114 protein-coding genes, 1 riboswitch and 1 other annotated feature (2 of these 116 running past the window's edge) are annotated in these 115,343 nt (G+C 52.2%); of the genes, 94 read left to right on the top strand and 20 right to left on the bottom strand.

All coding sequences use genetic code 11. The annotated features are described in order from the left end of the window. Positions 1–58 carry the final stretch of a hypothetical protein gene (locus NSQ24_RS17295; RefSeq protein WP_003386318.1) on the top strand. The gene continues 542 nt to the left of window position 1, outside the view, so only the last 58 of its 600 coding nucleotides appear in the window; its start codon lies off the left edge, out of view; it ends in the stop codon at positions 56–58. 165 nt (positions 59–223) lie between these two features. Here the strand turns inward: NSQ24_RS17295 and NSQ24_RS17290 are convergent, their stop codons facing one another. Next, on the bottom strand, positions 224–1,669 hold the full coding sequence (locus tag NSQ24_RS17290) for an IS1182 family transposase (protein ID WP_024985259.1): 1,446 nt from the start codon (positions 1,667–1,669) through the stop codon (positions 224–226). A 265-nt stretch (positions 1,670–1,934) separates the two neighbouring features. Between NSQ24_RS17290 and NSQ24_RS17285 the strand changes: the two genes are divergently transcribed. From NSQ24_RS17285 to speD, 3 genes are all read left to right on the top strand, one after another. Beyond that, a complete protein-coding gene (locus NSQ24_RS17285) occupies positions 1,935–2,471 on the top strand; it encodes a DUF4446 family protein (RefSeq protein WP_003386317.1) in 537 nt (178 codons plus the stop codon). 312 nt (positions 2,472–2,783) lie between these two features. Then, positions 2,784–3,380 (top strand): hypothetical protein, encoded by a 597-nt coding sequence (locus NSQ24_RS17280; protein WP_003386316.1) that lies wholly within the window; start codon positions 2,784–2,786, stop codon positions 3,378–3,380. A 248-nt stretch (positions 3,381–3,628) separates the two neighbouring features. Beyond that, positions 3,629–4,033 (top strand): adenosylmethionine decarboxylase, encoded by a 405-nt coding sequence (gene speD, locus NSQ24_RS17275; RefSeq protein WP_003386315.1) that lies wholly within the window; start codon positions 3,629–3,631, stop codon positions 4,031–4,033. A gap of 66 nt (positions 4,034–4,099) precedes the next feature. On the opposite strand, the gene NSQ24_RS17270 is transcribed toward speD, so the two are convergent. Further along, complete coding sequence (locus NSQ24_RS17270; RefSeq protein WP_003386314.1) at positions 4,100–4,723, bottom strand: YhcN/YlaJ family sporulation lipoprotein; 624 nt, start codon at positions 4,721–4,723, stop codon at positions 4,100–4,102. Positions 4,724–4,860: 137 nt separating this feature from the next. On the opposite strand from NSQ24_RS17270, the gene typA reads away from it, so the two are divergent. Beyond that, on the top strand, positions 4,861–6,696 hold the full coding sequence (gene typA / locus NSQ24_RS17265; RefSeq protein WP_003386312.1) for a translational GTPase TypA: 1,836 nt from the start codon (positions 4,861–4,863) through the stop codon (positions 6,694–6,696). A gap of 184 nt (positions 6,697–6,880) precedes the next feature. On the opposite strand, the gene NSQ24_RS17260 is transcribed toward typA, so the two are convergent. Continuing rightward, the gene (locus NSQ24_RS17260) at positions 6,881–7,357 is read right to left on the bottom strand and encodes a glutathione peroxidase (protein ID WP_031932800.1); all 477 of its coding nucleotides are present in this window, start codon (positions 7,355–7,357) and stop codon (positions 6,881–6,883) included. Between the two features lie 75 nt (positions 7,358–7,432). After that, the gene (locus NSQ24_RS17255; RefSeq protein ID WP_003386310.1) at positions 7,433–7,666 is read right to left on the bottom strand and encodes a hypothetical protein; all 234 of its coding nucleotides are present in this window, start codon (positions 7,664–7,666) and stop codon (positions 7,433–7,435) included. 255 nt (positions 7,667–7,921) lie between these two features. Here NSQ24_RS17255 and NSQ24_RS17250 point away from each other — a divergent pair, with 255 nt between their 5' ends. The 5 genes from NSQ24_RS17250 (at position 7,922) to NSQ24_RS17230 (ending at position 11,317) form a co-directional block, all read left to right on the top strand. Then, positions 7,922–8,248, top strand: a complete 327-nt coding sequence (locus NSQ24_RS17250; protein WP_003386309.1) for a YlaH-like family protein — start codon at positions 7,922–7,924, stop codon at positions 8,246–8,248. A 12-nt stretch (positions 8,249–8,260) separates the two neighbouring features. Continuing rightward, entirely contained in the window at positions 8,261–8,536 is a 276-nt protein-coding gene (locus NSQ24_RS17245; protein ID WP_003386308.1) for a hypothetical protein, read from the top strand. A 112-nt stretch (positions 8,537–8,648) separates the two neighbouring features. Further along, on the top strand, positions 8,649–8,975 hold the full coding sequence (locus tag NSQ24_RS17240) for a helix-turn-helix domain-containing protein (protein WP_024985204.1): 327 nt from the start codon (positions 8,649–8,651) through the stop codon (positions 8,973–8,975). Next, positions 8,915–9,799 carry an IS3 family transposase gene (locus NSQ24_RS17235; RefSeq protein ID WP_155808033.1) on the top strand — a complete coding sequence of 295 codons (885 nt, stop codon included), beginning with the start codon at positions 8,915–8,917 and terminating at the stop codon, positions 9,797–9,799. Before NSQ24_RS17240 ends, NSQ24_RS17235 begins: the two co-directional genes overlap by 61 nt. Positions 9,800–9,952: 153 nt before the next feature. After that, entirely contained in the window at positions 9,953–11,317 is a 1,365-nt protein-coding gene (locus NSQ24_RS17230) for a hypothetical protein (protein WP_031932801.1), read from the top strand. A gap of 75 nt (positions 11,318–11,392) precedes the next feature. Here NSQ24_RS17230 and NSQ24_RS17225 read toward each other — a convergent pair whose 3' ends face one another. Next, entirely contained in the window at positions 11,393–11,728 is a 336-nt protein-coding gene (locus NSQ24_RS17225; RefSeq protein WP_003386306.1) for a DUF5665 domain-containing protein, read from the bottom strand. 150 nt (positions 11,729–11,878) lie between these two features. On the opposite strand from NSQ24_RS17225, the gene NSQ24_RS17220 reads away from it, so the two are divergent. From NSQ24_RS17220 to NSQ24_RS17210, 3 genes are all read left to right on the top strand, one after another. Then, positions 11,879–12,337, top strand: a complete 459-nt coding sequence (locus tag NSQ24_RS17220; RefSeq protein WP_024984000.1) for a pyridoxamine 5'-phosphate oxidase family protein — start codon at positions 11,879–11,881, stop codon at positions 12,335–12,337. A gap of 92 nt (positions 12,338–12,429) precedes the next feature. Next, a riboswitch (SAM riboswitch) is annotated at positions 12,430–12,547 on the top strand. Between the two features lie 94 nt (positions 12,548–12,641). Further along, positions 12,642–13,805 (top strand): aminotransferase class I/II-fold pyridoxal phosphate-dependent enzyme, encoded by a 1,164-nt coding sequence (locus tag NSQ24_RS17215; protein WP_003386303.1) that lies wholly within the window; start codon positions 12,642–12,644, stop codon positions 13,803–13,805. Next, on the top strand, positions 13,802–14,986 hold the full coding sequence (locus NSQ24_RS17210; protein WP_031932802.1) for an aminotransferase class I/II-fold pyridoxal phosphate-dependent enzyme: 1,185 nt from the start codon (positions 13,802–13,804) through the stop codon (positions 14,984–14,986). The genes NSQ24_RS17215 and NSQ24_RS17210 overlap by 4 nt, the downstream gene beginning before the upstream one ends. A 31-nt stretch (positions 14,987–15,017) precedes the next feature. Here the strand turns inward: NSQ24_RS17210 and NSQ24_RS17205 are convergent, their stop codons facing one another. After that, on the bottom strand, positions 15,018–15,629 hold the full coding sequence (locus NSQ24_RS17205) for a YhcN/YlaJ family sporulation lipoprotein (protein ID WP_172920694.1): 612 nt from the start codon (positions 15,627–15,629) through the stop codon (positions 15,018–15,020). 197 nt (positions 15,630–15,826) lie between these two features. Between NSQ24_RS17205 and NSQ24_RS17200 the strand changes: the two genes are divergently transcribed. Beyond that, complete coding sequence (locus NSQ24_RS17200; protein WP_003386300.1) at positions 15,827–17,161, top strand: PhoH family protein; 1,335 nt, start codon at positions 15,827–15,829, stop codon at positions 17,159–17,161. Between the two features lie 693 nt (positions 17,162–17,854). Here the strand turns inward: NSQ24_RS17200 and NSQ24_RS17195 are convergent. Next, positions 17,855–18,328 (bottom strand): DinB family protein, encoded by a 474-nt coding sequence (locus tag NSQ24_RS17195; protein WP_003386299.1) that lies wholly within the window; start codon positions 18,326–18,328, stop codon positions 17,855–17,857. A gap of 129 nt (positions 18,329–18,457) precedes the next feature. Between NSQ24_RS17195 and NSQ24_RS17190 the strand changes: the two genes are divergently transcribed. Beyond that, positions 18,458–18,904, top strand: a complete 447-nt coding sequence (locus NSQ24_RS17190) for a hypothetical protein (protein ID WP_003386298.1) — start codon at positions 18,458–18,460, stop codon at positions 18,902–18,904. A gap of 108 nt (positions 18,905–19,012) precedes the next feature. Next, entirely contained in the window at positions 19,013–19,564 is a 552-nt protein-coding gene (locus NSQ24_RS17185) for a hypothetical protein (protein WP_003386296.1), read from the top strand. A 63-nt stretch (positions 19,565–19,627) separates the two neighbouring features. On the opposite strand, the gene NSQ24_RS17180 is transcribed toward NSQ24_RS17185, so the two are convergent. Then, positions 19,628–20,125: a hypothetical protein gene (locus NSQ24_RS17180; protein WP_003386294.1), complete on the bottom strand. Its 498-nt coding sequence runs from the start codon at positions 20,123–20,125 to the stop codon at positions 19,628–19,630. A 62-nt stretch (positions 20,126–20,187) separates the two neighbouring features. On the opposite strand from NSQ24_RS17180, the gene NSQ24_RS17175 reads away from it, so the two are divergent. The 4 genes from NSQ24_RS17175 (at position 20,188) to NSQ24_RS17160 (ending at position 25,380) form a co-directional block, all read left to right on the top strand. Then, a complete protein-coding gene (locus NSQ24_RS17175) occupies positions 20,188–20,835 on the top strand; it encodes an MBL fold metallo-hydrolase (protein ID WP_338463400.1) in 648 nt (215 codons plus the stop codon). A 55-nt stretch (positions 20,836–20,890) separates the two neighbouring features. Next, positions 20,891–22,240 (top strand): CapA family protein, encoded by a 1,350-nt coding sequence (locus NSQ24_RS17170; RefSeq protein ID WP_339166287.1) that lies wholly within the window; start codon positions 20,891–20,893, stop codon positions 22,238–22,240. Between the two features lie 112 nt (positions 22,241–22,352). Then, positions 22,353–23,798, top strand: coding sequence for an IS1182 family transposase (locus NSQ24_RS17165; protein ID WP_024985259.1), 1,446 nt, complete (start codon positions 22,353–22,355; stop codon positions 23,796–23,798). Between the two features lie 124 nt (positions 23,799–23,922). Next, entirely contained in the window at positions 23,923–25,380 is a 1,458-nt protein-coding gene (locus tag NSQ24_RS17160; RefSeq protein WP_339166285.1) for an IS1182 family transposase, read from the top strand. 31 nt (positions 25,381–25,411) lie between these two features. Here the strand turns inward: NSQ24_RS17160 and NSQ24_RS17155 are convergent, their stop codons facing one another. Continuing rightward, positions 25,412–26,479: a hypothetical protein gene (locus NSQ24_RS17155; protein WP_003386291.1), complete on the bottom strand. Its 1,068-nt coding sequence runs from the start codon at positions 26,477–26,479 to the stop codon at positions 25,412–25,414. A gap of 124 nt (positions 26,480–26,603) precedes the next feature. On the opposite strand from NSQ24_RS17155, the gene NSQ24_RS17150 reads away from it, so the two are divergent. Next, positions 26,604–27,749, top strand: a complete 1,146-nt coding sequence (locus tag NSQ24_RS17150) for an SAM-dependent methyltransferase (protein ID WP_339166284.1) — start codon at positions 26,604–26,606, stop codon at positions 27,747–27,749. A 58-nt stretch (positions 27,750–27,807) separates the two neighbouring features. Here NSQ24_RS17150 and NSQ24_RS17145 read toward each other — a convergent pair whose 3' ends face one another. Both NSQ24_RS17145 and NSQ24_RS17140 read right to left on the bottom strand, forming a co-directional pair. Beyond that, on the bottom strand, positions 27,808–28,077 hold the full coding sequence (locus tag NSQ24_RS17145; RefSeq protein ID WP_003386289.1) for a DUF2626 domain-containing protein: 270 nt from the start codon (positions 28,075–28,077) through the stop codon (positions 27,808–27,810). A 133-nt stretch (positions 28,078–28,210) separates the two neighbouring features. After that, complete coding sequence (locus NSQ24_RS17140; protein WP_024983993.1) at positions 28,211–28,939, bottom strand: helix-turn-helix domain-containing protein; 729 nt, start codon at positions 28,937–28,939, stop codon at positions 28,211–28,213. A gap of 248 nt (positions 28,940–29,187) precedes the next feature. Between NSQ24_RS17140 and NSQ24_RS17135 the strand changes: the two genes are divergently transcribed. The 3 genes from NSQ24_RS17135 (at position 29,188) to NSQ24_RS17125 (ending at position 31,186) form a co-directional block, all read left to right on the top strand. Beyond that, positions 29,188–29,565, top strand: a complete 378-nt coding sequence (locus NSQ24_RS17135; RefSeq protein WP_003386287.1) for a Spx/MgsR family RNA polymerase-binding regulatory protein — start codon at positions 29,188–29,190, stop codon at positions 29,563–29,565. A gap of 88 nt (positions 29,566–29,653) precedes the next feature. After that, positions 29,654–30,409, top strand: a complete 756-nt coding sequence (locus tag NSQ24_RS17130; protein WP_003386286.1) for an enoyl-CoA hydratase/isomerase family protein — start codon at positions 29,654–29,656, stop codon at positions 30,407–30,409. A 147-nt stretch (positions 30,410–30,556) separates the two neighbouring features. Beyond that, on the top strand, positions 30,557–31,186 hold the full coding sequence (locus NSQ24_RS17125; protein WP_024983991.1) for an RsfA family transcriptional regulator: 630 nt from the start codon (positions 30,557–30,559) through the stop codon (positions 31,184–31,186). 78 nt (positions 31,187–31,264) lie between these two features. Here the strand turns inward: NSQ24_RS17125 and NSQ24_RS17120 are convergent, their stop codons facing one another. Continuing rightward, a complete protein-coding gene (locus NSQ24_RS17120; protein ID WP_003386284.1) occupies positions 31,265–31,732 on the bottom strand; it encodes an N-acetyltransferase in 468 nt (155 codons plus the stop codon). 272 nt (positions 31,733–32,004) lie between these two features. Here NSQ24_RS17120 and NSQ24_RS17115 point away from each other — a divergent pair, with 272 nt between their 5' ends. The 10 genes from NSQ24_RS17115 to NSQ24_RS17070 all read left to right on the top strand — a co-directional run bounded on the left by NSQ24_RS17115 (position 32,005) and on the right by NSQ24_RS17070 (position 42,020). Next, entirely contained in the window at positions 32,005–33,348 is a 1,344-nt protein-coding gene (locus NSQ24_RS17115) for an acetyl-CoA carboxylase biotin carboxylase subunit (protein WP_024983990.1), read from the top strand. Positions 33,349–33,362: 14 nt separating this feature from the next. After that, entirely contained in the window at positions 33,363–33,575 is a 213-nt protein-coding gene (locus NSQ24_RS17110) for an acetyl-CoA carboxylase biotin carboxyl carrier protein subunit (RefSeq protein ID WP_003386282.1), read from the top strand. Positions 33,576–33,624: 49 nt separating this feature from the next. Then, positions 33,625–34,557 carry a hydroxymethylglutaryl-CoA lyase gene (locus NSQ24_RS17105; protein ID WP_003386281.1) on the top strand — a complete coding sequence of 311 codons (933 nt, stop codon included), beginning with the start codon at positions 33,625–33,627 and terminating at the stop codon, positions 34,555–34,557. Further along, entirely contained in the window at positions 34,554–35,327 is a 774-nt protein-coding gene (locus tag NSQ24_RS17100) for an enoyl-CoA hydratase-related protein (protein WP_003386279.1), read from the top strand. The genes NSQ24_RS17105 and NSQ24_RS17100 overlap by 4 nt, the downstream gene beginning before the upstream one ends. Before the next feature lie 19 nt (positions 35,328–35,346). After that, positions 35,347–36,885: an acyl-CoA carboxylase subunit beta gene (locus tag NSQ24_RS17095; RefSeq protein WP_031932805.1), complete on the top strand. Its 1,539-nt coding sequence runs from the start codon at positions 35,347–35,349 to the stop codon at positions 36,883–36,885. A 157-nt stretch (positions 36,886–37,042) separates the two neighbouring features. Next, the gene (locus NSQ24_RS17090) at positions 37,043–38,017 is read left to right on the top strand and encodes a 2-dehydropantoate 2-reductase (RefSeq protein WP_003386277.1); all 975 of its coding nucleotides are present in this window, start codon (positions 37,043–37,045) and stop codon (positions 38,015–38,017) included. After that, positions 38,001–38,420 carry a DUF3397 domain-containing protein gene (locus NSQ24_RS17085; protein ID WP_003386276.1) on the top strand — a complete coding sequence of 140 codons (420 nt, stop codon included), beginning with the start codon at positions 38,001–38,003 and terminating at the stop codon, positions 38,418–38,420. Before NSQ24_RS17090 ends, NSQ24_RS17085 begins: the two co-directional genes overlap by 17 nt. A 49-nt stretch (positions 38,421–38,469) precedes the next feature. Continuing rightward, positions 38,470–39,027, top strand: coding sequence for a cupin domain-containing protein (locus NSQ24_RS17080; protein ID WP_003386275.1), 558 nt, complete (start codon positions 38,470–38,472; stop codon positions 39,025–39,027). Between the two features lie 116 nt (positions 39,028–39,143). Further along, positions 39,144–40,766: a bacillithiol biosynthesis cysteine-adding enzyme BshC gene (gene bshC / locus NSQ24_RS17075; RefSeq protein WP_031932807.1), complete on the top strand. Its 1,623-nt coding sequence runs from the start codon at positions 39,144–39,146 to the stop codon at positions 40,764–40,766. Positions 40,767–40,967: 201 nt separating this feature from the next. After that, the gene (locus tag NSQ24_RS17070; protein ID WP_031932808.1) at positions 40,968–42,020 is read left to right on the top strand and encodes an S-layer homology domain-containing protein; all 1,053 of its coding nucleotides are present in this window, start codon (positions 40,968–40,970) and stop codon (positions 42,018–42,020) included. A gap of 335 nt (positions 42,021–42,355) precedes the next feature. Here NSQ24_RS17070 and NSQ24_RS17065 read toward each other — a convergent pair whose 3' ends face one another. Then, a complete protein-coding gene (locus NSQ24_RS17065; RefSeq protein ID WP_031932809.1) occupies positions 42,356–43,627 on the bottom strand; it encodes an amino acid permease in 1,272 nt (423 codons plus the stop codon). A 132-nt stretch (positions 43,628–43,759) separates the two neighbouring features. On the opposite strand from NSQ24_RS17065, the gene NSQ24_RS17060 reads away from it, so the two are divergent. The 20 genes from NSQ24_RS17060 (at position 43,760) to ftsZ (ending at position 67,200) form a co-directional block, all read left to right on the top strand. After that, positions 43,760–44,656, top strand: coding sequence for a LysR family transcriptional regulator (locus NSQ24_RS17060; RefSeq protein ID WP_003386270.1), 897 nt, complete (start codon positions 43,760–43,762; stop codon positions 44,654–44,656). Positions 44,657–44,782: 126 nt separating this feature from the next. Further along, positions 44,783–46,042: an adenosylhomocysteinase gene (locus NSQ24_RS17055; RefSeq protein ID WP_003386269.1), complete on the top strand. Its 1,260-nt coding sequence runs from the start codon at positions 44,783–44,785 to the stop codon at positions 46,040–46,042. A gap of 151 nt (positions 46,043–46,193) precedes the next feature. Then, complete coding sequence (gene mraZ / locus NSQ24_RS17050) at positions 46,194–46,625, top strand: division/cell wall cluster transcriptional repressor MraZ (protein WP_003386267.1); 432 nt, start codon at positions 46,194–46,196, stop codon at positions 46,623–46,625. 56 nt (positions 46,626–46,681) lie between these two features. After that, positions 46,682–47,626, top strand: coding sequence for a 16S rRNA (cytosine(1402)-N(4))-methyltransferase RsmH (gene rsmH / locus NSQ24_RS17045; RefSeq protein WP_035979724.1), 945 nt, complete (start codon positions 46,682–46,684; stop codon positions 47,624–47,626). A 61-nt stretch (positions 47,627–47,687) separates the two neighbouring features. Then, positions 47,688–48,119, top strand: a complete 432-nt coding sequence (gene ftsL, locus NSQ24_RS17040) for a cell division protein FtsL (RefSeq protein WP_003386265.1) — start codon at positions 47,688–47,690, stop codon at positions 48,117–48,119. 202 nt (positions 48,120–48,321) lie between these two features. Further along, positions 48,322–51,102: a penicillin-binding transpeptidase domain-containing protein gene (locus NSQ24_RS17035; RefSeq protein WP_339166277.1), complete on the top strand. Its 2,781-nt coding sequence runs from the start codon at positions 48,322–48,324 to the stop codon at positions 51,100–51,102. A 68-nt stretch (positions 51,103–51,170) separates the two neighbouring features. Beyond that, positions 51,171–53,096 (top strand): stage V sporulation protein D, encoded by a 1,926-nt coding sequence (locus NSQ24_RS17030; protein ID WP_339166275.1) that lies wholly within the window; start codon positions 51,171–51,173, stop codon positions 53,094–53,096. Between the two features lie 119 nt (positions 53,097–53,215). Continuing rightward, the gene (locus NSQ24_RS17025) at positions 53,216–54,694 is read left to right on the top strand and encodes a UDP-N-acetylmuramoyl-L-alanyl-D-glutamate--2,6-diaminopimelate ligase (protein WP_003386260.1); all 1,479 of its coding nucleotides are present in this window, start codon (positions 53,216–53,218) and stop codon (positions 54,692–54,694) included. 43 nt (positions 54,695–54,737) lie between these two features. Then, complete coding sequence (mraY, locus tag NSQ24_RS17020) at positions 54,738–55,709, top strand: phospho-N-acetylmuramoyl-pentapeptide-transferase (protein ID WP_003386259.1); 972 nt, start codon at positions 54,738–54,740, stop codon at positions 55,707–55,709. After that, entirely contained in the window at positions 55,706–57,070 is a 1,365-nt protein-coding gene (gene murD, locus NSQ24_RS17015; RefSeq protein WP_024984201.1) for a UDP-N-acetylmuramoyl-L-alanine--D-glutamate ligase, read from the top strand. The genes mraY and murD overlap by 4 nt, the downstream gene beginning before the upstream one ends. Positions 57,071–57,143: 73 nt before the next feature. Further along, complete coding sequence (gene spoVE, locus NSQ24_RS17010; RefSeq protein WP_003386257.1) at positions 57,144–58,238, top strand: stage V sporulation protein E; 1,095 nt, start codon at positions 57,144–57,146, stop codon at positions 58,236–58,238. 38 nt (positions 58,239–58,276) lie between these two features. Then, positions 58,277–59,374 (top strand): undecaprenyldiphospho-muramoylpentapeptide beta-N-acetylglucosaminyltransferase, encoded by a 1,098-nt coding sequence (gene murG / locus NSQ24_RS17005; RefSeq protein ID WP_003386256.1) that lies wholly within the window; start codon positions 58,277–58,279, stop codon positions 59,372–59,374. A gap of 110 nt (positions 59,375–59,484) precedes the next feature. Then, the gene (gene murB, locus NSQ24_RS17000) at positions 59,485–60,390 is read left to right on the top strand and encodes a UDP-N-acetylmuramate dehydrogenase (RefSeq protein ID WP_003386255.1); all 906 of its coding nucleotides are present in this window, start codon (positions 59,485–59,487) and stop codon (positions 60,388–60,390) included. A gap of 15 nt (positions 60,391–60,405) precedes the next feature. Further along, positions 60,406–61,662, top strand: coding sequence for a UDP-N-acetylglucosamine 1-carboxyvinyltransferase (gene murA / locus NSQ24_RS16995; RefSeq protein WP_003386254.1), 1,257 nt, complete (start codon positions 60,406–60,408; stop codon positions 61,660–61,662). A gap of 182 nt (positions 61,663–61,844) precedes the next feature. After that, positions 61,845–62,618, top strand: coding sequence for an FtsQ-type POTRA domain-containing protein (locus NSQ24_RS16990; protein ID WP_024984199.1), 774 nt, complete (start codon positions 61,845–61,847; stop codon positions 62,616–62,618). A gap of 44 nt (positions 62,619–62,662) precedes the next feature. Continuing rightward, entirely contained in the window at positions 62,663–63,373 is a 711-nt protein-coding gene (locus NSQ24_RS16985) for a DUF881 domain-containing protein (protein ID WP_003386252.1), read from the top strand. Positions 63,374–63,391: 18 nt separating this feature from the next. Next, positions 63,392–64,141 (top strand): DUF881 domain-containing protein, encoded by a 750-nt coding sequence (locus NSQ24_RS16980; RefSeq protein ID WP_003386251.1) that lies wholly within the window; start codon positions 63,392–63,394, stop codon positions 64,139–64,141. A 1-nt stretch (position 64,142) separates the two neighbouring features. Then, positions 64,143–64,490: a small basic family protein gene (locus NSQ24_RS16975; RefSeq protein WP_003386249.1), complete on the top strand. Its 348-nt coding sequence runs from the start codon at positions 64,143–64,145 to the stop codon at positions 64,488–64,490. 145 nt (positions 64,491–64,635) lie between these two features. After that, complete coding sequence (gene ftsA, locus NSQ24_RS16970; RefSeq protein WP_024984198.1) at positions 64,636–65,892, top strand: cell division protein FtsA; 1,257 nt, start codon at positions 64,636–64,638, stop codon at positions 65,890–65,892. 156 nt (positions 65,893–66,048) lie between these two features. Continuing rightward, positions 66,049–67,200 (top strand): cell division protein FtsZ, encoded by a 1,152-nt coding sequence (gene ftsZ, locus NSQ24_RS16965; protein WP_003386245.1) that lies wholly within the window; start codon positions 66,049–66,051, stop codon positions 67,198–67,200. 86 nt (positions 67,201–67,286) lie between these two features. Here ftsZ and NSQ24_RS16960 read toward each other — a convergent pair whose 3' ends face one another. Next, the gene (locus tag NSQ24_RS16960; protein WP_024984197.1) at positions 67,287–67,643 is read right to left on the bottom strand and encodes a YmaF family protein; all 357 of its coding nucleotides are present in this window, start codon (positions 67,641–67,643) and stop codon (positions 67,287–67,289) included. A 255-nt stretch (positions 67,644–67,898) separates the two neighbouring features. Here NSQ24_RS16960 and spoIIGA point away from each other — a divergent pair, with 255 nt between their 5' ends. From spoIIGA to NSQ24_RS16885, 15 genes are all read left to right on the top strand, one after another. After that, on the top strand, positions 67,899–68,861 hold the full coding sequence (spoIIGA, locus tag NSQ24_RS16955) for a sigma-E processing peptidase SpoIIGA (RefSeq protein WP_339166270.1): 963 nt from the start codon (positions 67,899–67,901) through the stop codon (positions 68,859–68,861). A gap of 5 nt (positions 68,862–68,866) precedes the next feature. Then, positions 68,867–69,589: an RNA polymerase sporulation sigma factor SigE gene (gene sigE, locus NSQ24_RS16950; protein ID WP_003386241.1), complete on the top strand. Its 723-nt coding sequence runs from the start codon at positions 68,867–68,869 to the stop codon at positions 69,587–69,589. Between the two features lie 147 nt (positions 69,590–69,736). Continuing rightward, positions 69,737–70,516 carry an RNA polymerase sporulation sigma factor SigG gene (sigG, locus tag NSQ24_RS16945; RefSeq protein ID WP_003386240.1) on the top strand — a complete coding sequence of 260 codons (780 nt, stop codon included), beginning with the start codon at positions 69,737–69,739 and terminating at the stop codon, positions 70,514–70,516. 128 nt (positions 70,517–70,644) lie between these two features. Then, a complete protein-coding gene (locus NSQ24_RS16940; RefSeq protein WP_003386239.1) occupies positions 70,645–70,929 on the top strand; it encodes a YlmC/YmxH family sporulation protein in 285 nt (94 codons plus the stop codon). Positions 70,930–71,055: 126 nt separating this feature from the next. Continuing rightward, positions 71,056–71,883 carry a peptidoglycan editing factor PgeF gene (gene pgeF, locus NSQ24_RS16935; protein WP_003386238.1) on the top strand — a complete coding sequence of 276 codons (828 nt, stop codon included), beginning with the start codon at positions 71,056–71,058 and terminating at the stop codon, positions 71,881–71,883. Positions 71,884–71,920: 37 nt separating this feature from the next. Further along, complete coding sequence (locus tag NSQ24_RS16930; protein WP_003386237.1) at positions 71,921–72,619, top strand: YggS family pyridoxal phosphate-dependent enzyme; 699 nt, start codon at positions 71,921–71,923, stop codon at positions 72,617–72,619. A gap of 27 nt (positions 72,620–72,646) precedes the next feature. After that, complete coding sequence (locus NSQ24_RS16925) at positions 72,647–73,066, top strand: cell division protein SepF (RefSeq protein WP_003386236.1); 420 nt, start codon at positions 72,647–72,649, stop codon at positions 73,064–73,066. 79 nt (positions 73,067–73,145) lie between these two features. Next, positions 73,146–73,418 (top strand): YggT family protein, encoded by a 273-nt coding sequence (locus NSQ24_RS16920; RefSeq protein WP_003386235.1) that lies wholly within the window; start codon positions 73,146–73,148, stop codon positions 73,416–73,418. Positions 73,419–73,429: 11 nt separating this feature from the next. Further along, positions 73,430–74,203, top strand: a complete 774-nt coding sequence (locus NSQ24_RS16915) for a YlmH/Sll1252 family protein (protein WP_003386234.1) — start codon at positions 73,430–73,432, stop codon at positions 74,201–74,203. Positions 74,204–74,302: 99 nt separating this feature from the next. Further along, positions 74,303–74,794: a DivIVA domain-containing protein gene (locus NSQ24_RS16910; protein ID WP_003386233.1), complete on the top strand. Its 492-nt coding sequence runs from the start codon at positions 74,303–74,305 to the stop codon at positions 74,792–74,794. A gap of 68 nt (positions 74,795–74,862) precedes the next feature. After that, positions 74,863–75,128: a binding site (T-box leader), on the top strand. A gap of 50 nt (positions 75,129–75,178) precedes the next feature. Continuing rightward, the gene (gene ileS / locus NSQ24_RS16905) at positions 75,179–77,962 is read left to right on the top strand and encodes an isoleucine--tRNA ligase (protein ID WP_024984193.1); all 2,784 of its coding nucleotides are present in this window, start codon (positions 75,179–75,181) and stop codon (positions 77,960–77,962) included. A gap of 654 nt (positions 77,963–78,616) precedes the next feature. Continuing rightward, positions 78,617–79,882: a group II intron reverse transcriptase/maturase gene (gene ltrA, locus NSQ24_RS16900; protein ID WP_024985202.1), complete on the top strand. Its 1,266-nt coding sequence runs from the start codon at positions 78,617–78,619 to the stop codon at positions 79,880–79,882. Positions 79,883–80,087: 205 nt separating this feature from the next. Next, positions 80,088–80,849, top strand: coding sequence for a TraR/DksA C4-type zinc finger protein (locus tag NSQ24_RS16895; protein WP_003386231.1), 762 nt, complete (start codon positions 80,088–80,090; stop codon positions 80,847–80,849). A 15-nt stretch (positions 80,850–80,864) separates the two neighbouring features. Next, on the top strand, positions 80,865–81,983 hold the full coding sequence (locus NSQ24_RS16890; protein ID WP_339166267.1) for a mandelate racemase/muconate lactonizing enzyme family protein: 1,119 nt from the start codon (positions 80,865–80,867) through the stop codon (positions 81,981–81,983). A 17-nt stretch (positions 81,984–82,000) separates the two neighbouring features. Beyond that, the gene (locus NSQ24_RS16885) at positions 82,001–83,401 is read left to right on the top strand and encodes an MFS transporter (RefSeq protein WP_031932816.1); all 1,401 of its coding nucleotides are present in this window, start codon (positions 82,001–82,003) and stop codon (positions 83,399–83,401) included. Positions 83,402–83,437: 36 nt separating this feature from the next. Here NSQ24_RS16885 and NSQ24_RS16880 read toward each other — a convergent pair whose 3' ends face one another. The 4 genes from NSQ24_RS16880 to NSQ24_RS16865 form a co-directional block, all read right to left on the bottom strand. Further along, positions 83,438–83,920, bottom strand: coding sequence for an NUDIX domain-containing protein (locus NSQ24_RS16880; protein WP_339166265.1), 483 nt, complete (start codon positions 83,918–83,920; stop codon positions 83,438–83,440). A 3-nt stretch (positions 83,921–83,923) separates the two neighbouring features. After that, positions 83,924–84,844, bottom strand: coding sequence for an NAD(P)/FAD-dependent oxidoreductase (locus NSQ24_RS16875; RefSeq protein ID WP_003386226.1), 921 nt, complete (start codon positions 84,842–84,844; stop codon positions 83,924–83,926). Between the two features lie 79 nt (positions 84,845–84,923). Then, positions 84,924–85,343 (bottom strand): hypothetical protein, encoded by a 420-nt coding sequence (locus tag NSQ24_RS16870; protein WP_003386225.1) that lies wholly within the window; start codon positions 85,341–85,343, stop codon positions 84,924–84,926. Then, positions 85,340–85,933: a TetR/AcrR family transcriptional regulator gene (locus tag NSQ24_RS16865; protein ID WP_003386224.1), complete on the bottom strand. Its 594-nt coding sequence runs from the start codon at positions 85,931–85,933 to the stop codon at positions 85,340–85,342. The genes NSQ24_RS16870 and NSQ24_RS16865 overlap by 4 nt, the downstream gene beginning before the upstream one ends. A gap of 190 nt (positions 85,934–86,123) precedes the next feature. Between NSQ24_RS16865 and NSQ24_RS16860 the strand changes: the two genes are divergently transcribed. The 9 genes from NSQ24_RS16860 (at position 86,124) to NSQ24_RS16820 (ending at position 94,048) form a co-directional block, all read left to right on the top strand. After that, positions 86,124–87,536: an LCP family protein gene (locus tag NSQ24_RS16860; protein WP_122958260.1), complete on the top strand. Its 1,413-nt coding sequence runs from the start codon at positions 86,124–86,126 to the stop codon at positions 87,534–87,536. 171 nt (positions 87,537–87,707) lie between these two features. Further along, positions 87,708–89,861 carry a DNA topoisomerase III gene (locus NSQ24_RS16855; RefSeq protein WP_003386221.1) on the top strand — a complete coding sequence of 718 codons (2,154 nt, stop codon included), beginning with the start codon at positions 87,708–87,710 and terminating at the stop codon, positions 89,859–89,861. 170 nt (positions 89,862–90,031) lie between these two features. Beyond that, positions 90,032–90,697 carry a PspA/IM30 family protein gene (locus NSQ24_RS16850; RefSeq protein WP_024984277.1) on the top strand — a complete coding sequence of 222 codons (666 nt, stop codon included), beginning with the start codon at positions 90,032–90,034 and terminating at the stop codon, positions 90,695–90,697. Positions 90,698–90,917: 220 nt separating this feature from the next. After that, positions 90,918–91,322, top strand: coding sequence for a DUF350 domain-containing protein (locus tag NSQ24_RS16845; protein WP_003386219.1), 405 nt, complete (start codon positions 90,918–90,920; stop codon positions 91,320–91,322). 26 nt (positions 91,323–91,348) lie between these two features. Then, complete coding sequence (locus tag NSQ24_RS16840; protein WP_003386218.1) at positions 91,349–91,855, top strand: DUF4178 domain-containing protein; 507 nt, start codon at positions 91,349–91,351, stop codon at positions 91,853–91,855. 12 nt (positions 91,856–91,867) lie between these two features. Further along, positions 91,868–92,656: a DUF4247 domain-containing protein gene (locus NSQ24_RS16835; RefSeq protein ID WP_003386217.1), complete on the top strand. Its 789-nt coding sequence runs from the start codon at positions 91,868–91,870 to the stop codon at positions 92,654–92,656. A 304-nt stretch (positions 92,657–92,960) separates the two neighbouring features. Next, positions 92,961–93,191, top strand: coding sequence for a spore coat associated protein CotJA (locus NSQ24_RS16830; RefSeq protein WP_003386215.1), 231 nt, complete (start codon positions 92,961–92,963; stop codon positions 93,189–93,191). Next, positions 93,188–93,457, top strand: a complete 270-nt coding sequence (locus NSQ24_RS16825) for a spore coat protein CotJB (protein ID WP_003386213.1) — start codon at positions 93,188–93,190, stop codon at positions 93,455–93,457. Before NSQ24_RS16830 ends, NSQ24_RS16825 begins: the two co-directional genes overlap by 4 nt. A gap of 21 nt (positions 93,458–93,478) precedes the next feature. Beyond that, positions 93,479–94,048: a manganese catalase family protein gene (locus NSQ24_RS16820; RefSeq protein WP_024984275.1), complete on the top strand. Its 570-nt coding sequence runs from the start codon at positions 93,479–93,481 to the stop codon at positions 94,046–94,048. Between the two features lie 57 nt (positions 94,049–94,105). Here the strand turns inward: NSQ24_RS16820 and NSQ24_RS16815 are convergent, their stop codons facing one another. Both NSQ24_RS16815 and NSQ24_RS16810 read right to left on the bottom strand, forming a co-directional pair. Next, positions 94,106–94,990, bottom strand: a complete 885-nt coding sequence (locus NSQ24_RS16815) for an IS3 family transposase (protein ID WP_155808033.1) — start codon at positions 94,988–94,990, stop codon at positions 94,106–94,108. Then, positions 94,930–95,256 carry a helix-turn-helix domain-containing protein gene (locus tag NSQ24_RS16810; RefSeq protein WP_024985204.1) on the bottom strand — a complete coding sequence of 109 codons (327 nt, stop codon included), beginning with the start codon at positions 95,254–95,256 and terminating at the stop codon, positions 94,930–94,932. Before NSQ24_RS16810 ends, NSQ24_RS16815 begins: the two co-directional genes overlap by 61 nt. A 421-nt stretch (positions 95,257–95,677) precedes the next feature. Here NSQ24_RS16810 and NSQ24_RS16805 point away from each other — a divergent pair, with 421 nt between their 5' ends. From NSQ24_RS16805 to pyrF, 16 genes are all read left to right on the top strand, one after another. Next, a complete protein-coding gene (locus NSQ24_RS16805; RefSeq protein ID WP_024982951.1) occupies positions 95,678–96,124 on the top strand; it encodes a DUF4912 domain-containing protein in 447 nt (148 codons plus the stop codon). Positions 96,125–96,250: 126 nt separating this feature from the next. Next, the gene (locus NSQ24_RS16800; protein WP_051925555.1) at positions 96,251–98,281 is read left to right on the top strand and encodes a sugar phosphate nucleotidyltransferase; all 2,031 of its coding nucleotides are present in this window, start codon (positions 96,251–96,253) and stop codon (positions 98,279–98,281) included. A 146-nt stretch (positions 98,282–98,427) separates the two neighbouring features. Beyond that, entirely contained in the window at positions 98,428–99,840 is a 1,413-nt protein-coding gene (locus NSQ24_RS16795) for a phosphoglucomutase/phosphomannomutase family protein (RefSeq protein WP_339166261.1), read from the top strand. Positions 99,841–100,452: 612 nt separating this feature from the next. After that, a complete protein-coding gene (gene ltrA / locus NSQ24_RS16790) occupies positions 100,453–101,718 on the top strand; it encodes a group II intron reverse transcriptase/maturase (protein ID WP_024985202.1) in 1,266 nt (421 codons plus the stop codon). A 227-nt stretch (positions 101,719–101,945) separates the two neighbouring features. Next, on the top strand, positions 101,946–102,593 hold the full coding sequence (locus NSQ24_RS16785; RefSeq protein ID WP_031932973.1) for a serine/threonine protein kinase: 648 nt from the start codon (positions 101,946–101,948) through the stop codon (positions 102,591–102,593). Between the two features lie 108 nt (positions 102,594–102,701). Continuing rightward, the gene (lspA, locus tag NSQ24_RS16780; protein ID WP_003386201.1) at positions 102,702–103,151 is read left to right on the top strand and encodes a signal peptidase II; all 450 of its coding nucleotides are present in this window, start codon (positions 102,702–102,704) and stop codon (positions 103,149–103,151) included. Positions 103,152–103,204: 53 nt separating this feature from the next. Next, a complete protein-coding gene (locus NSQ24_RS16775) occupies positions 103,205–104,134 on the top strand; it encodes an RluA family pseudouridine synthase (protein WP_031932972.1) in 930 nt (309 codons plus the stop codon). Between the two features lie 54 nt (positions 104,135–104,188). Then, positions 104,189–104,590, top strand: a complete 402-nt coding sequence (locus tag NSQ24_RS16770; RefSeq protein ID WP_003386199.1) for a VOC family protein — start codon at positions 104,189–104,191, stop codon at positions 104,588–104,590. A 136-nt stretch (positions 104,591–104,726) separates the two neighbouring features. Further along, positions 104,727–106,094, top strand: coding sequence for a hypothetical protein (locus NSQ24_RS16765; RefSeq protein ID WP_339166258.1), 1,368 nt, complete (start codon positions 104,727–104,729; stop codon positions 106,092–106,094). Positions 106,095–106,343: 249 nt separating this feature from the next. Then, entirely contained in the window at positions 106,344–106,883 is a 540-nt protein-coding gene (gene pyrR, locus NSQ24_RS16760) for a bifunctional pyr operon transcriptional regulator/uracil phosphoribosyltransferase PyrR (protein ID WP_003386197.1), read from the top strand. A 152-nt stretch (positions 106,884–107,035) separates the two neighbouring features. Beyond that, positions 107,036–108,391: a solute carrier family 23 protein gene (locus NSQ24_RS16755; RefSeq protein WP_031932970.1), complete on the top strand. Its 1,356-nt coding sequence runs from the start codon at positions 107,036–107,038 to the stop codon at positions 108,389–108,391. A gap of 189 nt (positions 108,392–108,580) precedes the next feature. Beyond that, positions 108,581–109,525, top strand: a complete 945-nt coding sequence (locus NSQ24_RS16750; RefSeq protein WP_279041953.1) for an aspartate carbamoyltransferase catalytic subunit — start codon at positions 108,581–108,583, stop codon at positions 109,523–109,525. After that, positions 109,495–110,775: a dihydroorotase gene (locus NSQ24_RS16745; protein WP_243014272.1), complete on the top strand. Its 1,281-nt coding sequence runs from the start codon at positions 109,495–109,497 to the stop codon at positions 110,773–110,775. Before NSQ24_RS16750 ends, NSQ24_RS16745 begins: the two co-directional genes overlap by 31 nt. Positions 110,776–110,791: 16 nt before the next feature. Then, the gene (locus tag NSQ24_RS16740; RefSeq protein WP_003386192.1) at positions 110,792–111,889 is read left to right on the top strand and encodes a carbamoyl phosphate synthase small subunit; all 1,098 of its coding nucleotides are present in this window, start codon (positions 110,792–110,794) and stop codon (positions 111,887–111,889) included. Further along, positions 111,873–115,085 (top strand): carbamoyl-phosphate synthase large subunit, encoded by a 3,213-nt coding sequence (gene carB, locus NSQ24_RS16735; protein WP_039070117.1) that lies wholly within the window; start codon positions 111,873–111,875, stop codon positions 115,083–115,085. The genes NSQ24_RS16740 and carB overlap by 17 nt, the downstream gene beginning before the upstream one ends. Positions 115,086–115,165: 80 nt before the next feature. Beyond that, a protein-coding gene (gene pyrF, locus NSQ24_RS16730; protein ID WP_031932966.1) for an orotidine-5'-phosphate decarboxylase crosses the window boundary here: on the top strand, positions 115,166–115,343 show its 5' end (the start). Its footprint extends 527 nt past the window's final position; 178 of the gene's 705 nt are visible here — the first part of the coding sequence; it begins with the start codon at positions 115,166–115,168; the stop codon falls past the right edge of the window.

The following is a 115,343-nucleotide window of genomic DNA, read 5'->3' as shown; positions in this document are numbered from 1 at the left end:
CAGATCGACCGAACGCTTGAAGCAGCTCCGCAAGGAAATGCTGCTGCTGGAAGCATAGGGAAAGCCAACCTAAGAAGCAGGCCAGTGAAACGTTAACAGCTTTGCGATTACACGAAAGCATGCGAAAGATGCGTGCATGAGTGGAGGAAAGAACAAAAACGATGAAGGTCGCACATGTGAATAGGGAATGAAAAAAGCGGCATCTCATATCGAGAGTGTCGCTTCAGGTTGCAGACAAACTCCCTCGCTGAACGAACAGCAGAGGGAGTTTGTTTAATAATTTGATGAAAATACCGAAGGTGTTTTGATCGTTCACCTTTTGGCGACCTGATTTCCATAGCCAGGTCGCCATTTTTTTCAAGTTCATGGCAGCGAAAACAAGCATCGCCTGCATCGTGACCTTCTCCAGTCCTCGTAAGGTCGTCCAACGCATGCCATGCTTTTCCTTCATATCAGCGAATACACGTTCAATCGTTTCTTTCCGTTTGCTATAGATTTGTTTGTTTTCCTCGGTATGCCGGAGGTGGTCTACCTCTTCGAGGTAATCAGCCCAGATGTGGCGACTCACTCTCTTTGTGTAGTCTTTACTTTCCGTGCATTGTTTCAAGAACGGACAACTTCGGCAAACTTGAGAATTTGATCGATAGATACGGTACCCATCCTTGTTTGTTGTCTCATATGTTAAGATTTGCTCGTTCGGGCAGATGTAGCAGTCGAAATATTCATCATACACATATTCGTGCTTTTTAAAAAAACCTTCTTTGGTGCGTGGTCTTGTGTAGGGCATAACGGGGCGAATCTGGTCATCAAGGAGTGTTTTACTGATGTAAGGCGTCTTGTATCCCGAGTCCACTGCCACAGCTTGAGGCTGTGCAAACGTCTTTCGCACTTGATTCAAAACATCCTCAAAAACCTGACTGTCATGCACATTGCCTGGCGTTACCTTGGCACCAAGCACAAATCCATTTCGATCACATGCTGTATGAAAACTATAAGCAAATACACGTTCCTTTTCCCCTTTTACAAACAATCCGCAATCCGGGTCAGTTGTGCTGACTTTCACCTCCTTCTTCGAAGTTTCTGTCTTTTTTTCAAGGGGCTTCTTTCCATGTGCAATACGATCCTGATTGATTTCTTCGTCCAGCAGCTCTTGATATTTCTTCGCTTGTTCTTCAACGATTTCTTTCACGTATTTATGCTTATTCGCACTGGCTTTTACATGCGTAGCATCAATGAAAAGCACATCAGGCTTCACGAATCCATGATGAACCGCCTCCTCCAATATTCGAAGGAAGATCGACTCGAAGAGTTGAGTATCCCGAAAACGGCGAACATAGTTCTTGCCTAGGGTCGTGAAATGGGGAATGGGCTGACTGAAATCATAGCCAATAAACCACCGATAGGCAACATTGGTTTCGATCTCTTTAATCGTTTGTCGCATGGAACGAATTCCAAAAATATATTGGATGAAAGCAATTTTAACTAAGACTACAGGGTCAACACTGGGTCTGCCATTGTCATGACAGTAGAGGCTTTCCACCAAGTCATAGATGAACGAAAAGTCGATTGCATTTTCAATTTTTCTTACGAGATGATCTTCTGGCACCAACTCATCTAGCGAGAATGCAGATATCTGATAACGCCCTTCGGCCTCTTGCTTATTAAGCATAATGCCACCTCTAAAAAATAACTTTTGAAAACGTAACATGTTCTATATTCAACAAAAAAGCCTGCAGACCCTGTTCCTTACGGAACTTTGTCTACAGGCTGAAGCGGCATCTCATATCGAGAGTGTCGCTTTTTTTGGTTTTTGCTCCTGGGCATCTTTTTGATCGTTATGTTCGTCTTTTCATTTGAATTGGCCCAGGCAACAGATGTACAATAGAGTAGGATTTTTGGGCCCCTTGCGCCACTAGAAAGGAAGAAAATGTTACATGGTAGATCTCCTATCGCTTGCTGAAAACACGCCGTTCTTGCTCCTGGCCACCCTCGGGCTCATCCTCTTGTTGTTTTTGCTCCTGATCATGCAGTCGGTTCGTATCAACCGTCTTCGCAAATCGTTAAATCGCTTGCTGAGCGGTACAAATGGGGCTAATTTGGAGGAAGGCATGCATCGTCTCTTTGACGAGATGGATGATGTGAAAAAACGGCAAACGGATCAGCAGTTTTTGCTCAATCGCCTGTCACAGCGCATTGCCGGACAGTGCGGAAATGTCGGGGTTGTCCGCTACAATGCGTTTGATGACATCGGCAATGACCTCAGCTTTTCCTTGGCAATCATCGACGATTCCCAGAATGGTGTGGTTGTTACCAGTATTTTCAGCCGCATGGAGTCCCGGGTCTACGCAAAGCCGGTCGAACAGGGCAGCTCGCCTTACCATTTGTCAGAAGAAGAGCAGACAGCGATCAGAAAAGCAATGAATCAAATAGCTGGAAGCCCTTCTGGAACGGAAATAAAACAGGAAAATTAGCGAGTATCCGGCAGAATAGGTGAGTTCTTCTTGTGTCAGGATAAAATTCAACGGATATTCGGCTTTTTTGCGAAAATTCATCCGCTTTTCGCTCAAGACTTTTTACTGCCTCTGTAGTATAATAAAGGAGTCAAGGTTGGCTTTAAATACGAAAAGTAGGTGATCCGCCTTCAATACCCAAATCGATTTTCGATTCGCGGGGCAAGGCCAGGTTCTACAACGTTCCTTCGTTGACACCTAGCGTATCTCCTCATTTGGCAACCGTTTTCGTCCAAACGATCCAGGTAAACCAAAAGAATTGAGGAGATATTTATGGCACAGCGTTTAGCAACAAACTACGCCAAGGCCTATTTTACGATGAACGAAGAAGAGTTGAACCGATTCGTCTCTCTCTTCACCAATGAGCACATTTCTGTCGAAGTGAAAATTTGTGAAAACGGCGATCGGGACGTTTTGTTGACGGACAAGAGCGGTGCGATTCAGTTGACATTCCACCGCTTGGGCAACCGGTATTCCTGTGAAAGTTCCTACCTCATTAGAGATATGCATCTGGCTAATGCCATGCGGAAAGCAATGAAAACGTTTCGAGGCCACGGGATCGTCCATCGGATTTATGACGGATTTACAGTCGTCTATCATTACGACGAAGGTTCTGTCGTAAGCATCCAGGAGGTTTCCGGCGACGAGGAAGTGTCCATTTTTGAAAATACCGCCCCTCATGCCGCAAAGGAACTGGAAGAGCTGTTCCGGCAGACGGGAAGCGAGTGTGAGATTGACTCGATCCGGCAAGAGACGGATAGATGGCTGGACTTGCGTAACTGGGCGAAGCATGCTGCCCCGGAAAAACTTGGCATGATCGACCTTCGTTTGTGCGCATTGTCACGTCGTTTGTTTGAACTGGAAGCCTGAGAAAACTGAAGATTTTCTGCATGAAATGGGTGCTGCGGCGCCCATTTTTTGTTTCCCATGATTTTCTTTCATAAAAAGTATTGTCAACTAGGCCGAAGCATGGTATGTTTGTTTTCGTTGGAAACAGGATTAGGAACCAGGATTCACTTTAAAGGGTGGATAACAAGAGGGAAACCGCCCCCGTTAGTGAATGACGCAGGTCCTAGCGATGTTTAACATTACACTTGCTAGGAAGGGGGAACCGAAAGATGGAATACTCGACTTTCGGAAGACACGTTGCCGTTGACACATGGGGAGTTCAGTTTGACTTGTTGAACGACGCAGAATTTTTGAAGAAGGAAATGATTGAAGCTGCTGAAAGCTGTGGTGCCACTGTACTCAGTGTGCAAGCCAAGCAGTTTTCTCCTCAAGGGGCTACCGTTCTGGTTCTTCTCTCGGAAAGCCATCTGTCTATTCATACCTACCCAGAGCGTGGATTTGCGGCTCTGGATTGCTACACCTGCGGTGAGACCGTAGACCCGCAAGTTGCCATTGATTACCTGGTTTCTGTATTGCGGCCAGAAAAAGTGTACGCAAAGAAACTGGTTCGCGGTACAGGCGAATTGCAAGTGGTTGAACCGGAAATGAAACCGGCCCAGGTGGCAAGCAAGTAACGATTGGAAAAAGCCAAGAGGTGCGGAATATGTCCGCACCTCTTTTGTGTCAAAAATTGCCCGGGTTTAACGGAACGGAGCGGTTATCGTACGGCCGACATCCCGCAGCAATACGGTAAAATCGTTTGCGGCGTTTGCCAGATTTCCGGTTACCGTATTCGGCCCGGAGGTAACGGCATTGGTGGTGTTCGCCAGGCCGTTCGTCACGGTGTTGCTGATGTTTTGCACCCTGCTGTACATGTTGTCATCTGAAGTGACGCGGATGTTGAGATTTGGTGCGGCAGCCCGCGCAGCAGAGTGAACCTGGCGTTCGATGGCTTGCCTTTGCTGCATATCTTGAGCGCCAAAACGGGTCCTGACGCCGATAATGCAATCGTTCCCGTACACGGCTGCCGTTGCTCCTTCAACCCCGGGAACATTGTCTGCTGCTTGCGCCAAACGATCTGCGACATCGCGGTTAAATCCTTGGGCAGTAAAGCCGTTTTGATAATTGTAGGCACCGTAGTTGTTTGCTCCGAAATTGTTTGCGGTGCCGTTGTTAGGCTGCGCATTGTTTTGCAGGTTAGCTGGACGCTGGTATGCCAAATTGTTTGTTTGGGTACCTTTATTTTGATCCGTGCCTGCATTTGCACACCCGGATACAGTTGCCAGCACCATTACGCCAACAAGAGAATACGCCCATTTATTCATGGGGAGCCACCTCCTTCGGTTAGTATGAGCCCGCATTGCACTCGATACTCAGGAAGGGGCTGGATGTCAAAACACCCCATTGTGCCATTTTTCTCTACCTGTTAATATGGAAGGTACGCATACTAGAGGAGGTTTACATGAAGCGTCTTGACATACGCAACATCGCAATTATTGCACACGTCGACCACGGTAAAACGACATTGGTGGACAAACTGTTGATTCAATCCGGTACATTCCGCAGCAACCAGCAGGTTGAAGAGCGGATGATGGACTCCAATGACCTGGAGCGGGAGCGCGGAATTACCATTCTGGCAAAGACCACATCCATTAAGTACAACGAGTACACCATCAACATTCTGGATACTCCTGGGCACGCCGACTTTGGCGGCGAGGTAGAACGGATTATGAGCATGGTGGACGGCGTTCTGTTGATCGTCGATGCTTTTGAAGGATGCATGCCGCAAACTCGCTTTGTATTGAAAAAAGCGCTGGAAGCAAAAGTGACGCCTATCGTCGTGGTCAATAAAGTGGACCGTGATAATGCACGTCCGCAAGAAGTCATCAACGAAGTTTACGACCTCTTTATTGATCTCGACGCAACCGAAGATCAACTGGAGTTTCCGATTGTATACGCATCCGGATTGCAAGGGATTGCGGGTATGGAGCCGGACAAACTGGAAGGAAACCTTCGTCCGCTGTACGAGACGATCATCGAGCACATTCCAGCTCCGGAAGCGAACTCCGAAGAGCCATTGCAGATGCAGGTTACGATGCTGGACTACAATGACTTCCTCGGCCGCATCGGGATTGGCCGTATTTACCGCGGTGTGCTGAACGTAAATGACACCGTTGCCCTGGTAAAACGGGACGGCTCGGTTAAACGGATGCGTGTGCAAAAGCTGTTTGGATTCTCTGGCCTGCAGCGTGTTGAGCAAAAAACGGCAAAAGCCGGTGATATCGTTGCCATCGCCGGTCTCGAGGATATCAACGTAGGGGAAACTGTCTGCCATACAGATCATCCGGATCCATTGCCGCTGCTGAAAATTGACGAGCCGACCCTGCAAATGACATTCCTCGTCAACAACAGCCCGTTTGCCGGACGCGAAGGCAAACACGTAACTTCCCGCAAGCTGCGCGACCGCCTGATGGCCGAGCTGGAGACGGACGTATCCCTTCGCGTAGACGAAACGGATTCTCCGGATGCGTTTATCGTATCGGGACGCGGTGAGCTACACTTGTCCATTCTGGTTGAAAACATGCGTCGTGAAGGCTTTGAGCTGGGCGTATCCAAGCCAGAAGTAATCGTGCGGGAAATCGATGGCCAAAAGATGGAGCCAGCCGAACGCCTGATTATCGACGTGCCGGAAGAATACACCGGTTCCGTCATGGAAACGCTTGGCCAACGCAAAGCTGAAATGGTCAACATGATCAACAACGGCTTTGGCCAGGTTCGCCTGGAATTCATCATTCCGTCCCGTGGTCTGATCGGCTACCGTACAGAGTTCTTGACGATCACACGCGGATACGGCATCATGAACCACTCCTTTGACAGCTACCGTCCGCTCGTTCCGGGCAGCGTTGGCGGACGCCATGCAGGCGTGTTGATCTCCAATGAAACGGGAACGGCCACCACGTACGGTCTGATGTCCGTCGAAGACCGCGGCATCATGTTTATCCAGCCGGGTACCGAGGTATACGAAGGAATGATTGTCGGCGAGCACAACCGCGACAACGATCTGACCGTAAACGTCTGCAAAGAGAAGCACGCGACCAACGTCCGTTCGGCAACGAAGGATGATACCGTGAAAATGAAAACGCCTCGTCTCTTGACGCTCGAAGAGGCGCTGGAATATCTGAATGACGACGAACTGTGCGAGGTTACCCCGCAATCCGTTCGTTTGCGTAAAAAGTATCTGACCAAATCGGAGCGCGAACGCTACGAGAAGCAAAAACGCTATGCGTCTCAGTCTTGATTTGCAGAGGCAAACGCAATTTTGTCTGGCATGACATACTGTCCGGATACGAAAGTAACCATGCAAAAAGCCGCCTGGTAAAAGGGCGGCTTTTTCATTTTCTCAGCAAGAAATTGCTTCGGCCAAGAGGCAAAAAACATCGCAGGCATTCACCCGAGACCAATGTGTATGAACTGGTTTGCCCCTACTGCAAATACTGTTCGATCAGCCCGGTCAATTCTTCCGGCTTCACCCGCGGATCAATCCGCTTGACGACGTTTCCTTCACGGTCGACCAGAAATTTGGCAAAATTCCATTCAATGTCCTGGTTTTCCTCGTTGGGGGCGTGCTGCTTCAGATACTGATACAGGGGATGAGCATTCGGTCCGTTTACATCAATTTTGGCAAACAGGGGAAAAGTCACTCCGTAATTTCGATCGCAAAATGCCGAAATTTCTTCAGCCGTACCAGGCTCCTGAGCGCCGAATTGATTGCACGGAAAACCAAGTACGACCAAACCGCGGTCACGATAGCGCTCATATAATTCCTGCAGTCCTTTGTACTGCGGAGTCAGCCCGCAAGCACTGGCAGTGTTGACGATCAGAAGCAGGTTGCCCTTGTAGCGGGCCAGTGTCGTTTCTTCACCAGCGATGGTTGTGACGGGGATGTCGTAAATACGCAAGGATTCCACCTCTTTCAAAGAGTTGTGATCCCGTCCACTATACCACGTCAAAGGGGAGTCATTCCAGCCTGCCGGCTAAAGCAACTGTTTGATAATCGTCATTTCGACCTCGGACAAGATGATTTGCTGCACAGATTCCGACCCTTTTCGTGCGGTGCTTTGCAGGATGCGTACAACTCCCTCCGGGTTTTGGGCGATAATCGTGCGGATCTCCCCATTCCCGCTCTTTCGCCGAGAATCATGCATGACAGAATAACCGAAGCGCTCCTGCAGAAACTGCAGGCTTGCCTGTACCTGAGCGTGCTTCATGCGAACCCCTCCCGACCGCTTCTTTTCTATTGAACGTATGAAAAAAACAGGACGAGAATGCATGCCAGTCTGTCAACCTGCAGTCACAGCATTTTGACAGGTTTCAAGGCAACTGATAAAGTGATAAGGATGGGGTAAACCAGTGCAAGAGCCTCTGGGAAACATCATTACATACGAGAGAAAATACGGGGGAGAATTCGCTGGTTTGCGAGCGCTTACCCGAAGCAGTATGGCCGCAGGGCAGGAGGGTTAAAGATGGAATGGTTTGAGGTTGTTTCTACCTATGCTCCTTCTTCAACGGAGGGACTTTCGGCTTATGACAGCTTTCGGATGTGGGCTGATCATAACCGGGTGTGGATCATTTTTGTACAATTGATACTTGTCTATTACATGGGATTTGCCACTCGTGTGCGAATGCCCATTTTAAAAACAATTTTGCTTTACGTACTGCTCTTTATCGGCGCTCTGATCTTTGGCATTCTGGATGTGCAGCTGCCTGTGAAAAGCGCTCTGCTCGTAGCGATTGCCATCCTGGTGATCGTCAAGGTCAGAATCAAGCCGGAAGGAAGCAGCAGAAAGTGAGGGGGAGCGCACGTGAAGCGTGAGGATGCATTGGCCAATTGGCTGCAGATCAGGATTGTTGCGGATGCTCGTCCGGACGATCGCTCCGCCGCTGATACTGCCGCCTTTTTTGAGGCCATTCTCAAAGAGGATCATCAGGCGAGCAACCTGACCTACGAGGCAAATGAAGACAGCTACGTGGTTTCCGTTCTATGCAATCAAGAGAAGGTCGAACGGAGATACGATCGTGAGGAGGCAGAATCCCTGCTGAGGGCAATCGAGCTTGAACCGCGATACAATGAATCATAATCACTGTTCTGAAACAAGATGGCTCCGCCTTGCATGCTGAAGTGCACCCCTTAGAATGGACATTGGATTAAACCCCTGGTAAATCCGATGAAATTTAAGGGGTGCATTTTTTATGGTGAAAAAGGGGCAAACGTTTAGAAGTTATTCTCACGAATTAAAGGTGGAAGCCATACGACTGCATATCGAAGAAGGATGGACATACCGTCGAATCATGGAGCATCTGGGGATTCCGGACCGCCACCGGCTTAAAGTATGGATGAAAAAATATAAACAGTTAGGCGAATTTGGGTTGATGGATCAACGAGGTAGACGTGAAGAATATGTTGATCAAGATCGATATGTTAAAAAGCTAAAACGAGAGAACTCGATGCTAAAAAAGTGTTTGAAAATCTGGATGCGGGAGGTGCAGCCCATAAGTATGAGGCGATCAAGCAAGTAGCTGGTGAGTATACGACTAGTGAACTTTGCAAGCTGTTTGGAGTCTCAAGAAGTGGATACTATGCATACTTGAAACGGCAACAAGCGGACCGGGACAAGCCCGTGAAAGACCTCATCAAAGTAGTTTATAAGAAGTATGATGGTAAATATGGGTATCGACAAACCCAGCTGTTTCTCTTACGAGATCACGGGGTATGGGTCAACCATAAGAAGGTACTACGTCTGATGCAAGAAATGAAGCTCCGTTCTCGAATACGCCGCAAATATCGAGGTCACTATGCTTCAACCGAAGGTGGACGAGTCGCTGAGAATGTGATGCAGCGGAATTTCAAAGCGGATGCACCTAATCGAAAATGGGTAACCGATGTCACACAGTATCGTGTCGCGGATACGTGGCTCTACCTGTCTGCTATTAAGGATTTGTTTAATAATGAGATTGTGGCTTACCACATTGGAGTTCGCAACGACAATCAGTTGGTCCTACGGACCTTTGAGAAAGCCTTTAAAAAGACGAAAGACGTGACTGGACTGATCGTTCACAGCGATCAGGGATTCCAGTACACGTCCTACGCTTACCACGACATGTTGCCGAAGGTTGGCGCCCAAATCAGCATGTCTCGGAGAGGCAACTGTTATGATAATGCCTCGATGGAGAGCTTCTTCTCGCATCTCAAAACGGAAGGGCTCTACCCTTATGATATCCGAAGTGTGGATGAGGCACAAAGGCGAATTGAGGAATATATTCAATTCTACAACCAAAGTCGACCACAACGAAAATTAAAAAGGCTGACGCCTGTTGAATTCAGACGTCAGCTGTCGGTCTAACGGTCGGGTTTTTTCTTACTGTCCACTAAATGGGGTCTTGACCAATGCTTTGGCGGGGCCCTATTTTTTATTTCTGCAACTTTTCCAAGGTTGCCCTCGTCTGTAACTGTGCCCAGGGCATTGAGGGAAAACATGGAAAGGGGAAGTACATCAATGAAAAAATACATGACCAGGCCCGTGCTGGCAGTTGTGGCTGCCGCTACGATAATTGGGGGCGTAACGCCGCTGCTGGCCAATGCCAGTACAACCGGAAGCAGCAGTGCGATCAAGGTTGTCATGAATGAAGAAGGCAAGCAAGTGACTCGCTACAATCTGAAAGAGCTGGCAACAAACGATCCGGCCACGCTCAATCTGTTGCTGAAAACGCAGGCAGATCACTTGTATATTGTAGTGGACAAACTGAATCTCGACGTAAAAATGCAAACGTACATTGAGCAAAATGAGGCGGAGTGGAACCGGATTTACAAGGAGTACTATTCCGATATTTACCTCGAAGTACGTTTTGACGAAACTGAGCAGGGCTTTGTCAGCCTAACTCCAGAGACAAAAGACAGCACCACCTACCTGAAAGGTGAAGTAACGGATGAAGTAACCAAAGTCGTGGTTGTCAAGCCAAATGGCGACAGCATCGAAGTCGTGCCAACGGCCAACGACAGCTTTTCGGTGAGCTTTGCGGCCACTGTGAGCGCGACTCCGCAATACGCGACAGTGAAAGCTTACGTCAACGACAAACTGGTCGATACCCGCGAAGTGCGGATCAACTCGGGAACTGTTGTAGATTCCGATGTTTTGATTCATACGCAGGCTGTTTTGGATAGCAAAAAGGGTGAATTGAAAGTAAACGGCATTGTAAACCTTACGGCAGGCAAAGTAGTCGTGACCTATGACGGAGACAAGAGAGGCGCCGGCGTGAAAAAGCTGTGGGACGGTGTCGGCTCCTATTCAGTCACCATGAAGGATGTAGAGGCTGACAAAGGGAAAGTATTGATTGAGGTGTACAAGGACGGCAAGAAGCTTGATTCGGAATCCGTCGATCTGCTTGTTGTCAACAAGCCGGATAAACCGACCAAGCCGGAAACGCCGAAGCCTGCCCAATACAAAATTACCGGAACCGCCAAGCTTGACGCCAAAGATAAGGAAATTGAAGTAGAAGGGGAAATCGCAGGATTCTCCAAAAACCAAAAAGCGAAGCTGTATGTAATCGCTCCGGACGGCAAAAAACACGAGGTCAAGATAGACGATGACGGGGAGTTCGAAGTGGAGCTCTCTTACAAAAATCGTTCTTACAGCGCCAAGTCCGTCCATCTGGAAGTAGTCGTTGACGGGAAGGTCGTAGCACAAGCTGACATTCCTCACGGTACGCCAGTAAACGAAGTTGATGACGATAAAGATAAAGATAAGAAAAAGAAGGACAAAGACAAAAAGCATCCGAACGGAAATGCGTATGGCTACTGGAAAAAGCATGGCCATGACGATGACGGAGACGATGACGATAACGACGATCGCGACAACGACTAATCCGTTGCATTCTTGAGCGGCCACGAATGGCAATCTTCTTTCTGCTCCGGGCAGCTTGCCAATCATTCCATTTGACTAGGGCTGACGGTAGGTGGAGACATAATCCATCAGTTGGCTGATGTAGTCCCCGATGATGGGAATCGAGAGGAATTTGCTCAGGACGGAACCGAGAATGGCCAGTACGATGGCTGTTCCGATCGTCAGTCCCAGGCCCCGTGCCAGACCTGCCAGGAAATTGATCCAAAGCAGCTTGCGCGGGGCTGTATAATTTTGAATGACATCTGCCAGACGGATATCCTCTAAAAACATGGCGATTTTGTCCATCCGGTCATTTAATTTGCGTGCCTCCTGAATTTCTTCGAGGAGCTGGTCAATCTTTGACAACAGGCGGTCTGTGGGGCTTTGTGACATCTGGTTTCTCCTCCTGTCTCCTATGGTTACCAGTTAAGTAACAGTGTAGGGAAAAAAAGGGGAAGAATCAAGCGCATGCCGGAAAGGTTTGCCTATCTCTTCCTTGGCGGGTACAATAGACGTACAAAACTTACACAAGGAGGCTTCGGAATGGCTGAGACCGTATCCCAAACGCTTTCGGAGGAACTGTTCGGGTTGTTGCAGCAGGAGCGGTTTATCACATTGGGCACCATTGACCATGAGTCTGGGGCGCCATCGCTCAGCTCGCTTTCCTGGACGTTTGCGGCATCGCCGCAAGTCATCCGGTTTGCGGTAGACAACCGTTCACGCATCTTGACCAATATCGCCAAGCAGCCACAAGTGGTTCTGCATTTGATTGGTGCTGGCTCTTCTTATGCCATTAACGGAAGGGCTGTATTGAAGAGTGAGCGGATGGAGGAGGTTCCCCTGAAGCTGGCGATGGTGGAGGTTACCATTGAGGCGGTGCGTGATGTCATGTTCTACGGTTCCCGTATCTCCGTAGAACCGCAGTATGAAAAAACATATGATAAAAATGCGGCGGCGAAGCTGGACAATCAGGTGATGACAGCACTGCGCAAAGCGGAGTAACAGAGAAAACGGGTGAAAACGAAGAGGAAATATCTGTTGACAATCACTCGATATTTCCGTTAGTATTAGGATCAACAAATTGAATAGCAAACTTCTTATCCAGAGAGGCGGAGGGACTGGCCCGATGATGCCCGGCAACCAATTTTCCTGTTAACAGGACGATACTGGTGCTAATTCCTGCAGAGCAAATCATGCTCTGAAAGATGAGAAGGGTTTGCTTGCGGCGACGTAAACAAAGCCTTCTTTTCAAAAGAAAAGAGGGCTTTTTCATGCCCTCAACATCAAAGCAGAGGGAGAGATTGCTATGCATCTGGAAACGAAACTGGTACAGGCGGGGGTAGGTCGTGATACGATCACGGGCGCGGTAAGCTTCCCGGTTTACTATGCGACCGCTTACCGCCACCCGTCTCTTGGTCAAAGTACCGGATACGATTACACCCGTACGGCCAATCCGACACGCAAGGTGCTGGAGGAGGCGATCGCAGAGGCCGAGTGCGGTGATGCCGGTTTTGCCTGTGCTTCCGGGATGGCAGCGATTCACACAGTCATGGGACTTTTTTCTCAAGGCGACCATTTGATCGTTTCGCTTGATTTATACGGTGGGACATACCGTCTTTTTGAGCAGGTCCTTTCCCGCTACGGGCTCCAGTTCAGCTATGTTGATCTGCGCGATCTTCAGGCATTTGCGGGCGCGATCCGTCCGGAGACAAAAGCCGTTCTCATCGAGACGCCGACAAATCCGCTGATGCAAATAACGGATATCGCTTGCGTAGCCGGGATCGCCAAACGAAGCGGTTTGCTGACCATCGTGGACAATACCTTTATGACGCCGTACTATCAGCGTCCACTGGAGCTGGGGGCAGATCTGGTGCTCCATAGCGGGACGAAATATCTTGGAGGCCACAATGACGTGCTGGCTGGCCTGATTGTGACAAAAGGCGCTGAGTTGTCTGAAAAGGTCCGGTTTTTGCACAACTCCATCGGTGCAACCCTCGGCCCACAGGATTGCTGGCTGCTGGTCAGAGGCATGAAGACGCTCGCTTTGCGTATGGAGCGACATCAGAGCAATGCTCTCCAGGTTGCGCGCAAACTGCGGGAGCATCCGGCGGTCACCGATGTATTCTATCCGGGATTGGACGATCATCCCGGCTACGAGATTCAGAGCAAACAGGCGACCGGTTACAGCGGCATGGTGTCCTTCCGCGTTCGCTTCTCTGCTCAGGTGGGGCCGTTTTTGGAAAACTTGCGCATCATCTCTTTTGCGGAGAGTCTGGGAGGCGTCGAGTCTTTGTGCACGTATCCGGCGACACAGACTCATGCCGACATTCCGCAAAAAATTCGAGAATACGTCGGGGTCTGTGATCGTTTGCTGCGATTGTCGGTAGGAGTTGAACATCCGGATGATTTGATTCATGATTTGATACAGGCTCTCGATGCAAGTCTGGTAGCGGAAGGGTGTAGACGATGAAATTTGCCACGAAACTGCTTCACGGGACATCTTGTTTCGATCCGGTGACCGGTGCGGCATCCACGCCGATTTACCAGGCATCTACGTTTCACCAAGCGGATTTGGACCGTCCGGGCGCATACGACTATGCGCGGTCCGGCAACCCGACCCGGCATGCATTGGAAGAGGCGATTGCCGTCCTGGAGGGCGGTGCGCGGGGATTTGCATTTGCTTCCGGCATGGCCGCGATTTCCAGCGTGTTTATGCTGTTTTCCGCGGGCGATCATGTTGTCGTGGCAGAAGATGTCTACGGCGGAACGTATCGCTTTTTGACCAAAGTGTTGTCCCGCATGAATATTGACGTTACGTTCGTGGATACGACCTGCGTAGAGGCAGTGGAGAGAGCCGTCACTCCTCGCACTCGCGGGATCTACCTGGAGACACCTTCTAATCCGACGTTGAAGGTGACAGACATCGCAGCTGTCTGCCATATCGCAAAGGCCAAGAATATCATAGTCATTGTCGACAATACGTTTCTGACCCCGTACTACCAGCGTCCGCTTGAACTCGGAGCAGATATCGTCATCCACTCAGCGACGAAGTTCATCGGCGGCCACAGCGATGTCGTTGCAGGGCTGGCTGTTACCAAGGATGCTGAGCTGGGTGAACAGCTTTACTTTATCCAAAACGGCATGGGAGCGGTACTCGGAGCGCAGGATTCCTGGCTGGTGATGCGCGGGCTGAAATCGCTGAAAGCCAGACTGGATGTAAGCACCCAAACAGCGGAAAAGATCGCTCGATGGCTCGCAAATCATCCTTCCGTTGCAAAGGTACATTATACGGGACTAGCGGGTCATCCCGGCCACCAGCTCCAATCGAGGCAGGCGAGCGGCCACGGAGCCGTGCTGTCCTTTGATGTGGGCAGCAGAGAGCGGGCGAAGGCTTTGTTTGATCGGGTTACGCTTCCGATCGTAGCGGTCAGTCTCGGAGCCGTAGAAACCATTCTGTCGTATCCGGCGATGATGTCACATGCCGCTATGCCAGCGGCAGAAAGAGAGCGTCGCGGTATAACGGACGGATTGATTCGCTTATCCGCCGGACTGGAAGACGCTGACGACCTCGTCCGCGACCTGGAACAGGCGCTTGAAGGTGTAGAGGCCGCTTTATCTGAAAGCAAAAGCAAGGCATTCTCCGGGGCATAACCGGGAGAATGCCTTTTTATTGAGGAGCTTTTTACTGCCGGTTGACCGGTATTTTGCGATTTCCTTCCGGTTTTGCGTTGCCGCTGTTGTTCAGGCGTTGTTCGTTTTCTCTGGATGGCGCTTCCTCTTTCATTTGAACATCGCGAGGGGCTTGGGGAATGATGCGTCCGACAATATCAGCCAATTCTTCCGCAATACCCGCCACGGGCCGGCCTTTTTGCATATCAGTGGACATTTCCCGCAAGCGTTGAACGATGTCGGGATCGGCCGTTACGAGCGCAGTGGCGCCTTGGGGATCTTCCTTCAAGGCTTCTGCCACTGTATATTTGATGACCCCTACTTCAGGGCGATCCAGGTGGGCGTTGACGTCGATGCCGATAACAGCCCATTTGCCCAATACAACAGCGGTGGCATCCTTTACGTTTGGTACACGGGTGGCCAGTTGAACCAGCCGGTCTGCAGTAGCTTGTGACGATTGGTTATAGCCAGGGGACGGTGCTGTTTGCTGTACGCGCTGCGTTTCATCTGCCCGTTTCCCGGGCTGCGGTGCTGCTTGATTCCCGGGAGGCTTGTTGCCAGACATGCAGGCGGAGAGCAGCAGGCTGACACTGAGTACAAGTACGGCTGTCCGCTTCACGGTCATTCTCCTTCGCTTCTTAAGTTGCTCCCACACAAGTCATGCATGATTATCTGTATTTTGTTCTCCTGTCCACCTTTTCATGCGGGACTCGTCTATCTTCACTCTTGCCGACATAGACTGTAGTACATCACGTCGCGGCTACTGAGCATCCCACCCGCAATTGCATAGGGTATAACAGATGGGTAATAGGAGGCGAGATTTTGAAGAAAATCTACGTGCTGGACACCAACGTACTCCTGCAAGATCCACGAGCGATGTTTTCCTTTGCGGATAACGAAATCGTCATACCCGCCGTGGTGTTGGAAGAAATTGATTCCAAAAAGCGCTATATGGACGAGATTGGCCGCAACGCTCGTTATGTGTCGCGGCTGTTTGACAGCTTTCGCGAATTGGGGCATCTGCATCAAGGCATCCTTTTGGAAACGGGTGCGCTATTGCGCGTCGAATTGAACCATTCCTCGCTTGCCAAGCTTCAAAAGCAATTTACGGAAATGACCAATGACAACCGCATTCTGGCGGTAGCGCTTAACTTGCAGGAAGAAGAAAACCTCTTGCCTCAACCACGCCCTGTCATACTCGTCTCGAAGGATGCCCTGATGCGAGTGAAAGCTGATGCGCTTGGACTGATTGCCGAGGATTTTCTTTCGGACCGCGTCGTCGGCGAGTATTCCCACATTTACAGTGGTTATCACAAAATGCAGGTTGCCCCGGAAATCATCAAAAATTATTACGGCAGCCGAAAGTTGTCACTTTCCACCTGTTTTCCGCAGCAGCGTTTTTATCCCCATCAGTTCCTGGTGCTGAAGGATGAGTTGAATCCGTCCATATCGGCTATCGGGAAGGTTGACATCGATGGAAAGAATCTGGAGATGCTGGTCGCTGACGACGATCCGATCTGGGGAATCAGGGCCCGCAATGTCCAGCAGCGGATGGCTTTCGAATTGCTCTTGCGAGAGGATATTCCGCTGGTGACGATGACAGGAAAAGCGGGTACCGGGAAGACCTTGCTGGCATTGGCCGCGGGGCTTTTGCAAATTGAAGATTTGCAAACATACAAGAAGCTGCTTGTAGCAAGGCCAATCGTCCCGTTGGGGAAAGACATTGGCTATTTGCCCGGTGAGAAGGAAGAGAAGCTTCGTCCCTGGATGCAGCCGATTTACGATAATTTGGAGTATTTGTTCAATACAAAACGCTCCGGTGACCTTGACAAAATATTGGCAGGGATGGGCAGCATTCAGGTAGAAGCGCTGACGTATATCCGCGGGCGTTCCATTCCGGAGCAGTACATTATCATTGATGAAGCGCAAAACCTGACAAAGCATGAAGTGAAAACCATTTTGACTAGGGTGGGGGAAGGGTCGAAGATCGTATTGATGGGAGATCCCGAGCAGATCGACCATCCATACCTGGACGAGAGCAACAATGGACTTACGTACGTGGTGGAGATGTTTAAGGATCAGAAACTGGCTGGTCATATCCGCTTGGAAAAAGGGGAGCGCAGCGTTCTGGCACAGCTTGCGGCAGACTTGCTGTAAGTGTGCATAGTGCAAGCGAATCCGGACATACTAGGATTGTCGAACCCGATGATCCATGAATCAAAATCGGCGAAAGCCTTCCAGGAGGCGAAGAACCGTGGATGGTCATGATCACGCTCTCGATATCAATCGAACTGGCGGACACCGTACTCTTTAGGTAAGACAAACTCTGTTACGGAGGTTGAGGAGCTAAAGAGAATAATCGGTACTACCCCATAGCAACGGGTTCGACACGGCCGCTCCCAATTTGGGAGCGGTTTTGATTTATGGCTAAAAACGCGATCAGCAATCTTTTGGTAAAAAGATAGACAACGAATCGACAAATAAAGTGCTTTTTCGATAAAGGGAATATATGGAATATAGTGAATATATAGTAAATAAGGAGGTGAAAACAATGAAAAAACTGGCTGGTATTCTACTCGGAGCAGCTCTGGTTTTTACGCTGTCCTCTTCAGTCACGGCAAATTCGGAAGCTTGCGCTGGCTGCAAAGCGCCAAAACCTCATCCGGATTGCGTATGTCTGAATGGTGGTCCACAATGGGCCTGCCCGTGGTGATTTTAGTTCTGAATATTCAATCAAATACTTAATTTCAGCAAGGTCGAACTGCCATAAACTCTTAGCCACCTCTCGGGTGGTATTTTTTTTGACTTCCTGTCAGGCAAAAGAAAAAGCCCGGTATCCCGGGCAAACGGCTAAGCTTGATTTTGCAGAGCTTTTCTCAACAATGTAACCGTGCTTGCGTGCATGCCTTCATGGTACAAGCTGAATAAAAACATGCCCCCAAATGTATCGATTTCGGCTTTTCCGCGAAGGTTGAACGGGCTGGGAAGCTTTTCTTCAAAGCGATCGGCAAACTCTTTTTTAATCCGTTCCGTTTGCTCTGCCAATTGTTGGTTCAATGTTTCCAGGGTAGGAAGCTCCCCTTGCCAATCGGCAGGTTTTGTGCCGGGGCCGAACAGGGCCGCATAAGATTCGGGGAGGTGCGGAGCTTTTCCCCCGTAGAGCAGAGCATCCTGGGTAAATAAAACGTGGCCAATATTCCAGCGGATATTGTTGGAAAACCCTTCCGGCACAATGTCGGCCTGCTCTTCCTTCGTTGCCTGCAGCGTAGCAAGCGTAAGACTGCGGACTACATCGTAATGATCCCAAGCATGTGCAATGTTCATTCGCATTACCGCCTTCCATCTTCGTATCCATACAAAAAAATGTTACTTGAAATTGTCGCTGGTGAAAATATCCGAATGTGCTATGGTTGTCTCTTTCCCCATAAAGATGAAGCAAGGGGGGAGTGAAGCATGGTTACACTGGATACATCTATTTCTTTTTTGATTTACATCACGGCGGTTTCCAGCGCGGCCGCAGGGGTGACAGAGGCTGTCAAATCGGTCGTACCTTTTCTAAATACAGATTACGAAGCAAAAGAAGACAGGCTGGAGGATCACAATCATGCTGCCCGGCTTTCCCACTACAAAAAATTCCTGAATTTGCTCATCTCTGTTGTCGCAGCCGGTCTGATTTTTGGTTTTCTCCGGCTAGACCCGGCTTTGATTCTAGTCGGTGCCCCATCTGCTTTTGTAGAGAACTCCTGGCAGTTGGGTACGTGGATGTGGGGAATCGTCGCAGTCTTCGGCTCTCCGTTTTTTGCGTCGCTCCTAAAAATTCTCGAGTGCTGGAAGCATAATATGAACGGAAACCATATCCCCAACAAGCCGCGGCAAAAGGTGAGCGGCCCGAAGCAATAGGAGGCATCCTTTTCCCTTTCCCGAGTGCCGTACGCTCTATTGCCCCTTGCACAGCTCTTGCGATAAGATAGCCTTGTGCAATTTTGAGAAAAAAAGGGAGAAGCAGGCATGAGAAGAAAGTACGGACTTTTGGCAATTTGCTTCCTGCTGACAGTCTTTCTGCTTCAGGCGTGCGGATCGGCTGAATCGGCAAAGGGAGGATTGTCCGCCGCATTTGATCCGGAAAATCCGCAAGAATACGGCATTCGCGGCATTTATTTGGGACAAAACGTCAAAGAGGCGATGGACGTCCTGAAGCCGGCAAAGGCCGATTTTATGGATGCTGTGACGAGAGAGAGCTATACGTTGGACCAAATGGCTTCCGGAGCCGGTACCGTTGTCATGGGATTGCTCCTGGTCGACGATACCCAACTGATAGTCATGGTGAAGCAAGGTGTCTTGAAATCGATCGCAGTCGGAGGCGTTCCTCCGGAAAAAGCCGCCCAATTTGCCACGAATCGCGGATTGGCTGTCTATGACAGCTTCCAACGCTTGCAGGAGCTGTATGGCCAGGCGAAGCCCGGGCAGGAAGTGTCGCTTCAAGGAAGCAAGTACAAGGCGCTATTCAGCATTCACGATGACAAGGTGATCGGTTTTCGTTTCGATACGATTGGCGATTGACAGAGATGGGATACAACGTTCGCAAACAGCCATGCGTGCATCCTTCGGGTAGCGTATGGTTTTTTACACGTCTTTGTCCTGCCAGAGTACAGAGATGTTGTAGGCCCGGGCAATTCCGTCGATTAACTGATCATGGGCAGGATCAATCAGGTACAGATCAGCCGGCGTGGAGGGAATGCGCCCGAGGATAGTTTCCTTCATTTGTTCCAGCGCCGCCCATTGATCCTGATCGTCACCTGCGGATACATCAAGCGAAAAAAATGCGACCCGATCTGCATACAGGTAAGTATGGCCTTCCTGGCTTTCAAACCCGATGTCATCCAGGTGAATGATTTCCGTGTCGGGAGGGAGAAGCCAAAGGGAGAATTCCTCTCCCAGCATCGAGGCTTTCGTCAACAGCTCGTTCAGCTTTTGACGATCATGCTCGCCTTCAACGATGAGCAGCTGTCCATCGCGGTCAAACACATTGACATTGTCTCCGATTTTATGTATGACTTGAGCATAGAATCCGGGAAGCTTGCCGGCCGGGGCTTGCATTTCAACACCGAACATTCGTTTCATCGTCATCACTCCACTTTACGCCGTTTTCTTTCATCGTATCATAGTTCATAAGGAGGTTTCACATGAAAGAGGCCAATATGAAAATCGAGAGCTTTGCGCTTGGACCGTTTCAGACAAATGCGTATGTGCTGACCCATCCGGAAACACAGGAATGTATCGTCATCGATCCGGGAATGGAACCGGAACCTCTTCTTCGTGCACTGGAAGGCAAAAAGGTAGCGGCTGTGCTGCTGACCCACGCCCATCTGGACCATATCGGCGGTTTGAATGCTGTCAGAGCGTTGACAAAAGCGCCTGTCTACATCCATCCTTTGGAGAGTGAATGGTTGACGAATCCCGACCTGAATGGTTCCAGCCGCTGGAATTTGCCGGAACCGATTATTTGTGAGCCAGCCGAATATGAATTGGCCGATGGACAGATGCTGGAGCTTGCCGGTTTTTCTCTCCGCGTTCTGCATACACCGGGCCATTCCCCGGGAAGCTGTTCGTTTGTCATAGGGAAACATTGTTTTGGCGGCGACGTGCTGTTTGCCCAGAGCATCGGCAGAACGGATTTGCCAGGCGGCGACTTTGAGACGCTGATGATCAGCATTCAAGACAAATTGTTTGAACTGGATGACGATACGATCGTCTACCCGGGACATGGCCCCAAAACGACGATCGACGCAGAGAAAACCTTCAATCCATACGTAACGGGGATGCTTCGATAGAGCGCCCCACGGAAGCGAGTGGAAGGACAGGAAAACAAAAGGAGTTTACTGACACATGAGAAAAAAATGGTGTTCACTGGTGATCGTCGTTGCGCTTGGCTGGGGAACAGTTGGATGTGTCCCGCAGACAGGAAAGACCGATCAAACCACAGCAGCCCCTGTCTCTTCCGCCGCGGCTCAAGAGCCGGCTGACTTACCTGCTGAGGCACCTGCAGACAAACCAACTGACCAACTAACAGACGAACCAACAGACAAACCTGTAGACGAGCCAGCAGATGTCTCCACGGAAGAGTCCGGCACCAACCATGCAGCGGGACTATCGGCACCGCTTTCCCGTTTTCCGGAGCAGCGCATTACGCTAATGGCTGTAGGTGACATCATGGTGCATGACGAACAACTGGAAGCCGCTCTTTTGCCGGATAAAAAAACCTATGATTTTGCACCGTCATTTGCGTACGTGAAACCGATTTTTCAAGAAGCCGACTGGTTGATCGGCAACCTGGAAACGACACTCGCCGGGCAAGAGCTGCGCTATTCCGGTTATCCGATGTTCAATTCCCCGGATTCTTTGGCCGATACGCTAAAACAGCTCGGTTTTACCGCCCTGACGACAGCCAATAACCATTCCATGGACCGAAAAGAAAAGGGCGTGCGGAGAACAATCGATCAGTTGGATCGGGTCGGCTTGCTCCATACCGGAACGTTTCGGGACGAAGCAAGCCGCAATGAGCCGCTTATCTTGAACAAAGACGGCTTTACGATGGCGCTGCTCTCGTACACGTACGGGACGAATGGCATTCCGATTCCAAAGGATAAGCCTTACCTGGTCAATTTGATCAATCCCGATCTGATCAAGGCAGACATCGCGAAAGCAAGAGCAGCGGGTGTCGATCTGGTCGCGGTCGCGCTCCATTTTGGAAACGAGTACCAGCGCATGCCAAACGCCAAGCAGCGGGAGACTGCCGAGCTGTGCATCAAGTTCGGAGCCGACCTGGTGCTAGGGGCGCACCCCCATGTCGTGCAGCCGTATGAATGGAAGACGGTGACACTGGAGGATGGGAGTACCCACACCGGATTTATCGCCTATTCACTGGGCAATTTTATTTCCGCCCAACGCCGGGATTACAAAGACGTAGGAGTGATCCTGAAGCTCACCTTGTACAAAGGAGAATCAGGAGAAGCCAAAGTGGAAAAAGCGGAATGGACGACAACCTATGTTCATTATTATCGGAAGAATGGAAAACGTCATTATGTCATTTATCCTGTACCGCTCGCTGTTTCAGCCATGGAGCAAGGTCAGAAGCCGCCTGTGCTTGGCAAGGAACTGGCCGATTTCCTGAACCGGCTGCAAAAGGAAATGGATACGCATCTGAATTCGATGAATAAACAGACGAAGGCCAGCTAGGAAGCTGGCCTCAGCCTGTAGACAAAGTTCCGTAAGGAACAGGGTCTGCAGGCTTTTTTGTTGAATATAGAACATGTTACGTTTTCAAAAGTTATTTTTTAGAGGTGGCATTATGCTTAATAAGCAAGAGGCCGAAGGGCGTTATCAGATATCTGCATTCTCGCTAGATGAGTTGGTGCCAGAAGATCATCTCGTAAGAAAAATTGAAAATGCAATCGACTTTTCGTTCATCTATGACTTGGTGGAAAGCCTCTACTGTCATGACAATGGCAGACCCAGTGTTGACCCTGTAGTCTTAGTTAAAATTGCTTTCATCCAATATATTTTTGGAATTCGTTCCATGCGACAAACGATTAAAGAGATCGAAACCAATGTTGCCTATCGGTGGTTTATTGGCTATGATTTCAGTCAGCCCATTCCCCATTTCACGACCCTAGGCAAGAACTATGTTCGCCGTTTTCGGGATACTCAACTCTTCGAGTCGATCTTCCTTCGAATATTGGAGGAGGCGGTTCATCATGGATTCGTGAAGCCTGATGTGCTTTTCATTGATGCTACGCATGTAAAAGCCAGTGCGAATAAGCATAAATACGTGAAAGAAATCGTTGAAGAACAAGCGAAGAAATATCAAGAGCTGCTGGACGAAGAAATCAATCAGGATCGTATTGCACATGGAAAGAAGCCCCTTGAAAAAAAGACAGAAACTTCGAAGAAGGAGGTGAAAGTCAGCACAACTGACCCGGATTGCGGATTGTTTGTAAAAGGGGAAAAGGAACGTGTATTTGCTTATAGTTTTCATACAGCATGTGATCGAAATGGATTTGTGCTTGGTGCCAAGGTAACGCCAGGCAATGTGCATGACAGTCAGGTTTTTGAGGATGTTTTGAATCAAGTGCGAAAGACGTTTGCACAGCCTCAAGCTGTGGCAGTGGACTCGGGATACAAGACGCCTTACATCAGTAAAACACTCCTTGATGACCAGATTCGCCCCGTTATGCCCTACACAAGACCACGCACCAAAGAAGGTTTTTTTAAAAAGCACGAATATGTGTATGATGAATATTTCGACTGCTACATCTGCCCGAACGAGCAAATCTTAACATATGAGACAACAAACAAGGATGGGTACCGTATCTATCGATCAAATTCTCAAGTTTGCCGAAGTTGTCCGTTCTTGAAACAATGCACGGAAAGTAAAGACTACACAAAGAGAGTGAGTCGCCACATCTGGGCTGATTACCTCGAAGAGGTAGACCACCTCCGGCATACCGAGGAAAACAAACAAATCTATAGCAAACGGAAAGAAACGATTGAACGTGTATTCGCTGATATGAAGGAAAAGCATGGCATGCGTTGGACGACCTTACGAGGACTGGAGAAGGTCACGATGCAGGCGATGCTTGTTTTCGCTGCCATGAACTTGAAAAAAATGGCGACCTGGCTATGGAAATCAGGTCGCCAAAAGGTGAACGATCAAAACACCTTCGGTATTTTCATCAAATTATTAAACAAACTCCCTCTGCTGTTCGTTCAGCGAGGGAGTTTGTCTGCAACCTGAGGCCAGCTAGGAAGCTGGCCTTTCAGCCTGTAGACAAAGTTCCGTAAGGAACAGGGTCTGCAGGCTTTTTTGTTGAATATAGAACATGTTACGTTTTCAAAAGTTATTTTTTAGAGGTGGCATTATGCTTAATAAGCAAGAGGCCGAAGGGCGTTATCAGATATCTGCATTCTCGCTAGATGAGTTGGTGCCAGAAGATCATCTCGTAAGAAAAATTGAAAATGCAATCGACTTTTCGTTCATCTATGACTTGGTGGAAAGCCTCTACTGTCATGACAATGGCAGACCCAGTGTTGACCCTGTAGTCTTAGTTAAAATTGCTTTCATCCAATATATTTTTGGAATTCGTTCCATGCGACAAACGATTAAAGAGATCGAAACCAATGTTGCCTATCGGTGGTTTATTGGCTATGATTTCAGTCAGCCCATTCCCCATTTCACGACCCTAGGCAAGAACTATGTTCGCCGTTTTCGGGATACTCAACTCTTCGAGTCGATCTTCCTTCGAATATTGGAGGAGGCGGTTCATCATGGATTCGTGAAGCCTGATGTGCTTTTCATTGATGCTACGCATGTAAAAGCCAGTGCGAATAAGCATAAATACGTGAAAGAAATCGTTGAAGAACAAGCGAAGAAATATCAAGAGCTGCTGGACGAAGAAATCAATCAGGATCGTATTGCACATGGAAAGAAGCCCCTTGAAAAAAAGACAGAAACTTCGAAGAAGGAGGTGAAAGTCAGCACAACTGACCCGGATTGCGGATTGTTTGTAAAAGGGGAAAAGGAACGTGTATTTGCTTATAGTTTTCATACAGCATGTGATCGAAATGGATTTGTGCTTGGTGCCAAGGTAACGCCAGGCAATGTGCATGACAGTCAGGTTTTTGAGGATGTTTTGAATCAAGTGCGAAAGACGTTTGCACAGCCTCAAGCTGTGGCAGTGGACTCGGGATACAAGACGCCTTACATCAGTAAAACACTCCTTGATGACCAGATTCGCCCCGTTATGCCCTACACAAGACCACGCACCAAAGAAGGTTTTTTTAAAAAGCACGAATATGTGTATGATGAATATTTCGACTGCTACATCTGCCCGAACGAGCAAATCTTAACATATGAGACAACAAACAAGGATGGGTACCGTATCTATCGATCAAATTCTCAAGTTTGCCGAAGTTGTCCGTTCTTGAAACAATGCACGGAAAGTAAAGACTACACAAAGAGAGTGAGTCGCCACATCTGGGCTGATTACCTCGAAGAGGTAGACCACCTCCGGCATACCGAGGAAAACAAACAAATCTATAGCAAACGGAAAGAAACGATTGAACGTGTATTCGCTGATATGAAGGAAAAGCATGGCATGCGTTGGACGACCTTACGAGGACTGGAGAAGGTCACGATGCAGGCGATGCTTGTTTTCGCTGCCATGAACTTGAAAAAAATGGCGACCTGGCTATGGAAATCAGGTCGCCAAAAGGTGAACGATCAAAACACCTTCGGTATTTTCATCAAATTATTAAACAAACTCCCTCTGCTGTTCGTTCAGCGAGGGAGTTTGTCTGCAACCTGGAAGGCCAGCTAGGAAGCTGGCCTTTTTTGCGTGCAAGGGGGATTTATTTTTTTCCGAAGCCAAAGGGGAAGTTGACCTTCAGCTGCAAACGGAGTTCTTCATCCATCATGCTGATCCCCTGCACCTGAATGTTCGGGGAGATCAATTCCGGATAAAAGCCGAGGTCGTACTGCTTCTCCATCTCTTCAACAGTGGAGGAAGGCAGGGCAAAGCCGTCGAAATACAATTCATTGATCTTAAATTTCAACTGTTTCGGCGAAACGAGCTCATATGATCCGACGAGCCGAAGCTTCATGTGATCGTATTCACCTTCAACGATGAGCTGATTGTTTTCAAATTGAAAACGAGACTGTTTGAACAGGTCGTTTTTACTCATCAGAAACTGGTTGAAATCATTCTGATTGATCGTCAGCGTGTGAAGGAACAGCCCTTCCGACTGGATTCTCTCCGGTGTCGCCAGCTCGGGAATTTGGAACATGACGGTCGACAACTGGGTAAAGAAGGTTTGGAAGGCGGGCAGACCGCGTTTTTGCCAATCGACGATCAAATGGTCCATCAGCGATTGCACGCTGGTTGCATCTCCAACCATTTGCAGGTTTTTTTCTTTTTCCGTCTGGACGGCCAGCATTTCGGCCAGCTGCAGCTCGTATTGCTTGCGCAGGTCTTGCAGGGCCGTCAACCGTTCCAGCTTGTCTGCTTGCAGAGCTGTCATCTTGGCGCGTTCTGCCTGAAATTTTTCCAGGCGCGAGATATCCCGCTCATAGAGAAGCTGCAGGAACTCAAACATCAACAGAAAATCGTTGAAATTCTCGGCATCAAACAGAAGTGTCAGAAACGACACTCGTTCTCCCATGTAATAGGCTCTGGCGACTTCACCAGCATGTCTCCTCATCGCTTCGATGACTGCCTTTTGCCGTTGCATGTCCAGATCGAGACGGGCTATTTCCCCGCTCAGCTTTCCTTCCTCCTGTTTGATCAGGCCCAAGGTTCTTTCCAGTTCTTTTTGTGTAAAGTGCTGCTGCAGGATCAATTGTTCCAAAGGAGGCGCTTCCTGGGCAAAAGCGGTAAGCGGAATCGCGGCCAGCAGTAACACGAGCAAAATTTTACGCATCTCTTCACCTTTTGTTTCGTAGCGTGATTGGAGCAACTAGCCAAATACGCTCTCACCACATTGTATGATCTCTTTTCGTATTATAGCCTTAGTTGGCGGAATTTGGATAGCAGGAGAAGTGAAGATGACGACAATATCCAGAATTTACAAGGAAATAGAGAGCCATCCGGAGGGGGCAATCCCGTTTGTCCGCTTCATGGAGCTGGCGTTGTATGATGAAAGCGAGGGCTATTATACAAACAGCCGCCCAAAGATCGGAAAGGAAGGCGATTTCTTTACAAGTGCATCTGTGCACCCGGTTTTTGCGGAGACCTTGGCTGACGCGGTGGCAGAGATGTGGGACGCGGGAAAATGGCGTTCGCCTGCTCTGATAGAGATCGGTGGCGGGACCGGGGCATTGTGCAGCGGCATGCTTGCTCGATTGCAGGAGAGCTCTCCGCATTTGTTCGATTCCATCCAGGTCGTCCTGATCGAAGCAAGTCAGTATCACAGGGAGCTGCAGAAACAGGCGCTGTCGAAGCGGGGGCTGCCCGTCCGCACCTATCAAAGTCTCGAGCAAGCGGCAGCATCCGAGAGCCTGCAGGGTGTCGTGTTCTCCAATGAGTGGCTGGATGCTTTTCCGGTACATATCGCTGAAAAAACGCAGAAGGGCTGGCAAGAGGTATGGGTCACCAAAAACGGCGATCAATTGGCAGAGTGCTATCGGGACCCGATCCCTCCGCTGGCCCGTTACTTGGCCGAGATTGACAATGGATTGCCCATAGGCATGCGGGTGGAAGCCAATCTCGGAATCGAGGAGACATTCGCACAACTCTCCCGGCTGCTCCGTTCTGGATACGTGATGACCATCGATTACGGCGACTTGCAGGAGGAGCTATACCATCCGAGCAGAAAGCGGGGGACGCTGATGTGCTACCGCCGTCACCAAGCCGATGATAATCCATACGAGCATGTCGGCGACAAAGATATTACGGCGCATGTCAATTTCTCCGCGCTGATCCGCGCAGGGGAGCGGGAGGGATTTCAGAAGGTCACGTATATGCGCCAGGATCAGTTTCTGATCAGGAGCGGGATACTGGAAAAAGCGGTCAATCATACGGACAGAGATCCGTTTACCAGCCAGGCGATGAAACGGAACAGAGCAATCCAACAGCTGATTTACCCAGGGGGCTTGGGCGGGATGTTCCGGGTGCTGGTGCAAGCAAAAGGGGAGGTTACAAGTCACGGGTTTCGTTTCCAAACAGCAGAAAAGTACGGGGAGAAAAGATGACGGCAGCGTGAAGATGCCAAGAAAAAAAGATGCTCATCAGATGTGAGCATCTTTTTTCTTACAGAAACGATTGAATCATCATGGAGTGCTCTTGCGGTCCTACCGGCATCACGAAGAACGTGTAATAGGTGAACCCAACGAAGGAGACAAACATAAAACCGAAGAAGATGTTCAAGTATGCCCGCTCAGTCAGATTCATGTAGCTGAGCGCCACAAAGAATGCGGTCAGGCCGAAGAACAACAGGGCCATCGGGTACAAGCCAGCCCAGAACGACATCAGCGCGATTGCGATCGTCCAGAAGCCCAGTACGCGATACATACGATCCATCTGTAATCCCTCCTTTTGCAGCAAGTCGGCAATATTTACAAGATTCCTTCCCCATTATATAGGACAGGAGGAGACGTGTAAACGGGAAGGTATGACGGTTTTTTGACTGTCTTGGTAAATGCTGCTGGTTTAGCTAATCAACCGACATTTGGCAGTCCAGCTCGGGTACGCGGACTACCGTGTAATTGCATGAGCGGCAGCCGCTCAGCATCGATTCGTCTTCTCGTAACTCAATTTGCCCAAAGTATGTTTCAAATATTCCCGTCAACAAGGCGTTATGCATCCTGCATACAGAGGAAGGATAGCGCTTGGCCGTTTCGGAAAAGGTGCAATTGAATACGCGAAAGCGCAAACGTCCGTCCTGGAGCGCTTCGATGTCAGGCTTCAAGCCTTGGGCGACGACCAGCCGGTGTATATGCTCCAGCTTTTCTTCAAAGGAAGCTTTGTTTTCATCTAAAGGGAACTCCTTCAAGGCGCGTTTCGCCATTTCCGTTCCCATCCGATAGCCCATCTTGGTTAGCGCAGCTTCCCCGGCCTCGCCGAGTGAAAGGATGCTTTCTATCGCTATGTCCGCCAAGAGGCGGTAATCTCGCGGAGGAAATTGCAGGCTGACCACCTGATCGGAAAGCGAATATAGACGGCTGGGACGCCCGCCTTTTCCGCTCTTGTCAGAAGCTGAGCTGAGCAGATTGACATCCTCAAGCTTGGTCAGATGAAGACGGGCTACATTGGGATGGATCGAGAAGTGTTCGGCCACGTCTTGAACGGTAACGGGCTCCCTGCTGTTGGAAACGTACTGGTATATTGAAAAACGGGTAGAATCAGCCAAAGCGCTTGTAAGTTTCTGAGCATCGCATTCCATACCGTTCTCCCCTTTCCGTTGACAAATTACATTAAGTGTATCCGATTTTTCTTCGATTGTTAAGGTAAGAGTGTGCAGCCGATGGGTTTTAGCGCTGTCGATTGCCGTTATATCTAATCGTATTTTTTAGATTTAATACTATTGACATAGTGTTAATACCACATTTATAATCCAAAGTAGAAAAGGTTTTTTTATTAGCTTACTTTTAGATAGCTAATTATGCGATAGATGAGATGGAGGGTTATAAGATGGCTGTTGCAGAGCGTACACGTACCCAAAAATTGACTTTTTTCACGTATCCGAGCTGTACTTCCTGTCGGAAGGCGAAGGCATGGCTGGCGGAAAACGGAGTGAACTATGAAGAGCGTCATTTGTTTAAAAATCCGCCCACATCAGAAGAACTGCTGGAGATCATCAAAATGACAACGAACGGGTTGGATGAAATCCTGTCTACACGCAGTCAGCGATTCAAAAATCTGGATGTGGACATCAACGATATGTCTGTGAGCGAGCTTTTGGAAATGTTGAGCGAAGAACCGCAATTGCTGAAACGTCCGATCTTGACTGACGGCGAGAACCTGATCGTCGGCTTCAATCAATCTGCTATGAAAAACCTGCTTTCCTAATTCGAGGAGAAGGGTAGCCCCCTTCTCTTTTCTCTTTTTTCAGAGGGGGTTACAATGGGGAAAACGAGCGAGAAAGGGTGGAGACCGGGTGGAAACGATTCGGGTAGAAAAACGGGACGGCATCGCGACAATCACTTTTCATCGTCCAAAGGTACATAATGCGATCAGTCTGGAAATGGCAGAAGAGCTGCAGCAGGCAATCGAGGACGCTTCGGCGGATAAGGAAATCAAAGTAATCATTTTCACCGGGGAAGGTGCGAGCTTCGTCTCCGGCGGGGATGTGAGGCAATTCATCGCTGCTCGCGGCAAGGAGCAGGCTCTGCCCATCCTCAGCAAGGTGGCGGATGTGCTCCAGGCAGTGGAGACTGCAAAAAAGCCTACGATTGCCATGATCAATGGACATGCGCTCGGCGGGGGCAGTGAATTTGCGATTTCCTGCAACTTTCGGTTCGCCAGTGAAACCGCAGTGCTGGGCTTTGTGCAAATCGGGCTCCATATCACGACGGGCTGGGGAGGAGGCTCGCGGCTGCTGGACAAGCTCCCGGAGTCCAAAGCACTGGCCCTCCTGTTGACAGGGGCAAGACTCAGCGCCGAAGAAGCGAAAGGCTACGGACTGGTGGACCGCGTCTGCCATCCTGAGCGCCTGCGCGAGGAGACGGAACAGTTCGCCGCGGCAATCGCCGCCCGTCCCTTGGCCAGCATCGAAGCATATATGGACATGCTCGCCTGGAAGCGAAAAGGGTTGTCACTGGCGGAACGCACGCGCCGGGAAGTCAGCCAATGCGCCGAGCTATGGGGAAATGACGAGCACGTGCGTCTTGTAGAGAAATTTTTAGGCAAATAGAGAATAGGAACTCGCCAGCTCCGCTCCCGTTTAAACAATTGTGTGCTTGGACATACTTTTTCTAGTAGAAAACGATTCTACCAGAGTAGGAAAAAGCATAGGATGGAGTACATCATCCTTTTAAAGGTAACGGGAGGGACTTCATACATGGTAGCTTCCAGACAGGACGCATGGACTGAAGATGACGATCTGGTGTTGGCGGAAGTCACCCTACGCCATATTCGCGAGGGCGGGACGCAGCTTGCTGCTTTTGAAGAAGTAGGGCAACGCCTTGGGCGTACGGCGGCCGCATGCGGATTTCGCTGGAACAGTTGTGTGCGCAAAAGATATGACGCAGCGATCGTGATAGCGAAAAACCAGCGGCAGCAGTTGAAAAAGATGGGACGGCTTACTTCTGTCCAAACAGAGGTAAATGGAGAGGCACAGCTTCTGAGAAAACAGCAATCGCCGGTCCAGCAGCTCTCGCCAAGCGGCTCAGCCGAGGAGCAGATTGAAGCAGTGATTCGGATGCTGATGAATCACAAGGATTTGGTCCGAAAGGTACGGCAGCTTGAACAAGAGTTGGAAGGAAAGGTTTTGGAGATAAAAGAGTTGAAGGAAGCGCACGACAGGATGAAAAAAGACTTGGAACAGGTCCAGGGAGTCAACGAGGATTACAAAGCGTTGGTTCAAATCATGGAGCGTGCACGGAAAATGGCCTTCTTGAATGAAGAGGAGCCCGTGAAAGCCATTTTCAAAATGGACGAGAACGGGAATTTGGAGAGGGTGGAAAAATAGACCCGAAAGTCTGCAAGGGACAGCGAATCATGAAAAAGAAGCGGCCGCATAGCCGCTTCTTTCGTTTTTCAAACCCCGTCAGTCTTGAAGTCCGACACCCTCTGGGAGCCATACATAAGGGTTTTCGCCGCGGTCACGGACCGGGTTGTACTTGACCGGAGTAAAACCCATCTTCAACCAGAATTCATCCGCACGACAGCGGGAGTTGGTCTTGATCGGGGCACCGAAGCTCTTGGCATGGTTCACCAGAGCAGTACCGTAGTCCTTGCCGCGATAATCCGGAAGGACCTCCAGCTTCCACAGCTCGTAGTAATCCTGAGCGGGGGCAAAGTATCGATCGTACTTGCCGTCGATTTTGTAAAGGCTCATCCGCGCCACCAGCAAATCATTGTCATAGATGCCGTAGAAAGGAGATTCGGAATCGTTTTCCACGATGTTCGCCTCCAGGTCTTCCTTCATCGAAAGCTCCTCCAGGCCAAATTCGCGGAATCTTTGAAACTCCTCCAAAGTCTTGTAGTTGATGTTTAGACGTTTTACCTCAAACATGAGTAAGCCACTCCTCTCACGCGCTTTGCCTTGCCATAACATTACTTATCATTATACACAAAATCGGTTACATCTGAGCGCATTTTCTCCTTTTGTCCCATCTGTTTGCAAAAAATGTTTTCGTCTCCATGGAAAAAATTTAAATTTCAACCTAGAACTATGTCATATCTCATGGCAAAATAGAGAGAAGCAAAACAATTTCGACAATCGTCCGGACGAGTTGCAAACGGTTTCACGGTGCCGGCCGATTGGTCTTGGAGAGGAGCGTTGCCATGCGAAAAGTATTGATCGCCAATCGCGGGGAAATCGCCAGGCGGATTATTCGCACCTGCCGGGAGCAGGGGCTGGGGACGGTAGCGGTGTTTTCAGACGCAGACAAAGATCTTCCCTTTGTCCGTGAAGCAGACGAGGCCGTACATATCGGCCCGCCACCGGTACCGCACAGTTACCTCAATGTAGACGCCATCATCGCTGCGGCCAAACAGACAGGGGCGGATGCCGTTCATCCGGGTTACGGATTGCTGTCCGAAAATGCAGCGTTTGCCCGCCGCTGTCAGGAGGAAGGCCTGCTCTTCATCGGTCCATCGCCAGAGGTGATCGCCCAGATGGGAGATAAATTGACGGCTCGAAACGTGATGCACAACGCAGGAGTCCCGATCGTACCAGGCTGCAAGGAACCCGCGCAGTCTCCTGACGAGGCGGCGCAGCTGGCTTCGGAGATCGGGTATCCGGTCATGCTGAAAGCGAGCGCTGGCGGCGGAGGGATCGGCATGCAGATTTGCCGTGACGAAGCCGAGCTGAGGCAAGCGTATCAATCGGCAAAGGGCAGGGCAAAGGCGTACTTCGGCAACGATGCGATGTACATTGAGCGCTATGTCGATGAGCCCCGTCACATCGAAGTGCAGATCGCCGGGGACATTCACGGAAACGTTCTGCATATTCTGGAGAGAGAGTGCTCGATCCAAAGAAGACATCAGAAGGTACTGGAGGAAAGTCCTTCTCCCTTTTTGGACGACGATACGAGAGAGAAGCTCTGCAGCGCAGCGGTGCAGGCAGCACGTGCTGTAGGCTACACCGGTGTCGGAACAGTAGAGTTCATCGTCGATGGAAACAAACAATTCTATTTTTTGGAAATGAATACACGCCTGCAGGTAGAACACCCTGTCACGGAGGAAATGACCGGACTTGATCTGGTCGCCATGCAGCTGGCTATTGCGAGAGGAGAAAAACTCTCATTTGCTCAGGAAGATATCAAGGCGATCCGGCACGCGATAGAGCTGCGGGTCTATGCAGAAGACCCGGTCACGTTTATGCCTTCGCCGGGAACGATCACGCTGTATCAGCCGCCGCAGCTGGAGGGCGTCCGGATCGACGACGGTGTGGAAACAGGGACACAAGTGACTCCGTTCTACGATCCGATGATTGCCAAGGTCATCGCTTCCGGAGCGGACCGGAGCGAAGCGATCAAGCGGGCGAAAGCGGCAATGCAGCAATTTGTCCTCACCGGAATCAAAACCAATATTCCATTCTTGCTGGAGGTACTCGAAGACGAGCAGTTCGTCCGGGGAACCTATACCACTCGTTTCATCCAGGAACGGAAACAAAAATCAGTCTAAGGAGTGCGAGCAAAATGAAGAATGTAGCAGCAACGATGGCAGGAACAGTCATCAACATCCTGGTGCAAAAAGGCGATCAAGTCAAAGCCGGTCAAGATGTGATCGTACTGGAATCAATGAAGATGGAAGTGCCGGTTCAGGCGGAAGCAGACGGCGTTGTTGCCGAGATCAAAGTCAACAGCGGCGATTTTGTCAACGATGGAGATGTGATCGTCGTACTGGAATAGAATGGGGCTGCTTCTAAACTGAGCGCCCGCTAGGAAAGGGGGAGCGTCCATGCAGGTACAAATTGTCGAGGTCGGACCGCGCGATGGACTGCAGAACGAACAAAAAGTGCTCTCCGCTCCGGAAAAAATCCGGCTGATCGAGATGCTGGCGGAAGCCGGACTGCAAAGAGTGGAAGCGAGCTCCTTCGTAAACCCGAAGTGGATTCCCCAACTGGCTGATGCGGGAGAGGTTTGCCGCTCGCTTCCGCACCAGTCACGCGTGAGGTACAGCGCCCTTGTTCCAAACCTGAAAGGGCTGGAGCGGGCGCGGGAGTGCGGCTTGACCGAAGTAGCCCTGTTCATGTCCGCATCGGAGACGCACAATTTGAAAAACATTAACAAGTCGATCGAGGAGACCTTTCCCGTCCTTCGCGAGACAGCCAGGGAAGCATTGGCCTTGGGCATGCGTGTCCGCGGCTATGTGTCGACGGTGTTCGGCTGCCCCTACGAGGGAGAGGTTCCCCTGGACAACACCCGCAAAGTCACGAATGAGCTGATTTCGATGGGGGTCTATGAGGTCTCGATTGGCGATACGATAGGAGTGGCTACACCCCTGCAGGTTCATCAAGTTTTTGCGGCGCTTGTGAAAGATGTTACGACTGAGCGCTTGGCCGGTCACTTTCACGATACCCGCGGTACTGGTCTGGCAAATGTCGCCGCAGCGCTGGACGAGGGCATACGGATCTTTGACAGCTCGATCGGAGGGCTTGGCGGCTGTCCATATGCGCCGGGGGCATCTGGAAACATTTCGAGCGAAGACCTTGTTTACATGCTGCACGGGATGGGATACGAGACAGGGGTCAGCCTGGAGAAGCTGGTCGAGGCGGGAGCGTATGTCCAGCAGCTTTTGGGACGCGCCCTGCCATCCAAGGTGCTCCAGGCCGCCTTGGCCCAGTCGCACAGAAGACAACCCGAATCCCGGGCAGAAGGAGGCAAAGCATGACTGTCTTGTATGAAAAAGAAGGACTGATCGGGATATTGACGATAAACCGCCCTGAGGTGTTTAACTGCCTCAACCTGGACACTTTGCTCGCGATGCGGCAAACGGTTGCCGAGGCAGCCGTGGATCGGAGCGTGCGTGTGCTGATCGTCACCGGAGCGGGAGACAGGGCTTTCTGCTCCGGGGCCGACCTGAAGGAGAGGCGGTCCATGACTGATCTGCAGGTACAGCATTACATCAGAACAATCCGCGACACGTTCAGCGAGCTGGAGCGGATTCCCAAGCCGGTAATCGCAGCCATCAATGGCATTGCCCTTGGCGGCGGCACGGAGCTGGCTCTCGCGTGTGATTTGCGTGTGATGAGCGAGACAGCCCAGATGGGGTTGACGGAAACGTCCCTCGGGATCATTCCCGGCGCGGGCGGAACACAGCGGCTTCCCAGGCTGGTCGGCAAAGGAGTGGCAAAGGAGCTCATCTTTACGGCCCGCCGCGTAGCTGCCGGGGAAGCGCTTGCCATCGGACTGGTGAATAAGGTGGCGGCTTCCGATCAAGTCATGACGGCTGCCCTGTCGCTTGCCCGCGAGATTGCCGAAAATGCCCCGATCGCCTTGGCCCAGGCCAAGTATGCGATCGACTACGGTCTGGAGACTGACCTGGCTACGGGGCTGGCCATGGAGAGCAACGCCTATCAGGTATTAATCCCTACCCGTGATCGGCAGGAGGGACTCGACGCCTTTAAAGAGAAGCGAAAGCCGGTGTATCGCGGCGAATAAGAGGAGGTAGTAGGCACCCATGAGCAAACAAGCAGAAGACATGCTGAGAGAACGCATCGCCCAGGTGGAAAAGGGCGGAGACGAAAAATACCATGCCAAGCTGAAGGAGCAGAACAAGCTGTTTGTCCGTGATCGCTTGAAGCTTCTGTTTGACGACGAATTTCACGTGGAGGACGGCCTGTTTGCCAACTTTATGGCTGGCGACCTGCCGGCAGACGGAGTCGTTACGGCTATCGGGAAAGTAAACGGACAGACGGTCTGCGTCATGGCGAACGATTCTACGGTAAAAGCAGGCTCCTGGGGTGCCCGGACGGTCGAGAAAATCATCCGCATTCAGGAAACGGCGGAGAAAATGCGGGTGCCGCTGTTGTACCTGGTCGATTCCGCAGGGGCACGGATTACGGACCAGCTTGAAATGTTCCCGGGCCGGCGGGGGGCAGGTCGAATTTTTTACAATCAGGTAAAGCTCTCCGGCAAAATTCCGCAAATCTGCATCCTGTTTGGACCTTCCGCTGCCGGAGGCGCCTATATCCCGGCGTTTTGCGACATCGTCATCATGGTCGACAAGAATGCCAGCATGTATCTGGGGTCCCCGCGGATGGCCGAGATGGTGATCGGAGAAAAGGTGACACTGGAAGAGCTCGGCGGTGCCCGCATGCACTGCTCTGTCAGCGGCTGCGGAGACGTACTGGCAGCCAATGAAGGAGAGGCGATTTCTGCCGCTCGCCGCTATCTCGGCTACTTTCCTGCCGACTACACGGCCAAGCCTCCGGTTGGGGCCGCCAAGTCGCCTCGTCCAGACGCGAAAAAAATCAGCGAGATCGTCCCGGAGAATCAAAATGCTCCGTTCAACATGCATGAACTGATCGACGCGTTGGTCGACGAAGGCTCGTTTTTTGAGGTGAAGAAGCTGTTTGCGCAGGAACTGATTACGGGGCTTGCCCGTCTCGATGGCAAGCCGATCGGTATCGTGGCGAATCAGCCGAGGGTAAAGGGAGGCGTCTTATTTGTCGATTCGGCTGACAAGGCGGCGAGGTTCATCACGCTGTGCGACGCCTTTCAAATCCCGTTGCTGTTTTTGGCGGACGTACCGGGCTTCATGATCGGCACGGCGGTCGAGCGGGCCGGCATCATCCGCCACGGAGCAAAAATGATATCCGCGATGGCGGAAGCGACGGTTCCGAAAATTTCGGTTATCGTGAGAAAGGCCTACGGAGCAGGACTTTATGCCATGGCCAGCTCTGCTTTTGAACCAGATGCCTGCCTCGCGCTGCCGGGAGCGCAAATAGCCGTAATGGGGCCGGAAGCAGCGGTGAATGCTGTCTACAGCAACAAGATTCAAGCCATTGAAGATCCGCAGGAACGGCAAGCCTTTATCATGCAAAAACGGAAGGAGTACCAGGAAGACATCGACATCTATTTGCTCGCTTCCAATCTGATCGTGGACGCGATCATTCCTCCCGAAGAGCTGAGGCGGGAGCTGATTGCAAGATTTGACGTTTATGCGAACAAGAAGCAGATTTTTTCAGAGCGAAAGCACCCCGTTTATCCGGTGTGACCATTTCGCCCGCTGGTCGTCCCAAGAGGGATGGCCTTTTTTATTTCGGCAGGTGAATATTTTTTTGACAATTTCGATCTTTTTACGTAGGAATAATTGATCATTGCCAGCAACTTTGGTATTCTTGAAATAAGTATTGATTAATGTAGGTGAACAAATGCAGCTTCAGTCGATACCACTCCATTTGGTTGTCATAGGCGGCGGTTCTGTAGGGCTTTTATATGCGTCCAGGTTGCTGCTGAGCGGGCAGTCAGTCACACTCGTCACCCGCACCCGCGAGCAGGCGCAGCTCTTGACGCAAGCAGGAGTAACCCTTCGCCAGCTCGACGGAACGATGCAGAAGGCTTCAATCCGAAGCAACCCGATGGAAGACGGTTTGCCGCAAGGAGACCTTTACCTGCTGGCGGTCAAACAGTCGGATCTTGATGCGATCCTGCCTGATCTTCGCCACCTTTCTGCTGCATCGCGGGTATTGGCCCTCCAGAACGGCATGGGACATTATGAGAAATTGACACAGGTGCTTGAAAGCCGTCAGTGTTTTTTTGCAAGCAATACGGAAGGAGCGCGCCGGCTGTCCCCTGTAGAGGTCGAGCATACCGGAACGGGACTTTTGCGCATAGGTCCTTGGACGGAACAGGATGAGCGCGATCCGATCTGCAACGCGTTCGTAGAGCTTGCCAACCGCTGTGGTTTTCAGGCCGTTTATGAGGATACGATAAAACCATTCGCCTGGAGAAAGCTGCTGGCAAATGCCTTGATCAACCCGTTGACAGCTCTGTTCGAGATGCCAAACGGCATGCTGCTTGAATCCCCGCACACCGTGACATTCATGAAAGAACTGTTTTGGGAAGCCGCGGCCGTAGCGGAGCGCTGCGGTGAAAAAATTGAAGAGCGAGATTGGCAGGAAGTTGTAAAAATTTGCCGAAATACTTCCCGTAACATTTCCTCAATGTTGCAAGACATCCGGCGGCGGAATCACACGGAAGTAAACGCTATCAACGGTTATCTCGTTCAAAAGGGGAGGGAAACCGGAATACCCGTCCCGATGCATGAGACATTGCTGCGCGCCGTGCTTCTGAAGACAGACATGGTGAAGGGGAAGGGAGAGGCCGCCATTGACCTTTTTGGGTAAGCTTTGGTCGTTTTTTTCAACGACGTGGACCTATTTTTGGGCGACGTTGACCGCGTTTCCTTTTCTTGGATTCCCACTGGCGTACTTTTTGGTGTATCTGTGGAAAAAGGACCGGCGTTTGGCCGGACGCTGGGCTGTAAATATCACGAATTTTTTGCTCATTCGTGCCGTTGTCGTCGCGTATAGCGTAATTTGGCCGGAAGCGCTGTCTGCGTGGTGGTGGATTACCGGATTTTTTCTCGCGGCCATTGGACTCATCGGCTGGGTTCAAATCAGGCTGAAAGGTAAGCTGTCGCTGTTGAAGGCGAGCTTCTCGGTTTGGAGACTGTCTTTCCTCCTGTTTGGACTGGTCTACGTAGTGCTGTATACAACCGGGATCTTTAAGACGATGGGCGACGTATAAACACTCGCGGCACCGATACATATACCAATAAAGAAAGAAGGTAGGATTTATGAGGCTTCCCATCGAATCGATTGGGCATAAGATTCGAATGATTCGGAAAGAGCGTGGCTTTACCCTGGAGATTATGGCGAACAAAACAGGACTGAGCAAGGGCTTGCTCAGCCAGGTCGAACGCGGCATTTCTCAGCCTTCTCTTGATTCCCTGTGGAAAATCACGAAGGCTCTGGAGGCTTCGATCATCCATTTCTTCGAGGACATCGACCAGAAGCAGGTCCACGTTACGCGAAAGCCGAAGCGCAGACAGATGGTTTTTCCCGAGTCAACAGGGACGTACGCGTTATTGTCTGCGGGGGGAAGCTCAAAACTGGGTATGTTGGAAGTAAAGCTGCAAAAAGGCGAAATGGTAGTGGACAAATTCGTGCAAGGCGAAGGAGAAGAGTGCTTTGTCGTCACGAAGGGAACGGTTACCGTGCGATTCAACGATGAAGAGCACGTACTGGAGGCCGGCGACAGCATCACTTTCGACAGCACCAAATCACACAGTGTCGAAAATACGGGCGAGGAAGAAGCGGTTCTGATCTGGTCCGTCACTCCGCCGCAATTTTAATTGCATACAATGGCAATTACACTTTGACAACCCATTACGGCGGGTTGTCTTGTTTTTTTGGGGGAGGGGGGCATGGTATAATTTGCAGTGACATGGAGTAAGAAAGGTGAGCTTCTATGAATGTTGAATGCGTATCGCTGCCGTTGGCCAACCGGCTGGCTCATGATTACCAGCTGGGAAACGCCGACGCGCTGCGTTTTTTTACCTACCCCCCGTACCAGATGGAGTCGTACCGGAAACGGCTCGAGTGGCTTCAGAACAATGAGATTCCCCACAGAGACAAACTAGCTGATGGGCTGCTTGCCTACAATCAAGCGATCGGCAATCATCAGCGAGCGATGGAAGGGATCGAAAAGCTGCGAAAGCAGGGTACTATGGTTGTGATCGGCGGCCAGCAGGCTGGTGTCCTTACTGGCCCGCTGTACACGATTTACAAGGCTGTCCATCTGATTCAGGCTGCAAGGCAGCTTTCGGCACAGTTGAATGCAGAAGTCGTTCCTGTGTTCTGGATTGCCGGCGAGGATCACGACATCGATGAGATTGACCACACATTCTGGCTCACCGATCAAGAGACAAAGCTGCATAAGGAGAAAATCTCCCTTCCGCGTACGGGACGCCCTTCGGCCAGCAGTGTGCCGCTGGGACGTGCGGAGTACGAGGCATTCATGGAGAAGCTGTTCGCCAATTTGACAGAGACGGAGGAGACAGCGGCGATCCGCAGGTGGGTGGAAGAGGCTGCTGCATCGTCAAAAACCGTCGTCGATTGGTTTGCCCGCCTGATGGCCAGTTTGTTTGGCAAGCACGGCCTGATTCTGGTCGAATCTTCTCTCCCTTTTGTCAGAGAGCTGGAAAAGCCGGTTTTTACGCAAGTTTTGCAGCGAAATGAGGAGCTCAGCGCGCTTGTAGCCGACGCGGCTGGCCGTTTGGAGAGTGCAGGCTACCCGCTTCAGCTGGAGGTGGGGGGACAGGAGGCGAATCTCTTCCTGTATGAAGGAAAGGATCGTTTGCAGCTGCTTCGCCACGGAGATCGCTTCGTCACCCGCCGGGGAACGTATACCCGCGAGGAGATGATTGAGCTGGCCGAGACAGATCCCTGTCGATTCAGCTCCAATGTAGTCACCCGCTCGCTGATGCAGGAGCATCTCTTCCCGACCTTGGCTTTTGTGGCTGGCGCGGGGGAGATTGCTTACTGGGCGTATTTCAAGGAGGTGTTTGCCGCTTTTGGCAAGCAGCTGCCGATCGTGCTCCCGCGGGTCTCCGTCACCCTGGTTGAAGGGGCGATTGCCCGCTTGCTGAAAGATTTCGACCTGCCCATCGACAAGGCGCTGGCTTCGTTTGCCGCGTGGAAGGAGGAATGGGAAGCGAGCAGGGGAGCCCATCCCTTGACGGACCGCTTTCAGCATGTCCGGGAAGCCATGCAGGAGCTGTATCAGCCGCTCGTCAGCGAGGTTGCACTCCTGGAGCCGGGAATGGAGCAGTTGGCGGAGAAAAATGCGGCTCGTCTATTGGAACAGGTAGACTTTTTGGAGCGGCGGCTAGTTCTGGCGCTGGAGCAGCGGGAAGATATCGGGAAGCGGCGTCTGTGGAGGCTGGAAGCGGCGCTGAATCCTGCAGGAGGATTGCAGGAGAGGAAGCTGTCGATTATCCCGTTCGTAAACAAATACGGTCTGTCGCTTGTCGACCGGCTCGTGGAAGCGCCCCTCGTCCACGATGGCAGCCACCAGGTTGTCTATCTGTAAAACCGGATAACATGAGTGAAGCCGCACCGTTTGTGATCGGGTTGCGGCTTCTTTTTTTGTGCTCCCGGAAATGAAGGGTCTGACCATGCACCATGGAAAAACTTTCTTGCCGTTTTGTTGGGATTTGTCGAAACATTTCATGCATATAAACGTCATACCTTTTGAACAGGAGATTTTCTCCGAAAGGTGGTCAAACTTTTCATGCGAGGCAAGAAAATGACGACAGGCAGATGGGTGTTGACCGTTGCTCTTTCTGTTACCTGGCTGCTATCCGGTTTGGGAGCAGGGGGACAGACGGCCGAGGCCCGCATTAGCGATCTGGCAGCCAGCAGCGGTACCTTCGTGGATACCGAGCGGCATTGGGCCAAAAAAGAGATAGCAGAAGCGGTAAGCGCACGATGGGTTCAAGGATTTCCGGATGGAACGTTTCGGCCGGAGACACCTGTTTCCCAGGAGCAGTTCATGGCGCTGGTTGAGCGCATGCTGCCGCCATTTAACGGACACGAAGCGGATGATTTCGCGCAGGACCTTTACCTGAAACCCGTGAAGGGCCGCTGGTCGGAAAAAACGTATAAGCATTTGCTGCCAGCTGGCATACTGCCGAGCGGAAAGCCTGAGGAGCCGCTGACGCGCGTTGAGGCGGCAAGATTGACCTTGGCTGCGCTGGGTAAACAGTCAGAGGGAGAAAAATACCGGGGTACGACGTCCCGCTTTTTTAGTGATGTATCAGTGGACAATGAGCATCAGGTAGTGATGGTGTATCCGATCTATAAACTAGGCGTTATGGCTGGTTACCCGGACGGGACGTTCCGCCCGAATGACAAAGTCAGCAGGGCGCAGGCGGTGGTCCTCCTGAACAGGATCAGGGAAGCGCAGGAGGAGCTGTACCCGGGGAAGGTAACCGAGGCGGAGCGCCAGGCGATGACAAAAGCGGTAGACAGCTTTGTCACAACCGTTATGGACAAGGAAAAAATCCGGCGATACGACGATCTGGTCAGCTACGTACAAAAAAACAAGCTGCCCGTCAGTGAAAAGTTCCTGCAAGAGCACTTCTCGTTTATGAAATACGACGTCTATGATTTCATTCGCTTTCCGCGTTTTGACGAACTGATTTACTACGCGAAAATCAGCGAGGGCAAGTACCGGATGACCGTCCAATACTATTCCGGAGAGCTGGGCGGCAGTGTAGACAGGACGTTCTATCTCGCGTCCACGGACGGAAAGGACTTCCGGTTGATCGGAAAAGACGAGTAGCAGGGACTGCCGGAAAGGCGGAAAATTTGCTGCCCGTTTCAATAGAACGGGACGAGCGAAACGATGATGATACGGTGGCAGCAAAAACAAAGATTGATTACACGTGCTCGTTTGACGGTTGCCAGACTGTCCTGCAAACTGGGACGGAGTAAAGCCGGAGAACAAGAAAAACAGCCATTCCTGCTCAAGTTTGACAAGCAGGGAACGGCTGTTTTTTGTTTCGGAAACGGCTGTTTTTTTGTTTGGGAAATGAATCGTTTTTACTATCATCTTTTGGACTGATACCTATTCACATGCCCATTGTTTATGTCGAAGCCCGCTCCTTTGCCATCAGGTTATGAAGCTTTTCGCTGCCAGTTTTCCCATATCAGGAGAACGCCGGCAATCACCAGCGGATAAAGCGCCGACCATCCGAGAAAAGGATAAAGCCCACCGGTAACGATCAGCGATGTCCAGGCAGCGATACGTCCATACCGGCTGTTCTTCAAGAGTCGGACACCGGCAAGACAGCCCCCGATATAGGTGGCAAAAAAAGTCGCGTTGGGAAACTGGATGAGACGAGCGAGATCAATCCAGCCCATGGCAAGAACGAATAGAACCATGAAAAAACAAATCGATAAAAAGAGCAGTCCGCCGACCGGCGTCCCGTATTTGGAATGGAGACGGCCAAACCAGCGCGGGGCCGTGCCTTCCTGAGCCAAAGCATAGGCAATTCGGGAAGCGGCGCTGATATACGCATTGGCCGCAGCGACGCAGATAAACAGGGCCGTCACACTGACAATCCACCCTCCGATCGGGCCAAACGAAAGCTGAACCATCACGCTCAGAGATGCTTCCGACCGGCCTTCGCCATAGCTGTGGGTAGCAACGGTCATAAGGGCAACGGCGAAGTAAAGCAAAGCGACGATGCATGCACTCCACAGGACGCCGCGGACCGCGTTTTTCTCCGGATCGACAAACTCCTCGGAGAGGTGTGTCACCGCTTCCCAACCGATAAAGCACCAGAACAACAGGCCAGCCACTTGCACGACACTCAGCCAGCCATTCGGGGCAAATGGAGTAAAGTGACTGGCAGAAGCATGGGGCAGCGCGGCCAATACCGCGATCACCAAAATAGCCACGATCAATGAAACGACAACCGTCTGGACGCGGCTTGCGACTTTCAGGCCAAATACGTTCATGAGGACGACAGAACCAAGAATCAGTCCTGCAGCGAGATACACTTGAAGCTGGCTCCACTGCAAAAGGACAGCGACATAGTGGGACGCTGTGACAGCGACGATCGGGGCGCCAATCGGAACCGACAACAGAAAAAACCAGCCGACCATGTTTCCATAGCGGTCTCCGAAAGCCATCCTGACGTAAGTGGAGACGCCACCTGAGCTAGGGTGTCGGGCGGACAACAGCCCCATGGTGATGGCCATCGGCAGTACGAGGATGGCCATGAACAGCCAGGCGAGGACAGAGGCGGGGCCGGCCATTTCTGCCGCCATCCCGGGGATGAGCAGCACTCCCGAACCGATCACGGCACCGATATACAGGGCGACGATATGGGGAAGCGACAGCGTTTTCGCCAGTCCTGACGTGTGAGAAGTCGAGTTTTTCATGTAAATTCCTCTCCCGAAAGCTATTTATTTGCTGGTATTTGAAGTGTAGCATAGACGTTATCATCGGAGTTATCTATAATATTCGATGATGAGAATCGAAAAAAACGATTTAATAATAAAGGGGAGAGCCCGATGGATACCCGTTATTTGCAGACCTTTCGCGAAGTGGCGAAATGGCACAGCTTTACCCGAGCGGCTGAAGTGCTTGGTTATGCCCAATCCAGTGTTACGACTCAGATACAGAATCTGGAACAGGAGTTTGGCGTCACCCTGTTCGAGCGGTGGGGACGAAAAATCAGGCTGACACATGCCGGAGAAGTGCTGCTGGAATACAGCGGGCAGCTGCTCGGACTGCTTGATGAGGCGAAGGCCCAACTGAGTGAAGAGGCTCAGCTAGCCGGCACGTTGACCATCGGGACAGTGGAATCTCTCGCCGCTTTTTACTTGCCCCCCTATTTGCAGCAGTTTCGCCGCGAGCAGCCGCAGATTCGGGTGCTGCTCAATCCGGGGATCTGCTACGAGCTCCGTCAGGGTGTCAAGGAGGGCACTTACGACTTTGCGGTTGTACTCGATTGGCTGCAATCCCACCCCGACTTGGAAAGCGTAAATCTCGGAGAAGAAGAACTGGTCGTCATTGCATCTCCCGAACATCCGCTGACTTCGCGAAAACGGGTTGAAGCGAGTGACTTCAATGGCGAACAGTGGATTTTTCCCGAGGCGGGCTGCAGCTATCGGTCGATGATCGAGTCAGTCCTGCGCGACAGTGGAGCGAGCTTGGAACCCTCGCTCGAGTTTGGCAGTCTGGAAGCGATCAAGCAATGTGTGGCATACGGGCTGGGAATCGCACTTGTCCCGATGATCGCTGTGGCCGAAGAGGTGAAAAAGGGGACGATCTCGGTCTTGCCCTTTACGCATCCAGACATTCGCGTTTACCGCCAGCTCGTATACCATAAAAAGAAGTGGATGCCGCGAGCGATGCGCCACTTTTTCAATCTGTTGACCGAAGGGATGCCTGCCCGTGAGATCTAAATGGCAAAAACAAAGCGGAATAGTTGCTTTTTTGGTTATAGGGTTATGGAACGGATAGGAAAAACAAAAATCATGTGGTAAGATAAATCATAGTTTGTTTGTAGAAGAAGGAGGTTCAATCCGCTCATGAACATGGTTTCTGAAAGCATCGTAAAAGATATGGCGCTTGCGCCGAATGGCCACCTGAAAATCGACTGGGTAAAAGAACATATGCCCGTCCTCAACCGGATCCGCGAGCGCTTTGAAAAGGAAAAGCCGTTTGCAGGCCTGAAAGTAGCGATTTCGTTGCACCTGGAAGCAAAAACCGCCTACCTGGCGAAAGTGGTGCAAGCCGGCGGTGCCGAGGTAACCATCACCGGTTCCAATCCGCTTTCTACACAGGATGATGTTTGCGCAGCGCTTGTGGAAGACGGCATTCGCGTCTTTGCGAAATACAATCCTTCCCCGGAAGAGTACAAAAGCCATCTGATCAAAACGCTGGAAACGCGTCCGGACCTGATCATTGACGACGGTGGCGATCTGGTGACGATCCTGCACAGCGAGCGTCGCGATCTTCTTTCCCAAGTGCGCGGCGGTGCCGAGGAAACCACGACAGGAATCCTTCGCTTGAAAGCGCTCGACAAGGAAGGCAAGCTGGAATTCCCGATGGTTGCGGTAAACGACGCATTCTGCAAATACTTGTTTGACAACCGCTACGGTACAGGCCAATCCGTATGGGATGGCATTAACCGGACCACCAACCTGGTCGTCGCTGGAAAAACGGTAGTTGTCGTCGGCTACGGCTGGTGCGGCAAAGGCGTTGCGATGCGTGCGAAAGGTCTTGGAGCGAAAGTGATCGTCACCGAGATCGACTCTATCAAAGCGGTAGAGGCGTACATGGACGGATTCGAAGTCATGCCGATGAGCGAAGCGGCCAAGCACGGCGATTATTTCGTCACAGTGACCGGAAACCGCGATGTCATCCGCAAAGAACATTTTGAAGTCATGAAAGATGGCGCGATTCTCTCCAACGCCGGCCACTTCGATGTCGAAGTGAACAAGGTTGAGTTGGAAGCGATGTCGAAATCCAAGCGCACCGTTCGCAAAGACATTGAGGAATTTGTCTTGGCAGATGGTCGAAAAGTGTATCTCCTGGCCGAAGGACGTCTGGTCAACCTGGCTGCCGGTGACGGCCATCCGGCGGAAATCATGGATATGACCTTTGCCCTGCAAGCCGTCTCTCTCGAATACGTAAACAAAAACTACGAGTCTATCGGCAAACACGTGCTGAACGTGCCTTACGAGCTGGACGAAATGGTTGCCCGCTACAAGCTGGAGGCACTCGGCATCACAATCGACAAGCTGACAGACGAGCAAAAAGCATACTTGGACAGCTGGGTCGAATAATTTCGCGAAACGCGTCTTTTCCCGGTAAAAAAATCAACGAAAAATCCTGCTTACAAAAGCAGGATTTTTTATTTATAATAGCAAGTAGGTGACCGAGTGGGGAAAAGTGGGGGAAAGTGGAGGTCAGCGGAAGGAAAGTGGGGGACAGGCCGTGTTCATGGGTGAATACCAACATAGCATCGATGAAAAAGGCCGGTTGACGATCCCTGCCAAATTCCGTGAAGGCCTCGGGGCTTCCTTCGTCATTACCCGCGGGCTCGACCAATGTCTGTTTGTCTATCCGCCAGAAGAGTGGAAAGCATTGGAGGAGCGGCTGAAGACGCTGCCGTTCACCAAAGCGGATGCTCGCGCCTTTACGCGGTTCTTCTTTTCCGGAGCGGCGGAATGCGAGTGGGACAAGCAGGGAAGGGTAAATATACCACCTACTTTGCGCGACTACGCGGCGCTTCAAAAAGAGTGCGTCGTCATCGGTGTATCCAATCGGGTAGAGATCTGGAGCAAGGATCGTTGGGAAAATTACTTTGCGGAGTCGGAAGGATCTTTCGCCGAGATTGCGGAGAAGCTGGTGGATTTTGATTTATAGGAATCGGAGAAAATGCGGTGCGTCGGAACCATTCAGGTGCACCCGTTGAATTAGGAGTGACGGCTTTGTCCTTTCATCATGTAACTGTATTGCGAGAAGAAGCCGTTGACGGACTGAACATCCGGCCGGATGGCATTTATGTGGATTGTACGCTCGGGGGCGCCGGGCACAGCAGTCTGATCGCTTCGCGGCTTGCGCCAGGCGGACGATTGATTGCGGTTGACCAGGATGACTGGGCGCTGGATAACGCGAAGGAACGTCTTGCACCCTACATAGATCGGGTAACGCTGGTAAAAAGCAACTTCCGCCATCTGAAAGAAATTGTGGCTGAGCTGGGCCTCGATGGTGTAGACGGCGTTCTGTTTGATCTGGGCGTGTCCTCTCCGCAACTGGATGAAGGAGAGCGCGGATTCAGCTACAATGCCGACGCACCGCTTGACATGCGGATGGACCAGCAGGGAGAGCTTACCGCCTACGACATCGTCAACGAGTGGGACGAGCAGGAGCTGGCCCGAATTATTTGGGAATACGGCGAAGAAAAATTTTCCCGGCGAATTGCCCGGCAAATCGTTCAAAGGCGGCAGCAGGCCCCTGTAGAGACGACGGGGGAGCTGGTGGAAATTATTAAAGAAGCCATCCCGGCCGCAGCGCGCCGTACTGGTCCCCATCCGGCCAAGCGGACGTTCCAGGCGATCCGGATCGCTGTCAATGACGAGCTGGATGCCTTCCGGGATGCGATCGTGGATGCGATCGGCATTCTGCGTCCCGAAGGTAGAGTGAGTGTGATTACGTTCCATTCCCTCGAAGACCGGATCTGCAAGCAGGTTTATCAGGATTTTTCCAAAGGGTGCATTTGTCCCCCTTCCTTTCCTGTATGTGCCTGCGGAAACAAGGCCACGGTCAAGATCGTGACCAGAAAGCCGATCCTGCCGTCAGAAGAAGAGCTGGAGGCTAATCCTCGGGCGCGTTCAGCCAAGCTGAGGGTCGCTGAAAGGTTATAGAAAAAGAATGCGGCAAAAAATTTGAGACGCTCGCAGCCAGAGCAAAAGGAGTGAGACCGAGATGAGCTACTACTACCGGAGTAATCTCGCGGTAGAACTGGAGGATTCGCCAGGTTCCGTCACCAAGAAGAAAACGAAGCGGACTGTACGCATCAAACCGTCTATACCAACCAAGGAGAAGCTGATGTATCTGTTTTTTATCACCCTGGTTGTCATAGGTGTGGGGATGGTTGGTGTTCGTTATTCGCAAATCTCGCAGTACAACTATGAAATACAGCGCCTGAAGAAAGAGATCAGAATAAATAAGGAAAAGAACACCAGTCTTCAGCTGCAGATCGAGCAGCTCAGCAACCGCGATCGGATCATCATGGAAGCGGAGAGAATGGGAATGGTGTACAATCCGGAAGCGGCTCATCTGGTAGGTCAATCCAAAGAAGCTGCAAAAAAGGACGGGAAAGGAAGCAAAGCTGCGAGTCAAAAGAAACAGCCATAACCCAAGCACGGGACAGCAATGAGCTCTGTAGAAAATGTTACTTGCGCAAGTGAGTAACATTTTTTCATAATGTCTTCTGAATAAAAAGACTGTTCGAATGCAGATCCGCCGGCTTCGTCGAACATGATTCGACGGAAGCTTTTCTTTTGACAGTCGGTTTTTTGATATGCAATGGAATATCCTTGGTTTGGAGTGAAACAAAATGGAACTGAAACGGCGTGTGAATTTGCGCATTATCCTCCTGGCCCTGTGTGTAATCGTACTGTTTTCCTCGCTCACGGTACGTCTTTGGTGGATTCAGACGGTGGAAGCGACAGGCATTATGGAAATCGCGCAAAAGCAGTGGGATCTGGAGAAAACGCTGAAGCCAAAGCGTGGAGCCATTTTGGACAGGAATGGGGAAATTTTGGCCTATGAGGGAAAGGCGTATGATGTGAGCGCAAGGCTCAAGCCTCGCGATGACAGGGATCAGGATGTCGTGAAAGATCCTTATTATACTGCACAGGCGCTTGCGCCCATCCTGAATGCCCCTGTAAATGAGCTGTTGCGAATCCTGACCAAGCCAAATCAAGTTGTTGAGCTGGGAAGATACGGAAAAAAGATCAGCGAAAATCAAAAAGTCGGCATTGAAAACCTGCAGTACCCCCAGCTCCCAAGCGGAGAAAAAGTGAAGACCAACCAACTCCCGGGGATTATTATTACCGAAACGACACGTAGGTACTACCCGAACAATAGCTTTGCAGCGCATGTCCTCGGCTATTTGGACTTCTTTGAAGAGGAGGCCAAAATGGGGATCGAGCTCCAGTTCGACAAAGAGCTCCGGGGCGAAAAGGGAGAGATGCATGTAGTCACGGACAAGGTAGGCTACCAATTGCCGGATGGCGAACGGGAGTACAAGCCGGCCAAGGACGGCATGAACATCTACCTGACGATCGATAAGACGATCCAGGATTACGTGGAGCAAGCGCTCGACAAGGCCGAGCAGGAGTACAAGCCAAAAGGGGCGACTGTCGTGGTGGCGGACCCGCAGACCGGCGAGATTTTGGCGATGGGCAACCGGCCGCAGTTCAATCCGAATACGTACTTTACCGGGATTACCAACTTTACGAATCACGCCGTAACCACCATGTTTGAGCCGGGCTCTACATTCAAGATTATTACACTGGCGGCAGCGATCGAAGAAGGCAAATTCGATCCGAACGCATACTATCAATCCGGGACGTACAAGAAATTCAAGCCGCCCATCCGCGACCACAACCAGGGGGCGGGCTGGGGCACCATCTCCTTCCTTGAAGGGGTGCAAAGATCGAGTAACGTCGTGTTTGTCATCATGGGATACGACTACCTTGGACCTGAGCTTTTGAAAAAGTACTTTGAGAATTTCGGGATCGGCAAGCCGACAGGCATCGAGCTGCCGTACGAGAAGAAAGGGATTTTGAACAACCTGCTGAAACCGGCTTCCCAGCGCGACATTGCCGTTACCACTTTTGGGCAAGGGGTGGCCGTCACCGCGATCCAGCAGGTGGCAGCGGTAGGAGCCATCGCCAACGGCGGCGAGCTGCTCAAGCCGCACATCGTAAAAGAAATGCGCGATCCGGTGACGGGAGCAGTCGTCAAACGCAGCCAGCGGGAAGTGGTCCACCGTGTCGTAAGCGAGGCAACCGCCCAAAAGACTCGTGATGTTTTGGAAACGGTCATTACCGGAGAGCATGGTACAGGGAAATCGTACAAGATCGACGGCTACCAAGTCGCTGGTAAAACAGGGACAGCGCAAAAATACGATGACCATGGAAGAATCATGGAGGGACAGCACTATATCGTCTCCTTTATCGGATTTGCTCCAAAAGACAACCCTCGTTTGCTCGTCTACGTTGTCGTAGATGATCCAACAACGAACGAAGATTATCGTACATGGGGGACAAAATTTGTAGCGCCGATCTTCAAATCCGTCATGGAGCGCAGCCTCCAGTACCTGCAGCAAAAGCCGGATGCGGTAGGAGCCGAGAAAAATGCCCAAACGGTGACGGAGCAGGCCATTGCAAAGGCAGAGCAAGTTCGCGAGGTCAGCATGCCCAAGCTGGTCGGGATGTCTACAACAGCCGCCAAGCTCAGGGCAGAGCAGGACAACATCACGGTCAACATCATGGGAACCGGGACGAAGATTGTCAATCAATACCCGGCTCCTTATGAAAAAGTGGTGCCCGGATCGACGGTCACGCTTGTAACAGACCGAATCGAAGGTTCAAAAATGCCTGATTTCAAAGGGAAATCGCTGCGCGAAGTCATGGAGTTCGCATCGCTGATGCAGCTCAAGATCACCTCGTACGGCGCCGGCTTCGTCACGCAGCAAAATATTCCGCCAGGTACAGCGTTAAAAGGAGGAGAGCAGCTTCAGATTACTCTCCAGCCGTCATCCGGTCCGCTTTCTCCGGCACTGCAGCCTGGTCAAGGCGTGGTGCCAGGAACGGCAACAGATCCGGGCGGAGCCCAACCGGACGCAAATTCGCCTGATGGCCAGTCCGGTGCAGCGAACGCTGCTGGAGGGCAGCCTCCACCAGGCTCTTCGCAAACAACAGTGCCTGGTAACGGTACACCTCAAGGCGATAGCGGGAATACGACCGTACCTGGAGTTCCCCAGACAGGTACGACAGGGAGTGGCAATCCCGCTTCGACGACAGGGACATCTGGGACACCGGGAACGTATCCACCGGTTTATCCGCCAGGTGCCGTGCAATCGGGCACAGGTATCGCCCCGGGAACACAAGCTGTTCCGACTGGAGGCTATTCCGGCTATCAGGGCTATCAAGGCTATCCGGGGCAACCTGCCGGTGCGGGACAAATGCCGGTCGGAACAGGCCAAAGCTTGCCGCAGGGACAAGCAACCTGGCAGTATCCCTACCCAAACAATACTGTGCCGGGCACACAGCAGATTCCCGCAGGGCCGCCTGCTGCTCCGGCCGGATCGACAACCGCACAGCCATAGGTTCTAACCTGTCCCCCCTCCGAATAGGGTAGGAATGAGACAACCTGTGTCATAAGGGGGGACTCGCTGTGCGGGTATCCAATGTAACCGTGAGACGCCGCATTTTTGTCGCATTGGTTATCGGAATCGTGTTGTATACGGCTCTGATTACGAGGCTAGGCTACGTACAACTGGTCAAGGGGCCGGAGCTCCAGGAAAAGGCGTTGAAGCTGTGGAACCGCGACATCAAATACGAGCCGAAGCGAGGGCGCATTCTTGACCGCAATGGCAAGGAGCTGGTGACAAACATCAGCGTTCCTTCCGTGGTTGCGATTCCGGTTCAGATCAAAGACCCGCATGGGACGGCGAAGCAGCTGGCAGTATTGTTGGGCCAGCCGGAAGACGTCGTTTACAAGGGGATTATGAAGAAAGAGAGGATCAATCGCGTTCCAGGCGGCAGGAAAATTTCTGAAGAAAAAGCGCGGCAAATCCAGGAGTTGAACCTTCCGGGCATTGTCGTCGTAGAAGATTCCAAACGCTTCTACCCAAACGGGACGATGGCAGCCCATCTGTTTGGTTTTACGGGCATCGACAACCAGGGCTTGACCGGACTTGAGCGGATATACGACCAGTTCCTGCAAGGCAAAGAGGGATATGTATCCTATCTTGCCGATGCGACAGGACAAACGATGCCGGGCGGGTCAGAAGAATACGTAGCGCCGGTCGACGGGATGGATATGTACCTGACCATCGACAGTCAAATTCAGTCGTTTATCGAGCGGGAGCTGGATGAAGCGATGGTTGCATATCAGCCGGACGATGTACTTGCGATCGCAATGAACCCGAAGACAGGCGAGATTCTCGGCATGGGCAGCCGCCCAACCTACCATCCCGAAAAGTACAGGGATTATCCAAGCGAAATCTACAACCGGAACCTGCCGATCTGGAAAACGTACGAGCCCGGTTCCACCTTTAAGATCGTAACACTGGCCGCAGCTCTCAACGAAGGTGAGGTCAAGCTGGACGAAAGCTTCTTTGACCCCGGCTACATCATGGTCGCGGGCAAGCGTCTGCGCTGCTGGAAGCGGCAGGGGCACGGGCAGGAAACGATGCTCGAAGTCGTGGAAAATTCCTGCAACCCCGGCTTTGTCACCATGGGGCAACGCCTGCAAAAGGAAAGGCTGTTTGAGTACATCAAAAAATTTGGATTTGGCCAAAAGACGGGCATTGACCTGATTGGAGAAGAGAACGGTCTTTTGTTTAATCTGAATCGGGTAGGACCTGTTGAACTGGGTACGACCTCATTCGGGCAGGGGGTCTCGGTGACCCCGATCCAACAGATGGCTGCTGTTTCGGCGGCGATAAATGGCGGGAAGCTGATGAAACCGTTCGTCGCCAAGGAGTGGCGGGACAGTGTTACGCATGACATCGTCGGCCGGACGCTGCCAACGGAGGTTCGTCAGGTGATCACTCCCGAGACTTCTGAAAAAGTCCGCTACGCCCTGGAAAGTGTCGTGGCCAGAGGAACCGGAAAGAACGCGTACATCGAAGGCTACCGCGTCGGCGGAAAAACCGGTACGGCGCAAAAGGTGAGGGACGGCAGGTATGTAAACGGCGAGTACATCGTGTCTTTTATCGGCTTCGCCCCTGCAGACGATCCCCAGATACTCGTCTATTTCGCAGTCGACAACCCGAAGGCGCTCGCATTCGGCGGACTGATTGCCGCGCCCAGCGTGAAGAACATTTTGGAGTCGTCCCTGCAGCACTTGGGCGTACCCAAACGCAAGGACGGGATCGAAAGGGAAGTAAACAGGGCGCTTGGCGACAAGAGCTACCTGGAGGTGCCGCAGATGGTGGGGCTCTCCCTGCGCGAGGTGGCAACGACCTATGATCAGCTGCCGCTCGTTGTCGAAGGCAAGGGGTCACATGTCATCCAGCAATCGCCTGCGGCCGGAGTCAAAATCGAGGAAGGCTCAAAAATTCGTATCTACCTTGGTGACAAATCAAGCGATTAGCTATAAAATGAGTATTCGGAGCGGAGCGGAAGAGGCTTGTACACAGGTGCTCACCCTCCGCTTTTGTAGAATTTGCTTGGCTTTTGTCTATAATAGGGAAAGAATGGGGTGCCAGTTTTATGTTGCTTCGGGATCTGCTTGCTCCCTTGTTGCCAGTGCATGCTACTGGGGATGACAGCATCGAAATTACAGGAATAACAGCAGATTCACGCAAAGTAAAGCCCGGCTTTTTATTTGTCTGTTTGACTGGCTTTACCGTGGATGGACATACGTTTGCAGCGCAGGCGGTGGAAAAGGGAGCCGTGGCTGTGTTGGCTCAAAAGGATGTGGACGTGCCAGCAACCATTGTTCGGGTTCCTGATACCCGTCGGGCAATGGCGATGCTGGCTGACCGCTTTTACGGGTCCCCGACGCGTGAATTGAAGGTGATCGCGGTTACGGGTACCAATGGAAAAACGACCACGACCCATCTGATCGACAAGATTTTATCTGATCAGCAGAAGCGTACCGGTTTGATCGGCACCATTCACATGAGAATCGGCAATGTCACCGAGGAAGTAAAAAACACGACGCCGGATGCGCTGGAGCTGCAGGAAAGCTTTCGCCGCATGCGCGATATCGATACGGAGTACGCCATTATCGAAGCGTCTTCCCATGCGCTGGAGCTGGGCCGCGTCCGCGGTTGCAATGTACATACAGCCGTCTTTACCAACTTGACGCAGGATCATCTCGATTACCACAAGACCATGGAGAATTACCGCCACGCCAAGTCGCTTTTGTTCGCCCAACTGGGCAATGAATACGATCCGCAGCGGATGAAAACAGCCGTGCTGAATGCGGATGACGAGGCGTCCGGCTTTTTTGCCACCGTCACACCGGCCAGGGTCATCACGTACGGTATTGACAACCCTGCTGACATCAGAGCGGCGGACATTGAGATCAGCACAAAAGGGACGACATTTGTCGCCCATACGTTTCAAGGCTCTGTCAAACTGTCTTTGAAGCTGATGGGCAAGTTCAACGTCTACAATGCGCTGGCGGCAATGGCGGTCGGATTGGCCGAAGGAATTTCGCTAGAGGCGATCAAGTCCAGTCTCGAACAGGTGCAAGGCGTGAGTGGGCGGTTTGAGTCCGTTGATGCAGGGCAGCCTTTTGCCGTGCTCGTCGACTATTCGCACACGCCGGACAGTCTGGAAAACGCGCTTGTGACGATCAAGGAATTTGCCAAAGGAAAAGTGTTCTGCATCGTCGGCTGCGGCGGTGACCGGGATAAGACAAAGCGCCCGATTATGGCGCAAATTGCAACGAAATACGCTGATCTGACCGTCTTAACTTCAGATAACCCGAGGTCCGAGGACCCGCAGGCGATTCTCGATGACATGCTCGCCGGTCTGAAGAAAACCGCTCCACACCGTTACACTTCCATCGTGGACAGACGGGAAGCGATCGGGCATGCCGTATCCCTTGCAGTTGATGGCGATGTGATCCTGATCGCCGGAAAGGGCCATGAGACGTACCAGATCATCAAGGGCGAGGTTTTGCCTTTCGATGACCGGGAAGTGGCAAAAGAAGCTATCAGAGGGCAGAAGAACGAATAGAAGCACATATTCTTGAATAGCATCAGAGAAAGGAGGGTCGGGCATGTTCGCTGACAACGTACTCCTAGTCACGATCGTAGCCGCGTTTCTCATCGCCGTACTCATCGGTCCCTTGTTCATCCCCGTCCTGCGCCGCTTGAAATTTGGGCAGGCGATCCGGGAGGAAGGACCACAATCCCATCAGAAAAAAGCAGGGACCCCCACGATGGGGGGGACCATCATTTTGTTGGCACTCATATTCACTGTGCTTAAATTTGCCAATGCCACCATCGAAGTTCTCTTTTTGATGCTGGTCACGATTGGATACGGATTGATCGGTTTTTTGGATGACTACATCAAAATTATCAAAAAGCGCAATCTGGGACTGACTGCAAAACAAAAATTTGCCGGCCAAATCCTTTTAGCTATCGGTGCCTATTATCTTTTGCACCTGATGGGTCATGACACCTCGCTCCATTTGCCAGGCACTCCCTGGAACATTGAGCTGGGAGTATTGTACTTTCCGTTCCTTTTGTTCCTGTTGGTCGGTACCACCAATGCCGTCAATATTACAGACGGTCTCGACGGACTTTTGGCGGGGACAGGAGCGATTGCATTTGGAGCTTATGCGATCATTGCCTGGTTCAGCCAGAATTACGATACAGCCATTTTCAGCGCCTCTGTAGTCGGCGCGGTTCTCGGATTCCTCGTATTCAATGCTCATCCCGCCCGCGTGTTTATGGGCGATACCGGCTCGCTGGCGCTTGGAGGAGCGCTGGCAGGCATTGCGATCATGACCAAAACCGAACTGTTATTGGCGATCATCGGCGGCGTCTTCGTCGTTGAAACCTTGTCTGTCATCCTTCAGGTTGTTTCTTTCAAAACGAGAGGCAAGCGCATCTTCCGCATGAGTCCGCTGCACCATCACTTTGAATTGACGGGCTGGTCAGAGTGGCGCGTGGTCGTCACGTTCTGGCTGGTGGGTATTTTCTTCGCTGGATTGGGCGTCTACCTCGAGGTGGTGACTCTGCGATGAACAACTATCAAAATCAGCACGTCGTCGTTCTGGGCATGGCAAAGAGCGGTGTAGCGGTGGCCAAACTGCTGCACCGCTTTGGTGCGCATGTTGTCGTAAATGACCAAAAGCCGCGCGAGGAAGCGGCGGGCGCGGACGAGCTGGAAGCGCTCGGCATCGAGGTGATCTGCGGCGGCCATCCGGATGATTTGATTCACCCGGGAGTAGCGCTTGTGGTGAAAAATCCGGGGATTCGGTACGAGGCAGCGCCGGTAGCCAAAGCGATCGAGCTGGGCGTTCCGGTTGTGACGGAGGTTGAGCTGGCTTACCAGGTCTCCCAGGCGCCGATTATCGGAATTACGGGGTCCAACGGGAAGACCACGACAACCACTTTGGTCGGATTGATTCTGCAGGAAGCGGGGATCGACGCTCTTACAGGGGGCAATATCGGAACCGTTTTGTGCGGCCTTGCCCAAGAAGCCCGTCCGGATCAATGGCTGGTCGCCGAGTTGAGCAGCTTTCAGCTGATGGGGACGCTTTCGTTCAAACCGAAAATCGGCGTGCTGATGAACATTTATCCGGCACATCTCGATTATCATCATACGATGGACGAGTACAAGGCAGCCAAATGGAAGCTGTTTGCCAACCAGACGTCTGACGACATCGCCATTTTGCCTTACGACCAGCCGGATGCTTGGCCTGCGGATGAGGCTTTGCGAGCATCGGTTTATTACTTCAGCAAGCAACAGCCCGTTCCGCGTGGCGTCTGTGTAGACAATGGAGTCATCGTCTACGTAGACGCAGCGGGGGAGCGGGAAGAAATTTTGCCGCTGGACAGATTGTCTGTGGCTCATTTGGACAACGCGCTGGCGGCTGCATTGGTCGGCAAGCTGGCAGGCGCGGGCAGCGAAGCAATCGCCAAGGTGCTGTCTAGCTTTGCCGGAGTAGAGCACCGGATGGAATTTGTCGGGACCGTGGCAGGAGTCAAGTACTATAATGATTCCAAGGCGACGAATTCGGAGGCTGCTTCGCGAGCGCTGCAGGCTCTGTCTGAACCGACGATCTGGATTTGCGGCGGATTGGACAGAGGTGTCACTTTTCACGACCTCATTCCGGTCATGCAGAAAAATGTCAAAGCTGTGATTGCCTTCGGCGAGACGGCACCGATATTGCTGGCTCGAGCCAAAGAAGCAGGAATCAACAGGCTGATCCATGTCGATACTGTGGAAAAAGCCGTTATTGCCGCTTCCGAGGCAGCCGTGCCGGGTGACGTTGTCCTGCTGAGTCCGGCATGCGCGAGTTGGGATATGTTTCCTTCATTTGAGGTGAGGGGGAGCATGTTTAAGGACGTTGTGCATAGACTTAAAACAAGCCTAGCATAACGCCTTGTCCCTGCACTGTCTCACCAAATGACTATCATCTCGGGACGGCGTGAGAAAGGAATGACTTTGCACGATGAGCAAGGTACGCTCTGCCCCCGATTTCATGATTATTTTTGCAACACTTTTTTTATTAGGAATTGGCATCGTGATGGTGTACAGCGCAAGTGCCATCGTTGCAACAAGAGCGCCCTTCAACGATCCGTATTTTTTTGCCAAGCGTCAGTTGATCTTTGCTTTGCTCGGGATCACCTCGATGTATTTGATGATGAATATCGACTACTGGGTATGGAAGCAGTGGGCCAAGCTCGGCTTCATGATCAGCATCGGCCTTTTGATCGTCGTTCTGATCATCGGGATTGAGGTAAATGGTTCAAAAAGCTGGCTTGGTCTGGGAGCGTTCGGGATTCAACCGGGCGAGTTTGCCAAGCTGGGTGTCGTCGCCTTCCTGGCGCGCTGGCTGGCAGACAATCAAAAACAGATCGTGCTGTTTCGGACAGGTTTGGCCCCGGCACTGGCGATCCCTGTTGTCTGTTTTGGCTTGATCATGCTGCAGCCGGACCTTGGCACAGGGACTGTACTGATGGGGACGGCGGTCATGATGATTTTCGCCGCAGGAGCCAGGATCAGCCATTTTGTCGGCCTCGGCTTGATTGGTGTCGCCGGTTTTGTCGGGCTCGTGCTGTCGGCTCCTTACCGGATCAAACGGATCACATCGTTCCTCGATCCCTGGCAGGACCCGCTGGGCACAGGCTATCAAATCATTCAATCGCTTTATGCGATCGGCCCCGGCGGCTTGTTCGGCCTGGGGCTCGGACAGAGCAGACAAAAGCATTTCTATCTGCCGGAGCCTTATAATGACTTTATTTTCTCGGTCATCGCCGAGGAGCTTGGTTTCATCGGCGGGACACTGGTGCTGCTCGTATTCCTTCTGCTTCTGTGGCGAGGCATGCGCACGGCCATTACGGCGCCCGATCTGTTCGGCAGCCTGCTGGCGCTCGGGATTATCGGCATGATCGCCATTCAGGTCGTGATCAACGTCGGCGTCGTTACCGGCATGTTTCCGGTTACCGGAATCACCTTGCCTTTTCTCAGCTACGGCGGGTCATCGCTGACGCTGATGCTTACAGGGGTAGGGGTATTACTAAACATTTCGCGTTTTTCCAGATGAAGAGGGGAAAACGGCAAACTTGGGTGAAGGTGATTACTATGCGTGTTGTCCTCACGGGTGGAGGCACAGGTGGACATATTTATCCGGCGCTTGCGGTGGCGAAAGAAATTTCTCGCCAACAGCCGCAGGCTGCCTTTTTGTACATAGGCAGTAAAAAAGGCTTGGAAGCACAGCTCGTTCCACGGACGGACATTCCGTTTCAATCAGTCGAGATCGCTGGTCTGAAGCGGAAGCTGACTTTCGATAACGTAAAAACACTGTGGAAATTCATCCAGGCTGTCTCTTTATCCAAACGGATGCTGCGCGAGTTCCGGCCTGATGTTGTCATCGGCACGGGCGGGTATGTGTGCGGCCCGGTTGTCTATGCTGCGGCTCGTCTCGGGATTCCTACGGTGATTCATGAACAAAATGTCGTACCGGGTTTGACAAACAAGTTTTTGGCCCGTTATGTCGATCGCGTAGCTGTCTCGTTTGAGGAGTCGCTTTCGTTTTTTCCTGCGGGAAAAACAGTGCTGACCGGCAATCCTCGGGCCACCGAGGTGATGCATGGAGATCCGCGGGCGGGAAGAGCTTTTCTCGGTGTAGGCGAGGACAAGCGTGTGGTGCTGATTTTTGGCGGAAGCCGCGGAGCAAGAGCGATCAATGAGGCGACGTTGGCCATTGTACCGCGCATGCAGGAGTTTCCCCGCACCCATTTTGTCTACGTGACAGGTGACGTTCACTACGATTCCATTTCGGCTGCATTGAAAGAAAAAGGGGAGCAGCCCCGCAACCTTTCCGTCTATCCGTTCGTCCACAATATGCCGGACTTGCTTGCAGCCGCCCACTTGATGGTAGGCCGTGCCGGGGCATCAAGCCTGGCTGAGCTGACAGCGTTGGGCGTGCCCTCCATACTGGTTCCGAGTCCGTACGTTACCAACAACCATCAGGAAAAAAATGCGCGCGGACTGGAGAAGCAAGGAGCTTCCATCGTTATTTTGGAAAACGAGCTTAGCGGAGAGAGGCTGTTGGAATCCCTTTCTGCCATTTTGGGAAGCGAGGAGCGGTGGGCTGCGATGCAAAAGAGCTCTCGCCAGCTTGGAATGCCTGATGCCGCAACGAAAATCTATCAGGTGCTAGGGGAGCTTAAAAGGTAGAAGGGTCTTTTTTGGGCGACTGTCACGCCAATATGGGCGATCGCATAGTATGGAGCAAACACGTGATAAGGCCTAGGTCCGACCTAGCATGTGTATCAGGAGGTTCACAAATGAAGCAGATCATAGATGAATTGAGGCAGGCGGATATTGGAAAAGTGTGGACCGATGAACCTCTCGCCAATCATACCACTTGGCGGATTGGGGGTCCTGCTGATTTGTTAATCCAGCCCAAGGATAAGTCAGCGTTGTTGACAGCCTTGAAAATCATCCATCGTCATGATATTCCTTGGAGTGTAATCGGGCGCGGCTCCAACCTTCTGGTGAGGGACGGAGGGATACGCGGAGCCGTGCTCAAGGTGGCTGAGGGCTTGAGTCACTGCGAATTCAGGGGCGAAGAGGTGTGTGTGGGTGCCGGATATTCCATGATCCGCCTGGCGGTGGAGGCAGGCAAAAAGGGATTAACAGGTATGGAGTTTGCGGGAGGCATTCCTGGTACAGTAGGCGGGGCCGTCTACATGAATGCGGGGGCGCACGGATCGGATTTGTCACGTATTATCAAAGAAGCCGAAATCCTCTTTGATGATGGTGAAGTCAAAGTGTTGAACAACGAAGAACTGAGCTTCAGCTATCGGACGTCCCTTTTGCAAAAGCGCAAGGGAGTTGTTTTGGAAGCCCGCTTTGGGCTGCGCCAGGGCGACCGCCGAGAAATAGCTGCTACACTGGCAGCCAACAAGGAGCGGCGCCGCATCACGCAGCCGTTGCAAATGCCTTGTGCCGGAAGTGTTTTTCGCAATCCGCCTGGAGACCACGCCGGCCGTCTGATCGAGGCTGCAGGCCTGAAAGGATTTCATTACGGGGGAGCTCAGGTTTCCGAGATTCACGCCAATTTTATCGTCAATCGGGGAGGCGCTACGGCTACCGACGTCCTCACCTTGATTACGCACATCCGCTGCACGATCAAAGAAAAGTTTGGCGTTGATTTGCATCCGGAGGTGTTGGTGGTGGGCGAGGGGTAACACGGAGGTGAAAGTTTGGATACTTTTGCGATCGAAGGCGGAAGACCTCTGTCTGGTTCGCTTCGGGTCCAAGGAGCCAAGAATGCTGCCCTTCCCATCCTCGCCGCGTCGATTCTCGCGGAAGGGCAATTTTATATCTATGATGTTCCCCACCTCAAAGACATCGAGGTGATGCTGAAAATCTTAACTGCACTGGGAGCCAGGACAAAGCATGCGGACGGAAGTGTCGATCTGGATACGACCTCAGTTTCCGTGTCGCATGTCCCTGATGATCTGATGGGTCAAATGCGTTCTTCGATCTTTTTGGCCGGACCGCTTCTGGCACGTTTGGGCGAGGTGACCATCTCCCGGCCAGGCGGCTGTTTGATTGGAGAGCGGCGGATCGACTTGCATCTGGCCGGCTTGACAGCGCTGGGAGCAAAAATCGAGGAAGCAGAGGGCTATATTACGTTTCGGGCAGATCAATTGTATGGTACTAACATCTTTCTCTCTTTCCCGAGTGTGGGGGCAACAGAAAACATCATGATGGCTGCTGTATTGGCCAAGGGAACGACACGTATCTGCAATGCCGCCAGGGAACCGGAAATTGTCGATTTGCAAAACTTCCTGAACGCCATGGGTGCACGCATCTGCGGCGCCGGAACGGATACGATCGAGATCAACGGCGTTACCAGGCTGCGTCCAGTCAGCTATCGGATCATCCCCGATCGGATCGTAGCGGGCACTCATCTCCTGGCGGTCGGAGTGTCAAAGGGACACATTGAACTGACCAATATCATCCCCGAGCATCTCACCGCATTAATTGAGGTCGCCCGTAGCTGTGGTGTTGAAATCAAGACCTACCATGATATAATGGAAGTCAAGAGCACAGGCAACCCGCTTGCCTACGAACGGATAATTACCTCTCCGTTCCCCGGTTTTCCGACCGATTTGCAAGCGCAGTTGATGGTGTTCTTGGCACAGGCAACAGGAACAAGTGTGATCAAGGAGACGATTTTTGAAGGAAGATTCAAACATGTGAACGAATTGGCGCGAATGGGCGCCTCCATTTACGTCGACCTGGGTTCCGCGATTATCCGCGGCGGAAACAAACTGTCAGGTACGAGTGTTGAGGCAAGTGACCTGCGGGCAGGTGCCGCACTTGTTCTGGCGGGATTGGCGGCGGAAGGCACGACCACGGTATCGCAGATTCATCATATCGACCGTGGTTACGAACGGCTGGAGCTGCAGCTGCAGCAGCTGGGTGCCCGCATTTCCCGCGTGTCGATATAGACAAGAAGAAAGTGAGCGGCATATGCTATGCCGCTTTCCCTGTTTTGTATGGTGGCAGTTATTTATAGGATTGCCATTATTTGTGAGGTGATTTGCCGGAAAGCAGGTCTCCTTGGATACGGAACAATCGTGTATCAGTGCTCGGCGCGTGACACGCTAGCGTAGTGAGGAAGGGTTGAGTCATGGCGGTAATCGAAGAACGCATTCCGCACGTTAAAGAGCAGCGTCCGCGGCGCAAAGGAAATCGCAAGCTGGTTGTTTTGCTCGTCCTGTTTTTTTTGATCGTATTGATCGTCTTGTTCATCCGCTCGCCGTACAGCAAGGTTCAGGAAATTCAGGTGTATGGAAACGACATGTACTCGAGCGAGGAGATCATCGCTCATTCCGGTTTGACACTTGGCATGCAGTTTTTGAATGTGTGGGAAAGCCAGGTGCAAAAAGCGAGCAAGCCTTTGGAAGGGGTGAAAACCATCTCTGTGGAACGATCCTTTCCCGGCGTAATTCGCTTGCATGTAACCGAATTCAAACGTGTGGCGTTTTGGAATGGACAGGATGGCAGCAGGGCTCCGCTCCTGGAGAACGGGAAAGTGCTCAGACAGGTGGATTTTTCCAAACGGATGGTGGACAGGCCGCTAATCAGTTCATGGCCAAATCCCGAAATGCTTCCGGACTTGGCAAAAGCGCTGGCGAAGCTGTCTCCTGCAGTATTGGGGGAGATTTCCGATATCGCCCTGACGCCGACGATTTATGACAATCAGCGGGTCACTCTGTTCATGAGGGACGGAAACGAGGTCAGGAGTGTCGTGTACAAGCTGGATACTATGCTGAACTGGTATCCGACAATCGTGCAGGAGCTGCCAAAAGGGGTAAAAGGGGTTCTTTCGCTGTTTGAGCAGCCATGGTTCGTACCGTATTCGAATCCTGGGGCGCCCATTCAGCTTCCTGCCGGTGGGTAATAGCCCCAATCGTTTTAAGTATGGGTAAAAGGGGTAGCTGCAAAATGGGTCGTCGTCATAAATTTAACTTGTACCTCACTCTCGTCACTTTTTGTACGGGTTTTCTTGTGGCAACTTCGGTCGAGACGACCAAGCTGTTGCAACGGGAACGCTTGAACGACCAGCAATTTCAGCAAGAGACGCAATTAACCGAGCGTATTCTGGCTGAAAAGGAGCAAAACCGGCACCTGGAGAACCAGCTGCTCGATTTGCAGCGGCAGGTCGGAAAGATCGAGGAGGCGATGGCGCAGCGAAAATCGGAAGGCGCGAGCATACTCAGTCAGCTCGAGGCAGCGAGGATGATGGCCGGGGTTGTACCCGTAGAAGGACCAGGGCTCGTTGTAACCATGCAGGACAGTCAAAATGCCGGAAGCAGCATGGACGTCGCGAATTACATCGTTCATGAACAGGACGTACGGCTGGTTGTAAACGAGCTGCGTGCCGCCGGTGCTGAGGCGATCAGCATCAACGGACAACGGCTGGTCAGCAATTCGGCCATTCGCTGCGTAGGTCCGACCATTATTGTAAACGGGATCAAGTCGGCGGCGCCTTTCGTCATCTCCGCGATCGGAGAGCCAAATACGCTGGAGGCAGCCTTGAATCTCCCGGGCGGCGTAATCCAAACGCTGCAAGACTTTGTACAGATTGATGTTTCAAAAAAAGAAAAAATCAAACTGCCAGCTTATGTAGGTGACGCCAAGACCAAACATTCCTAGGTGAAGGAAGCGTTTCTCATGTTGCAAAAAAGCCGTAAAATCACATTTATTCTTGCCATTATTAGTGCTATCATAGGGGTTATGTTGACCGTACAGCTCAGAAGCAGCCTTCATCCGGCACATAAGGAATCACGCAGTATAGCGGAATTGCGGACGTCGCTTCAGAAAGAGCTGGAGAAGCACAAAAATCTTCTGGCTGACATCTCCAAATACAATCAGCTTTACTATCAGTATGAGACCGCCCTCAATGAGGATGAGAGCCTTTCTGTCATGAAAGAAGAGCTGGCGAGAAACCGGAAAATGGCGGGAATGGTCAGCGTGGAAGGCGAGGGGATCATACTTCGGGTCGTTGATGCCCAGGTGAATCCTGCGGAAGCGGGCCTCGACGGAGGGATGACCGAGCCGGTAATCGGAGGCTATACGATTGACGATGAAGACCTCAGATGGCTCGTCAATATTCTCTTTGCCAACGGTTCTCAGGCAGTGTCCATCAATGGGCATCGAATGGTGGCAACGACACCGATCCGTTATGTCGGCAATGCGATTCAGATTGATACCAGGACGATTCAACCGCCTTACGAACTGAAAGCGCTCGGGGAGCCGGACGTGCTGCTGTCGGCGCTCAAGCTGGAGGGTGTGGAAGAAAACTTTCGTCTGGCCAACAAGGAGATTATCGCAGAGAAGCGGGACAAGCTGATCATACCGGCTAATCGGGAGCAGCGCCCCATCCAATACATGAAACCAGTCAAAGAAAAAGGAGAATCCTGACATGTGGCTCCCGCTTATCGGACTCATCGTTGGCATCGCTGTCGGATTTATGCTGGATTGGCGCGTGCCTCAAGAATACAGCAGCTATTTGTCTATCGCCCTTCTGGCTGGTCTGGACACGATTTTCGGGGGAATCCGTTCCTATCTGGAACGCACGTTTAATGTTCGCGTTTTTATGTCCGGTTTTTTCTTCAATACGCTGTTTGCGGCCGGACTGGCATTTATCGGAGGCTTTCTCGGCATCGACCTCTACCTTGCCGCGATTGTTGCTTTCGGCGTGCGTTTGTTTAACAATTTGGCGGTGATTCGTCGGATAGTCCTATCCCGTTGGATTAACCAGCAGGAATAGAGAATCACTCGAAATTGGGAAGAAGGTCATATTTTTACAAAAATTCATGATCAAAAAAAGGGAATGGTAGTCCTGTGTTGAATAAATTACGCAGATGTATTCACATTATGACGACAAAAGACGTAGCAAGGGAGGTGTCACAGGTTTGGTAAGCAATGAACTCATCGTCAGCCTAGATATTGGAACTTCCAAAGTTCGCGTCATGATCGGCGAAGTAAACAACGGTTCCATCAACATCATCGGAGTCGGACAGGCACACTCGGAGGGTATCAAGAAGGGTGTGATCGTCGACATCGACCAAACTGTGCATGCCATCCGGGAAGCTGTTGACCATGCTGAACGCATGGTTGGGGTATCGATTGATGAAGTATACGTCGGTATCACAGGAAACCACATTGAGCTGCATGAAACCCAAGGGGTTGTCGCTGTATCCAGCGAAGACCGTGAAATACGAGATGAAGACATCCAGCGAGTTATTCAGGCAGCAAAAGTTGTTGCCATACCGCCTGACCGGGAGATCATTGAAGTCGTTCCGAAAGAGTATATCGTCGACGGGCAGGGCAGCATAAAGGACCCGAGAGGGATGATTGGTGTCCGTCTGGAAATGGAAGGCACGATCGTCACAGGCTCGAAAACTGTCGTACATAATATCGTTCGTTGCACGGAACGGACAAATCTTCGCGTAGCCGGAATTTTTCTGCAACCGCTAGCCTCGAGCACGGTAGCTCTTTCCAAGGATGACAAAAATATGGGGGTCGTTCTGGTTGACATCGGTGCGGGTTCTACCACCATCGGTGTATTTGAGCAGGGAAAACTGGCAGCAACGACCGTGATTGGCATCGGGGGCGACCATATTACCAACGACATCGCTTTAGGACTTCGGACCCATACGGATGTAGCTGAACGCGTGAAGACGAAAAATGGTTGCGCTCTGATCGACGAAGCGTCGGAGGATGTAAAATTCAAGGTAACCCGTATTGGCAGTGATGTGGAAAAACAGTTTACTCAGGTGGATTTAGCCAATATCATTGAACCGCGTGCAGCGGAGATTTTTAACCTCGTGGAAGATGCGGTCTACAAGCTGGGTTTCCATGATGAGGTTGCCGGCGGATACGTATTGACTGGCGGAACGGTTGCGATGCCAGGCATGCTGGAGTTGGCAAAGGAAGAACTGGATGCGCCGGTGCGCGTCGCGATTCCTGATTATATCGGGGTTCGAGACCCCGCCTATACAACAGGCGTGGGTTTGATACAGTACGCTCTGCACCAGTTGGAGCGTCGCAGCGTGCGTACAGCTCCTCCGTCGTTTAAAGGCGGGCCGAAGCCTGCAGCCGTTTCCAAGCCGAAAGAAGGCGGCGGTTTGATGGAAAAAGTGAAAAACTGGTTCAGCGAGTTTATATAACCGCCTGTAACCTCAAGACTCCGAATACGGTGAATCGGCTGATGTTTACGAACATTGCCCGCGGGGAAGTAGTCACTTGCGGGCGATGAACCGCACAACCAACCGGCTTCACCACACAGAAGCTTTTCTCATGTTGAATTGGGGAGGACTAGCAAGATGCTGGAATTTGATATGGACATGGAATCCTATGCGCGAATTAAAGTGATTGGTTGCGGCGGTGGCGGTAGCAACGCGGTTAACCGTATGATTGCCGGAGGTTTAAGAGGAGTAGAATTTATCACTCTGAACACTGACGCGCAAGCTTTGCAACTCTCCAGTGCTGATATCAAGCTGCAGATCGGAGAAAAACTGACTCGAGGACTGGGAGCAGGGGCAAATCCGGAAATCGGAAAAAAAGCCGCTGAAGAAAGTGCCGATCTGATCGAGCAAGCCCTGCGTGGGGCTGACATGGTATTTGTAACGGCTGGAATGGGCGGCGGTACCGGTACCGGTGCGGCTCCTGTCGTAGCTGAAATTGCCAAAGAGCTGGGCGCTCTGACAGTCGGGGTCGTAACTCGTCCGTTTTCGTTTGAAGGACGGAAGCGTTCTACACAAGGCGAGCAAGGGATCGCTGCGTTGAAGGAAAAAGTCGATACGTTGATCGTCATCCCGAATGACCGCCTGTTGGAAATCGTGGATAAAAATACACCGATGCTGGAGGCGTTCCGTGAAGCGGACAACATCCTGCGTCAAGGTGTGCAAGGGATATCGGACTTGATTGCTACTCCAGGTTTGATCAACCTGGACTTTGCTGACGTTAAAACGATCATGACCGAGCGCGGTTCCGCTTTGATGGGGATTGGCGAAGGCAGCGGCGAAAACAGAGCGGCTGAGGCGGCTCGCCGTGCCATTTCCAGTCCACTGCTGGAATCATCCATCGATGGTGCCCGCGGGGTTCTGATGAACATCACGGGAGGGACAAACCTCAGCTTGTACGAGGTAAACGAAGCGGCAGACATCGTTTCATCTGCGGCTGATCCGGATGTAAACATGATTTTCGGTGCGGTCATCAACGAGGATTTGAAAAACGAGATCGTTGTAACGGTAATCGCTACCGGCTTTGAAGACTACCAGCGGCAAAACACAAGCACTGGACAGCGCCGGGTGCAACAGCCTGTTCAGACAGGCAACCGCCCGACACCTATCTCCAATACGGGAGCGAGCCGTGCGAAGGAAGAGGAAGAAGAGAAGTCTTTCTTCTCGATGAGCAATTTGGACAATCTGGACATTCCTGCCTTCCTGCGCAACCGTCGCCGCAACAAAAAGTAAATTCGCGTTTTGGCAAAAATATGACCATTAGAAAAACCTTGTTCCATGACGGAGCAAGGTTTTTTGTTTTGCGTGCGTGGCGTTATTTATCCATAGTCTTTTCCGGTTCTTCCCCGGTACGAATGTGTATGGCCGTCGTCAAATGTCGTTACGCCAGAAAAATCGTGGTAATGTCCTCCACCGGGAAGTGGGATCGGAGGGCCGGTCCATCCGCGGAAGCGGTGAACATGCCCGTCATCATAGGAGGTGACGCCTTCATAGTAATGCAAATGTCCTCTCCCTGTTCCTTGATAGGGAGGGGAGGTTCGGCCTCGGACTTCATGGCGATGACGGTCGTCTACACTTGTCAGTGTGGAATAAGAGTGGATATGACCCGGGATATCGCCAAAGCGGATAAAGTCGATGGCATGGCTGTGAGAGGACTGCTTGTTTTTTCTGCTCAAATGGAAGCTCCCTGCCTCTCTGATGGGTTTTATACATCAGATGCTGAGAGCGCTGTTTCGGAACCGGGGATTCACCCAGAGGACCCAAAATCTTCTACAAAAAATCCGAAAAAACACGGTCAAGAATTGACAGACTTTACATACACATTGATATATACTGGCCTTGGTCGGAAGGGATAGCGGCCAGAGATAGGTACGACCCTCCGGGGAGGCCGGGAGCGGCCTGGTCTTTTCGGGATCGGGGGTGATAGCGGAGTGATCGTCTATCTCGATATCATTCTACTCCTCAACTTTGCCATTGATACCTTGCTGCTTTGGTTTACGGCATATTTTCGCAAAGAGCGGGTGCGGTGGTGGCGGATTTCTCTGGCATCTTTGTTTGGGTCAACCTATCTGGCCTTCTTCTTTTTCCCAGCTTTTGCACCGATGTATCAGTGGGCTGTAAAATTGCTGTTTTCCGTCATCATGCTCTGGATTGCCTTTGGCCGAAGGAGGCTGCTCGGTTTTTTGCATAATTTGGTCATCTTTTACTTTGTGGCCTTTGTCTTCGGCGGGGGAGTGTTTGGACTCCAGTATTTTCTTTCGACGCAAAGCGAGGTCGTAAATGGACTGGTCACTGTCCACAACGACGGTTTCGGCGTCAGCTTCACGCCTACTCTCGGCATCCTCTTGGCCGGCTTCGTGCTCGTTTTCTTCCTAAGCAGGCAAAGCTATGGGGCTATTTCGCAGCCGCGACGGATCGAAGCCTTTCTCGCAGAGGTAAGGGTGAAGCTCGCCGGTGAAACCGTCTTGTGCAGAGGTTTGGTCGACACGGGAAACCAGCTGCATGAGCCGATTACCCGTACGCCTGTCATGATTTTGGAGAGCAGTCTGCTAGCCCACATCCTGCCGGAAGCTCTCGCCACGCTTATCGAAAAAAGCGAAGGAGCGGTCAATCAGATGGACGGTGTGTGGGAGGAGCTGCCGCCTGCGTGGCAGTCTCGTCTTCGGCTTGTTCCGTATCGCAGCGTTTCCAGCGGGATGAGCTTTCTGATCGCGCTCAAACCGGACGAAGTGCTGATCGTGCAGGACGGCAAGCGCTATGTGAGCGAGAAAGTACTGGTTGGTCTCAACCCGATTCCATTGGCAGCAGACGGGCAATACCAGGCCATCGTACACCCTGCGATGATAGAGACCCCTTTCCAAGAAGAATACGCAGTACGCGAACAGGAGGGCTAACGAAAATGTATGTAAAACTTCGCCTACAATTACAACTACTCTGGTACCGTTTCCTGCTGTGGACTGGTGCACGAGCCGAGGAAATTTACTACATCGGCGGAAGCGAGGCCCTTCCTCCGCCACTGACCAGAGAAGAGGAAGAGATCTTGCTTGGCAGATTGCCTTCCGGCGATCCCGCTGTACGGAGCATGCTGATTGAGAGAAACCTGAGGCTGGTCGTTTACATTGCCCGCAAATTTGAAAATACCGGGATCAACATCGAGGATCTGGTCAGCATTGGCACCATTGGGTTGATCAAGGCGGTGAACACCTTTGATCCCGAGAAAAACATCAAACTGGCTACCTATGCCTCGCGCTGTATTGAAAACGAGATTTTGATGTACCTGCGCCGAAACAACAAGATCAGGTCGGAGGTTTCTTTTGACGAACCGCTGAATATTGACTGGGATGGCAATGAGCTGCTGTTGTCGGACGTCCTCGGCACCGAAAACGACACCATTTACAAAAACATCGAGGACCAGGTAGACCGCAAGCTGTTGAAAAAAGCACTCGATAAGCTGACAGAGCGGGAGCGCGTCATCATGGAGCTGCGCTTCGGCCTCACGGGAGGCGAGGAGAAGACGCAGAAGGATGTTGCCGACCTGCTTGGCATTTCCCAGTCCTATATTTCCCGTCTGGAAAAGCGAATTATAAAACGGTTGCGAAAAGAATTCAACAAAATGGTCTAACGCATATTTTCCCAATCGAGGGAGATACTGTTCCTAAACCGTGCCAGAAAGTGGTCCCGCCACTCTCTCGTCCGGGTACGCGTCAGAACGCGGCCTTTCAAGACAACCGGGTTAGGAACTTTTTTCTTGCTTCGAGGAGGGAAAGACGTGACGCGCAATAAAGTAGAGATATGCGGGGTAGACACCTCTAAGCTTCCCGTGCTGACCAACAAGGAAATGCGGGAGCTGTTCGAACGCTTGCAGGGCGGGGAACTGCCAGCGCGGGAAAAGCTGGTCAACGGCAACCTGCGATTGGTGCTGAGTGTCATTCAGCGTTTCAACAATCGAGGAGAGTACGTTGACGATCTGTTTCAGGTAGGGTGCATTGGACTGATGAAGGCCATTGACAACTTCGATCTCGGGCAAAACGTTAAATTTTCGACCTATGCCGTGCCCATGATCATCGGGGAAATCCGCCGCTACCTGAGGGACAACAACCCGATTCGCGTTTCACGGTCTTTGCGGGATATCGCCTACAAAGCGCTGCAAGTGCGGGACAATCTGACCAACAAGCATTCGCGTGAGCCCACCATTATGGAAATTTCCCAGGAGCTCAATGTTCCCAAGGAAGACGTCGTATTCGCGCTGGATGCCATCCAGGACCCGGTTTCTCTGTTTGAACCGATCTATCAGGACGGCGGCGATCCGATCTACGTGATGGATCAGATTAGCGACGAGAAGAACAAGGACGTCATCTGGGTTGAGGAAATCGCGCTTCGTGAAGGAATGCAGCGTTTAGGCGAGAGGGAAAAAATGATTCTCTCGATGAGATTTTATGAAGGGAAGACGCAGATGGAGGTAGCCGAGGAAATCGGCATCTCGCAGGCGCAGGTCTCCCGTCTGGAAAAAGCGGCGATCGCCCATATGCAAAAACACGTGCAATCGTAACATTATCAGTTTGTCCAAGCCCTGCGGAACGGCACTGCAGGGCTTATTCTTTTGCGCCGGATTTCGGACATAATCGCCCGCCTGCTCATATAATGAAAGGGAAGGGGAGAAAAGTAGGTGAGGAGCAGATGGTCAAGATTTCAGATTTCCAGACCAAAGAAGTAGTCAACATCTTGGACGGCAAGCGGCTTGGACAGATATCCGACCTGGAAATAGACCTTCGCCACGGGAGGGTAGAGGCCATCGTCGTCCCCGGACCGGGTAAGTTTCTCGGATTTTTTTCATCGGGCAATGATTATGTCATCCCTTGGCGCAACATTGTGAAAATCGGGAAAGACGTTGTTCTTGTGAGAGTAGAAGAGACGCTTCGCGTAGACGTGAAGGGCAGCACCGAGGATGAGTACCGCTCGTAGAAAGGCATAAGAGAGCCTTTCTTTTCTTTTGGGCTATGGTATCATTAGCCATAGAAAAGAGAGTCCAGCATGCGAATGGACAACCCGGTTTTTCTACGGTTCTATCACGAAGGAAGAGGTGGCGGCATGAACGAACCATTTGTTGGACATACAGGGAAAGCAGGGCTTCGGCTGGAGGAGTGGGAAAAAGCGTTTCCCGGTCTTGTCGCAGGCTTTACCACACGTTCCGGCGGGGTAAGCGAGCAGCCTTACGGATCGTTTAACATGGGGCTGCATGTCGGCGATAGCTCCTCCCACGTGGTAACCAACCGCAAGCGGCTTGCCGAGGAGCTGGGCATGCCCTTCGATGCGTGGACCTGCGCAGACCAGGTGCATGGCAACCGGGTATGCGAGGTAGTGGCAGGAGGGGCAGGCAGAGAAAGTCTGGAAGACGTCATTGCAGCCACGGATGGGCTATTTACAAATAAACAGGGAGTCCTGCTTGTGTCTTTTTACGCAGATTGCGTGCCGCTTTTCTTTCTGGACCCGGAGACGGGGGCGATCGGGCTGGCTCACGCCGGATGGAAAGGAACTGTTTCGCGTATTGCCGAGGAAATGGTGCGTGCTTTTGAGCGCAACTACGCAGCAAAAGCGGCAAACATGAAAGTGGCGATCGGCCCGGCAATATGCGGGAACTGTTATGAGGTCGATGAGCGGATTATCGGGCAGGTACGGGCAGCCGCAAAAAATTGGTCGCCAGCAGTGTCCCCGCGTGAAAATGGGCGCTACCTGCTGGATTTGCCCAGACTCAATCAGGAAATTGTAACGGAATGCGGAATATTGCCCGATAACATAATACGGACCCAATGGTGTACAAGCTGCCGTACAGACCTGTTCTTCTCCCATCGGAGAGAAGCGGGACCTGCAGGGAAGACGGGAAGGATGGCCTCCTTTATCGGATGGCGGGATCGTTGAAATAGATCTTTGTTTGGAAAGGGAGTCGGAAGAAGTTATGACGCGGGAACAGGAATTGCTGAAAGAAAGATTGGACCGAATCGAAGAGAGAATAGCGGCTGCCTGCAGCCGTTCGGGGCGCGACCGCAGCGAGGTAAAGATCGTCGCGGTTACGAAATATGTAGGTGCCGACACCATTGGCGATTTGCTCAAGGTCGGCGTCGAGCACATCGGCGAAAACAGGGTCCAGGATGCCCTGCCCAAATACGAGCAATGGGGAGAGCAGGGAGTTTGGCATTTTATCGGCCACCTGCAGACAAACAAGGCCAAAGAGGTCGTCGGCCGCTTTTCCTATATTCACTCTCTGGACCGCTTGTCCCTGGCCCGGGAAATAGAGAAACGGGGAGAAGCGTTGAATCTTGTCGTTCCCTGCTTTTTGCAAGTCAATATTTCCGGGGAAGAGACAAAATTTGGCCTTAGTCCCAATGACGTATTGGCTTTTTTGCGCGAAACCAGTAATATGAAACATATAAGGATCGCGGGATTGATGACCATGGCGCCTCATGTCGAAGATCCGGAAGAGGTGCGGCCTGTATTTCGTGGTCTGCGAGAATGGAAAGAGCGGATCAATGAATGGAAGTTTCCGCATGCGGAAATTACAGAGCTGTCGATGGGCATGTCCAACGACTTTGAAGTAGCGATTGAAGAAGGAGCTACATATATTCGGCTAGGCTCGGTTTTGGTCAAGCCGGACTAATCGACCATTCACGAGAGGAGGATTGCTATGAGCGTTATGAATAAAATCAAAGGGTTTCTGGGATTGGAAGACGAGGAATACTTCGAAGAGACGGTAGTAGAGGAACGCGAAGAGCAAGAGCCTATTGCCAGACGACAGCCTGCAGCGCGTGCGAACAATGTCGTTCCTTTTCAGACACGGGAGAAGGAGGGAATCCGTTTGATCCTCTGCGAACCCCGTCAATACAGTGACGCCCAAGACATCGCTGACAACCTGCGTCACCGCAGACCAGTCGTGGTCAATTTGCAACGGGTGGAAAAGGAACAGGCAAAACGGATTATCGACTTTCTCAGCGGCACCGTCTATGCGCTGAACGGCGATATCCAAAAAGTCGGAGACTACATTTTTGTTTGCACACCCGATCATGTTGACATCCAGGGTACCATTTCCAGCGTGGTGGAAGAATAAAAGTGTTTGATTGAACGGAAGCGAAGTTTGGATGAGTAACATGATGCTTGTTACTTTGAAAAGGATAAAGGGTGAGTGAATGACAGCCATTCTGTTTACGATCATTGATTTTGCCTTTACGGTTTATCAGTTTATGGTGATTGCGTATGTCCTCATGTCGTGGGTGCCTCAGATGAGAGATACGGGAATCGGGCAACTGCTGGAGCGGCTGGTGGAACCGTATTTGGCTCCGTTTCGCCGGTTCATACCGACGCTCGGCTTCATTGACATATCTCCAATCGTAGCGTTGATCGCACTGAATTTTGCCCACAGCGGATTGAAGACAATCCTCATTAAACTGCTGTATATGTAGGAGCCGGTCACATGAGTGTATACGACCATTTTCGAAAAGAAGAACTTCCCTTTGTGGAACGGGCGCTGGAAATGCTGACGCTGGTAGAGCGGAAGCAGGCCATGCGCCTTACTGATTTTTTGGACCCGCGGCAAGCGGCCATACTGAAAAGCTTGACCTCGCAGGTACAGGACGTCTCGGTTACCGCAAACGGCGGCTATGAAGGGGCAGAGCGGGTTCGTGTAATGCTGCACCCTGATTATCTGACCCCCGAGGCGGAGGAGTTTCGTTTGACCTTGCTGCACATCGCCGCTGATCAGCGGTTTAAGCGGCTGGAGCACAGGGATGTGATGGGAGCCTTGCTCAATGCAGGCCTCAAGCGGGAGAAATTCGGGGATATGATCGTGGACGAAAGCGGCTTGTTTGCCGTCGTTGCAGAGGAAGTGGCTGACTTTGTCCGCGTTCAAGTGACCCATATTCACCGTACGCCCGTTTCGTTTGAAAAAGTGGAGTGGGCCTCCTTTCAGGCGCCGTCAGAGCGTTTGACCGAAAAGACCATCACCGTTCCCTCACCGCGAGTGGACGCGGTAATCGGCGAGGTGTACCATCTGTCACGGGCCAAGGCGGTCATCCCGATCCGTGCCGGCCGTTTGAAGGTCAATTGGAAGGTGGTAGACGATCCGTCCTACCAGCTAGAGACGGGAGATATGGTTTCCCTCGCCGGTTTTGGACGCTTCAAGCTGCTCGAAGTGGCCGGAGCTACCCGCAGTGGAAGGTTACGAATGAATGTCGGCTTGGTTACATAGAATCATAGAAGGGCTTAAAAAATTGCAAAATCCGGCAGGAAATGATGTGGAAGCTGTCGAAAATGTCAGTACGATTATCGGAAGAAGTGGGGGGTACATGTGCCTTTAACGCCGTTAGATATACACAATAAAGAATTCAGCACAGGATTCCGCGGTTACAACGTCGACGAAGTAAATGAATTTCTGGATCAGATCATCAAGGACTTTGAGCTTCTGATCAAGGAAAAGAAAGAAATGGAAGAGCGCATCGCCATACTGAATGAGCGTGTGGATCACTATAAAAGCCTGGAAGAAAACTTGAGCAAGTCCATTCTCGTCGCTCAGGAAACGGCCGAAGACGTGAAGTCAAACGCAAGAAAAGAAGCTCAGTTGATCCTGAAAGAAGCGGAGAAAAATGCAGACCGGATCGTCAACGAAGCGTTGGCGAAGTCTCGCAAGATTGCAATCGAGATCGAAGAGTTGAAGAAACGGGCGTCTGTGTACCGGATGCGTTTCCGTACGCTGCTCGAAGCCCAATTGGAGATGCTGGAAAACGGCGCGTGGGACGATATCGAACAAGCAGATTCGTCTTCCGCAGTGCTTGCCGAATAATCCATTGACGCCAGGGCTATGATGGTACTATAATTTATTGAAACTTTTCTTTACAACTATACACTTACTGACAAACGATGATCGGGACGAGTAAGCGATCGAGCGCAGCTTAGAGAGCCGGTGGACGGTGAAAACCGGACTGCTGCTTGCCGCTGAAAATCACCCGGGAGTTCAATAACCGAAAGACTGCTGGCTGCGTCGTGCGGCGGTCGAGTAAGTGAGCGCGTCATTCTCGTTACGAATGAATCAAGAGGAACAGGGCTTGTGCCGGTATATTTCGGCTGATTTCTGTTCAATCAGGGTGGTACCACGGGAGCTTTCTCTCGTCCCTACAGGGGATGAGGGAAAGCTTTTTTATATTTTTCTGTAGGAGTGAATCAGACAATGGATTATAGCAAAACGCTGGCACTGCCAAAAACAGACTTTCCGATGCGCGGGAATCTTCCGGCCCGCGAGCCTGACATGCAGGCAAAATGGGAAGAGCTGAATATTTATGAAAAAGTGCAGGAGCGGACAAAAGGACGCCCCAGCTTCATTTTGCATGACGGCCCTCCTTACGCGAACGGCGACATCCACATCGGCCATGCCTTGAATAAAGTGTTGAAGGACTTTATCGTCCGCTACAAATCGATGGCGGGCTACTGCGCTCCGTACATTCCGGGCTGGGATACACACGGCTTGCCAATCGAGCAGGCAATCATCAACGCCCAAGGGCTGGATCGCCGCAGCATCGAGGTAAATGACTTCCGCAAACGCTGCGAAGAGTACGCCTGGAGCTACATCGACAAGCAGCGCGACCAATTTAAGCGCCTCGGAATTCGCGGTGACTGGGAAAATCCGTATGTGACCCTGCTGCCGGAGTACGAGGCACGTCAAATCAAGATTTTTGGCGAAATGGCGAAAAAAGGCTACATCTACAAAGGGCTGCGCTGTGTGTACTGGTCCCCGTCATCGGAGACTGCGCTTGCCGACGCCGAAATCGAATACAAGGACAAGCGCTCGCCATCCATCTACGTCAGCTTCCAGGTACAGGATGGAAAAGGCAAGCTGGATACGGAAACAGGTGTCGTAATCTGGACGACCACGCCTTGGACGCTGCCAGCCAACCTGGCGATCTCCCTGCATCCGGAACTGGAGTACAACGTAGTCAAAGCCGACGGACGCAAATTCGTACTTGCGGGCGGACTGTTGGAAGCGGCCAGCAAGGAAATCGGCTGGGAAAGCGTAGAGGTGCTGGCAACCTTCAAAGGGCAGGAGCTCGAAGGCGTAGTCACCAAGCATCCGTTCTACGATCGCGAGTCGCCGATCATCCTTGGCGAGCACGTAACGCTCGACGCCGGTACGGGCTGCGTTCACACTGCTCCGGGTCACGGGGAAGACGACTTCGCTGTCGGTCAAAAATACGGCCTTGGCGTACTGTGTCCTGTGGACCACGAAGGAAAAATGACCAAGGAAGCTCCCGGCTTCGAAGGGTTGTTCTACGAAGATATCAATAAGCTGGTCACGGAAAAGCTGAATGAGACAGGCGCACTCTTGAAGCTGGGCTTCATCACTCACTCGTATCCGCATGACTGGCGTACGAAAAAGCCGGTCATTTACCGTGCGACAGAACAGTGGTTTGCTTCGATTGATGCATTCCGTGAAAACATGCTCGAGGCCATCAAAAACGTGAAGTGGATTCCGCACTGGGGAGAAACCCGTTTGGCGAATATGATCGCCGACCGCGGAGACTGGTGCATTTCCCGCCAGCGCGTATGGGGTGTGCCGATTCCGATCTTCTACTGCAAAGACTGCAACGAGCCGATCATCAATGACCAAACGATTGAGCACATCTCCGAGCTGTTCCGCAAAGAAGGCTCGTCCGTCTGGTTCGCTCGCGAGGCTAATGAGCTGGTGCCAGAAGGCTTGTCCTGCGGCAAATGCGGCTGCACGGAATTCCGCAAAGAAACAGATATCATGGATGTATGGTTTGACTCCGGCTCCAGCCATGAAGCGGTATTGAGAGAGCGTGGACTGGGCTGGCCGGCTGACATGTACCTGGAAGGCTCCGACCAATACAGGGGCTGGTTCAACTCCTCGCTGTCCACTGCCGTTGCCGTATACGGTACAGCACCGTACAAAGCGGTATTGAGCCACGGCTTCACGCTGGATGGAGAAGGGCGCAAAATGTCGAAGTCGCTCGGCAACACGATCGTTCCGCAGGAAGTCATCAACAAGCTTGGCGCGGACATCCTGCGTTTGTGGGTAGCTTCGGTCGATTATCAGGCTGACTCGCGCATCTCTGACGCGATCCTCAACCAGATCGCGGAAGTATACCGCAAAATGCGCAATACGTTCCGCTTCCTGCTGGGGAATCTGGACGGCTTCGATCCGGCGAAAGACCGCGTAGCCTACGAGCAATTGAGCGAGCTGGACCGCTATGTCCTGGCCAAAGCAGCGCAAGTAGTCAAGCGTGCGCGCAAGGCTTACGACGAGTACCAGTTCCACACTGTCTTCCATGCCGTTCACAACTTCTGCGTCATCGATCTGTCTGCTTTCTATCTGGATATTTGCAAAGACCGACTCTATGTGGAGGCGCCGGATAACCTTAAGCGTCGCGCAGCGCAGACTGTCATGTACGATTGTCTGATGAGCCTGGTCAAGCTGGTGGCACCGATCCTGCCGCATACAGCAGATGAGGTATGGAGCTTTATCCCGGGTGTGACAGAAGCAAGTGTTCAGCTGACTGACATGCCGGAAGCAAATGAACAGCACTTGGGCTTTGCAGCGGAAGCACTCAGCAAATGGGATGCGTTCCTCGCAGTACGCGATGAGGTACTGAAGGCTATGGAAGAAGCGCGCCGGAACAAAGTATTCGGAAACTCCGTAGACGCCAAGCTGGCGCTTTATCCGCAAACGGAAGAGACGGCAAGCGTACTGTCTTCGATGGAGGATCTGGCCGACCTGTTCATCGTTGCCCACGTTGACCTGCATCCGTACGGAACGCCTGCTCCTGCGGAAGCGGCTGCATTGGAAGGAATCTCTGTCGTGGTAGCTCCTGCTGACGGTGTAAAATGCGAACGCTGCCGCGTCGTGAAGCTGGATGTCGGTGCCGACAGTGCACATCCTTCCATCTGCAAGCGCTGTGCATCCGTTGTCAACGAACACTATGCGCATGTAACGGAGTAAGAGGTCCTTTCATCGGTCAAAAAACAACTGAAAATCGACGAATGAAAAGCAGTTTTTGTCAAAGTCGCCCAAGTCGTCATGACTTCGGGCGACTTTTTGGTGCGCCCAGCATGGGCGATAGCTATAGGGTGAAAGTCCCGAACGGGGGTTGGCTGTACCAACCGTTAGCTCAAGGCAAGGGTGTCGACCGCGAGGTCGAATCTGAAGGAAGCCGGCGGCAAAATCCCGACCTGAGGTACACGAACCCAATTTGAGGCTGTTGTATCCGGGCGAGTCTGCCAAACAAGACAAAGCCCCATACAGCCAAGGGATACAGTAGTAAACTTGGGCAGGTACATGGGATGAAAGTTATCGTTCTTACCTGGGGAGGTCTGCATGAAACGCCTTCAACTGTTGGTAACCGTCTCCGTAAGGAGACGCTGAACATGCAGAAGTCAGCAGAGGCCATAGTACCCGAGTAGAGGACGCTTGAATGGGGAAGGGCCGAACATCAAGTCAGCATGCGATCCATGTCTTTTGATACGGTACGTCGAAGCAGAATTCTGTCAAGGAACTACTTTTGAAGAGCAGGGGTGAAGCCCCGAGGGTACAAAAGAGGGCTGAGTATCGTACAGCAAGCACGGAGTCCGCATGTGCGAAGGAAGGAACATCATTATGGATTTGCTGGAAAAAGTCTTATCACGGGAAAACTTACGGATGGCACTCCAACGAGTGGAGGAAAACAAAGGTGTCGGTGGAGTCGATGGTGTTTCAACCGAACAACTACGCGATTATCTACGTGAACACTGGCAAGCCATCCGCGAGAAGATGGAAAGGGGAACCTATAGACCTTCACCTGTTCGCAGAGTCGAAATCCCGAAACCTGACGGTGGTGTAAGGTTATTAGGCATTCCCACCGTGGTAGACCGCTTTATTCAGCAGGCCATCCTCCAAGTGTTAACGCCGATCTTCGACCCCACCTTCTCGGAATCTAGCTATGGGTTCCGTCCAAAACGTAGCGCTCACATGGCAGTAAGGAAAGCGCAAGCGTATATCTCCGAAGGATATCGTTTCGTGGTGGACATCGATCTAGAGAAATTCTTTGATCGCGTAAATCATGATATTCTAATGAGCCGTGTGGCTCGAAAAGTTCAGGACAAGAGAATTTTAAGACTGATTCGTTCCTACTTGAATGCGGGGATCATGATAAATGGCGTCTGTACAACATCAAGTGAAGGAACACCGCAAGGTGGGCCGTTAAGCCCACTTTTGGCAAATATCCTACTTGATGATTTGGACAAGGAACTCGAAAAGAGAGGCCACCGTTTCTGCCGCTACGCAGACGATTGTAATATCTACGTGAAAACAAAACGGGCAGGGGAACGAGTAAAGAAGAGTATTCAAAACCACTTGGAGAAGGTACTAAGGCTAAAAGTAAATGAGGAGAAAAGCGCGATAGACCGACCATGGAAACGAAAATTCTTGGGCTTTAGTTTTACCTTTGCAAAACAGACAAGGATTCGCATCCACCCCAAATCCCTCCTCAAGCTAAAAGAGAAAATCCGCACGATCACGAATCCGGTGTGGAGCATCTCGATGGAGAAGCGGATTGAAAGAATAAATCAGTACCTCATGGGCTGGATTGGATATTTCGCCCTTGCAGACGCGAAGGGCATTCTACAATCCATTGAGGAATGGACAAGGCGCAGGCTCCGTCTTTGTTTGTGGATGCAGTGGAAACGCGTGAGAACCAGATATCGAGAACTTCGTTCTCTTGGCATATCTCACGTAAAAGCCATTGAAATTGCAAATACCCGCAAGGGTGCATGGCGTACCACAAAATCTCCGCATATACACAAAGCCCTCGGCATTGCCTACTGGCAACAACAAGGGCTGAAAAGCTTAGTGCAACGATATTCTCAAATTCGTCAAGCTTGGTGAACCGCCGTATACCGAACGGTACGTACGGTGGTGTGAGAGGACGGGGGTTAGTCGCCCCCTCCTACTCGATTTATCCCTCCGAATAGTGTTTTTTTCTCCATGACCTTTACCTTGATACGGTTGGCGTATTTGCGGCCGGGGTTAATTTGAACAGCGAATAGACATACTACCCTTCAGAGATAACAAAGGAAGGACGGTGTCATACGTGGACGAGCAGAAGCTGGCGCGCTTCAGGGTAAGACTTCTGGAGCAGAAGAAGGAACTGGAGGATCGGGTGCAGGACCACTATGGAATGCGCGAACCGATGTCTACTTCCCTACAGGAATTTTCCATGTACGATAACCACCCGGCCGATATCGGCAGCGAAATGTTTGAGCGGGAAAAGGATCTTGCCCTGGACAGCTTGGACAGGGAAACACTAAAGGAAATCGATCAGGCGCTGAGCAGAATGGAGGAAGGCACATACGGCATCTGTACGGTATGCGGACAGGACATACCGGAGGAGCGTCTGGAAGCGTTGCCTCAAGCCCAGACGTGCAAGGAACATGCACCTGCTCCGAACCTCAACGAATCGCGTCCAATCGAGGAAGAATTCCTCCAGCCGCCATTTGGGCGGACTTCTCTGGATGAAAAAGAGGGACAAAACGGCTTCGACGGCGAGGATGCCTGGCAAATCGTCGAGGCGTGGGGAACCTCCAGCACGCCGTTTTCCTTCGTGGATAATGACAAAACCGACTACAAGGAAATGTATATAGAAAGCGACGAGCCAGACGGGTTTGTCGAGGCTGTGGAGGAAATCGGATATACGGATATTCACGGCTATCACGGGCCGGACAGCGTCAAATTCATGCGCAGCGGAACGTATGAAGAGTACATGCGCAAAGGCGAAGGAAAAGGGCAGTTCTTGAATTATGAAGATGCCTTGGAAGAAAGAGCGGAGCGGGAAGGGCGAAATGATTTGATGTAAATCAGGAGGACTTTCATGCAGATCGCACGCGTTGAGACGTATCCCTTGCTCTACACGCTTGGGCAGCCGTATGGGGACGCAAATGGGTACAAAAAATACCGGACCTGTTTCCTGATCAGGATCATTACCAACTCCGGCACCGAAGGCTGGGGTGAAGCGGTTGACTGGCTGCCCACACTGGAAAAAGGCTTTTCCGAGAGGATCATTCCTTATTTGCTTGGAAAGCGGGCGCCAGACCGGTTGTCAATCGTCTCCACCATCGCAAAATGGCACCAGCGTGCTGCCGTGGCGGTGAGCATGGCTCTGACTGAAATTGTGGCAAAAGAGGCAGGCTTGTCACTGTGCGAACTGTGGGGAGGTGCCTTGCATAGCTCTATTCCGGTTTACGCCTCGTTTCAATCGTACAGCGATAGAGAAGACTGGCCGCTCCATTCAGTCCGCCTCGTCGAAGCCCAGATTCACAACGGTTTTCGCATGGTCAAAGTGAAAGTCGGAGGCAGGTGCTGGCAGGAGGACCGGAGGCATATTGAACGACTGAAGGCCTCCATTCCGGAAAGTGTTCAGGTGGCTCTGGATGCAAACCAAAGCTATGATCTGGCGACTGCCCGCAAGTGGGAGCAAGTTTTTTCTCGCTATGGAAATTGGTTGTGGATGGAAGAGCCGATGCCGATGGAAAGGACCGAGGAGTATGTGAAGCTTCGTGCAGCTCTTTCGGTTCCTTTGGCAGGCGGGGAGAATTTGATTAGATGTAATCAATTTTTACCTCTGTTAAAAAATGGGGCTGTTGACTTGATTCAACCTGACCCCGTTCATTCGGAAGGCATAGACAGCTATCGGGAGAACCTGACGATGGGCCGAAATTTTGGGCATCGGGTTTCCCCCCATGTTTACGACGGCTCCCTGGCCCGTCTTTATGCCATCTGCTCACAAGCTTGCTTGCCTGCCTGGAGCAAAATGGACGGAGACAAAATCGAGCCTGTCGAATGGGACGTCATGGAGAATCCGTTTACGGAATTATTCCCAATAAAGCTTCAGGGAGGACTGGCTGTCGTCCCTGATGGCATCGGTATTGGTGTTGAACCGGATTGGAGAATTATAAACGCATTGCGCTGGGACGGCAGCGCATACGTGTAAATACGGGGAGATTGGACATGGCGCAAAACACAAAAAATCTGGTTGGTTTAACCGGCATCCCGCTGGTCATGGTGCTGGGCAATTCAATGCTCATCCCTGTATTGCCCACGATGAAATCCAAAATGGATCTGACTGCCTTGCAGACGAGCTTGCTGATCACTGCTTTTTCGATCTCTGCGGGAATTGTCATTCCGCTTGCGGGCTATTTGTCAGACCGGTTCGGACGCAAGATCGTCATTATCCTGTCGCTCATCCTCTATGGTGCAGGCGGCTTGGTGGCCGGTCTGGCATCGCTCTGGTGGGACAATCCGTACATGCTTATCATGCTGGGTCGCGTAATGCAGGGGGTTGGAGCGGCAGGAACAGCTCCGATCGCGATGGCGATGGCCGGAGATTTGTTCAAAGGCGCCTCGGAAAGCCGGGCGCTTGGCTTGATGGAGACGTCCAACGGGCTTGGGAAAGTCCTCAGTCCGGTTTTCGGCTCGCTCCTGGCGATGATTGCGTGGTATATGGTGTTCTTGGCTTTTCCCATTATTTGCGGAGTGGTTTTGCTGCTGTTTCTGTTTTTTACCAAGGAGAAAAAACAGGAAAAACAGCCGATGCCGGTTCGCCAATATCTGCAGTCGATTGGGCAAGTCTTTCGGCAGCATGGGCGCTGGTTGATTCCGGCCTTTTTTATCGGGAGCATCTGTCTGTTTACGCTTTTCGGGGTCTTGTTCTATCTGTCCGACCTCCTGGAAGAAAAGTATAAAATCGACGGGCTCTTGAAAGGCGCATTTTTGGCGGTTCCCCTTTTGGTGATGAGCATCACAGCGTACATCACCGGATTGATTATCAAGAAAAAACTAGGGCTCATGCGCCTCTTTGTCATCATCGGGATGTTCCTGCTTGCCACTTCCTACGTTATCGCCAATTTTGTAAAAGGTGCTTATGTATTGACGGGCGTTCTTATCATTGGAAGTGTCGGTACGGGATTAATCCTGCCCTGCCTGAACAGTATGATCATCGGGGCTGTAAAGAAGTCAGAGCGGGGGATGATTACCTCATTGTACAGCGGTGTCCGTTTTATCGGTGTAGCCGTCGGACCGCCTGTGTTTACCTGGCTTTTGGATAGGTCAAGAAGCGTGATGTTCCTCTCGATTGCGGGGCTGGCTGCACTATTTGGGGTGGTGGCGATCTTCTTCTTGAAACCGAAGCAAGCAGGGGATGCTGCCTCGGAGCAGCCGTCGGAAGAAGAGGAGGAAAGCGCCAAAGAGACAAAGGCGATGGAGCAGGTAGCGGAGATTCTTGGCATCCATCGGGAGAGCGAAGAGGACAAACGACGCGTGGAAGCGATAAAAAGGTTTGGATTCGATCCAAACGATTTAATGGACGCCTTGTTAAAGAACAAAGGGACCAAAAACAAGGAAAAAAGCTGACAGGCATCCGCCTTTTTAAAGGAGATGCCTGTCTCTTCATGTTTTCACATTCGCGGAAAAGGGATGGCGCCTTGCTTGCTCAAGCGTCAACGGATAGAAGTCATCATACAAATATCGGCTAAACGGTTTTTGCCCTTTTACCGCTACGGGTATTTCCTCAAACCAAACGGCTTCTTCCACATCGGTTCCGGTTGGGAGATCCGCAAGATGCAGCACCCGGGCTATGTAGATATCCTTTACGATTTCACCGCCAACCGTGTACTGACCGATCCTCTCGATTGCTTCCAGGACAGCACCCGTCTCTTCAAAGGTCTCCCGGACGGCGGCGGACAGGCTTGTTTCACCGGGCTCGACTTTTCCCCCGGGAAGTTCAATCCCTCGCGTCCGATGACGGGTAAACACCAGCTTTCCTTGCCAAAAGGGGAAGACGAGGACGTGCTTGGCGGTACGCTGGCGAAAGACGGCAGGATCAAAGGTAAGGGTAACCGCGAAGCCGAAGTCATCTACGAATTCATGCATGCTTCACTGCTCCTTCAGTTGGAGTGAAATGTGCTTTACTGCCTTCATCGCCTGACCTGCCGCCAAAGACAGGCTGCCATAATCCGCACCGTTGGTGACATCACCGATCGCGTAAATCCATTCTGTCCCTTTGACCTGCTGATAATTGTCTGCCGGCAGATAGCGGGAATTTTCTTCTCCCAAAAGGCTGTCTAACCCGTCAACATTGCCGTGAACCCCAATTCTGGGCAAAATGCGATCGACGCTTATTGTTGAAGGCGTATCCGGACGAAAGGAGCGAAGGGACAAAACAGCTTTTCCATCCCGCTCCGAGCAAGCGGCGACCTCCGTTTCCCACAGAATCGTCAGCGAAGGAAGCGTGGAAAGTCGTTCTCTCCACTGGGAGCGGGCCCGCATGTGGGCGCTTCTCACCAAGAGGTGAACCGTCCGTGCATAGCGGCTCAGATTGTAGGCGCTCTCCGCTGCACGATCGCCTCCGCCGATGACGGCGATGTCCATTCCGGTGACTGCTTCCGCCTCGGCGGTAGTGGAAAACCAGGGGGCCAGTACCTTGGAACAATCCGCGAGGGCAGGAATCTGATTAGGGCTTACGCCTGTCGCAACGATCAGATAGTCTGTCTGATAGGCCGTCCGCGTGGTTGTTACCTTTCGCTTGGTGGGATCGACCGAGGTCAGCGCTTCACCAAACCGGACTTGCAGGCTTCGAAGCACTTTATGACTTTGCAGCTCTTCAAGAAGGTTCGTTCCGTCCGCGTAAATATGCGGAGGAAAATCCCAGATTTCATTGTGGATTTGCGCCAGCTGGCCGCCCAACCGATCCGTTTTCTCGATCAGAATGCAGGACAACCCGAGCCGTTCGCACCAAATGGCGGCCGACATTCCCGCTATGCCGCCGCCAGCGATAAGTACCTGAACATGTTCCACACGAGTCCCCCTTTCCAAAAAGAGACTGCCAAACGCTCTCTATATATATGCTTTCTATGATGATCCAGACAGTTTTAGACTACCCCTTTCGACGGGCGAGTGCAAGAGTGTTCTGCCAGGCCGGGATCAAGATGTACAACCCGTAGGCAAAGACCACCCAGACCGAGAAGGAAAGCACCTGCTCATCACTCATGTGCGGGAAGAAGAGAGTGTGATTCGAAAGGGAGATGCTGTCCAGCATTAGTCCTACGGCTGTGCCAAGCATCCCGAAGCGGACGAGGCCGTACTTTGATGGATCAATCAGGTGGTAGGAAAGGCCCACCAAGTAAAGAGCGATGGCCGTGACAGCTTCCAGTCCGAGAAAGACGGGGAAAAACAGGTCGTGTGTCACACTGACAAGTACGTGATGGCCAAAGTAACGGAAAAATAACGTGACCAGCAGCCAGACTATTGCGCCGGAGACAACCGGAGTGACCCATTCGCGTGTTGACAGTTTCATCGTGATTCGGCTCCTTTCCTTCCAACAAGAAATGAAATGACATGAGCGAGGTCGGCATACGCCTGATCGGCATCAAAGGTGGGCGACAGCAGCGCCTGCAAGGCGAGTCCGTCAATCCACGCATTGAACAGAGGGGCCCAGCGTTCGGCTGGAATATCAACAGGTGTACGCTCCCCCGCGAATTTTTTGACAATCTCGCCAAGCGCTTGATTTTCCTGGTCCTGCAGCAGGGCCAGCTCGCTGCGCAATGAGTCCTGATAGATACCCGCAGCGATCAAGGAGAAATAGACGCGATGATACGGAGAATCATGGGTACAGCGGCTCCGGGCGGAAGCGAGCGCCTTTTCCAAAATGGCTTCGCCTTGGCCGGCATCTGCCAGAAGGTCATGCCAGGAATCCTGACACATTTCTTTAATCAACTCGAGAAGCAGTTGTTCTTTGTTGCGAAAATGGTAGTACACCGTTCCTTGGGTAACGCCTGCTCCCTCGGCCACAGCTTTCAAGGTAAGGGCCTGCATCCCGTGGCTTGCGATTACCTGACGGGCAGATTGGAGCAATTCCTGACGAGAGATGACGTTCGGTTTGGCCATATACTCACCCTCTTGACATTGATTAGTTAGTTGAATGACTAACTCTATTGTGATTTTCATAATAGGAGAAAAAAATGGCATCGTCAAGCAGCCTTCACCAAAGTTTTACAAAAATAGACCCGGGTATGGTAGAATGAGACATAATTTTACAAGAACAAAAACTTCTCTGTCTTTTCGAGGGAGTGACTGGATGTTGGGGAATACACAAAAGAACGGAGTGCCGACGGCAAAGCAGAGGCGGACCAAGCGGAGCAAAAAGGGTCTCAAGCTGTGGCTCATGTTGACCGGCAGCATGCTTCTGCTAGCAGCCATCATCGGCGGGGGATATGTCCTCTCCAAGCTGGATGACACGCTGACGGAGGTAACCGAGAACCCGTACAAATTGCCGGATCAGCCCGTAGTCGAACAGCATTACGAAGAAAACAAATCGCTTTCGATCCTGATCATCGGGACGGATACACGCCAGAACATCGGCATGCTGAATACGGATGTTCTCATGCTGGCTGTCGCTGATCCGGATGACAAGAAGGTGAGCATGGTCTCCATTCCGCGGGATACGCGGGTAAAGGTGCCCGGCTACCCGGAATACCACAAGATCAACGGAGTATTCGCCATTGGAGAAGGGCTGAGGCAGCAGGCGGAGAAAAAGGGAGAGCCTGTGACCGAAAACGGTGTGACCATCCTGAAAAAAACGATGGAGAGCATGTTTGGCATCCCGGTCGACCACTATATCCTGCTTGATTTTGAAGGCTTCAAGGCCGTTATCGACAAATTGGGAGGAGTCGAGGTAACTGTCGACCGCGAGCTGGTCTACGAATTGCCGCGCGGGGGTGTTTACCGGACGCTGAGGGCTGGCAAACAGGTGCTGAATGGCGAGCAGGCTCTCGGCTATGTCCGCCATCGTATAGACAGAAGGGGTAGCAAATACGATTCAAGCGATTTCGACCGGAACAGGAGGCAGCAAGAGGTGATCAAAGCCGTTACCGACAAGATGACCTCTGCTGATGGACTGACGAAGGCCCTGGCTGTTTTGGAAACAGCCGGCAAGCATGTGAAAACCGATTTGTCGAAGGATCAAATCAAAGGCTTGGCCATGGATTTCAGCAAATTCTCTTCGAAAGACATCGTTTCGCTTGACAACGGGGCGCTGTGGGATTCCCGCCTGCTGTATACGCTGTGGCCGCGGGAAAACATGAATGAGATCCGCCGCATTCTGCAAAGCGAGCGGGGCGCTCAATCCGAAATCGCGATGAACGACGCTGCGATCGCGGAGGTAGCCCGTGCGGAGCCCCGCAAGCCTTCCGGGGGAACAAAACCGTCCACCGGCAGCGGAAGTCATGCAACTCCGGCTAAGCCGCCGTCCGCAAAGCCGGACTCTGGCTCAACCAAGCAGCAAACGAGTCCGCAGCCTCCGAAGCCCCCAGGTGATATGCAGCCGGATGTCAATACTGCACCGGGAGAAGGGCAAGGTGGTGCGGTTCCTGTTCCGGGAGGTGAAGGTCAGCCTGCGCCGGCAGACATGCCGCCTCCCGACATTGTCAATCCGCAGCAGTGGGTGCCGAGTCCGCCTTCAGCGGGAGCCGACAACGGTCAGACCGGATAGACCGAGGCTGCATTCGAGAAGCGAATAACGAGCATATGGGAAACGGGGGCAGGAGACTGCTCCCTTTTTGTGCTTTCCATCCGCTCGCAAGGAGGGAAGCGGATAGTGTAAAATGAACGGGAACAAGCTTTTCAACAAAACCTGTACAAATAGCATAGGGAGAACGAGGAAATGAAGGTTGTCATAGCAGAAAAGCCGGACCAAGCCATGAAACTGGCCGGCCCCTTTACACATAGAAAAAAGCAGGGATTTCTTGAGATCGCCCCCAATCGCCTGTTTCCCCAGGGGGCGCTCGTCACATGGGCGATCGGCCACATCTGTGAGCTCGTTCCCCCGGAAGCGTACAATCCAGCCTGGAAAAGATGGACACTGCAAAGCCTGCCGCTGATTCCGGAGACGTTTCGCCATCAGGTGACACGGTCCAAAGCCAAGCAGTTTGCCATCATCAAGCAGCTCCTCAGACGGTCTGATGTTCGTGAAATTATCCACGCCGGTGATGCGGGGAGAGAAGGCGAGTTGATCGTCAGGACCATCATCGAACAGTGCGGCGTGAAAAAACCGATGAAGCGCTTGTGGATTTCCTCTCTGACCGAGAAGGCCGTTGTCGCGGGCTTCGAGTCGCTTTTGGACGAAACGGAGACGCAAAACCTGTATCAGGAAGCCTACAGCCGCTCCTGTGCCGACTGGCTGATCGGCATGAACGCCTCCCGTGTCTACACGATTCTGCTGAAGAACAAGGGGATCAACGATGTATTTTCAGCGGGGAGGGTTCAGACCCCGACACTTGCGCTGGTCGTCAAGCGCGAAAAGGAAATCGCGAACTTCAAGCCCGAACCGTTTTGGGAGGTGCTGGCCACTTTTCAGATCGATGGCAAGAAGTACGAGGGCGTCTGGCAAAAGGACGGGCAGTCCCGCATCGACCAGGCGGAGATGGCAGAGCGGATCGCCGCCTTTTGCCGCGGGAAGTCAGCCTCTGTAAAAGAGGTGAAGCAGGAACGGAAGGAGTATTTGCCGCCCTATCTGTTTAATCTCTCGGCATTGCAGGCAACCGCCAACAAGCTCTACAAGTTCTCGCCGCAAAAGACGCTTGAAGTGGCACAGAAGCTCTACCTGAAAGGATATCTTTCCTACCCGCGCTCCGATTCCAGCTTCGTCACCACGGAGGAGGCGCGGACCTTTCCCGATATTCTCGCCAAGCTGGCAAAGCAGCCGGCGTTCAGCGGCTATTTTCCGACGCCCAAGACATCGCTTGCAGGGAACAGCCGCTACGTCAATCAGAAGAAAGTGACGGACCACTATGCGATCATCCCGACGGAGCAGGTGCCGAACGTCGCGAAGCTGCCTGATGAAGAGCGCAAAATTTACGACCTGGTGGCGCGCAGGCTGATCGCCGCCCACTGCGAGAGCGCATTATTTGACTATACGACCGTGCTGACGCTGGTGGAGGGACGGGCAGAGTTCGTCAGCAAGGGAAAGGTTCAGGTGCGTGCCGGTTGGCGAACCGTGTTGTTTGACCAGGAGAAGGACGGCGACGATGAGATTTTGCCGCCGCTTGCAGAGGGCGAAGAGGGCAGCGTGCACAAGGTAAAGGTAAAGGAGAGCAAGACGCAGCCGCCCAAGCGATACACGGAAGGCCAGTTGATCACCTTGATGAAAACGGCGGGCAAGCATTTAGACAACCAGGAGCTGGAAAAGGTCCTGATGAAGACGGAAGGCTTGGGGACGGAAGCGACCAGAGCCGGGATCATCGCCATGCTGAAGCAGCGCAAGTACATCGAGGTAAAACGGAACCAGGTGTTTGCCACGCAAAAAGGCATTCTCTTGATCGAAGTGATTGGAGACAAGATTCTGGCATCCGCCGAGATGACGGCGCGTTGGGAGCAGCGTCTGGCCGAGATTGGCCAGGGACAGGCGTCTGCCCAGGCGTTCATGGAGCAAGTGCGAAAATTGTCCCATAAGATCGTCCAGGACGCCGTGGAGCAATCGAAGGAATGGAACCTGCAGGACTACGATGTCCAGGCCCTGCCCAAACAGGCTTCGCGATTCAGACTCGGCAAAAAGGTGGCCGCCTGCCGGGTATGCGGCGGAGATCTGGTAGACAAGGGAGATTTCTACGGCTGCAGCAACTACCAAAAGACAAAATGCAGCGTGACCATCTCCAAGCAGATCATGGGCAAGAAGATTACCGAAACCAATGCCAAGAAGCTGATGGAGCAGGGCAAAAGCAACAAGATCAAGGGATTTAAAAAAGGACAGGAGAGTTTTGACGCCTATCTGGTTTGGGACGAGGAGGAGAAAAGAGTGAAGGTCGAACAGGACTCGTAATACTGGCGCTGAAGCCTTGAATGGGTGATCGGGGAGCGAAAAGAGTTTCTCTGCCCTGAGTCCTATCGTTTTTTGAAACTTCTTTTGTACTCATCCGTACCTATATAGAGAAAGAGGTACAGCGTCTAAAGTTGTATTTCCAAGTTCCTTATCCGAGGAGGAAAAGACCTATGTCCATTTTTAAAAGACTTCGCGACCTGACCATGTCCAATCTGTATGCGCTTATAGAAAAAGCGGAAGATCCGATTAAAATGACCGACCAATACCTGCGTGACATGCAGGAAGACCTGGCGGAAGCGGAAAAAGCGGTGGCTGCTCAGATCGTTTTGGAAAAGAAATTCAAACAACTGTATGAAGAGCAGGAAGCCCTGGTGAAAAAACGCGATGAGCAGGCCCATGTCGCAGCGCAGGCGAAAAATATCGACCTCGCTCGCCGCGCGCTGGAAGAAAAGAAAGCAGCCGAGCAAAAAATGGCCGAGTACAAAACAAGCTATGAGCAAAACAAGGCTGCTGCCGATATGCTGCGCGAAAAGCTGGAAGAAATGCGCAAGCAGATTACCGAGCTGAAAAACAAACGGGAAACATTGGCTGCACGCGTGAATGCCGCCAAAGCGCAAAAGCAAATCAACCAATCGATGTCCGGGTTCGACTCCAGTACTGCTATGGCCGGGCTGAAGCGCATGGAAGAAAAAGCGATGCAGCTGGAAGCAGAAGCGGAAGCGAGCGGAGAGCTGTACAAGAAACAATCCTCTCTGGACGAAGAAATTGCCAAACTGAGCAAGGATCAGCAGGTTGAAGACGAGCTTGCTGCGCTGATGAAAAAATACGAGGGGTAAGCCGCCTGGGCGGTCCCCCTTTTTTCGTCGCAGGAAGTAACGAAATGATGCGTAATGGACCGATAGTACAACTATTGAAGCCCGTGTCCCCTTGGGCACTGCGTTCAGCCAAGGCTTGGCAAAGCCGGCTTTCTATCAGCAGAGACGGTTGGAGCCGAGGGAAAGACGAAGGCACGGGATTTTCCGGATTGAATGAACTTGATGCGTGGGGGGATTGTCAGTGGCCTGGAGAGAAATTCTCGCCATGCTCGTTTGGACGGGAGCAGGGGCTATCTTGTTGTTTGTGCTCATGTGGATAGATTCCTTGTTTACCAGATACAAAGATTTGACGGAAATGAAAAAAGGCAATGTGGCCGTCACGACGAGATTTGTGATGAAGCTGTTTGCACAGGGATACATTCTGTCGCAGTCGATTGCGACATCCAATGACCTGTGGGAAGCGCTGCTCGTCTCGGTGGTATCTTTTATCATCTTGTTCATTTTGGAATTTGTGGTGGAAAGGCTGTTAAAAACGTTTACAGGCCTGGATCTGGATGAAGGCACCCAGCAGGGAATGGTAGCGTATGCGCTCCTGGCCGGGTCCTTTCATGTCGTTGGAGCATTGATTTTGGGGGCCTGTCTGTAAATGGTTAGATTGAGAGGGGTTCACCAATGAGTGTATGGAAGAGAATCCAAAACATCTTTGCCAAGCATGAGCCTCCTCATGAGGAAGAGAGCTTGCTTGCGATCGGACCGGGAGATGTCATCGAAGTCTCGCTGGAGACCTATCAAGTGACGGGCAAGACCCGCAATCTCAACCGGAACGCTGTGATGCTCACTTTGCAGGATGGCAATCGAGTGCGCTACTTTTTGATTGAAGAGCGGGAGCGGACGGTTTATCAGCTATATGACGTCATTGACGGGCGGCTGGATTCAGTGGATGAAATCCCGAGCACGATTGAATTGGACGATGCCACCTACCATCTGGAGGAGCAATTTTCCGGAAAGGTGACGGCGACGGGAAGCACAGCGTTCCAATCCTCGGGGGAGCAGCATATTTGGCAGTTCCAATCAGATGACCGGCGGCTGCTCAGAATCGAGTGGCAAGACGGACGCATTATGCTGTATGAAGGGGAGAGCATCCTGCCGGCCGACGTGCAGATTATTCGCGGGACGTAAAGGGGGAGAGACATGCGACAGGCACTGTATAAAGCGATCAAGCTCATCCTGGTCCCGGCCCTGTTGCTGCTTGCCTTGTCAGGGTGCAACACCCAATCAGTAGGTGAAACCTATCCGCTGGAATCTGTGATTTCCAAAGACGGAAGCCAGACCTCCCGCGTTTACCGCGCTGAAAATAAAACGGTGCCGGAAGTGGCCAAGGAGTTGTCCGCGCAAAGAGAGCCGGACGAAATCTCCAAAGAGGACGAGAAACACATGTTTCTGGTCTACTCGGATGAATGGTATCATTTGCAGCAGGATGAGGCCAAGCCTTCAGATACGCTCATCGAAGTGGACAGCAAGGAATTTGTTCGACAAAACTACAATCCGTCCTTCCTCGAAGGGTACATCCTTGCAAGCATCCTGAGTGATCTGTTCGATGGCCACAAAAGCTATCCGGGTACGTACCGGGGCTACACGACCAAGGAAGTGTACAAACCGTCAGGGACGTACCGTACACCTACTGCAGAAGAGATAAAGAAGGCTCCGCCGATCACAACGCAGGGAACCGGCAGCATCATCAAACGGGGAGCGAAAGGAAAAGATACGACCGTCGGCTCCGAGGGCAGCATCACCAAGAAGCCGGTGGATACGTCTTCAGGCTCGAGCAAGAAAGGAAAAATTACCCGAACCTCAAGCAAGGGCAGCAGCATTTCTGACAGCAGCTCCAGCAAGAAGTCGTCGATCTTTTCCACGCCCCGAAGCAAATCGCCGCCGCGTACGAAGGTAGGGGGCTACGGACGAATAACCAAGAGAAGATAATCCGTATGAGAAAGATCCGCTTTCAGAAGCGGGTCTTTTTTGTTTGTACATACATGCAGGATTTCCAATCGTAATCGCATGCATTTTTTCATCATCAATAACTGACGGAGAGGAACAGACATTTCTTCTCCTAAAGCTGAGAGGCGGAGAATTGGACGCATTGACCTGTGACCGGAACGATTGTCATACGCAAATAGACGATTTTTATTTACGCGAATCGGGCGATTGCCCAACACCGGGCATGGGTAATTGTCATAGAGTGGTAGTGGTTAGTCAAAGACCTATCCCCAAGGAGGTTCCAGCATTGTACTCCCAGTACCGAGTCTATTATCCGTATGTCAGCCCGTTTGATCCTTGCCCTCCGCAACGAGTGAAGACATATGTGGTTCCGCCGCAGCTATTTATTCACTTCCAACCTCCCAATTTGCCGCAGTTTTCACCTCGTGAGGCGCTATTCCACGGCACACTGTGGCCAGAGCTGTACAGCCCTTATGAAGGACGCGGCGACAGGAGCGAAGGGAGGAGAAAAAAATGAATGAACCAAAGCCTGTTGACGAGCGATACTACCAACTATTGCATCAACTGCAGGCACTCGATTTCGTCTTGGTCGAATTGACGCTCTATCTCGATACACATAGCAATGACGCTGACGCGCTGCAGCAGTTCAACCAAATATCCGAGGAGCGCTGGAAGGTTGCTTGTGAATTTGAAGCAAGCTACGGACCGCTGCTGCAATTTGGTCTCAGTTTTTCTGGTTACCCGTGGCAGTGGAACGACACGCCTTGGCCCTGGCAGGTATAAAGACGAGGAGGAGAACACATCGTGTGGGTGTATGAAAAGAAACTGCAATATCCTGTCCGCGTGAGCAAATGCGATCCGCGTATGGCAAAATTCCTGCTTGAGCAGTACGGGGGCGCGGATGGTGAACTGGCTGCGGCTCTCCGCTATCTGAACCAGCGGTACTCGATTCCTGACAAGGTCATCGGCCTATTGACAGATATCGGGACGGAAGAGTTCGCTCATCTTGAAATGATCGCGACGATGGTCTACAAACTGACGAAAGACGCTACGCCCGAGCAGCTGATAGAAAACGGGCTTGGCGATCATTACGCCAACCACGACAAGGCATTGTTTTATCAAAATGCATCCGGCGTCCCCTGGACTGCAACCTACATCCAAGCCAAGGGCGATCCCATCGCCGACCTCTACGAAGACATCGCCGCAGAGGAAAAAGCGAGAGCGACCTATCAGTGGCTGATCGATATGACCGATGACGTGGATTTGCAGGACGGTCTGAAATTCCTGCGTGAACGGGAGGTCATTCACTCGCTTCGTTTCAGGGAAGCAGTGGAAATACTGAAAGAAGAACGAGATCGGAAAAAGTTTTTCTAGCCCGGGGCCACCGTGGTCAAGACCCCATTTAGTGGACAGTAAGAAAAAACCCGACCGTTAGACCGACAGCTGACGTCTGAATTCAACAGGCGTCAGCCTTTTTAATTTTCGTTGTGGTCGACTTTGGTTGTAGAATTGAATATATTCCTCAATTCGCCTTTGTGCCTCATCCACACTTCGGATATCATAAGGGTAGAGCCCTTCCGTTTTGAGATGCGAGAAGAAGCTCTCCATCGAGGCATTATCATAACAGTTGCCTCTCCGAGACATGCTGATTTGGGCGCCAACCTTCGGCAACATGTCGTGGTAAGCGTAGGACGTGTACTGGAATCCCTGATCGCTGTGAACGATCAGTCCAGTCACGTCTTTCGTCTTTTTAAAGGCTTTCTCAAAGGTCCGTAGGACCAACTGATTGTCGTTGCGAACTCCAATGTGGTAAGCCACAATCTCATTATTAAACAAATCCTTAATAGCAGACAGGTAGAGCCACGTATCCGCGACACGATACTGTGTGACATCGGTTACCCATTTTCGATTAGGTGCATCCGCTTTGAAATTCCGCTGCATCACATTCTCAGCGACTCGTCCACCTTCGGTTGAAGCATAGTGACCTCGATATTTGCGGCGTATTCGAGAACGGAGCTTCATTTCTTGCATCAGACGTAGTACCTTCTTATGGTTGACCCATACCCCGTGATCTCGTAAGAGAAACAGCTGGGTTTGTCGATACCCATATTTACCATCATACTTCTTATAAACTACTTTGATGAGGTCTTTCACGGGCTTGTCCCGGTCCGCTTGTTGCCGTTTCAAGTATGCATAGTATCCACTTCTTGAGACTCCAAACAGCTTGCAAAGTTCACTAGTCGTATACTCACCAGCTACTTGCTTGATCGCCTCATACTTATGGGCTGCACCTCCCGCATCCAGATTTTCAAACACTTTTTTAGCATCGAGTTCTCTCGTTTTAGCTTTTTAACATATCGATCTTGATCAACATATTCTTCACGTCTACCTCGTTGATCCATCAACCCAAATTCGCCTAACTGTTTATATTTTTTCATCCATACTTTAAGCCGGTGGCGGTCCGGAATCCCCAGATGCTCCATGATTCGACGGTATGTCCATCCTTCTTCGATATGCAGTCGTATGGCTTCCACCTTTAATTCGTGAGAATAACTTCTAAACGTTTGCCCCTTTTTCACCATAAAAAATGCACCCCTTAAATTTCATCGGATTTACCAGGGGTTTAATCCAATGTCCATTCTAAGGGGTGCACTTCACCGCACAGGTGGGCTCTTTTCTTTTGAGTTGAAACAGCTATGTAGCCCGAGGTCACTGGAAATAGCTGCTTACGATGTAGAGATTTTCCATAAATTTTCTCCTCGTTCAAGATGCAACAATTTTAAGTGATTCCCTCCAATCAAAACGGTCAAAACGATTTTTGTACGATGATGACGAAAAAGAGCTGTTTACTCGACAAAAGAACAAGCGATATGTTTGCAGCGTTCGACAGTTTTTGTCTGCCACTTCCGCTATGATTGCAATGGTGATTGATCCGTAAACAGTCTTCGTGGGATAGGAGAGAAGAACTACATATGGGAATACGACAGAAGGGAGCGATGTACGGTGCTCATTCAACCAGTTCCAATCCATTCACAGTCGAAGTCCGATTCTCAGGAGAGCCCGTGTCCGTTTGGCCACAACAGAATCTTGACTGCTGTAAAAAGACCTGACGCCTTCTGTGTAAAGTGGGAAATAGGCGCAGCCCGGCTGCGGATGATTGCTTCCTACCTGCAGGCTGACGAACAAGAAGTAGCCCAAGGGCTTCGTGTGTACGATGCCACGAATCTGCGAATAAATGGCAAACCTCCTCATCCGATCAGAGAGATTTGCGTGCAGGCGGATACAAGGGAAACTGTTGTTGATCGCTTGCGCCCGGGTGGAACGTATCTCGTTGATTTCGGATTATTTCACGATAGACGATTTTGTCCTGTCCTGCGCTCGGAGCCAGTGACGATGCCAGCGAGGAATCAGATGTTTTGGCAAAGACTGCATGCGGGAGGCAGCCGATAGAGGACAAATTCATTTCAAGCAGTAAATCCGCCGTTTTGTTCTATTGGCCGGAAAATCGGAATAGAGTAAACGTACGCTTCTTTCCCGGGGGTTCCGGATGATTGTGCAAACAAGGAGGTACCGTGGATGAAGGCTGTAATCTTGGCGGACGGAAAGGGCGAAGAGCTCCTTCCATTGACCGTGCGTACTCCAAAAGCGATGGTACCGCTATTGAATCGCCCGTGCATGGAGTACACGGTCGAGCTCTTAAAGCAGCATGGCATTACAGATATTGCCGTTTCGCTAGAGTACCTTCCCGAGCTGGTTCGGGATTACTTTGGCGACGGTTCCCGGTTCGGCGTTGCACTTACCTATTTTGAGGAGCAGAGGCTGTCTGCAGGCGATGAAAAAAATCGGCAGAGCCTTGCGGAATTTCTGAATGATACAAGCGTCGTCATTCGCGGAGACATCTTGACCGACTGCAATCTGTCGGAAGCCATTGGCTTCCATCGGGAAAGGCGTTCGATGGCGACTCTGGTGCTGTCTGGTGACGAGTCTCGTTTACAAGGTCTCCACGTATGGACAAATCGGGAAGACAACGTAACAGGGGTTGCGGAACAATCAGTCGAAGAAGGCAGTTTTGCCTTGGGTACGGGAATTGTGTTGATAGAGCCGGAGATTTTTTCGCTGCTTGAGGATGAAGGCGAACTAGCGGAACCGGAACAGCTTGTTCACTCGCTTTTCCAACAGGGAATCCCTCTGAGCGGTTATGTCATGAAGGCGTATTGGTCGAAAATACACTCGCTGATGGAATACAAGCAGGTTCAATGCGATCTGCTGGACGGCAAGGTGGACAGGGCTATCCCCGCGAGGCAGCTGGCTCCCGGAATTTATGTGGAGGGAGATCTTGCAATCGATGCCTCTGTGAGATTGGAAGGACCGCTCCTGATCGGAAAAGGGGTCCACCTGCAAACAGGGACATCGGTTGGGGCTTACTCTGTCATCGGGAGCCGATCTGTCGTAGCAGAAGGGTCAGCATTGACACAAACGATCCTCTGGGAAAACAGCTATATCGGGATGCAAGCGGATGTGTCGGGCAGTATCCTCGGGAGAAACACAAGCATCGGCGATTGCGTCCTGCTCGGGGAGAACACAGTCGTGGGGGATGGTTGCCGCATCGGACGCGCAGCCAGTGTCAAAGCCGGTGTGCTGATCTGGCCCCACAAAGGAATTGAGGAAGGAGCAACGGTGAACCATACGGTTATTTTCGGCAATACGCAGCCGAGGAGGTTGTTTGACAGCCAAGGCATTACGGGGATAGGGAATGTTGACATAACCCCGGAGTTTGTTTCCCGACTGGCTGCTGCCTACGCCTATCAGCTTCCGCCGGGGAGCCGAATAGCGCTTTGCGCTTGCGATCATCCATTTGCTCAATTGCTCAAGCATAGCGTCATGACCAGCCTATGTGCAGCAGGGATTGATACAATCGATTTCGGTGTCGGTATTGCGCCTCAGCTTCGCTATGGTGTACAAAGCCTTTCCTGCACCGGCGGCATCCATATCCAGATGGCAAAGCAGCATGGAGAAAAGCAGGTAACGCTTCGATTTGCGGATCAAGACGGACTGCCCATCAACCGTGAGATGCAGCAAAGCATCGAGTTGTCATGTAGACAGGAGATGTACGCTCGTTCCCTGGGGCGCTTGGGTCAGTTGCATGTGGAGCATCGCGTTTGGGATGCGTATAAACAGGCATTGTTTATGCAAGTCGATGGCGGAACAATCAAGCACAGGGGATATACAGTGCTGGTTGAATGTGAATCCCGTTTTTTGCTTAGCCTTTTATATCCTTTATTCACTGAACTGGGAATGACCGCTTTGGTTGGCTCGATTGCCGACGGCGTCAGCAGCTATCAGGCGGATATGGGCGTACGGCTTCTGCAAAGCGGGGAAGCGCTCGAGCTGTTTTCCCATACGGGCGAGCGGTTGACGGAGGACCAGCTTGCCGATCTGCAAATGATCTTTAGCGAGACGAGAAGCGAGGGAACCAATGAGGCCCGTTTCCATCCGAAGCTGGATGCTGTCTACATACTCATGTGCATCGTAGATTACCTTTGCAAAAAGGAGCTTTCGCTGGCGGATTTGGTTCTTCAGAGACGGGCTGCGCTCCGTTTGCAGTGAGGCAAAAGATAGCCGGTTGTCCATGGTTATCAGGGGGAAAATCGCGGCGTAAAATGTGGGAGGAAGGAAATCTGCAGCCTTTCCATTTTAAATGGATCCATAAAGGAGACGAGAGAAATGAAGCAAGAGAGCTGAGGTGAAACAATGTGACTGCAATACGCTTTGGCACGGACGGCTGGCGAGCCATCGTAGCTGATGAGTTTACGATGGAAAATGTACGGGTCGTGGCCCAAGCCATTGCTGCTTATACGAAGGGAATCGGTCAGGAGGAGCAAGGCATTATCATCGGTCATGACACCAGGTTTTTGGGTAGACGCTTTGCACTTGCCGTTGCCGGTGTCCTGGCCGCCAATGGCATTCGGACGTATTTGGCAAACGAATCCGTCCCGACGCCTGTTGTCGCTTTTGGAGTCAAGCATTTTGCCGTCAGCGGGGCGATTATGATCACGGCCAGTCATAATCCTCCCGAATACAACGGCATCAAGTATATACCCGATTACGCGGGACCGGCAACGCCGGAGATTACCGAGAGACTGGAGGAGGAAATTCAGCGCATTCAAAACGGGGGAGAAGTGCTGTCGATCACCCCTGAGGAAGCAGTAGCCCGCAGGCTTCTTGAAGTAATTGTGCTGCGTCCCCACTACGAAGCCCATCTGCGTCGCATGATCCATTTTGACAAGATGAGGCAGGCGCATCTTCGTGTTGTGGTCGATCCCATGCACGGTGCCGGGATTGGCTATGTCAGCCGCATGCTTGCAGAAGCAGGCGTAGAAACCTGCGGGATTCGGGAAACAGCTGATCCATTTTTCGGCGGACAGCTGCCCGAGCCAAAGGATCAGCACCTTTCTTTGCTCAAGCAGGAGGTCATCAAGCAGAAAGCGGCATTGGGACTCGCCAATGACGGCGATGCGGATCGCTTTGGCGTCGTGGACCGGTTCGGCCAGTATTTGACGCCCAATGCCATCCTCGTTCTGGTCGCCTATCATCTCGTAAAAAACAGGGGGCTTCGCGGCAGAATCGTTCGGACGGTCGCTACTACTCATTTGCTCGATCGGTTGGCGGAGCGTTACGATCTGGAGCTGGTGGAGACGCCTGTCGGGTTCAAGTACATCGGTGCCCAAATGATGCGAGGCGACGTGCTGCTGGGCGGAGAGGAAAGCGGGGGTGCCAGTATTTTGGGTCACATCCCGGAAAAGGATGGCGTCCTGATCAACCTGCTCTTGGCGGAGATGTGTGCGTGGGAAAAGAAAGGCATCGACCAGACGCTGCGGGACGTGTATGACGAAATTGGCGAACTGTTCAGTACGCGTATGGACATCCGGTTGCCGGAGAAAACGCCTTGGCTGGAGCAAATCAGGACCGTTTCTCCTGCAAAAGTGGGACCTTATGCTGTCACAGGCGTGAACAGAATGGACGGGATCAAGCTCTTGCTCCAGGGAGGACACTGGGTCCTGATCCGCCCGTCCGGTACAGAGCCGCTTTTGCGGATTTATTGCGAGGCAGCGAGTGTCGGAGCGCTGAACAAGATAACGGAAGCCATCCGCGAGTGGTTTTCGTAGCCAGCAACGCGTAGAATCGGCGGCCCTTTCACTTTTTCCGGTGAAAGGGCCTTTTTGGTGCGCCCAGCATGGGCGATAGCTATAGGGTGAAAGTCCCGAACGGGGGTTGGCTGTACCAACCGTTAGCTCAAGGCAAGGGTGTCGACCGCGAGGTCGAATCTGAAGGAAGCCGGCGGCAAAATCCCGACCTGAGGTACACGAACCCAATTTGAGGCTGTTGTATCCGGGCGAGTCTGCCAAACAAGACAAAGCCCCATACAGCCAAGGGATACAGTAGTAAACTTGGGCAGGTACATGGGATGAAAGTTATCGTTCTTACCTGGGGAGGTCTGCATGAAACGCCTTCAACTGTTGGTAACCGTCTCCGTAAGGAGACGCTGAACATGCAGAAGTCAGCAGAGGCCATAGTACCCGAGTAGAGGACGCTTGAATGGGGAAGGGCCGAACATCAAGTCAGCATGCGATCCATGTCTTTTGATACGGTACGTCGAAGCAGAATTCTGTCAAGGAACTACTTTTGAAGAGCAGGGGTGAAGCCCCGAGGGTACAAAAGAGGGCTGAGTATCGTACAGCAAGCACGGAGTCCGCATGTGCGAAGGAAGGAACATCATTATGGATTTGCTGGAAAAAGTCTTATCACGGGAAAACTTACGGATGGCACTCCAACGAGTGGAGGAAAACAAAGGTGTCGGTGGAGTCGATGGTGTTTCAACCGAACAACTACGCGATTATCTACGTGAACACTGGCAAGCCATCCGCGAGAAGATGGAAAGGGGAACCTATAGACCTTCACCTGTTCGCAGAGTCGAAATCCCGAAACCTGACGGTGGTGTAAGGTTATTAGGCATTCCCACCGTGGTAGACCGCTTTATTCAGCAGGCCATCCTCCAAGTGTTAACGCCGATCTTCGACCCCACCTTCTCGGAATCTAGCTATGGGTTCCGTCCAAAACGTAGCGCTCACATGGCAGTAAGGAAAGCGCAAGCGTATATCTCCGAAGGATATCGTTTCGTGGTGGACATCGATCTAGAGAAATTCTTTGATCGCGTAAATCATGATATTCTAATGAGCCGTGTGGCTCGAAAAGTTCAGGACAAGAGAATTTTAAGACTGATTCGTTCCTACTTGAATGCGGGGATCATGATAAATGGCGTCTGTACAACATCAAGTGAAGGAACACCGCAAGGTGGGCCGTTAAGCCCACTTTTGGCAAATATCCTACTTGATGATTTGGACAAGGAACTCGAAAAGAGAGGCCACCGTTTCTGCCGCTACGCAGACGATTGTAATATCTACGTGAAAACAAAACGGGCAGGGGAACGAGTAAAGAAGAGTATTCAAAACCACTTGGAGAAGGTACTAAGGCTAAAAGTAAATGAGGAGAAAAGCGCGATAGACCGACCATGGAAACGAAAATTCTTGGGCTTTAGTTTTACCTTTGCAAAACAGACAAGGATTCGCATCCACCCCAAATCCCTCCTCAAGCTAAAAGAGAAAATCCGCACGATCACGAATCCGGTGTGGAGCATCTCGATGGAGAAGCGGATTGAAAGAATAAATCAGTACCTCATGGGCTGGATTGGATATTTCGCCCTTGCAGACGCGAAGGGCATTCTACAATCCATTGAGGAATGGACAAGGCGCAGGCTCCGTCTTTGTTTGTGGATGCAGTGGAAACGCGTGAGAACCAGATATCGAGAACTTCGTTCTCTTGGCATATCTCACGTAAAAGCCATTGAAATTGCAAATACCCGCAAGGGTGCATGGCGTACCACAAAATCTCCGCATATACACAAAGCCCTCGGCATTGCCTACTGGCAACAACAAGGGCTGAAAAGCTTAGTGCAACGATATTCTCAAATTCGTCAAGCTTGGTGAACCGCCGTATACCGAACGGTACGTACGGTGGTGTGAGAGGACGGGGGTTAGTCGCCCCCTCCTACTCGATTGAGTTGCCGACCGTTTTGGCGTTTTGCTAGAATCAAAAGAAGCTATCTTGGTCTCGTTCGACCCGCCCAATAAATCTTGTCTGGAGGAACGAGTGGATGCTTTTTTTGCATCAGACTGCCAAATGCCAGCTTTTTACTCATGAAAGAAGTGGACACATGCGCATTCATCGGGATGTATTAACCCCCTTTTTGCAAACGGTAAAAATAGAAAGTCGCTCACCGGATGATCCTGTGGTCGTTCTGTCGACCCCCTATCCATGGGAATTGGTCGGTACGGGAAATTATGCGGCCGTATTCGGACATCCCGATTATCCCGACGTCGTCGTCAAGCTGTACGCACCGGGACGGCCGGGTTGGGAACAAGAGGTCGAGGTCTACCGGAAACTGGGGGAGACACGTTCGTTCCCGGTATGCTACCAGGCGGAGCCGCACTATCTGGTCTTGAAGCGGATACGCGGCATTTCCTTGTACGATTGCTTCCGCTACGGGATTCCCGTCCCTCCCCAGGTGATCGAGGATGTGGAGGAGGCGTTGCAGGAGGCCCGCTCGAAAGGCCTGTTTCCACATGACGTTCACGGCAAAAACGTCTTGATGGACCGAGGCCGCGGCTATTTGATTGACGTCTCCGACTACTACAAGAGCGACAAGCCGGACAGCAAGTGGCGTGATCTGCGAAAAGCGTACTACCGGTTTTATTTGCCGTTTATCAAAGACCGCGGCTGGAAAATGCCGCTCTGGCTTTTGGAAGGAATCCGAAGAGGGTATCGCTATTACAAAAAGCTGTCCAGGCTGCTGCGAAAGTAAGTGGCCGAGAGGCGAGATTGTTGAGCTATTCCACCTATGGTACAATAATATTTTGACGTGAATCTTTTGCGGCTGTCTGTAGTCGGGACTTAAGGAGGACTTCCATTTATGTACTTTATCATCGCTGCCGCCATTATTGCGCTTGACCAGTGGACAAAGTCTCTGGTGGTAAAACATATGGAGCTGGGACAGTCGATTCCCTTGATTCAGGATGTGCTTCATTTGACATCTCATCGCAACACGGGAGCGGCTTTCGGCATCCTTGCGAACCAACGAATGCTGTTCGTTGTGATCACGATCGCGGTCGTGGTCGGCATTTTGATCTCGCTTATTCGGATCGGCAAGTCCCAACCGCGTGTTTCACTTGCGCTTTCGATGGTTTTAGGCGGAGCGATCGGCAACTTTATTGACCGCGTCACCACAGGGAAAGTAGTTGACTTTGTCGATGTGACCGTGATCAACTTCCCGATTTTCAACGTAGCCGACATGGCGATTACCATCGGTGTGGGGCTGCTTTTGCTCGATGTTCTGCTGGATAGCAAGCGCAAGGCCGTTTAATGGATAAACGGATATTGACGGATACTAGAGTGACTACACCAGAGGAGAGTATCATGGACGATTTGGAGCTGTTTGAAAGGTATGACTGGGTGGCAGAGCCATCGGATGCAAAAGAGCGCATCGATAAATTTATTACCGGGCAAAACGAGGAGTGGTCCCGCTCTCAGGTGCAGGCCTGGATCAAGGAAGGCCGAGTCTTTGTAAACGGAGAGCCGATCAAAAGCAACTACAAGCTGTCTGCCGACGATGAGGTGACGCTGCGCGTACCGCCGCCGAAAGAAATGGAGATCCAGGCGGAGCAGATGGCGCTGGATATTGTTTATGAGGACAGCGATGTCGTGGTCGTCAACAAACCGCGGGGCTTGGTCGTCCATCCGGCACCGGGACACTATTCGGGGACATTGGTGAACGGCCTGCTTGCCCATTGCAAGGATTTGTCCGGGATCAACGGCGTCCTCAGACCGGGTATTGTCCACCGGATCGACAAGGACACGTCGGGACTGTTGATGGTGGCAAAAAACGACAAGGCGCATCTGTCGCTTGCCCATCAATTGAAGGAGCATACCGTAGACCGCAAGTACGTGGCGATCGTACACGGGGTCATCCCGCACGAGATGGGAACGATTGACGCGCCGATTGGCCGTGATCCGAAAAATCGCCAGCAGATGGCAGTCGTCTTTGAGAACAGCAAGCCGGCCGTGACTCATTTTGTCGTGCTGGAACGCTTCAAAGAGTATACACTCGTTGAGCTGAAGCTGGAGACGGGCAGAACCCATCAAATCCGTGTACATATGAAGTACATTGGCTACCCGCTGGCTGGAGATCCGAAGTACGGACCGAAGAACACGCTTGATCTGGATGGACAAGCGCTCCACGCCAAAACATTGGGCTTTGACCACCCGCGAACAGGGGAGCGCCTGCAGTTCGAAGCGCCGCTGCCAGAAGAAATGGTCGATGTGATCGATTATTTGCGGCAAGCGTAAAGCGTACGATTGGAAGGGCTTTTTCAAGATGATCACAGTAACGGAGGCAAAGGTATGCTGCGAAGACTGGCACATGTCACGCTGTACGTGAGGGACTGCGAAGAGGCGCTGCAATTCTACACGGAAAAGCTGGGCTTTGAGGTGCGGATGAGTGCCAAAATGGACTCGGGAGCCTGGTGGCTGACGGTCGGACTCCCGGGGCAGGAAGTGGAAATTGTGCTGCACGACCCGACGCATTGGCACGATCAGGAGACGGCGGAACAAATGCTGGCCCTGGTAGGGAAAAATCCGATGTGGGTGTGGGAGACGGATCGGTTTGACGAGACGTATGCGACATTCCGCGAACGGGGAGTGCACTTTGTCACTGAGCCGCGTGATCAGATGTACGGGCGCGAAGCCATTTTTGCCGATCTGTACGGAAATCTGTTTTTGTTGATGGAGCCAGCCTTGGTATAGGTGTCACATAAAAGCGATGCGATTGGAAAACGCTAGGGATTGAGAAATCATTTCCCTGGCGTTTTTTGTTTGGGAGGTAACAAAAGACAGCCGAAATGCGTCGTACGATTGAACAAGAATGAGGGAGGCAAATGCGATGCGGAAGTGTGTTTCCATCCTGTCCGGTATCGTTTGCGCAGCAGTTGTGCTGTTTGCTGGCAGCGGTATCGGCAGTGCAGCCGAACAAATCCTGACACCTGAGAGAATATTTGAGGCGAGCGTACCTGCAAGAGTGGCGTTTACCAGCAACGCGCAATTATGGCTGCTGGACGGCAGTGACCCGAAGGCAAAACCCAAGCAGATCACGACAACCGGTGCAGTGGAGATTGCAGGATGGTCGCCAGACGGAAAATGGCTGTTTTACTTGCACAACCAAAATCCGGCTGATGCTTCATCCGGAAATGTTCTGTGGGCAGTGAAAGCGGATGGATCCGGAGCCTTTCAGGTGGACCCGCGCCGGGTTCTGGAGAAACCGAAATGGGCGAGTGATGCAAAGACCTTTGCATACATGGTTCAATCCACTCAAACAGGTGGTCCAGACAATGCCTATTCTCCCGAGTTCGTCGTGGCAAGACTGGATGGGGAGCGGGTACAGAAGCTGTTGGAGCAAAGGCGGGAGATTGAGGATTTTGCCTGGCTGCCGGATGGAAAGCGTCTGCTTGTGTCTGTTCCTGCTGCAAAGGGGCGTCCTATTACTTTGGAGTTGACCGATCTTGCAGGGAAAAAGCTGGCCGCCTATGCGCTGGGGGGGCCGCCGAATGTCGAGGAAGGCATCTATCCGTATTCGGCCGAAGGACTCACATTGTCCCCTGACGGCAAACGGGTGGCCTACTATGTCCGGGTTTCATCGGGCTCACTGTCGGCCGATGGCGTAAGCATTCAGCTTTTTGACCTGACGAAGCCGGACCGAAAGCCGGTCGAGATCGGGGTGGGGCTGGCTTATCCGGAATGGTTCTCCTGGTCGCCGGATAGTTCCCGATTGGCTTTTATCGACGGGAGCGGACGCATCGCAACGGAAAACAAACATCTGACCCTTGCAGATAAAGACGGCAAGATTGTACATGCAGGACAGCCTGGCAAAGTGGACGCCCTTCCGCGTTGGCCCGAGAAAGCAGCGGACAGCTTGTATTTTGCGAGAGGGTTTGAAAATGCGAAATGGCTCGGGAATTACGATCCGAAACAGCTTCTTATCTCCGGACAACGAATCTGGATGCGAGATACGCAAGGCCGTGCGCTGCCAGTCACCAAGGGACCCGAGGGTACAGCCGATACGTATCCCCACCCTTCTCCAGACGGAAAGCAGCTGATCTTTGTCCGATTGGATGGAGATGAGCATGGCTCTGTCTACGCTCGCACAACGGATGGGCAAGAGAAAGAGCTGGTTCGCCATGTGACGGGTGACCCGGGATACTATGCGAATTATTTGCCCGAATGGGTGGGAGTTTACTGGATTCAATCTGAGTGAAATGATTCGAGGAATATGAAAAAGTGTTGACACCTTGCCCGATTCATGACATAATGTGTTCTGACGAATCGAGAACCTTTAAATCCAGTCCCGTGAGGCTGGCAAGGGCACGGATACAAGCATGGACAAAAGAGAATGGGGCTCTGCCGCTTTTCTTCTGTCATGCCCAGTGGCTTCTTGTCAACCGGCAAGAAGCTTTTTTTCATCTCGTCAAATATGTCAAGCTGTCAGTCGGGGGAGGAAATACACATGATCAACAAAAGCGTGATTATGGATGAAGCTGCGATCCGTCGGGCTTTAACCCGGATTGCCCACGAAATTATCGAACGCAACAAGGGCGTGGAAGACTGCATCGTCGTCGGCATCAAGACGAGAGGGATTTACCTTGCAGAGCGATTGGTTGAGCGGATCGAACTGATCGAAAATGTAAGAGTTCCTGTCGGACAGCTGGACATTACATTTTACCGGGATGATTTGCAGCACAAGTCCGAGGACGCCGTACTCCACGGTTCCCAACTGCCTGATGAAATTACTGGAAAAACGGTGATTCTCGTCGACGACGTGCTCTTTACCGGCCGTACGGTGAGAGCGGCGCTGGACGCGCTGATCGACAACGGGCGTCCGCGCATGATTCAATTGGCCGTACTGGTAGACCGGGGCCACCGCGAGCTGCCGATCCGGCCGGATTTTGTAGGAAAGAACGTTCCGACCTCGCGTAGCGAAATTATCGATGTACAGCTAGCGGAAGTGGACGCCATGGACATGGTGACCATTCGCCAGTTGATCTAACTGCATACACCTCTTTAAATGGCAATCCCGTGAGGTTGCAAAGAGGTACTTGCTTCCCGTCTTTCGATGGAAGGAGTATGCCTCTTTGCGCCTCTCGCAAAGAGGTTTTTTAGTAGACAGAAACGTTATACACGCACAGGGGGATATCGAAAATGAGTCAAAAAAACTTTGTTGATGTGCACGAAACGCCGCCGATCTCCAGGCTTTTGCCGCTCAGCATTCAGCACCTGTTTGCCATGTTCGGTTCGACTGTACTGGTGCCGATTTTGACAGGCCTGGACGTGGCGACCGCACTGTTTACCAGCGGGATCGGGACGCTTCTGTTCCTCTGGATTACAAAAGGAAAGATTCCAAACTACCTGGGCTCTTCCTTTGCCTTCATCGGTCCGATCATCACAGTGAGCCAGGCTTACGGAGTCGGTACTGCACTGCTCGGCTGTCTGCTCTCAGGCCTTGTCTACATCATCGTGGCGGCCATCGTCAAGAAGGCAGGTGTCAAGTGGCTGGATCGGGTACTGCCACCGGTGGTAATTGCGTCGGTCATCGTCGTAATCGGACTTAGCCTGTCTGTCGTCGCTGTCGATATGGCGACAAAGGTAACGGTAGACGGACAATCGCACCTGTCCTTGACCTCCATAGAGATTTCGCTCGTAACGATGATTGTAACGATTCTTGCGGCAGTGATGCTGCGCGGATTTTTCGCCCTGATTCCGATTCTGATCGGGATCATCGTCGGGTATCTTTACACCCTGCTCCGCCATCCCGATTTGATCGACCTGAACAAAGTGGCTGAAGCAAAATGGTTTGTCGGCTTCTCGGGGATGTTTCACGATCACTTCAAATTCGGCGAAGTTGCAGCTGTAATCGGCAATCCTTCCGCATGGGTTGCAGCGCTGATCATTGCGCCGGTCGCATTCGTGACACTGGCAGAACACTTGGGTCATCTGCTTGTTACGAGCAAAGTCATGGACCGTGACCTGATGAAAGACCCCGGCTTGCACCGCAGCCTTTTGGGTGACGGGATTGCGACCTCTCTGGCCGCGTTCATCGGAGGACCTCCGGCGACGACGTACGGCGAAAACATCGGAGTTCTGGCAATCACTCGGGTCTACAGCCGGGTCGTGATCGGACTGGCTGCTGTCTGTGCCATCCTGTTCGCCTTCGTCGGCAAAATCAGCACGCTGCTGATGACCATCCCTACACCGGTGCTTGGCGGCGTCTCCATTATCCTGTTCGGAATCATCGCCGCCCAAGGATTGCGCATGTTCGTCGAAAACAAGGTCGACTTTTCCAACAAGCGCAATATGATCATCTCTGCCGCGATCCTCGTAACCGGGATCGGCGGCTACAAAATAAGCTTCGAAGGTGCTACCTTCTGGCAGGCATTCCTGCACAATCTGACGATTGACAACATCGCCTTCGCTACCTTCCTCGGGATCATCCTGCACGTGATTCTCCCGGGGAAAGAATCGGCGATGGGGGAAGCTCACCGCGAAGCACAATCCTGACACGTTCCAAATTCCTTTAAAACAGTCCCGTGAGGCTGGCAAGGAAGTAGGGCGCTGTTTGCCCTGCTTGTCGAACGAAGCGAAAAGCTTCTTGCCTATGCCCGCCTCACGCGGCAGCTTGGCAAGAAGCTTTTTTTGCACACATCTACAGACGGTTTGGAGAAATCGGAAATAACGGAGGGATTCGAGATGAGTAACATGCGGCATCTGACTGGAATCAAGAATTTGTCTAGAGAAGAGATCGGCAGCCTTTTGGAGCGTGCGGATTTCTGGGCAAAGAGTCCGGGCGTGCAATCAGAGGTGTTGCGGGGACGCTTCGTCGCCAACCTGTTCTTTGAAGCAAGTACGCGGACCAGATTCTCTTTTGAGGTAGCCCAGAAGCGGCTCGGTGCCCATGTACTGAACTTCATCCCGGAGACCTCCTCCACGGTAAAAGGGGAAACCATCCTGGATACAGTGCGAACACTGGAAGCGATGGGCGTGGAAGCAGCGGTCATCCGGACTCGCAAGGACGGCCTGTTTGAAGAGCTGGCTGATCAGGTAGAGCTCCAGCTGATCAACGCCGGGGACGGTACGAACGAACACCCGACGCAGTGCCTGCTCGATTTGCTGACCATGCAGCAGCAATTTGGCAAAATCGAAGGGCTGAGCGTCGCGATCATCGGCGACTTGCGGCACAGCCGCGTCCTCGGCTCGCATCTGCACGCTCTGCCGAAAATGGGCGCCCATCTGCTGCTTGCGGGACCTGCGAGCATGATGCCGCAACCCCAGCTCGTCCCTCATGGAGTTCAAATCGTCGAAATCGACGAAGCCGTCAGGACGGCTGACGTGGTCATGATGCTGCGTGTCCAGCTCGAGCGGCACACCTCCTCGCTGTTCATATCCAAGGAAGAGTATCATCTGGCCCACGGACTCACGCTGGAGCGAGCACGCATGATGAAGCCGGGAGCGGTGATCATGCACCCTGCTCCAGTGAATCGCGGAGTGGAGATTCACACGGATCTGGTCGACTGCGAGCGGTCGCTGATCCATAAGCAGGTGACCAACGGCGTAGCGGCACGCATGGCCGTCATGGAAACATTACTGAGAGGGAGCGATGTGAAATGGGAATCATCCTTGGCAACGGCAAACTGATCAATCGGACGGGAGAGCTGATCCCCGCAGAGGTGCTGGTCACTGACGGACGGATCACGGCGATAGCGGAAAAGGTAGACAGAGCCGGACACGAGTGGATCGATTGCAGAGGCGGGCTCATTTCCGCTGGCTTCATCGATGTGCACGTCCACCTTCGCGAGCCTGGCCTGGAGCAAAAGGAAACGATCGCGACCGGAGCGAATGCGGCGGTGCGAGGCGGATTTACGACCATTGCCTGCATGCCGAATACCCGGCCCTCCATCGACAGTGTCGAGACAGTCCGCTACATCCACGATAAGGCACGCGAAGCAGGTGCTGCCCGCGTCCTCCCTTACGGCGCAATTACGATCCGCCAGCTGGGCAAAGAGCTGACCGATTTTGCCGGATTGAAGGAAGCAGGGATCTTTGCCCTCACAGACGACGGCGTAGGCGTGCAATCGGCCGGCATGATGAAAAAAGCGATGCAGGAGGCGGCGGCCTTGGGTCTTTCCATCGTCGCCCACTGCGAGGACGACACGCTCTTGCCTCCGGGCGGCGCGCTGCACGACGGCGTTGTGGCCGCCCGCCACGGACTGCCCGGCATCCCGTCGGAGTCTGAGTCGGTCCATGTGGGACGCGATATTCTGCTGGCCGAGCAGACAGGCGTTCACTATCACGTCTGCCACATCAGCGCCAAGGAATCCGTACGGCTGGTCCGCGACGGCAAACGCGCCGGAGTCAACGTCACCTGCGAAGTGACTCCGCACCATCTGCTTCTGTGCGATGAAGACATCCCGGAAGATTTGAATACGAACTGGAAGATGAACCCGCCGCTGAGGTCCCGGGACGATCGCGCGGCGCTGATCGCGGGTCTGAAGGACGGCACGATCGACATCATCGCGACGGACCACGCCCCGCATACGGCAGAGGAAAAGGCAAACGGCCTGGAGCGGGCGCCGTTTGGCATCGTCGGTCTGGAGACGGCCTTCCCGCTGCTGTACACAAACCTCGTTCTGACAGGCGAGCTTACATTGAAACAACTGGTCGATTTTCTCACGGTGAAACCGGCTGACTGCTTCCGGTTGCCATACGGACGCCTGGAAATCGGAGCGCCGGCCGACCTGACCGTGATTGATCTGGATACAGAAAAAGAAGTAGACCCCGATACGTTTGCGAGCAAAGGCAAAAACACGCCGTTTGCCGGCTGGAAATGCAAAGGATGGCCTGCAGTAACACTGGTTGACGGAAAAATCGTTTACCGCCAAGCGTAAAAAAGGAGGAGCGAAGATGCGAGCGAGACTGATTTTGGAAGATGGTACGGAATGCGTCGGAACGGCGTTTGGAAAGGTGAAGGAAACATACGGTGAAGTCGTGTTCAACACGGGCTTGACGGGCTATCAGGAGGTATTGTCCGATCCGTCTTACTGCGGACAAATCGTCACGATGACCTATCCCTTGATCGGAAACTACGGGATCAACCGCGACGACTTCGAAGCTGTACGTCCGTATATCCACGGATTTGTGGTCAGAGAGCACTGCGACGAACCGAGCAATTGGCGCAACACCAGCACCCTTGACGAGCTGCTCAAGGCGTACGACATCCCGGGAATCGCCGGGGTGGACACGAGGATGCTGACACGGAAAATCCGCTACCACGGAACGATGAGAGGGCTCATCACGACGAGTGACGCTCCGCTTTCCGAATTGCTTGATTCGCTGCGCAGCACGCCGCTCATGACCGATCAGGTGGCCCGCGTATCGACCAAGAGCGTTTTCAGCTGCCCGGGGACGGGACATCGCGTGGTGCTGGTCGATTTCGGCGCAAAGCACGGCATCCTGCGTGAGCTGACCAAGCGCCAATGCGATGTGGTCGTGGTGCCGTACAACGTGACCGCCGAGGAAATTCGCCGCTTGCAGCCTGACGGAATCCTGCTCTCCAACGGCCCCGGCGATCCGAAAGACGTCCCGCAGGCGATCCGGATGATCAGCGAAATACTCGGAGAATACCCGATCTTCGGAATTTGTCTGGGCCACCAGTTGTTCGCGCTCGCATCCGGGGCGGACACGATGAAGATGAAATTCGGGCATCGCGGAGGCAACCATCCGGTCAAGGAAGTCGCCACCGGACGCACGTATATCACCTCGCAAAACCACAGCTACGCGGTGAAGGAAGAGTCGATCGCCGGAACCGGTCTGACGATTACGCATACGGCTCTCAATGACGGAACCGTGGAAGGGCTGAGCTGCCCGGAGAAGCGGGCCTTCTCGGTACAGTACCACCCAGAGGCCGCTCCGGGTCCATATGATTCGGGTTACCTGTTCGACCGCTTTATCGAAATGATGGAAAACGCCAAGGAGGAGAGTTCGCATGCCAAAACACGCTGATTTGAAAAAGATTCTGGTTATCGGTTCCGGTCCTATCGTGATCGGGCAGGCGGCAGAGTTTGACTACGCAGGCACGCAGGCTTGCCAGGCGCTGAAAGAGGAAGGACTGGAGGTCGTCCTGATCAACTCCAATCCGGCCACCATCATGACAGATACAAATATGGCAGACAAGGTGTATATCGAGCCGATCACGCTTGAATTTGTCACGCGTGTCATCCGGCAGGAAAAGCCGGATGGTCTCTTGCCGACGCTCGGCGGACAGACAGGCTTGAATATGGCGGTAGCCCTTGCCGAGGCAGGGGTGCTGGAAGCGGAGAACGTCAAGCTCCTCGGTACCAATCTGGATTCCATCAAACAAGCGGAAGACCGCGAGCTGTTCCGTGCGCTGATGAAGGAGCTGGGCGAGCCGGTGCCGGATTCCACAATCGTCAGCACGGTCGAAGAAGCAGTCGATTTTGCCAACGAGATCGGCTACCCGATCATCGTCCGTCCGGCCTACACGCTGGGCGGCACCGGCGGAGGCATTTGTGCGGACGAAGAGAGCCTTCGCGAGATTGTCGCCAGCGGTTTGAAATACTCGCCGATTACGCAATGCCTGATCGAGAAAAGCATTGCCGGCATGAAGGAAATCGAATACGAAGTGATGCGCGATGCCAATGACAACTGCATCGTGGTCTGCAACATGGAAAATATCGACCCGGTAGGCGTGCATACGGGCGACTCCATCGTTGTCGCGCCTAGCCAGACGTTGTCGGACCGCGAGTACCAAATGCTCCGCTCCTCCGCGCTGAACATCATTCGCGCACTGGGCATCGAGGGCGGCTGCAATGTGCAGTATGCGCTTGACCCGCACAGCTTCCAGTATTACGTGATCGAGGTCAACCCGCGCGTCAGCCGTTCTTCGGCCCTGGCCTCCAAAGCGACCGGCTATCCGATCGCCAAGATGGCGGCAAAGATCGCGATCGGCTACACCCTGGATGAGCTGCGCAATCCGGTTACCGGACAAACGTACGCTTGCTTCGAGCCGACACTCGACTACGTCGTGAGCAAAATCCCGCGCTGGCCATTTGACAAGTTCCAATCGGCCAACCGCAAGCTGGGCACCCAGATGAAGGCGACCGGAGAAGTGATGGCGATCGGTCGAACATTCGAGGAATCGATCATGAAAGCGATCCGCTCGCTGGAAGTGGGCACCTATCACCTGGAGATGAAAGGCGCATCGGAAATTGCCGAAGAAGAGCTGACGGCTCGCCTGATCGCTGCCGACGACGAGCGGCTGTTCCTTCTGGGAGAAGCGCTGCGCCGCGGATGGAGCCTTGAGAGACTTCACGACTTGACCAAAATCGACTTCTTCTTCCTGCACAAATTCCACAAGCTGGTGGCATTCGAGTCGGAGCTGGCTCAAGGTTTGACGGAAGAAAAGCTGTATACAGCCAAGCGCCTCGGATTTACGGACAGGAAAATCGCCGAGCTTGCGGGGCAAACCGAAGACGAGGTTCGCGCACTCAGAAAGCAGCACGGGTTTACGCCGGTCTTTAAAATGGTAGACACCTGCGCGGCTGAGTTTGAGGCGTCAACGCCTTACTACTACTCCAGCTACGAAGTAGAGGATGAGCGCATCGAGACAGGCAAAAAGCGGGTGATCGTGCTGGGCTCGGGTCCGATCCGCATCGGACAGGGGATCGAGTTTGACTACGCGACCGTACACGCAGTATGGGCGCTGCAGGAAGCGGGCTACGAGGCGGTCATCATCAACAACAACCCGGAGACGGTCTCCACCGACTTCAACACATCCGACCGGCTCTACTTTGAACCGCTCTACATCGAAGACGTAATGAACATCATCGATGCGGAGAAACCGGAAGGCGTGATCGTCCAGTTCGGCGGTCAGACGGCGATCAATCTGGCAGACAAGCTGGCAGCCCGGGGGATCAAAATCCTGGGAACCAGCCTGGAGAACATCGACGCAGCAGAAAACCGGGAGAAGTTCGAGGCTCTGTTACGCAATCTCAACATCGCCCAGCCGCCCGGAAAAACGGTCACCTCGGTACAAGAGGCAGTCGTGGCTGCGGAAGAGCTCGGATTCCCGGTACTGGTCCGCCCGTCTTATGTGCTGGGCGGACGCGCGATGGAGATTGTCTACAACAATGACGAGCTGCTGGAGTACATGGAAAAGGCCGTAAAGGTAAACCCGGATCACCCGGTGCTGGTCGACCGCTACATGGTAGGGACCGAAGCCGAAGTCGACGCGATCTGTGACGGCGAAAACGTCCTGATCCCGGGAATAATGGAACACATCGAACGCGCAGGGGTGCACTCCGGCGACTCCATCGCGGTTTATCCGCCGCAGTCTCTGTCAGATACGATCAAGCAGGAACTGATCGAGATGACGACCAAGCTGGCCCGCGCACTGCAAATCAAAGGGCTGCTCAACATCCAGTTTGTCATCTACAAAAACCAGCCGTACGTGATCGAAGTGAATCCGAGATCATCCAGGACCGTGCCGTTCCTCTCCAAAGTAACCGGCATTCCGATGGCCAACATCGCGACAAAGGCCATCCTCGGCCACTCGATCACAGAGCAAGGCTTTACACCGGGCTACCATCCGGAAGAAGCGATGGTTTCCGTCAAAGTGCCTGTCTTCTCCTTCGCCAAGCTGCGCCGGGTAGACATCACGCTCGGACCGGAAATGAAATCGACCGGGGAAGTCATGGGGCGTGAAAGCACCTTGGCCAAAGCGCTTTACAAAGGGCTGGTGGCTGCGGGCATGAACATCCCGACTCACGGCTCCCTGCTGGTCACCGTGGCAGACAAGGATAAAGAGGAAGCGCTGGGTATCGTCAAACGCTTCCGCATGCTCGGGTTCAAGCTGCTGGCTACGGCAGGGACAGCCGACTATCTGGAGCAGGCAGGTCTCCCCGTCACCCGCGTGAACAAATTGTCAGAGGGCACACCGAACCTCTTGGACATGATTCACAGGGGCGAAGCCAACATCGTGCTGAACACCTTGACCAAAGGCAAGACGCCGCAGCGCGACGGATTCCGCATCAGACGCGAAGCGGTGGAAAACGGGGCGGTATGTCTCACCTCGCTGGATACGGCGACGGCACTTCTGCATGTACTGGAGACGATCACCTTCTCCACGGAGGCCATGCCGGCGCAGCGCTCTGGCGCGCAAGTTGCGGTAACCGTGTAAGGGAACGGTAAGCTTGAATGAAACGGGATAGAAAAGAGGAGAGTAGTGTGCAATCACAACCAACAGATGTTCGCGAGCGGATGATCGTAGCGCTGGACTTTTCCACCAAAAAAGAAGTAGAGCAATGTCTGCAGCGCCTGGATGGACGGGTCCGCTATGTAAAGGTGGGAATGGAGCTGGCATACGCGGAAGGTCCAGCAATCGTGCACTTCCTGAAAGAGAAGGGCCTCAAAGTCTTCCTCGATCTGAAGGTGCACG

It is taken from the genome of Brevibacillus sp. FSL L8-0520 (assembly GCF_037963895.1).
GTDB classification, from domain to species: domain Bacteria; phylum Bacillota; class Bacilli; order Brevibacillales; family Brevibacillaceae; genus Brevibacillus; species Brevibacillus borstelensis.
Note: the sequence above shows the minus strand (reverse complement) of the source record. Positions and strands in the feature narration are given on the sequence as shown.

Coding starts and splice junctions, on each gene's coding strand:
- NSQ24_RS17160 (WP_339166285.1), top strand. CDS start 23,923: ATGCTTAATAAGCAAGAGGCCGAAGGGCGTTATCAGATATCTGCATTC.
- NSQ24_RS16750 (WP_279041953.1), top strand. CDS start 108,581: ATGAGTAACATGCGGCATCTGACTGGAATCAAGAATTTGTCTAGAGAA.
- NSQ24_RS17190 (WP_003386298.1), top strand. CDS start 18,458: ATGGTTACACTGGATACATCTATTTCTTTTTTGATTTACATCACGGCG.
- NSQ24_RS17210 (WP_031932802.1), top strand. CDS start 13,802: ATGAAATTTGCCACGAAACTGCTTCACGGGACATCTTGTTTCGATCCG.
- bshC (WP_031932807.1), top strand. CDS start 39,144: ATGAATGTTGAATGCGTATCGCTGCCGTTGGCCAACCGGCTGGCTCAT.
- NSQ24_RS16785 (WP_031932973.1), top strand. CDS start 101,946: ATGCGCATTCATCGGGATGTATTAACCCCCTTTTTGCAAACGGTAAAA.
- NSQ24_RS17150 (WP_339166284.1), top strand. CDS start 26,604: ATGACGACAATATCCAGAATTTACAAGGAAATAGAGAGCCATCCGGAG.
- NSQ24_RS16745 (WP_243014272.1), top strand. CDS start 109,495: ATGGGAATCATCCTTGGCAACGGCAAACTGATCAATCGGACGGGAGAG.
- NSQ24_RS17195 (WP_003386299.1), bottom strand. CDS start 18,328: ATGAACATTGCACATGCTTGGGATCATTACGATGTAGTCCGCAGTCTT.
- NSQ24_RS17250 (WP_003386309.1), top strand. CDS start 7,922: ATGGAATGGTTTGAGGTTGTTTCTACCTATGCTCCTTCTTCAACGGAG.
- NSQ24_RS17145 (WP_003386289.1), bottom strand. CDS start 28,077: ATGGATCGTATGTATCGCGTACTGGGCTTCTGGACGATCGCAATCGCG.
- NSQ24_RS17290 (WP_024985259.1), bottom strand. CDS start 1,669: ATGCTTAATAAGCAAGAGGCCGAAGGGCGTTATCAGATATCTGCATTC.
- NSQ24_RS16990 (WP_024984199.1), top strand. CDS start 61,845: ATGGCGGTAATCGAAGAACGCATTCCGCACGTTAAAGAGCAGCGTCCG.
- NSQ24_RS16865 (WP_003386224.1), bottom strand. CDS start 85,933: ATGGCCAAACCGAACGTCATCTCTCGTCAGGAATTGCTCCAATCTGCC.
- NSQ24_RS17080 (WP_003386275.1), top strand. CDS start 38,470: ATGAGGCTTCCCATCGAATCGATTGGGCATAAGATTCGAATGATTCGG.
- NSQ24_RS17280 (WP_003386316.1), top strand. CDS start 2,784: ATGGCACAGCGTTTAGCAACAAACTACGCCAAGGCCTATTTTACGATG.
- NSQ24_RS16920 (WP_003386235.1), top strand. CDS start 73,146: ATGACAGCCATTCTGTTTACGATCATTGATTTTGCCTTTACGGTTTAT.
- ltrA (WP_024985202.1), top strand. CDS start 100,453: ATGGATTTGCTGGAAAAAGTCTTATCACGGGAAAACTTACGGATGGCA.
- NSQ24_RS17090 (WP_003386277.1), top strand. CDS start 37,043: ATGCAGCTTCAGTCGATACCACTCCATTTGGTTGTCATAGGCGGCGGT.
- NSQ24_RS16870 (WP_003386225.1), bottom strand. CDS start 85,343: ATGAAACTGTCAACACGCGAATGGGTCACTCCGGTTGTCTCCGGCGCA.
- NSQ24_RS16755 (WP_031932970.1), top strand. CDS start 107,036: ATGAGTCAAAAAAACTTTGTTGATGTGCACGAAACGCCGCCGATCTCC.
- NSQ24_RS17095 (WP_031932805.1), top strand. CDS start 35,347: ATGAGCAAACAAGCAGAAGACATGCTGAGAGAACGCATCGCCCAGGTG.
- NSQ24_RS17035 (WP_339166277.1), top strand. CDS start 48,322: ATGGAACTGAAACGGCGTGTGAATTTGCGCATTATCCTCCTGGCCCTG.
- NSQ24_RS16770 (WP_003386199.1), top strand. CDS start 104,189: ATGCTGCGAAGACTGGCACATGTCACGCTGTACGTGAGGGACTGCGAA.
- speD (WP_003386315.1), top strand. CDS start 3,629: ATGGAATACTCGACTTTCGGAAGACACGTTGCCGTTGACACATGGGGA.
- NSQ24_RS17055 (WP_003386269.1), top strand. CDS start 44,783: ATGAACATGGTTTCTGAAAGCATCGTAAAAGATATGGCGCTTGCGCCG.
- NSQ24_RS16885 (WP_031932816.1), top strand. CDS start 82,001: ATGGCGCAAAACACAAAAAATCTGGTTGGTTTAACCGGCATCCCGCTG.
- ltrA (WP_024985202.1), top strand. CDS start 78,617: ATGGATTTGCTGGAAAAAGTCTTATCACGGGAAAACTTACGGATGGCA.
- sigE (WP_003386241.1), top strand. CDS start 68,867: ATGTATGTAAAACTTCGCCTACAATTACAACTACTCTGGTACCGTTTC.
- NSQ24_RS16930 (WP_003386237.1), top strand. CDS start 71,921: ATGACGCGGGAACAGGAATTGCTGAAAGAAAGATTGGACCGAATCGAA.
- NSQ24_RS17100 (WP_003386279.1), top strand. CDS start 34,554: ATGACTGTCTTGTATGAAAAAGAAGGACTGATCGGGATATTGACGATA.
- ftsL (WP_003386265.1), top strand. CDS start 47,688: ATGAGCTACTACTACCGGAGTAATCTCGCGGTAGAACTGGAGGATTCG.
- NSQ24_RS17110 (WP_003386282.1), top strand. CDS start 33,363: ATGAAGAATGTAGCAGCAACGATGGCAGGAACAGTCATCAACATCCTG.
- NSQ24_RS17115 (WP_024983990.1), top strand. CDS start 32,005: ATGCGAAAAGTATTGATCGCCAATCGCGGGGAAATCGCCAGGCGGATT.
- NSQ24_RS17170 (WP_339166287.1), top strand. CDS start 20,891: ATGAGAAAAAAATGGTGTTCACTGGTGATCGTCGTTGCGCTTGGCTGG.
- NSQ24_RS17215 (WP_003386303.1), top strand. CDS start 12,642: ATGCATCTGGAAACGAAACTGGTACAGGCGGGGGTAGGTCGTGATACG.
- mraY (WP_003386259.1), top strand. CDS start 54,738: ATGTTCGCTGACAACGTACTCCTAGTCACGATCGTAGCCGCGTTTCTC.
- NSQ24_RS17140 (WP_024983993.1), bottom strand. CDS start 28,939: ATGGAATGCGATGCTCAGAAACTTACAAGCGCTTTGGCTGATTCTACC.
- carB (WP_039070117.1), top strand. CDS start 111,873: ATGCCAAAACACGCTGATTTGAAAAAGATTCTGGTTATCGGTTCCGGT.
- NSQ24_RS16765 (WP_339166258.1), top strand. CDS start 104,727: ATGCGGAAGTGTGTTTCCATCCTGTCCGGTATCGTTTGCGCAGCAGTT.
- ftsZ (WP_003386245.1), top strand. CDS start 66,049: ATGCTGGAATTTGATATGGACATGGAATCCTATGCGCGAATTAAAGTG.
- NSQ24_RS17065 (WP_031932809.1), bottom strand. CDS start 43,627: ATGAAAAACTCGACTTCTCACACGTCAGGACTGGCGAAAACGCTGTCG.
- NSQ24_RS17155 (WP_003386291.1), bottom strand. CDS start 26,479: ATGCGTAAAATTTTGCTCGTGTTACTGCTGGCCGCGATTCCGCTTACC.
- NSQ24_RS16740 (WP_003386192.1), top strand. CDS start 110,792: ATGCGAGCGAGACTGATTTTGGAAGATGGTACGGAATGCGTCGGAACG.
- NSQ24_RS16940 (WP_003386239.1), top strand. CDS start 70,645: ATGGTCAAGATTTCAGATTTCCAGACCAAAGAAGTAGTCAACATCTTG.
- NSQ24_RS17060 (WP_003386270.1), top strand. CDS start 43,760: ATGGATACCCGTTATTTGCAGACCTTTCGCGAAGTGGCGAAATGGCAC.
- NSQ24_RS17270 (WP_003386314.1), bottom strand. CDS start 4,723: ATGAATAAATGGGCGTATTCTCTTGTTGGCGTAATGGTGCTGGCAACT.
- murB (WP_003386255.1), top strand. CDS start 59,485: ATGAAGCAGATCATAGATGAATTGAGGCAGGCGGATATTGGAAAAGTG.
- NSQ24_RS17240 (WP_024985204.1), top strand. CDS start 8,649: ATGGTGAAAAAGGGGCAAACGTTTAGAAGTTATTCTCACGAATTAAAG.
- NSQ24_RS17105 (WP_003386281.1), top strand. CDS start 33,625: ATGCAGGTACAAATTGTCGAGGTCGGACCGCGCGATGGACTGCAGAAC.
- NSQ24_RS16985 (WP_003386252.1), top strand. CDS start 62,663: ATGGGTCGTCGTCATAAATTTAACTTGTACCTCACTCTCGTCACTTTT.
- NSQ24_RS16860 (WP_122958260.1), top strand. CDS start 86,124: ATGTTGGGGAATACACAAAAGAACGGAGTGCCGACGGCAAAGCAGAGG.
- NSQ24_RS17255 (WP_003386310.1), bottom strand. CDS start 7,666: ATGAAGCACGCTCAGGTACAGGCAAGCCTGCAGTTTCTGCAGGAGCGC.
- NSQ24_RS17165 (WP_024985259.1), top strand. CDS start 22,353: ATGCTTAATAAGCAAGAGGCCGAAGGGCGTTATCAGATATCTGCATTC.
- spoVE (WP_003386257.1), top strand. CDS start 57,144: ATGAGCAAGGTACGCTCTGCCCCCGATTTCATGATTATTTTTGCAACA.
- NSQ24_RS17135 (WP_003386287.1), top strand. CDS start 29,188: ATGGCTGTTGCAGAGCGTACACGTACCCAAAAATTGACTTTTTTCACG.
- NSQ24_RS17225 (WP_003386306.1), bottom strand. CDS start 11,728: ATGTCACAAAGCCCCACAGACCGCCTGTTGTCAAAGATTGACCAGCTC.
- murG (WP_003386256.1), top strand. CDS start 58,277: ATGCGTGTTGTCCTCACGGGTGGAGGCACAGGTGGACATATTTATCCG.
- murD (WP_024984201.1), top strand. CDS start 55,706: ATGAACAACTATCAAAATCAGCACGTCGTCGTTCTGGGCATGGCAAAG.
- NSQ24_RS16775 (WP_031932972.1), top strand. CDS start 103,205: ATGGACGATTTGGAGCTGTTTGAAAGGTATGACTGGGTGGCAGAGCCA.
- NSQ24_RS16840 (WP_003386218.1), top strand. CDS start 91,349: ATGAGTGTATGGAAGAGAATCCAAAACATCTTTGCCAAGCATGAGCCT.
- NSQ24_RS17205 (WP_172920694.1), bottom strand. CDS start 15,629: ATGACCGTGAAGCGGACAGCCGTACTTGTACTCAGTGTCAGCCTGCTG.
- NSQ24_RS16800 (WP_051925555.1), top strand. CDS start 96,251: ATGAAGGCTGTAATCTTGGCGGACGGAAAGGGCGAAGAGCTCCTTCCA.
- NSQ24_RS16825 (WP_003386213.1), top strand. CDS start 93,188: ATGAATGAACCAAAGCCTGTTGACGAGCGATACTACCAACTATTGCAT.
- NSQ24_RS16915 (WP_003386234.1), top strand. CDS start 73,430: ATGAGTGTATACGACCATTTTCGAAAAGAAGAACTTCCCTTTGTGGAA.
- pyrR (WP_003386197.1), top strand. CDS start 106,344: ATGATCAACAAAAGCGTGATTATGGATGAAGCTGCGATCCGTCGGGCT.
- NSQ24_RS17175 (WP_338463400.1), top strand. CDS start 20,188: ATGAAAGAGGCCAATATGAAAATCGAGAGCTTTGCGCTTGGACCGTTT.
- NSQ24_RS17285 (WP_003386317.1), top strand. CDS start 1,935: ATGGTAGATCTCCTATCGCTTGCTGAAAACACGCCGTTCTTGCTCCTG.
- NSQ24_RS17230 (WP_031932801.1), top strand. CDS start 9,953: ATGAAAAAATACATGACCAGGCCCGTGCTGGCAGTTGTGGCTGCCGCT.
- pgeF (WP_003386238.1), top strand. CDS start 71,056: ATGAACGAACCATTTGTTGGACATACAGGGAAAGCAGGGCTTCGGCTG.
- NSQ24_RS17070 (WP_031932808.1), top strand. CDS start 40,968: ATGCGAGGCAAGAAAATGACGACAGGCAGATGGGTGTTGACCGTTGCT.
- NSQ24_RS16850 (WP_024984277.1), top strand. CDS start 90,032: ATGTCCATTTTTAAAAGACTTCGCGACCTGACCATGTCCAATCTGTAT.
- NSQ24_RS17120 (WP_003386284.1), bottom strand. CDS start 31,732: ATGTTTGAGGTAAAACGTCTAAACATCAACTACAAGACTTTGGAGGAG.
- NSQ24_RS16810 (WP_024985204.1), bottom strand. CDS start 95,256: ATGGTGAAAAAGGGGCAAACGTTTAGAAGTTATTCTCACGAATTAAAG.
- typA (WP_003386312.1), top strand. CDS start 4,861: ATGAAGCGTCTTGACATACGCAACATCGCAATTATTGCACACGTCGAC.
- NSQ24_RS17220 (WP_024984000.1), top strand. CDS start 11,879: ATGGCTGAGACCGTATCCCAAACGCTTTCGGAGGAACTGTTCGGGTTG.
- NSQ24_RS16975 (WP_003386249.1), top strand. CDS start 64,143: ATGTGGCTCCCGCTTATCGGACTCATCGTTGGCATCGCTGTCGGATTT.
- ileS (WP_024984193.1), top strand. CDS start 75,179: ATGGATTATAGCAAAACGCTGGCACTGCCAAAAACAGACTTTCCGATG.
- NSQ24_RS16980 (WP_003386251.1), top strand. CDS start 63,392: ATGTTGCAAAAAAGCCGTAAAATCACATTTATTCTTGCCATTATTAGT.
- NSQ24_RS17180 (WP_003386294.1), bottom strand. CDS start 20,125: ATGAAACGAATGTTCGGTGTTGAAATGCAAGCCCCGGCCGGCAAGCTT.
- NSQ24_RS16890 (WP_339166267.1), top strand. CDS start 80,865: ATGCAGATCGCACGCGTTGAGACGTATCCCTTGCTCTACACGCTTGGG.
- NSQ24_RS16925 (WP_003386236.1), top strand. CDS start 72,647: ATGAGCGTTATGAATAAAATCAAAGGGTTTCTGGGATTGGAAGACGAG.
- NSQ24_RS16855 (WP_003386221.1), top strand. CDS start 87,708: ATGAAGGTTGTCATAGCAGAAAAGCCGGACCAAGCCATGAAACTGGCC.
- NSQ24_RS16880 (WP_339166265.1), bottom strand. CDS start 83,920: ATGCATGAATTCGTAGATGACTTCGGCTTCGCGGTTACCCTTACCTTT.
- NSQ24_RS17125 (WP_024983991.1), top strand. CDS start 30,557: ATGGTAGCTTCCAGACAGGACGCATGGACTGAAGATGACGATCTGGTG.
- NSQ24_RS17025 (WP_003386260.1), top strand. CDS start 53,216: ATGTTGCTTCGGGATCTGCTTGCTCCCTTGTTGCCAGTGCATGCTACT.
- NSQ24_RS17185 (WP_003386296.1), top strand. CDS start 19,013: ATGAGAAGAAAGTACGGACTTTTGGCAATTTGCTTCCTGCTGACAGTC.
- lspA (WP_003386201.1), top strand. CDS start 102,702: ATGTACTTTATCATCGCTGCCGCCATTATTGCGCTTGACCAGTGGACA.
- NSQ24_RS16835 (WP_003386217.1), top strand. CDS start 91,868: ATGCGACAGGCACTGTATAAAGCGATCAAGCTCATCCTGGTCCCGGCC.